At 70.9% G+C, this 110,879-nt stretch carries 110 protein-coding genes and 7 pseudogenes; 61 read left to right on the top strand and 56 right to left on the bottom strand.

The window, feature by feature from the left end:
* Window positions 1-170: 170 nt before the first annotated feature.
* From ABZS69_RS51770 to ABZS69_RS51745, 6 genes are all read right to left on the bottom strand, one after another.
* Window positions 171-1,010, bottom strand: a complete 840-nt coding sequence (locus tag ABZS69_RS51770) for an alpha/beta hydrolase (RefSeq protein ID WP_355387829.1) — start codon at window positions 1,008-1,010, stop codon at window positions 171-173.
* 284 nt (window positions 1,011-1,294) lie between these two features.
* Window positions 1,295-1,690 (bottom strand): nuclear transport factor 2 family protein, encoded by a 396-nt coding sequence (locus ABZS69_RS51765; RefSeq protein WP_355387826.1) that lies wholly within the window; start codon window positions 1,688-1,690, stop codon window positions 1,295-1,297.
* On the bottom strand, window positions 1,687-1,944 hold the full coding sequence (locus ABZS69_RS51760; RefSeq protein WP_355387823.1) for a hypothetical protein: 258 nt from the start codon (window positions 1,942-1,944) through the stop codon (window positions 1,687-1,689). The genes ABZS69_RS51765 and ABZS69_RS51760 overlap by 4 nt, the downstream gene beginning before the upstream one ends.
* Window positions 1,945-2,377: 433 nt before the next feature.
* Window positions 2,378-3,298, bottom strand: a complete 921-nt coding sequence (locus tag ABZS69_RS51755; protein WP_355387820.1) for an NADP-dependent oxidoreductase — start codon at window positions 3,296-3,298, stop codon at window positions 2,378-2,380.
* Between the two features lie 48 nt (window positions 3,299-3,346).
* Window positions 3,347-3,769 (bottom strand): (4Fe-4S)-binding protein, encoded by a 423-nt coding sequence (locus ABZS69_RS51750; RefSeq protein ID WP_355387817.1) that lies wholly within the window; start codon window positions 3,767-3,769, stop codon window positions 3,347-3,349.
* Window positions 3,770-3,799: 30 nt separating this feature from the next.
* Window positions 3,800-4,108 carry a GNAT family N-acetyltransferase gene (locus ABZS69_RS51745; protein ID WP_355387814.1) on the bottom strand — a complete coding sequence of 103 codons (309 nt, stop codon included), beginning with the start codon at window positions 4,106-4,108 and terminating at the stop codon, window positions 3,800-3,802.
* Between the two features lie 542 nt (window positions 4,109-4,650).
* On the opposite strand from ABZS69_RS51745, the gene ABZS69_RS51740 reads away from it, so the two are divergent.
* On the top strand, window positions 4,651-5,118 hold the full coding sequence (locus tag ABZS69_RS51740) for a MarR family winged helix-turn-helix transcriptional regulator (RefSeq protein ID WP_355387811.1): 468 nt from the start codon (window positions 4,651-4,653) through the stop codon (window positions 5,116-5,118).
* Window positions 5,119-5,476: 358 nt separating this feature from the next.
* On the opposite strand, the pseudogene ABZS69_RS51735 reads toward ABZS69_RS51740, so the two are convergent.
* Together ABZS69_RS51735 and ABZS69_RS51730 are read right to left on the bottom strand one after the other, a co-directional pair.
* Window positions 5,477-5,575: pseudogene (locus ABZS69_RS51735) on the bottom strand (IS5/IS1182 family transposase); the annotation flags it as partial.
* Window positions 5,576-5,647: 72 nt separating this feature from the next.
* Window positions 5,648-6,244: a TetR family transcriptional regulator gene (locus tag ABZS69_RS51730; RefSeq protein WP_355387808.1), complete on the bottom strand. Its 597-nt coding sequence runs from the start codon at window positions 6,242-6,244 to the stop codon at window positions 5,648-5,650.
* Window positions 6,245-6,426: 182 nt separating this feature from the next.
* On the opposite strand from ABZS69_RS51730, the gene ABZS69_RS51725 reads away from it, so the two are divergent.
* From ABZS69_RS51725 to ABZS69_RS51705, 5 genes and pseudogenes are all read left to right on the top strand, one after another.
* A complete protein-coding gene (locus ABZS69_RS51725; protein WP_355387805.1) occupies window positions 6,427-7,272 on the top strand; it encodes a zinc-binding dehydrogenase in 846 nt (281 codons plus the stop codon).
* 163 nt (window positions 7,273-7,435) lie between these two features.
* Window positions 7,436-8,281, top strand: a pseudogene (locus ABZS69_RS51720) (IS5 family transposase).
* A 755-nt stretch (window positions 8,282-9,036) separates the two neighbouring features.
* Entirely contained in the window at window positions 9,037-10,167 is a 1,131-nt protein-coding gene (locus tag ABZS69_RS51715) for a histidine kinase (protein WP_355387802.1), read from the top strand.
* A gap of 8 nt (window positions 10,168-10,175) precedes the next feature.
* Window positions 10,176-10,516: pseudogene (locus tag ABZS69_RS51710) on the top strand (response regulator); the annotation flags it as partial.
* A 665-nt stretch (window positions 10,517-11,181) separates the two neighbouring features.
* The gene (locus ABZS69_RS51705) at window positions 11,182-12,642 is read left to right on the top strand and encodes an alpha/beta hydrolase (RefSeq protein ID WP_355387799.1); all 1,461 of its coding nucleotides are present in this window, start codon (window positions 11,182-11,184) and stop codon (window positions 12,640-12,642) included.
* Between the two features lie 265 nt (window positions 12,643-12,907).
* Here the strand turns inward: ABZS69_RS51705 and ABZS69_RS51700 are convergent, their stop codons facing one another.
* Together ABZS69_RS51700 and ABZS69_RS51695 are read right to left on the bottom strand one after the other, a co-directional pair.
* Window positions 12,908-13,372: a MarR family transcriptional regulator gene (locus ABZS69_RS51700; RefSeq protein WP_355387796.1), complete on the bottom strand. Its 465-nt coding sequence runs from the start codon at window positions 13,370-13,372 to the stop codon at window positions 12,908-12,910.
* The gene (locus tag ABZS69_RS51695; RefSeq protein WP_355387794.1) at window positions 13,365-14,087 is read right to left on the bottom strand and encodes a hypothetical protein; all 723 of its coding nucleotides are present in this window, start codon (window positions 14,085-14,087) and stop codon (window positions 13,365-13,367) included. The genes ABZS69_RS51700 and ABZS69_RS51695 overlap by 8 nt, the downstream gene beginning before the upstream one ends.
* A gap of 586 nt (window positions 14,088-14,673) precedes the next feature.
* Between ABZS69_RS51695 and ABZS69_RS51690 the strand changes: the two genes are divergently transcribed.
* From ABZS69_RS51690 to ABZS69_RS51650, 9 genes are all read left to right on the top strand, one after another.
* Entirely contained in the window at window positions 14,674-14,808 is a 135-nt protein-coding gene (locus ABZS69_RS51690; protein ID WP_355387791.1) for a hypothetical protein, read from the top strand.
* Window positions 14,809-14,833: 25 nt separating this feature from the next.
* The gene (locus ABZS69_RS51685; protein WP_355387788.1) at window positions 14,834-15,496 is read left to right on the top strand and encodes a hydrolase; all 663 of its coding nucleotides are present in this window, start codon (window positions 14,834-14,836) and stop codon (window positions 15,494-15,496) included.
* A gap of 131 nt (window positions 15,497-15,627) precedes the next feature.
* A complete protein-coding gene (locus ABZS69_RS51680) occupies window positions 15,628-16,665 on the top strand; it encodes an LLM class flavin-dependent oxidoreductase (protein ID WP_355387785.1) in 1,038 nt (345 codons plus the stop codon).
* Window positions 16,662-17,372, top strand: a complete 711-nt coding sequence (locus tag ABZS69_RS51675) for an NAD(P)-binding domain-containing protein (RefSeq protein ID WP_355387782.1) — start codon at window positions 16,662-16,664, stop codon at window positions 17,370-17,372. The genes ABZS69_RS51680 and ABZS69_RS51675 overlap by 4 nt, the downstream gene beginning before the upstream one ends.
* Complete coding sequence (locus ABZS69_RS51670) at window positions 17,369-18,340, top strand: pirin family protein (RefSeq protein ID WP_355387779.1); 972 nt, start codon at window positions 17,369-17,371, stop codon at window positions 18,338-18,340. The genes ABZS69_RS51675 and ABZS69_RS51670 overlap by 4 nt, the downstream gene beginning before the upstream one ends.
* Before the next feature lie 89 nt (window positions 18,341-18,429).
* Complete coding sequence (locus ABZS69_RS51665; protein WP_355387776.1) at window positions 18,430-19,155, top strand: flavodoxin family protein; 726 nt, start codon at window positions 18,430-18,432, stop codon at window positions 19,153-19,155.
* Between the two features lie 231 nt (window positions 19,156-19,386).
* On the top strand, window positions 19,387-19,854 hold the full coding sequence (locus tag ABZS69_RS51660) for a hypothetical protein (RefSeq protein WP_355387773.1): 468 nt from the start codon (window positions 19,387-19,389) through the stop codon (window positions 19,852-19,854).
* 181 nt (window positions 19,855-20,035) lie between these two features.
* Window positions 20,036-20,995 carry a DUF5996 family protein gene (locus ABZS69_RS51655; protein ID WP_355387770.1) on the top strand — a complete coding sequence of 320 codons (960 nt, stop codon included), beginning with the start codon at window positions 20,036-20,038 and terminating at the stop codon, window positions 20,993-20,995.
* A gap of 318 nt (window positions 20,996-21,313) precedes the next feature.
* The gene (locus ABZS69_RS51650; protein ID WP_355387767.1) at window positions 21,314-22,189 is read left to right on the top strand and encodes an alpha/beta hydrolase; all 876 of its coding nucleotides are present in this window, start codon (window positions 21,314-21,316) and stop codon (window positions 22,187-22,189) included.
* A 545-nt stretch (window positions 22,190-22,734) separates the two neighbouring features.
* Here the strand turns inward: ABZS69_RS51650 and ABZS69_RS51645 are convergent.
* Window positions 22,735-22,911, bottom strand: a pseudogene (locus ABZS69_RS51645) (IS5/IS1182 family transposase); the annotation flags it as partial.
* Between the two features lie 49 nt (window positions 22,912-22,960).
* Window positions 22,961-23,626 carry a hypothetical protein gene (locus ABZS69_RS51640; protein ID WP_355387764.1) on the bottom strand — a complete coding sequence of 222 codons (666 nt, stop codon included), beginning with the start codon at window positions 23,624-23,626 and terminating at the stop codon, window positions 22,961-22,963.
* A gap of 150 nt (window positions 23,627-23,776) precedes the next feature.
* Here ABZS69_RS51640 and ABZS69_RS51635 point away from each other — a divergent pair, with 150 nt between their 5' ends.
* On the top strand, window positions 23,777-24,016 hold the full coding sequence (locus tag ABZS69_RS51635; RefSeq protein ID WP_355387761.1) for a hypothetical protein: 240 nt from the start codon (window positions 23,777-23,779) through the stop codon (window positions 24,014-24,016).
* A gap of 53 nt (window positions 24,017-24,069) precedes the next feature.
* Here ABZS69_RS51635 and ABZS69_RS51630 read toward each other — a convergent pair whose 3' ends face one another.
* From ABZS69_RS51630 to ABZS69_RS51620, 3 genes are all read right to left on the bottom strand, one after another.
* Window positions 24,070-24,564, bottom strand: coding sequence for a carbonic anhydrase (locus ABZS69_RS51630; protein WP_355387758.1), 495 nt, complete (start codon window positions 24,562-24,564; stop codon window positions 24,070-24,072).
* Window positions 24,565-24,647: 83 nt separating this feature from the next.
* Entirely contained in the window at window positions 24,648-24,962 is a 315-nt protein-coding gene (locus tag ABZS69_RS51625; protein ID WP_355387756.1) for a hypothetical protein, read from the bottom strand.
* A 181-nt stretch (window positions 24,963-25,143) separates the two neighbouring features.
* Window positions 25,144-25,896, bottom strand: a complete 753-nt coding sequence (locus ABZS69_RS51620; protein ID WP_355387753.1) for a helix-turn-helix domain-containing protein — start codon at window positions 25,894-25,896, stop codon at window positions 25,144-25,146.
* An 83-nt stretch (window positions 25,897-25,979) separates the two neighbouring features.
* Here ABZS69_RS51620 and ABZS69_RS51615 point away from each other — a divergent pair, with 83 nt between their 5' ends.
* Window positions 25,980-26,897, top strand: coding sequence for an NmrA family NAD(P)-binding protein (locus ABZS69_RS51615; protein WP_355387750.1), 918 nt, complete (start codon window positions 25,980-25,982; stop codon window positions 26,895-26,897).
* Between the two features lie 104 nt (window positions 26,898-27,001).
* Here the strand turns inward: ABZS69_RS51615 and ABZS69_RS51610 are convergent, their stop codons facing one another.
* From ABZS69_RS51610 to ABZS69_RS51580, 7 genes are read right to left on the bottom strand one after another with little or no spacing between them, the layout of a single operon-like run.
* A complete protein-coding gene (locus ABZS69_RS51610; protein ID WP_355387747.1) occupies window positions 27,002-27,775 on the bottom strand; it encodes an alpha/beta hydrolase in 774 nt (257 codons plus the stop codon).
* Window position 27,776: 1 nt separating this feature from the next.
* Window positions 27,777-28,688, bottom strand: coding sequence for an ATP-binding cassette domain-containing protein (locus ABZS69_RS51605; protein ID WP_355387744.1), 912 nt, complete (start codon window positions 28,686-28,688; stop codon window positions 27,777-27,779).
* Window positions 28,685-29,563, bottom strand: a complete 879-nt coding sequence (locus ABZS69_RS51600) for an ABC transporter ATP-binding protein (protein ID WP_355387741.1) — start codon at window positions 29,561-29,563, stop codon at window positions 28,685-28,687. The genes ABZS69_RS51605 and ABZS69_RS51600 overlap by 4 nt, the downstream gene beginning before the upstream one ends.
* Window positions 29,547-30,413: an ABC transporter permease gene (locus tag ABZS69_RS51595; RefSeq protein ID WP_355387738.1), complete on the bottom strand. Its 867-nt coding sequence runs from the start codon at window positions 30,411-30,413 to the stop codon at window positions 29,547-29,549. Before ABZS69_RS51595 ends, ABZS69_RS51600 begins: the two co-directional genes overlap by 17 nt.
* Window positions 30,410-31,444 (bottom strand): ABC transporter permease, encoded by a 1,035-nt coding sequence (locus ABZS69_RS51590; protein ID WP_355387735.1) that lies wholly within the window; start codon window positions 31,442-31,444, stop codon window positions 30,410-30,412. Before ABZS69_RS51590 ends, ABZS69_RS51595 begins: the two co-directional genes overlap by 4 nt.
* Window positions 31,445-31,455: 11 nt before the next feature.
* Window positions 31,456-32,982 (bottom strand): ABC transporter substrate-binding protein, encoded by a 1,527-nt coding sequence (locus ABZS69_RS51585; RefSeq protein ID WP_355387732.1) that lies wholly within the window; start codon window positions 32,980-32,982, stop codon window positions 31,456-31,458.
* 5 nt (window positions 32,983-32,987) lie between these two features.
* Window positions 32,988-34,091: an LLM class flavin-dependent oxidoreductase gene (locus ABZS69_RS51580; RefSeq protein ID WP_355387729.1), complete on the bottom strand. Its 1,104-nt coding sequence runs from the start codon at window positions 34,089-34,091 to the stop codon at window positions 32,988-32,990.
* 208 nt (window positions 34,092-34,299) lie between these two features.
* On the opposite strand from ABZS69_RS51580, the gene ABZS69_RS51575 reads away from it, so the two are divergent.
* From ABZS69_RS51575 to ABZS69_RS51535, 9 genes and pseudogenes are all read left to right on the top strand, one after another.
* The gene (locus ABZS69_RS51575) at window positions 34,300-35,199 is read left to right on the top strand and encodes a LysR family transcriptional regulator (RefSeq protein WP_355387727.1); all 900 of its coding nucleotides are present in this window, start codon (window positions 34,300-34,302) and stop codon (window positions 35,197-35,199) included.
* Window positions 35,199-35,711, top strand: coding sequence for a cupin domain-containing protein (locus ABZS69_RS51570; RefSeq protein WP_355387724.1), 513 nt, complete (start codon window positions 35,199-35,201; stop codon window positions 35,709-35,711). The genes ABZS69_RS51575 and ABZS69_RS51570 overlap by 1 nt, the downstream gene beginning before the upstream one ends.
* Before the next feature lie 8 nt (window positions 35,712-35,719).
* Window positions 35,720-37,321 (top strand): rhodanese homology domain-containing protein, encoded by a 1,602-nt coding sequence (locus ABZS69_RS51565; protein ID WP_355387721.1) that lies wholly within the window; start codon window positions 35,720-35,722, stop codon window positions 37,319-37,321.
* Between the two features lie 301 nt (window positions 37,322-37,622).
* A complete protein-coding gene (locus ABZS69_RS51560) occupies window positions 37,623-37,850 on the top strand; it encodes a hypothetical protein (RefSeq protein WP_355387718.1) in 228 nt (75 codons plus the stop codon).
* A gap of 199 nt (window positions 37,851-38,049) precedes the next feature.
* Entirely contained in the window at window positions 38,050-38,130 is an 81-nt protein-coding gene (locus ABZS69_RS51555) for a putative leader peptide (RefSeq protein ID WP_355387855.1), read from the top strand.
* A gap of 66 nt (window positions 38,131-38,196) precedes the next feature.
* Window positions 38,197-39,144: a TauD/TfdA family dioxygenase gene (locus ABZS69_RS51550; RefSeq protein WP_355387715.1), complete on the top strand. Its 948-nt coding sequence runs from the start codon at window positions 38,197-38,199 to the stop codon at window positions 39,142-39,144.
* 182 nt (window positions 39,145-39,326) lie between these two features.
* Window positions 39,327-40,153: pseudogene (locus ABZS69_RS51545) on the top strand (sulfatase-like hydrolase/transferase).
* The gene (locus ABZS69_RS51540) at window positions 40,144-41,079 is read left to right on the top strand and encodes an ornithine cyclodeaminase family protein (RefSeq protein WP_355387712.1); all 936 of its coding nucleotides are present in this window, start codon (window positions 40,144-40,146) and stop codon (window positions 41,077-41,079) included. Before ABZS69_RS51545 ends, ABZS69_RS51540 begins: the two are co-directional and overlap by 10 nt.
* Before the next feature lie 115 nt (window positions 41,080-41,194).
* Window positions 41,195-41,323 carry a hypothetical protein gene (locus tag ABZS69_RS51535; RefSeq protein WP_355387709.1) on the top strand — a complete coding sequence of 43 codons (129 nt, stop codon included), beginning with the start codon at window positions 41,195-41,197 and terminating at the stop codon, window positions 41,321-41,323.
* A 229-nt stretch (window positions 41,324-41,552) separates the two neighbouring features.
* Here the strand turns inward: ABZS69_RS51535 and ABZS69_RS51530 are convergent, their stop codons facing one another.
* From ABZS69_RS51530 to ABZS69_RS51510, 5 genes are all read right to left on the bottom strand, one after another.
* Window positions 41,553-41,951: an Rrf2 family transcriptional regulator gene (locus ABZS69_RS51530; protein WP_355387706.1), complete on the bottom strand. Its 399-nt coding sequence runs from the start codon at window positions 41,949-41,951 to the stop codon at window positions 41,553-41,555.
* Window positions 41,952-41,962: 11 nt separating this feature from the next.
* Window positions 41,963-42,826 (bottom strand): ABC transporter permease, encoded by an 864-nt coding sequence (locus ABZS69_RS51525; protein ID WP_355387703.1) that lies wholly within the window; start codon window positions 42,824-42,826, stop codon window positions 41,963-41,965.
* Window positions 42,823-43,629, bottom strand: coding sequence for an ABC transporter ATP-binding protein (locus tag ABZS69_RS51520; RefSeq protein WP_355387700.1), 807 nt, complete (start codon window positions 43,627-43,629; stop codon window positions 42,823-42,825). The genes ABZS69_RS51525 and ABZS69_RS51520 overlap by 4 nt, the downstream gene beginning before the upstream one ends.
* Before the next feature lie 12 nt (window positions 43,630-43,641).
* Window positions 43,642-44,706 (bottom strand): ABC transporter substrate-binding protein, encoded by a 1,065-nt coding sequence (locus ABZS69_RS51515; RefSeq protein WP_355387698.1) that lies wholly within the window; start codon window positions 44,704-44,706, stop codon window positions 43,642-43,644.
* 106 nt (window positions 44,707-44,812) lie between these two features.
* Window positions 44,813-45,463, bottom strand: a complete 651-nt coding sequence (locus tag ABZS69_RS51510; RefSeq protein ID WP_355387852.1) for a lanthionine synthetase LanC family protein — start codon at window positions 45,461-45,463, stop codon at window positions 44,813-44,815.
* Here ABZS69_RS51510 and ABZS69_RS51505 point away from each other — a divergent pair.
* The 11 genes and pseudogenes from ABZS69_RS51505 to ABZS69_RS51455 form a co-directional block, all read left to right on the top strand.
* Window positions 45,344-45,661 (top strand): annotated as a pseudogene (locus ABZS69_RS51505) (glycine betaine ABC transporter substrate-binding protein); the annotation flags it as partial. The gene ABZS69_RS51510 and the pseudogene ABZS69_RS51505 overlap by 120 nt on opposite strands.
* Window positions 45,559-46,185, top strand: coding sequence for an LUD domain-containing protein (locus ABZS69_RS51500; RefSeq protein WP_355387849.1), 627 nt, complete (start codon window positions 45,559-45,561; stop codon window positions 46,183-46,185). The pseudogene ABZS69_RS51505 and the gene ABZS69_RS51500, both read left to right, overlap by 103 nt.
* Before the next feature lie 128 nt (window positions 46,186-46,313).
* Window positions 46,314-47,372 carry an LLM class flavin-dependent oxidoreductase gene (locus ABZS69_RS51495; RefSeq protein ID WP_355387695.1) on the top strand — a complete coding sequence of 353 codons (1,059 nt, stop codon included), beginning with the start codon at window positions 46,314-46,316 and terminating at the stop codon, window positions 47,370-47,372.
* Window positions 47,373-47,454: 82 nt separating this feature from the next.
* A pseudogene (locus ABZS69_RS51490) lies at window positions 47,455-47,889 on the top strand (MFS transporter); the annotation flags it as partial.
* Window positions 47,890-48,055: 166 nt separating this feature from the next.
* Window positions 48,056-48,646, top strand: coding sequence for a hypothetical protein (locus tag ABZS69_RS51485; protein WP_355387864.1), 591 nt, complete (start codon window positions 48,056-48,058; stop codon window positions 48,644-48,646).
* A 34-nt stretch (window positions 48,647-48,680) separates the two neighbouring features.
* A complete protein-coding gene (locus ABZS69_RS51480; protein WP_355387693.1) occupies window positions 48,681-50,186 on the top strand; it encodes an ABC transporter substrate-binding protein in 1,506 nt (501 codons plus the stop codon).
* Window positions 50,186-51,151 (top strand): ABC transporter permease, encoded by a 966-nt coding sequence (locus ABZS69_RS51475; RefSeq protein ID WP_355387690.1) that lies wholly within the window; start codon window positions 50,186-50,188, stop codon window positions 51,149-51,151. The genes ABZS69_RS51480 and ABZS69_RS51475 overlap by 1 nt, the downstream gene beginning before the upstream one ends.
* Window positions 51,148-51,960: an ABC transporter permease gene (locus tag ABZS69_RS51470; RefSeq protein WP_355387687.1), complete on the top strand. Its 813-nt coding sequence runs from the start codon at window positions 51,148-51,150 to the stop codon at window positions 51,958-51,960. The genes ABZS69_RS51475 and ABZS69_RS51470 overlap by 4 nt, the downstream gene beginning before the upstream one ends.
* A complete protein-coding gene (locus ABZS69_RS51465; protein ID WP_355387684.1) occupies window positions 51,957-52,748 on the top strand; it encodes an ABC transporter ATP-binding protein in 792 nt (263 codons plus the stop codon). Before ABZS69_RS51470 ends, ABZS69_RS51465 begins: the two co-directional genes overlap by 4 nt.
* A complete protein-coding gene (locus ABZS69_RS51460; protein WP_355387682.1) occupies window positions 52,745-53,533 on the top strand; it encodes an ABC transporter ATP-binding protein in 789 nt (262 codons plus the stop codon). Before ABZS69_RS51465 ends, ABZS69_RS51460 begins: the two co-directional genes overlap by 4 nt.
* A gap of 289 nt (window positions 53,534-53,822) precedes the next feature.
* Window positions 53,823-55,112, top strand: a complete 1,290-nt coding sequence (locus ABZS69_RS51455; protein WP_355387679.1) for a vanadium-dependent haloperoxidase — start codon at window positions 53,823-53,825, stop codon at window positions 55,110-55,112.
* Between the two features lie 661 nt (window positions 55,113-55,773).
* Here the strand turns inward: ABZS69_RS51455 and ABZS69_RS51450 are convergent.
* Entirely contained in the window at window positions 55,774-56,394 is a 621-nt protein-coding gene (locus ABZS69_RS51450) for a DUF305 domain-containing protein (RefSeq protein WP_355387676.1), read from the bottom strand.
* An 89-nt stretch (window positions 56,395-56,483) separates the two neighbouring features.
* Window positions 56,484-56,966, bottom strand: coding sequence for a hypothetical protein (locus tag ABZS69_RS51445; RefSeq protein ID WP_355387673.1), 483 nt, complete (start codon window positions 56,964-56,966; stop codon window positions 56,484-56,486).
* 315 nt (window positions 56,967-57,281) lie between these two features.
* Here ABZS69_RS51445 and ABZS69_RS51440 point away from each other — a divergent pair, with 315 nt between their 5' ends.
* Complete coding sequence (locus ABZS69_RS51440) at window positions 57,282-58,256, top strand: NlpC/P60 family protein (protein ID WP_355387670.1); 975 nt, start codon at window positions 57,282-57,284, stop codon at window positions 58,254-58,256.
* Between the two features lie 64 nt (window positions 58,257-58,320).
* Here the strand turns inward: ABZS69_RS51440 and ABZS69_RS51435 are convergent, their stop codons facing one another.
* Together ABZS69_RS51435 and ABZS69_RS51430 are read right to left on the bottom strand one after the other, a co-directional pair.
* Complete coding sequence (locus ABZS69_RS51435) at window positions 58,321-58,962, bottom strand: class I SAM-dependent methyltransferase (RefSeq protein ID WP_355387667.1); 642 nt, start codon at window positions 58,960-58,962, stop codon at window positions 58,321-58,323.
* 114 nt (window positions 58,963-59,076) lie between these two features.
* Window positions 59,077-60,885, bottom strand: a complete 1,809-nt coding sequence (locus tag ABZS69_RS51430; protein WP_355387664.1) for a hypothetical protein — start codon at window positions 60,883-60,885, stop codon at window positions 59,077-59,079.
* A 144-nt stretch (window positions 60,886-61,029) separates the two neighbouring features.
* Between ABZS69_RS51430 and ABZS69_RS51425 the strand changes: the two genes are divergently transcribed.
* From ABZS69_RS51425 to ABZS69_RS51410, 4 genes are all read left to right on the top strand, one after another.
* A complete protein-coding gene (locus ABZS69_RS51425; RefSeq protein ID WP_355387661.1) occupies window positions 61,030-61,767 on the top strand; it encodes a LuxR C-terminal-related transcriptional regulator in 738 nt (245 codons plus the stop codon).
* 79 nt (window positions 61,768-61,846) lie between these two features.
* Window positions 61,847-62,377: a hypothetical protein gene (locus ABZS69_RS51420; RefSeq protein WP_355387657.1), complete on the top strand. Its 531-nt coding sequence runs from the start codon at window positions 61,847-61,849 to the stop codon at window positions 62,375-62,377.
* 161 nt (window positions 62,378-62,538) lie between these two features.
* Entirely contained in the window at window positions 62,539-63,837 is a 1,299-nt protein-coding gene (locus ABZS69_RS51415) for a cytochrome P450 (protein ID WP_355387654.1), read from the top strand.
* Window positions 63,834-65,081, top strand: a complete 1,248-nt coding sequence (locus ABZS69_RS51410) for an MFS transporter (protein WP_355387651.1) — start codon at window positions 63,834-63,836, stop codon at window positions 65,079-65,081. Before ABZS69_RS51415 ends, ABZS69_RS51410 begins: the two co-directional genes overlap by 4 nt.
* Here ABZS69_RS51410 and ABZS69_RS51405 read toward each other — a convergent pair.
* From ABZS69_RS51405 to ABZS69_RS51385, 5 genes are all read right to left on the bottom strand, one after another.
* Window positions 65,010-66,158: an AAA family ATPase gene (locus ABZS69_RS51405; RefSeq protein WP_355387648.1), complete on the bottom strand. Its 1,149-nt coding sequence runs from the start codon at window positions 66,156-66,158 to the stop codon at window positions 65,010-65,012. The two genes, ABZS69_RS51410 and ABZS69_RS51405, sit on opposite strands and share 72 nt — an antisense overlap.
* Window positions 66,159-66,640: 482 nt before the next feature.
* Entirely contained in the window at window positions 66,641-67,117 is a 477-nt protein-coding gene (locus ABZS69_RS51400) for a hypothetical protein (RefSeq protein ID WP_355387645.1), read from the bottom strand.
* 56 nt (window positions 67,118-67,173) lie between these two features.
* Window positions 67,174-67,524, bottom strand: coding sequence for a cupin domain-containing protein (locus tag ABZS69_RS51395; protein WP_355387642.1), 351 nt, complete (start codon window positions 67,522-67,524; stop codon window positions 67,174-67,176).
* 117 nt (window positions 67,525-67,641) lie between these two features.
* The gene (locus ABZS69_RS51390; RefSeq protein ID WP_355387639.1) at window positions 67,642-69,567 is read right to left on the bottom strand and encodes a DUF2264 domain-containing protein; all 1,926 of its coding nucleotides are present in this window, start codon (window positions 69,565-69,567) and stop codon (window positions 67,642-67,644) included.
* 66 nt (window positions 69,568-69,633) lie between these two features.
* Entirely contained in the window at window positions 69,634-70,647 is a 1,014-nt protein-coding gene (locus ABZS69_RS51385; protein WP_355387636.1) for a LacI family DNA-binding transcriptional regulator, read from the bottom strand.
* A 136-nt stretch (window positions 70,648-70,783) separates the two neighbouring features.
* Between ABZS69_RS51385 and ABZS69_RS51380 the strand changes: the two genes are divergently transcribed.
* A complete protein-coding gene (locus tag ABZS69_RS51380) occupies window positions 70,784-71,266 on the top strand; it encodes a GNAT family N-acetyltransferase (RefSeq protein WP_355387633.1) in 483 nt (160 codons plus the stop codon).
* On the opposite strand, the gene ABZS69_RS51375 is transcribed toward ABZS69_RS51380, so the two are convergent.
* A complete protein-coding gene (locus ABZS69_RS51375) occupies window positions 71,243-73,840 on the bottom strand; it encodes a LuxR C-terminal-related transcriptional regulator (protein WP_355387630.1) in 2,598 nt (865 codons plus the stop codon). The two genes, ABZS69_RS51380 and ABZS69_RS51375, sit on opposite strands and share 24 nt — an antisense overlap.
* Window positions 73,841-73,915: 75 nt before the next feature.
* Here ABZS69_RS51375 and ABZS69_RS51370 point away from each other — a divergent pair, with 75 nt between their 5' ends.
* Together ABZS69_RS51370 and ABZS69_RS51365 are read left to right on the top strand one after the other, a co-directional pair.
* Window positions 73,916-75,016 (top strand): hypothetical protein, encoded by a 1,101-nt coding sequence (locus ABZS69_RS51370; RefSeq protein ID WP_355387627.1) that lies wholly within the window; start codon window positions 73,916-73,918, stop codon window positions 75,014-75,016.
* 47 nt (window positions 75,017-75,063) lie between these two features.
* On the top strand, window positions 75,064-76,293 hold the full coding sequence (locus ABZS69_RS51365; protein ID WP_355387624.1) for an epoxide hydrolase: 1,230 nt from the start codon (window positions 75,064-75,066) through the stop codon (window positions 76,291-76,293).
* 8 nt (window positions 76,294-76,301) lie between these two features.
* Here ABZS69_RS51365 and ABZS69_RS51360 read toward each other — a convergent pair whose 3' ends face one another.
* On the bottom strand, window positions 76,302-77,177 hold the full coding sequence (locus ABZS69_RS51360; protein ID WP_355387621.1) for a dioxygenase: 876 nt from the start codon (window positions 77,175-77,177) through the stop codon (window positions 76,302-76,304).
* Window positions 77,178-77,243: 66 nt separating this feature from the next.
* On the bottom strand, window positions 77,244-78,548 hold the full coding sequence (locus ABZS69_RS51355) for a M28 family peptidase (RefSeq protein ID WP_355387618.1): 1,305 nt from the start codon (window positions 78,546-78,548) through the stop codon (window positions 77,244-77,246).
* Between the two features lie 76 nt (window positions 78,549-78,624).
* On the opposite strand from ABZS69_RS51355, the gene ABZS69_RS51350 reads away from it, so the two are divergent.
* The gene (locus tag ABZS69_RS51350) at window positions 78,625-79,452 is read left to right on the top strand and encodes an alpha/beta hydrolase (protein WP_355387615.1); all 828 of its coding nucleotides are present in this window, start codon (window positions 78,625-78,627) and stop codon (window positions 79,450-79,452) included.
* A 47-nt stretch (window positions 79,453-79,499) separates the two neighbouring features.
* Here ABZS69_RS51350 and ABZS69_RS51345 read toward each other — a convergent pair whose 3' ends face one another.
* From ABZS69_RS51345 to ABZS69_RS51300, 10 genes are read right to left on the bottom strand one after another with little or no spacing between them, the layout of a single operon-like run.
* Entirely contained in the window at window positions 79,500-80,450 is a 951-nt protein-coding gene (locus ABZS69_RS51345; protein WP_355387612.1) for a hypothetical protein, read from the bottom strand.
* A complete protein-coding gene (locus ABZS69_RS51340) occupies window positions 80,447-81,670 on the bottom strand; it encodes an FAD-dependent oxidoreductase (RefSeq protein ID WP_355387610.1) in 1,224 nt (407 codons plus the stop codon). Before ABZS69_RS51340 ends, ABZS69_RS51345 begins: the two co-directional genes overlap by 4 nt.
* Window positions 81,667-82,359 (bottom strand): SDR family oxidoreductase, encoded by a 693-nt coding sequence (locus ABZS69_RS51335; RefSeq protein ID WP_355387607.1) that lies wholly within the window; start codon window positions 82,357-82,359, stop codon window positions 81,667-81,669. The genes ABZS69_RS51340 and ABZS69_RS51335 overlap by 4 nt, the downstream gene beginning before the upstream one ends.
* A complete protein-coding gene (locus ABZS69_RS51330) occupies window positions 82,356-83,120 on the bottom strand; it encodes an SIS domain-containing protein (protein WP_355387604.1) in 765 nt (254 codons plus the stop codon). Before ABZS69_RS51330 ends, ABZS69_RS51335 begins: the two co-directional genes overlap by 4 nt.
* Window positions 83,117-84,052, bottom strand: coding sequence for an ROK family protein (locus ABZS69_RS51325; RefSeq protein ID WP_355387601.1), 936 nt, complete (start codon window positions 84,050-84,052; stop codon window positions 83,117-83,119). Before ABZS69_RS51325 ends, ABZS69_RS51330 begins: the two co-directional genes overlap by 4 nt.
* The gene (locus ABZS69_RS51320) at window positions 84,049-86,091 is read right to left on the bottom strand and encodes a hypothetical protein (RefSeq protein ID WP_355387599.1); all 2,043 of its coding nucleotides are present in this window, start codon (window positions 86,089-86,091) and stop codon (window positions 84,049-84,051) included. Before ABZS69_RS51320 ends, ABZS69_RS51325 begins: the two co-directional genes overlap by 4 nt.
* Window positions 86,088-86,888: a carbohydrate ABC transporter permease gene (locus ABZS69_RS51315; protein WP_355387596.1), complete on the bottom strand. Its 801-nt coding sequence runs from the start codon at window positions 86,886-86,888 to the stop codon at window positions 86,088-86,090. Before ABZS69_RS51315 ends, ABZS69_RS51320 begins: the two co-directional genes overlap by 4 nt.
* Window positions 86,885-87,802, bottom strand: a complete 918-nt coding sequence (locus tag ABZS69_RS51310) for a sugar ABC transporter permease (protein WP_355387592.1) — start codon at window positions 87,800-87,802, stop codon at window positions 86,885-86,887. The genes ABZS69_RS51315 and ABZS69_RS51310 overlap by 4 nt, the downstream gene beginning before the upstream one ends.
* The gene (locus ABZS69_RS51305) at window positions 87,799-89,085 is read right to left on the bottom strand and encodes an ABC transporter substrate-binding protein (RefSeq protein ID WP_355387589.1); all 1,287 of its coding nucleotides are present in this window, start codon (window positions 89,083-89,085) and stop codon (window positions 87,799-87,801) included. The genes ABZS69_RS51310 and ABZS69_RS51305 overlap by 4 nt, the downstream gene beginning before the upstream one ends.
* A 34-nt stretch (window positions 89,086-89,119) precedes the next feature.
* On the bottom strand, window positions 89,120-89,887 hold the full coding sequence (locus ABZS69_RS51300; protein WP_355387586.1) for a GntR family transcriptional regulator: 768 nt from the start codon (window positions 89,885-89,887) through the stop codon (window positions 89,120-89,122).
* Between the two features lie 127 nt (window positions 89,888-90,014).
* On the opposite strand from ABZS69_RS51300, the gene ABZS69_RS51295 reads away from it, so the two are divergent.
* From ABZS69_RS51295 to ABZS69_RS51270, 6 genes are all read left to right on the top strand, one after another.
* A complete protein-coding gene (locus ABZS69_RS51295; protein ID WP_355387584.1) occupies window positions 90,015-90,230 on the top strand; it encodes a hypothetical protein in 216 nt (71 codons plus the stop codon).
* Window positions 90,231-90,350: 120 nt separating this feature from the next.
* Window positions 90,351-92,078, top strand: a complete 1,728-nt coding sequence (locus ABZS69_RS51290; protein ID WP_355387581.1) for an ATP-binding protein — start codon at window positions 90,351-90,353, stop codon at window positions 92,076-92,078.
* A gap of 14 nt (window positions 92,079-92,092) precedes the next feature.
* Window positions 92,093-93,232 (top strand): exonuclease SbcCD subunit D, encoded by a 1,140-nt coding sequence (locus ABZS69_RS51285; protein WP_355387578.1) that lies wholly within the window; start codon window positions 92,093-92,095, stop codon window positions 93,230-93,232.
* Window positions 93,232-95,658 (top strand): SMC family ATPase, encoded by a 2,427-nt coding sequence (locus ABZS69_RS51280; protein WP_355387575.1) that lies wholly within the window; start codon window positions 93,232-93,234, stop codon window positions 95,656-95,658. Before ABZS69_RS51285 ends, ABZS69_RS51280 begins: the two co-directional genes overlap by 1 nt.
* Window positions 95,655-96,599 (top strand): hypothetical protein, encoded by a 945-nt coding sequence (locus tag ABZS69_RS51275; protein ID WP_355387572.1) that lies wholly within the window; start codon window positions 95,655-95,657, stop codon window positions 96,597-96,599. The genes ABZS69_RS51280 and ABZS69_RS51275 overlap by 4 nt, the downstream gene beginning before the upstream one ends.
* A 138-nt stretch (window positions 96,600-96,737) precedes the next feature.
* Window positions 96,738-97,730: an ABC transporter permease gene (locus ABZS69_RS51270; RefSeq protein ID WP_355387569.1), complete on the top strand. Its 993-nt coding sequence runs from the start codon at window positions 96,738-96,740 to the stop codon at window positions 97,728-97,730.
* Window positions 97,731-97,775: 45 nt separating this feature from the next.
* Here ABZS69_RS51270 and ABZS69_RS51265 read toward each other — a convergent pair whose 3' ends face one another.
* A complete protein-coding gene (locus ABZS69_RS51265) occupies window positions 97,776-98,210 on the bottom strand; it encodes a cupin domain-containing protein (protein WP_355387566.1) in 435 nt (144 codons plus the stop codon).
* A 164-nt stretch (window positions 98,211-98,374) separates the two neighbouring features.
* Here ABZS69_RS51265 and ABZS69_RS51260 point away from each other — a divergent pair, with 164 nt between their 5' ends.
* The 4 genes from ABZS69_RS51260 (at window position 98,375) to ABZS69_RS51245 (ending at window position 100,188) form a co-directional block, all read left to right on the top strand.
* Window positions 98,375-98,788, top strand: coding sequence for a ribonuclease domain-containing protein (locus ABZS69_RS51260; RefSeq protein WP_355387563.1), 414 nt, complete (start codon window positions 98,375-98,377; stop codon window positions 98,786-98,788).
* 11 nt (window positions 98,789-98,799) lie between these two features.
* Entirely contained in the window at window positions 98,800-99,168 is a 369-nt protein-coding gene (locus ABZS69_RS51255) for a barstar family protein (RefSeq protein WP_355387560.1), read from the top strand.
* 155 nt (window positions 99,169-99,323) lie between these two features.
* Window positions 99,324-99,827, top strand: a complete 504-nt coding sequence (locus tag ABZS69_RS51250; RefSeq protein ID WP_355387557.1) for an SRPBCC domain-containing protein — start codon at window positions 99,324-99,326, stop codon at window positions 99,825-99,827.
* 163 nt (window positions 99,828-99,990) lie between these two features.
* Complete coding sequence (locus ABZS69_RS51245) at window positions 99,991-100,188, top strand: hypothetical protein (protein ID WP_355387554.1); 198 nt, start codon at window positions 99,991-99,993, stop codon at window positions 100,186-100,188.
* A 104-nt stretch (window positions 100,189-100,292) separates the two neighbouring features.
* On the opposite strand, the gene ABZS69_RS51240 is transcribed toward ABZS69_RS51245, so the two are convergent.
* From ABZS69_RS51240 to ABZS69_RS51225, 4 genes are all read right to left on the bottom strand, one after another.
* Entirely contained in the window at window positions 100,293-102,005 is a 1,713-nt protein-coding gene (locus tag ABZS69_RS51240) for a hypothetical protein (protein WP_355387551.1), read from the bottom strand.
* Window positions 101,992-103,293: an FAD-dependent monooxygenase gene (locus ABZS69_RS51235; RefSeq protein WP_355387548.1), complete on the bottom strand. Its 1,302-nt coding sequence runs from the start codon at window positions 103,291-103,293 to the stop codon at window positions 101,992-101,994. Before ABZS69_RS51235 ends, ABZS69_RS51240 begins: the two co-directional genes overlap by 14 nt.
* A 135-nt stretch (window positions 103,294-103,428) precedes the next feature.
* Window positions 103,429-103,935: a fasciclin domain-containing protein gene (locus ABZS69_RS51230; protein WP_355387545.1), complete on the bottom strand. Its 507-nt coding sequence runs from the start codon at window positions 103,933-103,935 to the stop codon at window positions 103,429-103,431.
* A 410-nt stretch (window positions 103,936-104,345) separates the two neighbouring features.
* The gene (locus ABZS69_RS51225) at window positions 104,346-104,606 is read right to left on the bottom strand and encodes a hypothetical protein (RefSeq protein ID WP_355387542.1); all 261 of its coding nucleotides are present in this window, start codon (window positions 104,604-104,606) and stop codon (window positions 104,346-104,348) included.
* Here ABZS69_RS51225 and ABZS69_RS51220 point away from each other — a divergent pair.
* The gene (locus ABZS69_RS51220) at window positions 104,599-105,096 is read left to right on the top strand and encodes an NUDIX hydrolase (protein ID WP_355387539.1); all 498 of its coding nucleotides are present in this window, start codon (window positions 104,599-104,601) and stop codon (window positions 105,094-105,096) included. The genes ABZS69_RS51225 and ABZS69_RS51220 overlap by 8 nt on opposite strands.
* Here ABZS69_RS51220 and ABZS69_RS51215 read toward each other — a convergent pair.
* A complete protein-coding gene (locus tag ABZS69_RS51215) occupies window positions 105,087-106,001 on the bottom strand; it encodes an SDR family oxidoreductase (RefSeq protein WP_355387536.1) in 915 nt (304 codons plus the stop codon). The genes ABZS69_RS51220 and ABZS69_RS51215 overlap by 10 nt on opposite strands.
* Before the next feature lie 109 nt (window positions 106,002-106,110).
* Between ABZS69_RS51215 and ABZS69_RS51210 the strand changes: the two genes are divergently transcribed.
* Window positions 106,111-106,926, top strand: coding sequence for an alpha/beta fold hydrolase (locus ABZS69_RS51210; RefSeq protein ID WP_355387533.1), 816 nt, complete (start codon window positions 106,111-106,113; stop codon window positions 106,924-106,926).
* 9 nt (window positions 106,927-106,935) lie between these two features.
* Here the strand turns inward: ABZS69_RS51210 and ABZS69_RS51205 are convergent, their stop codons facing one another.
* The gene (locus ABZS69_RS51205) at window positions 106,936-107,793 is read right to left on the bottom strand and encodes a nuclear transport factor 2 family protein (protein WP_355387530.1); all 858 of its coding nucleotides are present in this window, start codon (window positions 107,791-107,793) and stop codon (window positions 106,936-106,938) included.
* Between the two features lie 101 nt (window positions 107,794-107,894).
* Between ABZS69_RS51205 and ABZS69_RS51200 the strand changes: the two genes are divergently transcribed.
* The 3 genes from ABZS69_RS51200 (at window position 107,895) to ABZS69_RS51190 (ending at window position 110,784) form a co-directional block, all read left to right on the top strand.
* Window positions 107,895-108,461, top strand: coding sequence for a helix-turn-helix domain-containing protein (locus tag ABZS69_RS51200; protein WP_355387527.1), 567 nt, complete (start codon window positions 107,895-107,897; stop codon window positions 108,459-108,461).
* A gap of 122 nt (window positions 108,462-108,583) precedes the next feature.
* Window positions 108,584-109,525, top strand: a complete 942-nt coding sequence (locus ABZS69_RS51195; RefSeq protein WP_355387524.1) for a LysR family transcriptional regulator — start codon at window positions 108,584-108,586, stop codon at window positions 109,523-109,525.
* A gap of 95 nt (window positions 109,526-109,620) precedes the next feature.
* Complete coding sequence (locus ABZS69_RS51190) at window positions 109,621-110,784, top strand: NAD-dependent formate dehydrogenase (protein ID WP_355387521.1); 1,164 nt, start codon at window positions 109,621-109,623, stop codon at window positions 110,782-110,784.
* Window positions 110,785-110,879: the final 95 nt, after the last annotated feature.

Raw genomic sequence — 110,879 nt, 5'->3', positions numbered from 1 at the left:
TGTGCTGCACGGCTACTGATCACGGAAAGTGGGCCAGACCCACTTTTACATGGCCGCGGACACCCGGCTACCCCCGTTCTCATTGGAAGCGGGGATAGCCGTTCTCGCACGAAGACCGCACCTCGGTAGCCAATGGCCGATGACGAATGCTTTCCGGTCTCGTCGCGGATCTACCCGAGGAAGGAGCGCAGGGCTGAATTGACCTCATCTGCGTGCGTCCAGAGCAACCCATGTGGGGCGCCCTCAATCTCCACATACTGCGCCTCGGGCAAGTCCCGTCGAAAGCGGCGAGCGGTAGCGTCGACGGGTAGGATCTTGTCGGCCGTACCGTGCAAGATCAGAGCTGGCTTGCCGCTGTCGCGGACCGCTTCGATGTCGGTGCGGAAGTCTTCGATCCAAGCGGAAACGACCGCGTAGGCCGCCACGGGGGCACTCGACGTCGCCACGTTCCAGCTCGCGGTGACGGCCTCCTGGCTGATCCGACCACCAAGGTTCTCCTCAAGATTGTAGAAGTCCGAGAAGAATTGCGTGTACCAGGCGTACCGATCACCTTTCGCCGCTGCCTCGATTCCATCGAAGACCTCCTGCGGCACACCCTCGGGGTTGTCGTCCCGGGCGACCAGGAAAGGCTCCAGCGAGGCCAGGAACGCGAGCTTGGCGACCCTTTCATGTCCGAATTTTGAGACGTAACGGGCGACCTCGCCCGTACCCATCGAGAAGCCCACCAGGACGACGTCGCGAAGGTCGAGCGTCTCCAGCACGGTGTTCAGGTCTGCGGCGAAGGTGTCGTAGTCATACCCGGAGTTCACCTTTGACGACTTGCCGAAGCCCCGACGGTCGTAGGTGATGACGCGGTATCCGGCGGCTAGAAGATTTCGCGTCTGGCGCTCCCAGCTGTGACCGTTCAGTGGATATCCGTGGATGAGGACGACGGGCTGACCCGCGCCCTGATCCTCGTAGTAGAGCTCAACCGGCGTGCTGTTTTCATTCCCTACGGTGATGTACCCCATTTATTCTTCCCTTCTTGAGTCGCTGTGGGCGTCGAGGCCCGGAGGATCAGATCCCCTGTGTTCCATGGCGCATATCCGCTTTCGATCCTTCGCCGGCCGACACCGTGACGTACGTTAAGCGGCCGGATCTCCAGACGCACTATCTTCAGATCGCGCTCCAGCAGCATCAGTTCATGCGCATCTCGCCAGCACACTCATCTGGCTCGACCGTGATCGGCAAGACAATCCCTAGCGCCGATCGGCAGAATGGAGCGGCGCGCTAGTACGCTCCTGCCTGCCTGGTGTCAGACCATCGGATTGCCGCTGACTGTCCCGTCGGGAGAGGTGAGGTCCTGGATGACGTCCCAGTGTTCGACGATACGGCCGTTGTCCAGCCGGAAGATGTCGACGATGACGACGGGGTTCGGCGCCCAGCCGTGGACGATGCTGTGGGTGAATACGAGGTCACCCTGCGCGGCGACCCGCTTCGGCTCCCACGAGAAGCCCTCCAGGCCCGGCACCACAGCACGGAGCGTGTCCAGACCGTTGGGCATTTGGGGACTGTGCTGGACGTAGGGCTCAGCCCAGTACCGGTCGAGCGCGGTAATATCCTTCTCCTTGAAGAGTTCTCGCATGGCGGTAAGGACGATTTCGGTGTTGCGCTGAGCCTGGTCAGCCGCGGTATTGCCAGTCATGGTCATGCCTCCTCGATGGCCCCGACAAAGTTGTAGAGAGTGCCGTCGACAGTCACGTTGGAATACAGCGTCCCGTTGGCGAAGTCCTCGACGTGGGTGACGGTGGCGCCGCCGGCCTCGGTCCACGAGTTCAGGTAGACGCCGTCGCGGATCTTTTTCAGGTCGAGCTGTACGGTCTCCGCGTGACCGTCGGGCGCGAGCCCACCGCCCTCCTCGACTACGAAGCTGCCCTGCGTCTGCGAGCCGAAGGTGAACCGCACCTTCAGTGCGCCCAGGTTGAACTTGTAGCTTTACCTACTAGCCGCTCGATCATGACGCTCTCCCACCTTGTTTCCGGACCTCCGACTCTTTAGTTGAACTCTCAAATGGTTGCGTTCATCCCCAGATGTCCCGAAGCATTCGGCGAGTCCGCGGGCCGGCTCATGAAGACCCGGCGCCCGGAGATAGGCAGGCACACCGCGCGCCGTAAAAATGCTTTGCTGTATTTGCCACACAGTCAGGACAGAACCGGCTGCGTGTTTTTAGGCGCCTGGCTTACCCAGGTGCCAAAGCGTGGGGGCGACGATCAACCTCAGTCGCGAGTGAGTCGTGCCGTCATCCGGCCGCCACCTCGCACAGGCCATGGACGTCCGCCTCCTGAACAGCCACGGAACTCGAAGTGCGTGCTGTCGTTGTTCGCGGGGCGTCGCGCCCTTACCCAGGGAGCAGTACGAGCTTGCCGCCCAGGTGCCCCGACTGGCTGACCTCCAGCGCGGCCGCCACCTCGCCGAGGGGGTACGTCCGCTGGATCGGCACCCGCAGCCGCCCCGATTTGATGAGGGCGAGGATGTCCCCGAGCGCTTGGGGCCCGCTCGCTCCCGGCTCTGTCATGTGGATCTGGATACCGCTCCCGGCCGCGTCGAAGGCCACGAGGGAGAGGACACGTTCCGGGCCGCCGGCGAGTTCGATCGAGTCCGGGATCTCACCGCGACCGGATGCATCGAGGACCGCGTCGACTCCCTGCGGAGAGATGCCCCGCACGTGCTCGACCAGCCCCTTGCCGTAGGTGACCGGTTTCACTCCGAAGGAGCGGAGCTGCTCGTGGTTGCCCTCGCTCGCGGTGCCGATGACGTGCACCCCCCGGTCGACGGCAAGCTGCACGGCGAACGTGCCCACACCACCGGCGGCGGCATGGACCAGCAGCGTCTCACCCCTGGTGACCTTGAGCTTGTTCAGCGCTTCCCAGGCGGTGACACCCGCGCCGGCCAGGGTTCCGGCCACCTCCCACGGGACAGAGGCCGGCTTGGCGACGAGCGCGGCCGGGTCGGCGAGCGCGAACTGGGCGTAGGACGGGGTGATGGAGGCTCCCAACACCTCGTCGCCCACGCTGAAGGCGGTCACGCCCTCGCCTACCTGGTCGACCACACCGGCCACGTCGGATCCGAGCCCACCCGGGAGGTCGAGGGGCATCACCTGGCTCATGTAGCCACGCAGGATCTTCCAGTCGATCGGGTTGACACCCGCGGCCCGCACCGCGAGCCGCACCTGTCCAGGCCCCGCGGTGGGCGGCGGAACATCGACGACACGCAGCACGTCAGGGGTGCCGTACTCGGAGAACTGCACTGCGAGGGACATCTGCTCGACTCCTGGTTCTTCTGGGGCACTTACGTGTGAGGGGGCGGATCAGCCCGACGCTGTCTGACCGCATGGCCCCACGTGGTCGCAGTACGGCTGAAGACGGCTCTGCCCGCAACCACACAGAACGACCCTGGTCTCCGCACGCGGGCCTGCCGCCGTGTCCATGCTCAACTCGCCGCGCGCGATCAACTGTCCGACGGAGTTGCGCGTGATCCGCGTGGGCCGGTCCGGAATCTCCGCCCCTCCGTCCACGAGTTCGTACTGCAGCGCACCCGAGGGACAGCGCCGCACCACTTCGGCCAGGCGCTCGGCCTCGGCGCCGTCCGGCCGGATCCACGGGCGCTCACCCGGGTCGAAGACCTCGGGCAAACCGTGGACGCATTCGGCGGCGTGCAGGCAGCGCCTGGCCTCGAATGTCACGGTGATCGACTGGCCCTCGTACGCCTTCTTCTCGGTTCCGCTGCTCATACCGGCCTCCGTCGCTGCCATGCCCGGTGTTCAGTCGCTGACTCTGCTGCGGGACTGATACAGCAGGTCCTGGTACTCGGGGTGCCGGGCGATCCACCCCGCGATGAACGGACAGGTCGCCAGCACCCGCAGGTTCGCGGCGCGCGCCTCGTCGAGGGCGGTGCGAGCCAGCGCTGCCCCAATCCCCCTGCCCTCGTACTCCGGCGAGACCTCGGTATGAACGAACGCGACGAGTTCTGTCGTACGGATGTACTCCGCGACGCCCGCGACCTTGGACTCTCCCTCGACCCGGGCCTCGTACCGCTTGGCCTCGGGAACGTCACTCACTTCCACTGACACGTGTCCTCCATACGCCTTCCGCGTGGGCCTTGTTCCACCAATCAAGTTGATGCATCAACTTGTAAATTGGCAAGCGGGCCTCAGGCGGTGCACCGACATCTCGATGCCTGCAGCGAGCCGAGTACGGGCTGGCCGGTTGACGGCCCCAGCCCATTTTGTTGATGTGTCACCTACATTAGATGTCGGTCGTTGAATCGTCAACTGGTTGCCAAGTCGTCGACCTGTCGACGCTTGCCGGGCGCATGGACACCTGGCCCAAGCCGCCCCCGCTGGAGCCGTCCACGTAGGAGCGCCGGACGCTACGGGAAGCGGGCCGGCACCGGATGGCGGCTCAGGCGTTGATGTTGCGGTACCGACCGTGGCGACGCGTAACGGAAAGTGCGATAAGGAGGCTAAAAGGACACTTTCCCCAACTTGCCGCAAGCCGTGAGGCGTCAAGGGTGCCGGTGCTGGCGGCGGTTCCGGACGTTCTGGGCATTGATTCAGAATCGGCCGCGCCGGGGGGATGGATGAGCTGTCAACGATCTCGCTACGCTCCCTCCATGGACGCAACGCCTCGCTGGCTGACCTCGGAGCAGGCGGCCGCCTGGGACAGTTTCATCCGCATGCAGGAGAAGCTCATCGGACGGCTTTCCCGCCGAGTCCAGGCTGACTCCGGAATGTCCGCCTCCGACTACATCGTGTTGGCCAAACTCACCGAAACCAGCGGCGGGCGGATACGCTTCATGGACCTGGTGAAGCTGGTGGAGTGGGAGAAGAGCCGTATGTCCCACCAGGTCGGGCGGATGACGAAACGCGGACTGGTGACCAAGGAAGAATGTCCCGACGACGGACGAGGAGCGTTCATCGTCGCCACCACGGCCGGCTACAAGGCGATCGAAGACGCCGCGCCCGTACACGTCGAACACGTCCGCCGACTGTTCATCAACGCCCTCACCCACGAAGAACTCGACACGCTCGCCCGGATCTCGAACCGCGTCCTCGCACATATGGAGAAGCAGCCCGACTGACGGATCAGACAGCAGGCTGCTTCCGACGAGGTGGAATGGAACCTCAGCGCCGTGAAAGCCACGCTCGACGGCGAGGCCGACCCTGTCGACTCCACCATCGTCCGTACCCACCGGCACGCCGCCATCCGCACGGCCACCCGGCCGGACGAGGGGAAACGGGTTGACCATCGGACCCGAGCCCGCGTCGCGGTGGAAGTCGTAGAAGCCACGCAGCACGTTCTCACTGTGGCCGCGGGTGGTCGCCGCGTACTTTCGGCCCGGCTTTGCCTGCCCGCCGCCGGATTCGGTGGGGCCGCCGCCACGCCACCGGAGCGCGCGGACTCAGACCGACCGGCAAATGGATCGCTTCAGGCGTCGGGGTGGTGGGGCGGTGGTCCCAGCGATAGCGGGTCGTCGAGCGTCGGATGAGCATGCGGAGCGTGACGAAAGCGGCGGCGAGATAGAGGGAGAAGTCCACGGCGCTGCTGCTCTTCTCCCTGTGGGTGAGCACGTCCGGGCCCTGTTCGAGGCCGGGCGGCACAGAACGAGCTCATGCCTCCAGGCTGAGGGCGGAGTTCATGGTTGAGCGGGCCCGGCGCAAGAGCGCGGGCAGTTCGCCCGGCGTGCAGTCGGGCAGCCATTCGTCCAGAGCGCAGCGCCAGGTGGCCACGAAGAACTCGATGAGGAGCCGCAGTTCGAGACGGTTCTGTCCGTCAAGTCGGCACGCGATCTCGGCTTGGACTTCGGCGCAGTGCCGCAGCGTGTGCCCGTCGAGGGCGGGTGAGTCGGCGATCAGCCGGAGCGTGAGCGGGAAGCGCCGGTACCAGTCCTCGTCCATGCGCTCCAGGGTGGTCAGCATGGCGGCGAGGAGAACATCGGCCAGCGGCCCGGATTTCTCGATGCCGTCCAGGACTTTCAGGTAGATGTCCCAGAGCTGCTTGACGGCGGCGAGCGCCACGTCCTCCTTGGAGTGGAAGTTGCGGAAGAAGGTCCGCCGGGACACCTCCACCTGCTCCAGCAGCGCGTCCAGCGGGGTGTTGTCGAATCCGCGTTCGCCGAAGAGCGTGATGGCGGTGTCGATCAGTGCCTGGCGAGTACGCAGCTTTTTGCGTTCGCGCAGGGTGGCGGGCTGTTCAACGGTCGTCATCACCATCACTGTACCAACTACGCCGATATTAAGCATATGCTCTACTGGAGCAAACGCTACAGTGTGGCACTTTATTGAAAGGGAATCTTCCTGTGCGTGCACTCGTCGTGGATCACACCTCACCTGGCCACTTGTCACTGACGGACGTCCCTGCCCCGCGACCCACCGCCCACGAGGCGCTCGTGCGGGTCGAGGCGGTCTCGCTGAACTTCGGTGAGGTCCATGAAGCCACCCGTCCGGAGATGCCGGACGGCACCGTGCTCGGATGGGACGCGGCCGGCGTGGTCGTCCAGGCGGCCGCCGACGGTTCGGGCCCGGCCGAGGGAGAGAGGGTCGTCACCCTTGGAGGGGAGGCCGGCTGGGCCGAGTTGCGGGCAGTACCCGCCGCCCTGCTCGGCACCGCGCCAAAGGACGCCGATCCCGGCGCGTTGAGCACCGTTCCCGTTGCCGGGCTGAGCGCCCTGCACGTGCTACGTCAGACGGGATCGCTACTCGGTCGCCGCGTGATGGTCACCGGTGCTTCCGGCGGCGTCGGCCGCTACGCCGTCCAGTTGGCTGCCCGCGCCGGCGCGCACGTCGTTGCCATCAGCCGGAGCACCGCTCAGGCGGACGGGCTGCGAGCCTTGGGCGCCCACGAGGTCCACCCCGAGCCGGCCGCCATGCAGCAGCCCGTGTCGGCCGTTCTTGACAACGTCGGCGGACAGCAACTCGTCGACGCCTTCGCCTCCCTGTCGGCCGGCGGCAGCCTCATCAGCGTAGGCCGCTCCTCCGAGGCCGACGCGGTGCTGTCACCGGATGCTCTGCTGGGCACCGGAGGACGGCACGACCGGTCGATCCGCACCTTCTTCCTCTTCGGCGACCCCACCACCGACTTCTCCGCGGATCTGACCTGGCTGGCCGGAGAGATCGCCGCAGGCAGCCTCGATCCGGGCATCAGTTGGCGCGGCCCCTGGACTCGCCACTCCGAGGCGGTCAAGCTTCTGCTCGACCGTCGCCTCCACGGCAAAGCCGTCCTCGATCTCAAGTAACCGGCTGGTGTGACGCCGTCACAACCTCCGTCCGTGACGTACGGCGCCGATGGAGGTTGAAGACGGGCTGCGACCGACGGGCGAATAGTGGTGCCGGGTGCGAGACGGGCACGGGCTTGAATGATCATGGAGTTCTCTACGCTCAGTGATCACTGGAAGGCCCGTGCCTGCTGCGCCATCTTGCCTGCTCGCCCCCTGTGAGACCAGATCGCGGCCCTGCTACCCGCGCGCGATGACTATGCGCCGACCCACCCGCTGGGCTGCCACCGTCGCCGGGGTCCCGGAGCGAATCGTCTTCGAGCACATCGTGCAGGCCCTGGTCCACGGCACTGGATACGAGCGGATCGCCAGTCCGGGCTGCTCGGACCGAACCGTTCGACGCCGCGTCAAGCTCTGGTCGCAGATGGGCATATCGGAGCAAGTCCACGCCCTGGCGCTGCAAGCGTACGATCGGATGATCGGCCTCCAACTGGCCGAGATCTCTGTGGACGGACGCATCACAAAAGCTCCCTCGGGCGGCGAGAAAGCCGGACGCTCCCCGGTCGACCGAGGCAAGCAGGGACTGAAGCGATCTGTGGCCTCCGACGCGACCGGGGTCCCTTTGAGAATTGTCGCCGCAGGCGCCAACCAGCACGACTCACCACTGCTCGGCCCTACCCTCGAAGCAACGAAAGCCCAGGTAGGACCACTCCCCGAGCAGGTGAACGTCAATCTCGACTACGACAGTGCCAAGACCCGCGCATTGCTCGACGAGTTCGACTTCACCGGCGAGATAGCCCGTAAGGGTGTGCCCGCACCGATCCAGGCCGGCAAGCGGTGGGTGGTTGAGCGGTGCCACTCATGGATGAACGGCTACGGCAAGCTGCGGCGCTGCACCGAGAAGGGGAGCAGCGCCGTGGACTTCTACCTATACCTCGCCGCCGCTTTCGTCACGCTCCGCATGCTCATCCGACGCTCGACGACCCGCTATCGCTGGGACCACCGCCCCACCATCCGGCGTCTGAAGTGATCCATTTGCCGGTCGGTCTTATCGGTGATCTGGGTCCACCGCGATAAGTCACGGGCCTCGGTCCGGGTGGCCTCATTCCACGGCATGCCGATCGCCCACACAAACCGGAACCAGCGCAGCAGGTCGTGGGCGTACGAACGCTGCATCGTCGCCGGCCGACCGATCGCCTGCAGATCGCTCAGATACACCGCGACCGGCCCAATTACCTCCCCGGCCGGATCAACCAGCCGGTAGGGCTCCCACACATCGTCGGTCTGACGAACGTACCCACCCGCGGCACGAGCAACGCTGCGAGATTCCGTTCGGAATCGTCCCCTTCGATCATGAGCCGGGACCAAGACGTCCCCCGCAGCGCCTGTCTTCTGAACTGGACAAACACCCTCATTAGTTCAGTCAACAGGTAAGCAAGGCGGACACGCACCGCAATCAGCCCAGATCCGCCAGATTCGAGCTGATGTCACCGCAGGAGGCTTCAACCACCGGTTTCTCTCGTTCCGCAAGCGAAATCATGACGTGGTGTCACTGGTGGACTCGGCGAGGTGGAAGCACACTGAGGCGTGCCTCTGGCGCCTGATCACGGAGAGCATCCCTATGGCGGCGTGGTCTTCGCCCATATCCAAGAGGGCCGTCGTGTCGTCCGTTTGCACGGGGCCTCTCCTCCGTGGCTCGGGCCGCCGCCTCTGCTCCAACAGCCGAAGCCCGGGATGGAGGACTGTATGTGGTGGCTGTGGACACGAGCCTGGAAGGGACACGCGTTGACCTCCGAGCAGACCGAGCAGACGCAGGGCCAGCTACGCAAACTCAACGTTGGCATCGTGTCCGGCTCGATCTCCGCCGTTGGATCGCTGCTGGTGGCGACCGACACCGACTCCTGGTGGGACGCGCTCCTCATGGGCGTGGGCGTGTCCGCGGCTCTGGTGGTCGTCAATCGGTGGACCGTGGGCCGTTCCTCGTGCGTCGCGCTTCCTGGCCTGATCGTCACCGCGACCGTATGGCTCGTCGGAGTGCTGGCGGCGGACGCCTCGGCGCCATCGTACGGCTTCGCCATCGTGGCCACCATCACCATTCTGGAGCTGCCGCGCCACCGGTGGGCGGCGATCGCGGCACTCGCCGCCTTCGCTGTCGCCGTGGTGGCGACGAAACTGGTGGTGGCGCGCGAGGACGTGGTCGACGTTCTGGTCCAGTACGTCCTCCTCTCCTCATGCGTCGCCCTGGGAGGAGTCGTCCTCACGGTCCTCCTCGCCCAGATCCACGACCTCATCGGAGAGTTGGAGAAGGCACGGGAACGCGAAGCGGAGGTGGCCGTCATGCGGGAGCGCGTACGTTTCGCCGGCGACCTGCACGACATTCAGGGCCATACGCTCCATGCGGTGAAGTTGAAGGTCTCGCTGGCCCAGAAGCTGCTGCACAGTGACATCGGGCGGGTGGAGCAGGAGCTGGACGAGGTGCGCGCCCTGGTCGGCGACACCATCACGCAGACCAGGGAGCTCGCCCACGCGCAGCGGCGGCTCAACCTGTCCGCGGAGCTGGAGAACGCCAAAAACCTCTTCGAGGCCGCGGGCATCCACGTGCGCGTCGACCGCGGGGCCGAGGTGGACGTCCGTGTCGGTGAGCTGCTGGGCCAGGTCCTCCGGGAGACGACGACCAACATCCTGCGCCATGCCGAGGCCGAGCAGGTGTGGATCACCCTTTCGGAGACGGGCATCTCCATCGCCAACGACGGCACACGCGAGGCGGGGCCTCCCAGGCTCAGCGGACTCGCCGCCCTCCGGGACCGCTTGGCAGCCCAGGAAGGCGAGCTGACGGTGGAGCGAAAGGACGGGCTGTTCCGCACGACCGCGACATTCCCCCGCCGACGTTGCGACGCTGCTTTGGCGACGCGTTAGGGCGACCGATGACCACCCCGATGTTTGCCGACGACGAGGCTCTTCTGCGGTCGGCGCCGGCGTCGCCGCTTCCCCTCGAAGGGGATGTCACCATGCTCGCGGAGGCCGAGGAGGGAGAAGAGGCGGTCCAGGCGACCCTGCGGCACCGGCCCGACATACTCGTCATCGACCTGGAGATGCCTGGCATGGACGGGCTCGGAGCCGTCGCGGCGACCCGTCGTAGGCGGCCGGAGCGGGCGATCCTCATGCTGACCCGCCAATGCCAGGCCGGTGTGCTCCGCAAGGCCCTGAACTTGGCGTTCAGGGCTTCGTCAGTAAGTCCGCCGAACCGGCACACGTCACCGCGGTCTTCGGCGTCATCGGCGACCGGTCGTCTGCGACACCGACCACCGCATCTGGTTCGGCCTTCTCCGATCTGCGAGAGCGGCACACGCAGCTCGGCAAGACGTCGGATCCGCAGGAGGCGGCCAAGGGTGTGGTCGGGTGCGCGCGACGTTGCTCAGCGCTGCCGGCGCTCGGCGTCCGGAGATGGGGGCGCCGGTTGTCCGTGGCCGCGCAAAAACGCACTCGGCCGTTGACACCGGTCCGATGGTGCGGCCAGATCGCTCCGGGGTTCACCAGTGACGCCGCGTCATGGACTTCACCTGCGAAATGTCATGGCGAGGTGGTGACGTGGCCGCACTGCCGGAAGAGCGCCGCAACGGCTGTAATCGACCCACATGAAGCACTTACACCCGGCCGCCGGCGAGCTGCTCGACACGCTGGATCGGCAGGCAACCGCAGAGATCGAGCGGCTCACCAGCCGGCAGGCGACGATCGCCGACTTCCCGACATCGAAGTCGGCCTCGACGTGCCCTCGATGCTCGCGGCCTACGGCGAGCACCTGCTCAACGACAAGCAGCGCCGCGCGAACCGGCTGTTCCAGGCGCTCATGACCAACCCGGACGAGCGCTGATCACGCCTCCCGACGGCCCGTCCACGCCCATGCCCATCTCGTTCGTAGAAAGTGATCAAGTGCGAAAAGCCCTGACAGCCCTGACCGTCGCCGCCGTGGCGACGACCCTCCTGCCGGCAGTGCCCGCCGCGGCAACGGCCACGCCGAGCGCGGTGCGGTGGGGGCCGTGCCCGGAGAACGTCGCCGCGTCCGGTCTGGAGTGCTCGACGCTCAAGGTTCCGCTGGACTACCGCAAGCCGGACGGGCGGACGATCGACATCGCGATCTCCCGCCTGGCGAGCAAGGACCCGACGCGGCGGCGCGGCGTGCTGCTACTCAACCCGGGCGGCCCGGGCGCGGCGGGCCTGCGGTTCCCGGTCGATCTCGTGGCCGCCGGTATGCCGCGGAGCGTGCTGGACACCTACGACGTGATCGGGTTCGACCCGCGCGGCGTCGGCCACAGCACGCCGGTGACCTGCACTCTGACACCGGAGCAGCAACTGCGGGGCAACGTCCCGCCGTACGCGCCCACCGCGGCCTACGTCGCGAAGCAGGCAGAGGAGGCCAAGGCCATCGCCAGGCAGTGCGCCACGTCGAAGACGGGGTTCATGCTGCCGTACGTCACCACCGCCAACACCGCCCGCGACATGGACCGCATCCGGCAGGCACTGGGCGAGCCGAAGCTCTCCTACCTTGGTTACTCCTACGGCAGTCACCTCGGCGCGGTGTACACCACACTGTTCCCGCAGCGCGGCGACCGGATCGTGATCGACAGCAACCTGCCCCCTGGCGGCATCAACTACGAGGACAGGAGTCTGTTCGCCCGAGGCGTCGAGGACCGGCTCCCCGACTTCGCCGAGTACGCCGCTGCCCACCCCGGGTACGGGCTGGGCAGCACACCGGAGCAGGTGACCGAGAAGTACTTCGAGCTCGCCGAACGGTTGGACAGGACACCGGTCCAGGGAGCCGACGGTGCGCTGTTCCGGATGATCACGTTCTCCATGCTCTTCCGCGACGCGAGTTTCCCTGCTCTGGCCGGGCTCTGGCAGTCGATCGGCGCCGGCCAGGCGCCGCCGGCGGGGGCAGCGGATGATCCCGTACTGAACTCGGACAACTCGATGTCCAGTCACCAGTACGTGGTCTGCGGCGACTCGCGCTGGCCCAGGTCGATCCATACGTACCAGCGCGCCGTCGAGGCCGACCGTAAGCGGTACCCGATGTTCGGCGCGGCGACGGCCAACATTCGGCCGTGCGCGTTCTGGCCGTCCGACCCCATCGAGGCGCCGGTGCGCGTCAATGACCGGGGCCCCTCGAACGTCCTCATGGTGCAATTCCTCCGCGACGCGGGGACACCGCTGGCCGGCGCCAAGAAGATGCAGCGGGCGCTCGGCGACCGGGCCCGGATGGTGACCGTCGAGCAAGGCGGCCATGGTGTTTACCTGCTCGGCAAGAACACGTGCGCGGACACCGCGGTGACGACGTTCCTGACCACGGGGAAACGCCCGGTGCGCGAGCTGACCTGCGCGGCAGAGCCCGCCTGATCCGAGTCGCCGCGTTCGGCCTGCTCGACGAACCGGCTCGCAGGCCCAACGAGTACAAGAAGTACAGGGTGTCGCATCTACTGCGCCTGCTCCAGATCCGGCGTGTGCGGGACCTCGGGATACTGGTGACCCTGTGGGGGGCGCCGAAACGGCGAATACCGTTGCTGAACTGGTCGCAGGGCGATCAGGCTGCTCTCCGGTACTCGCTGATCAGTCCGGTAAGGGTCCTTCGACGGTGGATCCGGGAGGCCATGAGGAGGCGGTGTCATCCGTCGTCGTCGGGGAGGCGGTCGAGGACCCGTTCGAGCGCGGGTCCGATGACATCGAGCTCGGCGTCGGTGAGCGCGCCGATAAAGTGCCGCCGGACGGCGGCGACGTGTGCGGGAGCGGCGGCGACGATGGCCGTCCGGCCTGCGTCGGTGAGCCGGACCATCGACCCGCGCGCGTCCTCGCTGCACTCCTCACGGGCAACCAGGCCGCGCTTCTCCATCCGGGTGACCTGGTGGGAGATCCGGCTGCGCTCCCAGCCGACCATCCGGCCGAGGTCACGCGCCCGCAACACCCCGCCCGGCGCCTCCGACAGCGGCACCAACAGGGTGTACTCCGCCCCGGACAGCCCCGCGTCCTGGACCAACTGACGCTCCAGCACCGCGGTCAGCCGCTGCAGCACGCCGATCACCCCGCGCCACACGCGCGCCTCCCGCTCGTCGAGCCAGCGCGCCTCACCCATTGGTGGTCAGGGGCGCCGGTACCGCTGCGCGGCCCGGTTTCCCCATCCCCCTTTCACTCCCTACGTGCGGTTTTCCCGCATACGGCTTACCGATGATCTTCTGGACGTACAGCGGGGAGATCACCCCGCCCTGCGGGGTCCCAGCGACCGTCCGCTCCAGCACCCCGTCCAACATCACACCCGCCGGCCGCCACTGGCGGATCAGCTTGAGCGCCCGCCGATCCGACACCCGCTTGCCCACATCGGCCGACAACCGGTCATGGTCGCTCTCGCCGAAGAAGTTACGGATGTCGAACTCTCCGACATTGGTGACACCCTCGATAAACCCGACCCGCAGTCGTTCCATCGCCTGGGACGCCGACCGCCTGGCCGGCACCGGACGATACCTGCCTGCGCGAAGGTCATCGCGCAACTCACGCAACATGCGGTCCACGCCGTAGACCTCCACCGCGGCCAGGGTGACCCGATCCACCCCGGCCGCGCCGCGATTCGCGCGCACCCGCTCCCACGCCTCCACCAGGACGTCACCCCGGTAGATCCGGTCATACATGGCGCGGAGACGCCGGCCCGAAGACTTCTTGGTCGCAGTCCATAGCTTGCGCTGGAGTTCTCGCACCTTGCCCACGTTCGGCCGCAGGACCAGCTCCGACCGCCGCCCAGCATCGTCGGGCCCAGGTTGCCCGCCGAGGTTGTCGGACCGGGCGGCCCCGGTCATGCCCTGACGCTTACCCCCACCACCAGCATGATCAAAGTCGGGGTCCTTCCCTCCCACCGGGGACCTCCAGGCGATCCGCGGTACTACGACCCCGTCGGTCACCCGCTGCGCTCCGGCCGAGTTCATCATGGGCTTATACGACCGGTCTTCGCTGACGAGGCTACACAGACGGGCCTCTCCTGTCCCGTGACGAAACCATGCACACGTGCCGCTCCCCGTACCCCGGAAGGACCCGACAGGCGCATCTCCGGGACACCCACCCGCCGGACCTGGCCTTCGCCGTGACATGAGCGGCTCGGCTCCTCTGTCGCAACTCTGACGAGGCTGCAGGACTCGCGCCTGATGACACTACGGCCCGCGTGCTTGCTCCCTCCGAAGAAGCTCTCGACACCCCGCTCAGCCCGCCACCTCTCGACGACGAACCGGGGCCTGCTACCGGGCTCTCCGGCGACTACCCGGACGGGACTCCCGCCCGCCGGCTTCGTCCAGCTTCCAGGACGCAACATGCGCAGAGTCTACCAGCGATGTTGACACGTCACCAGAAATCCCATAGATGTAGACACATCAACAAAACGGGTTGATCGTCATGCTGCGGCCAGGGTCGACAACCCGCTCGTCCGGCCCCGCATCACCCGGCCCCACCGTCGCGATGAACGTCGTGCTGATCGTGCCGGCCGGCGCCGTGGCCTGGGGCCGCTTCGGCCCGTACCCGTTCACCTGATCGACACGATGGAAGGAGATATGCCATGAGCACCAAGAAGGCCGGGCTCGATGCGTTGTTGACTCCGGAGGAGAGCGTCCTCCTGCTGATCGACCACCAGCCGTTCCAGTTCGCCAACCTCAACAGCCACGAACCGACGATGGTCGTCAACAACGTCGTCGGGCTCGCGAAGACCGCCAAGGCATTCGGCATCCCCACGATCCTGACCACCGTCCTGGAAGAGCGCGGCGGCTACCTGATCCAAGGACTGCAGGACGTCTTCCCCGACCAGAAGCCGATCAACCGGACGTTCATCAACACCTGGGAAGACAGCCGCGTAGTGGACGCCGTCGAGGCGACCGGGCGCAAGAAGCTGATCATCGCCGGTCTCTGGACGGAGATCTGCGTGGCCATGCCGGCGATTCAGGCCCTCGACGACGGCTACGCCGTCTACGTCGTGACGGACGCCTCCGGCGGGGTGTCGGCCGAAGCGCACGACATGGCTGTACGACGCATGGTCCAGGCGGGCGTAGTGCCGATAACCTGGGGCGTCGTGCAGGGTGAGCTGCAGCGTGACTGGGCCCGCGAAGCGACCATCCCGGCGCTCACGGAGATCGGCGCACAGCACGGCGGCGGCACCGGGGTCGCATTCGCCTGGGAGACGCAGCTGCTCAACACTCCCACCCCCACCACCGGCACCCGCGCATAGCAGCGCCGGCGACCGGCACAGCGGGCGGGGCCGGCGCAGAGCGGCGCCGATCCCGCGCCATTTTGTTGACATATCATCTTCTTTGGCGAGACTCGAAGTCTCAAGTGCGACGAACATCCAGGAGCAGCCCGATGAGCGACCTCGTGCTCGGCCTCGACACCTTCGGTGACGTGCCCGAAGACGACTCCGGCGCCCTCGTCTCTCACGCCGAGGCGATCCGCCAGGTCGTCACGGAGGCGACCCTCGCCGACGAACTCGGCGTCGACGCCATCGCGCTCGGCGAGCACCACCGACCCGAGTACGCGATCTCCACACCCGAGACGGTGCTCGCCGGCATCGCCGCCCGCACCTCCCGCATCCGCCTCGGCTCCGGCGTCACCGTGCTCAGCTCCGACGACCCCGTGCGTGTTTTCCAGCGCTTCTCCACCCTCGACGCGATCTCCTCGGGCCGCGCCGAGGTGATCCTCGGGCGCGGCTCGTTCACCGAGTCGTTCCCCCTGTTCGGCTACGACCTCGCCGACTACGAGGTGCTCTTTGAGGAGAAGCTCGAGCTGTTCGTCCAGCTCCTCGACGAGAAACCGGTCACCTGGACCGGCACCGTGCGCGCCCCGCTCGAGCACGTCGACGTGTACCCCAAGACCGACTCCGGCCGCCTGACCACCTGGGTCGGCGTCGGCGGTTCACCGCAGTCGATCATCCGCACCGCCCGCCACGGCCTGCCGCTCATGCTCGCCATCATCGGCGGCCCGCCCGAGCGGTTCACCCCGCTCATCGAGCTCTACCGCCGCGCCACCGAGCAGCTCGCCACCCCCGCATGGCCGATCGGCCTTCACTCACCCGGCTTCATCGCCGACACCGACGAACAGGCCAAACAGCTCCACTACCCCCGCTACAAGGTCATCCGCGACCGCATCGGCGCCCAGCGCGGCTGGCCACCGCTGCGCCGGGAGGAGTACGACGCCGATCTCGAGCACGGCTCGCTGTACGTCGGCTCCCCGGAAACCGTCGCCCGCAAGATCGCCCGCACCGTCCGCACACTCGACGCCGGCCGGTTCGATCTGGTCTACACCAGCGGCTCGCAGCCGATGAGCGCCCGCCTGCGGGCCGTCGAGCTCTACGGCACCAAGGTCATCCCCATGGTCCGCGACATCCTCGCCGAGACGACGTGAACACCACCATCGCGATCCTGGGTGCCGGCAAGGTCGGCATCGTGCTCGCCCGGCTCGCCGTCGCCGCGGGCCACCGCGTGCTCGTGGCCGGCTCCGGCGACCCGGCGAAGATCGCGCTCATCGTCGAGGTCGTCGTGCCCGGCGCGACCGCCACGACCACCACCGAGGCGGCCTGCCAGGCCGACATCGTCGTCCTCGCCCTCCCACTCGGCAAGTACCGCACCATCCCCGCCGACGCGCTACGCGGCAAGCTCGTCGTCGACGCGATGAACTACTGGTGGGAGACCGACGGCATCCGCGACGACCTCACCGACCCGCGCACCTCCTCCAGCGAGATCGTGCAGTCCTTCCTGCGCGAAGCCCGCGTGGTCAAAGCGTTCAACCACATGGGCTACCACGACCTCGAGGACGAAGCTCGCCCAGCCGCGACACCCGGACGCAAGGCGCTCGCCATCGCAGGCGATGACGCCGCTGACATCACCGCCGTCGCCCAGCTCGTCGACGCGCTCGGCTTCGACCCCGTCATCGCAGGCCCGCTCGCCGAAGGCGTCCGCTTCGAGCCCGGCGCCGAGCTGTTCGGTGCGGACGTCGACGCCGAAGAGGTTCGCGCCATGCTCGGGCGTTTCCCCGGCTCCCCACGCGGCCGTACCGTCGCTCGAGCCCGCTCGGCCAGGTCCGACGAAGCCGCCCGAGGAACCATCACATGAGCAACACCGAAACGGTCCCGGTCGAACTCACCTGCCCTGGTGGCGCGCCCGGCACCGGCGGGGTCGAGGTACTGTCCGCACGGGAGGTGCCGCTCGGTGGCCCTCGGGCGATGACGGTCTGGCGCACGCTGCCGCAGCGCAAGCGATCGCTGATCGGCGCATGGTGCTTCGCCGACCACTATGGACCTACCACCGTCGACCGCAGCGGGGGTATGGACGTGCCCCCGCACCCGCACACCGGCCTGCAGACCGCGACCTGGCTCTTCGCCGGGGAGGTCGAGCACCGCGACAGCCTTGGCACGCACGCGATCGTGCGGCCCGGCGAGCTGAACCTGATGACCGGCGGGCACGGCATCTGCCACTCCGAGGTCTCCACCACGGGCGCCACGACCCTGCACGGCGTGCAGCTGTGGATCGCCCTGCCCGACGCGCACCGCCACACGACACGCGCCTTCCACCACCACACGCCGCCCTCGATCGACATCGGCGGCGCCACCGCGCGAGTGTTCCTGGGCAGCCTCGCGGACGAGACCTCCCCCGTGCCGACCTTTACCCCGCTGCTCGGCGCCGAGATCGTCCTCGATCCGCAGGCCAGCATCACGCTCGCCGTCGACCCCACCCACGAACACGGCGTCCTCGTCGACACCGGGACGGTCGTGCTCACCGGCACCGGCCTGGCCCGGGCCGACCTCGGCTACCTCGCGCCCGGCACAGCGACCCTGGTGCTGGAAAACCCCGGCGGGCAGCCGGCCCGGGTGCTGCTGCTCGGAGGCGCCCCGTTCGACGAGGACATCGTGATGTGGTGGAACTTCGTGGCCCGCAGCCACGACGAGGTCGTGGCCTTCCGCGAGGCGTGGGAACGCGAGTCCGACCAGTTCGGCCGCATCGACGGCTACACCGGCACACCACAACGCCTGCCCGCACCCGCACTGCCCAACGCGCGGATCACCCCCCGAAGTCGCACATGACACACCCCACCGTCGAACGAACGTGGCTGGCCGCAGGCCAGTAACCGGAACCACCCGTCGATGTCCGTCCTCGGACCGGAAAGGACCCCATGACCGCATCGATGATCGAGAAGCCCGACTTCACCGGGCTGCGCGCGATGTACATTAACTGCACCCTCAACCGTTCCCCCGACCGCAGCCACACTCAGGGGGTGATCGACCGCAGCGTGGCGATCATGGAGGCGAACGGGGTCAGCGTGGACCAGATCCGCGCCGTCGATCACGACATCGCCACCGGTGTCCGCCCGGACATGACCGAGCACGGGTGGGACACCGACGAATGGCCCACGCTGCTGGATCGGGTCCTGGCTGCCGACATCCTGGTCATCGCCGGACCGATCTGGCTCGGCGACAACAGCTCAGTAACCCGCCGGGTGATCGAGCGGCTCTACGGCTACTCCGGCGTGCTCAACGAGCACGGCCAGTACGCCTACTACGGGCGCGTCGGTGGCTGCCTGCTCACCGGCAACGAGGACGGTCTCAAGCACTGCGCGATGAGCATCCTCTTCAGCCTGCAGCACATCGGGTTCACCGTCCCGCCCCAGTCCGACGCGGGCTGGCTCGGTGAGGTCGGCCCCGGCCCCTCCTACCTCGACGAGGGCTCCGGCGGCCCGGACAACGACTTCACCAACCGCAACATCACGTTCATGACCTACAACCTGCTCCATCTCGCGTCGATGATCCGACGCGCCGGCGGGATCCCGGTCTACGGAAACCAGCGCACGGCCTGGGACGCCGGCTTTCACCCCGACAACCCCAATCCCGAGTACCGCTGATCACCTCCGACAGGCACCGAGACTACGGAGCCCCAGCGCGCGTCGGTTCCGGCCGGGCCGGAACGGAGAACCGACATCAGAGAGATCACGCAGGAAGGGGACCAGAGGGCCGATCAGCCAATCGGCGCCACCCGATCAGGAGGAAGGGTCGGAGTCGTCGGTGCCGGTGCCGTCGGCGCGGCCGCGACCCTGGCCATGATCCAGCGCGGATCCTGCCGGTAGATCGTGCTGGTGGACAAGAACACCGACCGCGCCCGCGGCGTAGCACTGGACATGGCCTACGGCGCCCCGCTGCCTCCGACTGTCGATGTCGTCTCCGGCGATCACGCGCAACTGACCGGCACCGACCTCGTCGTCGTCACCGCCGACGCCAACGAGCACACCGGCGGAGCAACCGACCGGTCCGACCCCGGGGGCAGGCTGCGGTTGCTCGGCACCAACGCCGCGGTCTACCGCGACGTTGTCCCCCGCATCGTCGAGCACGCTCCCGACGCCGTGGTCATGGTGGTCACCAATCCTCCCGATCCGCTTGCCGACCTCACCCGCGAGTCGAAAGACACGACCGCGTGTTCTCGACCGGCTCCCTCATCGACAGCCTGCGTTTCCTCGCCGCGCACCACCCCGACCACGGTGTGGCGCTGTCCCTGGTCAGCGTGCTGGGCCGACACGGTGTCGAGCGGATGCACCACCCCCGCATGACCGAGGACGAACACGCGGCGCTGCTCCGCAGCGCCGAGGCCCTCCGCGCCGCCGCCCAGCGCTGTCGCACGAGGGCGCGCAGCTCACCAACGCCAGCGACCGGGCCCGAGGAGCCCGCCCGCAGAACATGACCACCACGACCACCACCCCCCTCCCAACGCCGCCAAGGATGTGAGAACCGATGACCAGCCCCACGACAACGAGCTGGCCGAGCCTACGAGTCTCGGACTGGACCCCCACCCGCGAGACCCTGCACATGTGGACCCAGATTGTGGGCAAGATCCGCATGGCCCACGCTCCGCTGCTCAACCACTGGTGGCAGGTGACCCTGTACGTCAGCCCGCGCGGGTTGACGACGTCGACCATCCCGTACCGCACGGGGGCCTTCGAGATCGAGTTCGACTTCGTCGGCCACCAGCTCGAGGTCCGCAGCAGCGACGGCGGCGTGCGGAGCCTCCCGCTCCGGCCGATGCCGGTCGCCGAGTTCTACACCCGGATCCTGGACATGCTCGACCAGCTCGGGATCGAGGCCCCGATCCGGCCGCACCCCAACGAGGTTGAGCCGGCGATCCCCTTCGCCGAGGACCACACCCACGCCTCCTACGACGGCGAGGCGGCCGCCCTCTTCTGGCGGCAGCTGCTGCAGGCGAACCGGGTGATCGGCGAGTTCCGGTCACACTTCGTCGGCAAGGTCAGTCCGGTGCACTTCTTCTGGGGAGGTATGGATCTCGCCTGCACCCGCTTCTCCGGGCGGGCAGCTCCGCCGCACCCCGGCGGAGTGCCCAACTGCGGGGACTGGGTCATGGTCGAGGGCTACTCCCGGGAACTGTCCAGCTGCGGATTCTGGCCCGGCGGTGGAGAAGAAGGCGCCTTCTACTCCTACGCCTACCCCGAACCTGACGGGTTCGCCGATCAACCGATCGGCCCCGAAGGGGCGTACTTCAGCACTGAGTTCCAGCAGTTCCTGCTGCCCTACGAGGCCGCCCGCGCCGCGCCCGACCCCGACCGCGCGGTCGCCGAGTTCCTCCACACCACCTACGAAGCCGCCGCGGACCACGGACAGTGGGACCGCTCCGCGCTGGAAGACGACCCCTTCCGGTGGCACGGAACCTCTACGCCTCGAGGAAACACCGATGCCTGACCGGGCCGGCCTGCCGACCACACCGAGGGCCTGGTGCTGAGCCGCACTTTCTTACCGCTCGCGATGGGACGAACTCACTCGGTTTCCACACCGACGTGCTGGGCGGCAGCATCGTGCCGTCGGAGAGCCCCCGCAGTCGGACCATAAATCCGGGGCCTGACCCAGTTTCAAGAACACCCTCGGTGTGGTGAGCATGTTGCGAACTGTGGGCCATGTCGACGGTGAAGGAATGTGGCCGGAAGAACCGACCACACAAACAGCTTTCCACTTGACTGATCGAAAGTGGACGAAGTCTCTATCAATCGGAAGGACCAAGGCATGCTGCTGGCGCGACTACCGGACGGTCGAGAATTCGAATACGAATCGTTGGGCCCGGAGCCGGCTCCGGTCATCCTGTTTCATCATGGGATGCCCGGTTCTGCGGTGCCCATGGACACAGTGCTCGCTCCCGTGCTCGAGCGAGGGTTCCGGGTGATCACCTACTCCCGGTCGGGCTACGGCCGGTCCACCCCGGTCCCGAGCCGAACCGTGGCCGATACGGGGACGGACTGCGCTCACCTGATCGATCACTTGGGTATCGATCGCTACTCCAGTTTCGGTTGGTCCGGCGGGGGCCCCCATGCGCTGGCCAGCGCCGCGGTGGACAGTCACCGCGTCTCCGGTGTCTTGATCAGTGCGTCGTTCGCTCCCCCCACGGCGCCGGGTCTCGACTTCGTTGCCGGCATGGGCAAGCAGAACGACATCCAGTTCAGAAGCCTGCAGGAGGGTGATCAGGCTGCACGCGCGGCCGTGAGCCAGATGGCGGCTGCGGTCCGTGGGAACCGGCCCGAGCACGTAACCGCGCAACTGTCCTCCCTCTTTGCGGAGGTCGACGTCTCCGTGATGATGAGCGGCTTCGGCGCGGACAACGCCGCGAACATGGACCACGCCCTGGAGGCGGGGGACCAAGGGTGGCTCGCCGACCTGAAGGCGCTGGGCAGTGCCTGGGGCTTCGACCTCGCCGATGTCGTTGCCCCCGTCGAACTGTGGCACGGAGAGCTGGATCGAATGGTCCCGGTCGCGCACGGCGAGTGGCTCTCTCACAACCTGACCGACGTTCGAGCCCACCTGGAACCCGACCACGGTCACGTCTCACTCACTGTTCAGAAGGCCGGATCGATGCTGGACTCCCTGACACGTCGCCTGAACCAATGACGTGAGCAGAAGCGTCTCCCCCGGCTGTCAAGTGATCGCCCCGATGACGGCGAAGCCGGGGCAGGGCGCCGTATCGGCGCCCGCGCCGGAAGGCGAACCCATTGACCCCGAGCACAGCTGGGTCCGGGCGGGCACCGTCGGTGCTTCCAGCAACTCCAGGGGACGGCTGCGGCCGGGCCGCCATGTGCAGCTTGCGGCACAGCCGTTCACCGGCCCGGCCGCCGGGCGGGCGTTCGGCCAGTCCACGCTCGTACGCCGAGTGCACCCTCCTCGCCCGTCCCCGACAGCTTGGACACCGAGACGGCGGACCACAGACCGCCGCCTCCACGCAGAGCACCTCGGCGGAGACGCTCACCCGCTCCAACCGGACATCGATCCCGGGAAACAGCACATCTTCGAGCGAACCAACCCCCATGATCGAGAGCTGCCCAAGAGAAGCGTTCCCGCATGCACCCTCTGACCTGGTGATTCACGGAACTCCAGACAGAGCCGTCTCAAAGATCCCCATCATCCCAGCGGCGGGTGGTCCAGGCCCGGCGGATCAGAATACTCACTGTGACTTCGTCGGGCAGCGGTCCAAGGTCCGCCAAGAGATCGAGGGTTGGGGTCGGCAGCGGCGAGTCGTGGCAGTCGGCCCCGGCCAGGACGCGGCCGAGTGGAATACCGGAGCCGTCGGTCGTGTCCGAGCGTTTCAGGCTCTGCTTACCGCGGTCCGCAGGGGAGCATCGCGGATCAGGAACTTCGGCCTCGTCATCTCGGTGCCGGTGTTCATCAGGAGGTTACGGGCGGCCCGGGCGGTCCACGATCCGGTGGGTTGGCGGTGATGCCGAGTAGGTGGGCCCGGCGGCTGCCGTGTTCGAGCATGATCAGGGCATATAAGCGTGTGAGATCGACGGTGTCCACATGCAAGAAATCCACAGCGACGATGTGCTCGGCCTGGGCCGTCAGGAACTGCTTCCACGTCGGCCCGCTGCGGCGCGGAGCGGGGTCGATCCCGGCCCGGTTCAAAATGTTCCAGACGATCGAAGCGGCGATCTTGTGGCCGAGACGGGTGAGTTCACCGTGGATGCGCCAGTGGCCCCGCCTCGGGTTCTCCGCGGCCGTGCGCAGGATGAGGATCTTGACCGCGGCCGAGGTGGGTGGCCGCCCAGGACGGCGACGATTGCTGTAGTCCCAATTCTTCGCCACGAGGTTGCGGTGCCAGGTCAGCAACGTGGCCGGGGTTATCGAGAAGATCTTCGCCCAGCGATGGCGAGGGATCAGCTGCGAAAGCGCCGCCAACCACAGACGGTCGGCCGTTTCGTAGCGCACCAGCGGGATCTGTCGGCGTAGGACCGCGTTCTGATGGCGTAGGACCAGCAGTTCCGCATCCTTGGAGGCACTCCTCCGTAGCAGCAGTGCGGGCAAAGACAGCAGATGGCGGGTGACGGCGTACACCGTGGACAAGATCACGAGACATGATCCCAGGCGGCCCGAACCAGCCACTCAGCGCCACACCACTTCCGTCCACCGAACGAGGGCCTCTGCCCTGAAAGCGATTCGAGTTCTTGAGCCCCACAGGTCAGCGCGCTGGACGTCACCACCCGCGTGCGCCTGGTGGAGTTGCTGCGCGAACTGAAGGCCGCCAGGGACCTGACGGTGGTGATGGTCTCGAACGACCTGGCCGTGGTCGCCGCCCTGTGCGACGAGATCGCCGTGCTCGACCGTGGGCAGATCGTGGAGCGGGGAGAGAGCGCCGACGTGCTCGGCTCGCCCCGCCATCCCCACACGCGCCGGCTCGTCGCGAGCATGCCGCGCCTGCGCCGGAGCGCCGACCCGCCGCGCTGAGCGTCGAGGTGATCGAGGCCGGACGTGGCACCGGCGACTCATGGCCGATACGGCTACGGCTTGACCTCGCTGAGCCGCCCGGTCGTGACGTCGTAGACGAACCCCCTGATCGCGTCCTTGTGCGGGATGAACGAGTCCTCCCTGATGCGCCGGATGGATTGGAGCACGTCCTCCTCCAGGTCGGTGAAGGCCTCGGCGGCCCAGTCGGGCTTGATGCCGACGTCGTCGTAGACGTCCTGTTTGAAGCCGTCGTCGGTGAAGGTGAGCATGCCGCAGTCGGTGTGATGGATCAGGACGATCTCGCGCGTGCCCAGCAGTCGCTGACTGATGGCCAGGCTGCGTCGCTCGCCCGCCGTGATGACGCCGCCCGCGTTGCGGATAACGTGAGCGTCGCCCTCCCGCAGGCCGAGCAGACCATAGACGTTGAGCCTCGCATCCATGCAGGCCACCACGGCCACCCGTTTGGCGGGCGGCAGGGCGAGCGCCCCGTGCTGGAAGGACTCGGCGTAGCGTTCGGCGTTGGCGACCAGCTCGTCGGTGATGCTCATCGGACCTCCCCTTACCGGTGCTCCCACCATTACCAACAATTCAGGTCTGGTCAACCGGGATTGTGGTGCTCGGAACCCGGAGGTCAGCGCAGCTCGGCGCGAATGACCGGCACCACCTCGGCGAAGAAGCGCTCCAGGTGGCCCCGCGTGGTGGCGGCGTCGGTGAAGAAGAAGCCCTCGAAGCCGACGCCGAACAGGTCGTTGCCGAAGTCGGCGTGCAGGGCGAGCAGCTTGTCGGTGATCTGCGCCGGGCTGCCGATCAGCGCCGAGCCGCGGGCGACGAAGTCCTCCAGGCTGTCGTAGGGGAAGCCGTTGCTCGCGGCGACCGGTTGCCGGCGAAAGCGTTCGAACGCCGGGCGGGCCAGCTCGTAGGCGTCCTGGGAGCGGGTGGCGATCACTGGCGAGTGGGCGCCCAGCCCAAGGGGGATCGCCGCGGGGTCGTGGCCGTGGTGCGTGCCGCTCCCCCACGCCGAAACCGTCGTAGCCGACGCGCTCGGCCCACCCGGCGAGCTCGACCGTAGCGCGTAACCGGTCGTGCTCGCTCTCCCCGGGCAGCGACAACGCCGGATCCCGGTGTCGCTAATCGGCGAGGCGGCGCCGGTGAGCCCGCTGGCGGCACGTCGGACTGCAGTAGCGGGGTGGCCGCCCGGTAGCCCGCTCCGGCAGCGGCGCCCCGCATTCCCCGCAGTGCCGCGGAGCGGAGGTTTCGTGACGTGACGGCGAGGACGAGTAACGAAACGACTCGGGTTTCGTGACGGTACGGGCACGCAACCCGTCCACCAGCAACCGCACCAGCCGCGCGCCGCGGACCTGGTCCCGATGCGCAGCACGCAGGGCGGCACCGCCGACAGTGAGCGCCGACAGATCGTCCACCCGTACGTCGGCGCGTACCACGCCTGCCTGTCTCGCGTCGTTCAGCAGGCGCTCCAGGGCTTCGTGGAACCGCCGTCCCGCGGCGGCCAGCACGGCGCGCGGCCAGCTCCGGTCACCGGTGAGCGCATCGCACACGTGCTGGCGGCCCGCCGACTTCTCGATCACTTCGAGCAGGAAGCCGAACAGCGCGTCACCGGGAGCGGCGCGGGCGCGCCAGCGATCGGCGGCGGCCACCAGAGCGTCGAGGTGCTCGGCGAGCACCGCCTCGAGCAGGATGTCCTTGCTCGGGAAGTGCCGGTAGACCGTGCCGGCGCCGACCCCGGCGCGCCGCGCGATACGGCCGAGCGACGCCTCGGGCCCTTCCTCGGCGAACACCCGCACCGCTGTACGGAGCACGAGCTCCCGGTTGCGGCGGGCATCAACGCGCCCGGCGGGCGCTGCGAGCGGCGCTGCTGTCATGTCACGAAATCCTTGTCTGCGACGGCGAAACGGGTGGAGCATTCCGGACCGAGCCAGTATCTCCCACATCTCCGGAGGGCACCATGACCACCGCCACACCAACCGGCGCCGACGCTCCGATCCTCATCACCGGCGCCACCGGCAAACAGGGCGGCGCCACCGCCCGCCGACTGCTCGCCGAAGGCCGCAAGGTCCGCGCGCTGGTGCGCGACCCGGCCGCGCCGGCCGCCGCCAAGCTGGCCGCCGCGGGTGCCCAGCTCGTGCGCGGCGACTTCGACGATCCGGCAAGCCTGCCACCCGCGCTCGACGGCGCCGCCGCCGTGTTCGGCGTGCCGCCGGTGGCCTACGGGCCGGCCGGACCGCAGACGGAGCTCGAGGTGGCCCGCGGCAGGGCGCTGATCGACGCCGCGGCCAGGGCGGGGATCGAGCAGGTCGTGTTCAGCACCGTCGCCTCCCTTTCGACCGCATCGCGGTGGTCGGAAAGCAAAGTGCTGATCGAGGAGTACCTGCGCGACCACGTCGCGCTGCCCACCGTGCTGCGCCCGGTCCGGTTCATGACGAACTATCTCGGCGTCGGCGTCGTCCGCATCGACGGCATCTCCCCTGATGGCGTGCACCGGCACCTCTTCCCGCCGCACGAGCCCATGCAGGTCATCGCGCTGGAGGACATCGCCGAGTTCGCCGCGCTCGCGTTCGCGGACCCCGCCCGGTTCGCCGGACGCACCTTGGAACTGGCCGGCGACGAACCGACCCCGGTCGAGGCCGCCGCCGCGATCGGTGCGGCCACCGGCCTCCCGATCCGGTACGAGCAGCTCACCGACGACGAGACCGCCCGGCTCGGCCCGGAGATCGCCGAGACCAGGAAGCGCTGGGAGGCCGGTCAGCGCTGGCACGCCGACATCGAGGCATTGCGCGTCATCCACCCTGGCCTGCGCACCCTCGCCGACTGGCTCGCCGAATCCGGCGCCGCAGCCATCCGCGCCCACGTCACCGCCGCATGACGGTCGCCGACGCCGTGCTTCCCGCGATCGGCGAGCTGGTAATGCGAACCCGGTGATCCCGGCGTGCCGCGCCCACGTACCCCCCTGCAACGTGGCCGCAGGGGTCACCAGGCGCTTGTCTCCACGGTGACGGCCGGAATCAGCTCGTTGCGCAGTGCTTCCAGGAACGTGACGATCTCGGCGGCGACCGAGCGGTGCTGCAGGTCGTTGAGCACATCGTGGTGGGCGCCGCGCACGACGCTGAGCCGTGCCCTCGGCAGCGTCTTGGACGCCCGCGCGATCGCGTCACGGTCCGCCAGCGGATCGGCGTCCCCGACCAGCAGCAGTTGCGGGATCTCGGCGGCGCTCTCGTACGCCGCGTCCAGCAGGTCCTGGGGCACGGCGCCGGCCAGTGCGCCGCGCTCCACGGCCGCGTCACCGGTCAGGACGCCGCGGTGCGTAGGACAGTGGGTCCGGATGTCCAGCTCGTCCTCCCACTTGCCGCCGGCCCGCGAGCCCTGGCCGGGCAGGCCGGCGAGCACGGCCGCCTGCGGCCACCAGGCCGTGGCGGAGAAGGGGTCTGCGAGCAGGGCGGCCAGCCCGGCGGCGCCCAGGTCGGAGCCCACCAGCACCAACGGGCGCGGCAGCCCGTCCGGCGCCTCGGCCGCGATGCCCTCGACGGCCTCCGACAGCCGCCGGGCGAGGGCGTCCAGGAAGGGCGCGACGGCGGCCGGGTCGGCGGCCGGCAGGTCCACGACCCGCACCCGGTACGCGTCACAGGCGAGCCGCGAGCCGAGGCGCGCGTAGGTCGCGCGTGTCTCGCCGCGGCCCGGCACGACGATGACCGTGCCTCTGGTCCGCAGCCCCTCGGGGGCGTGGAAGTCGGTGCTCTGCGTCATGTCATGCTCCAGAGATCTGAGGGATGTCAGCGGAATGCGCCGCAGGAGCCCAGGCCGCTGCTGCCTGGGCGGAGGTGGAGGTGAGGCCGCGCACTTCATCGCGCAGGGCCCGCCGCGACTCGGGGTCCGGCGGCTCCTCGTCCCGGATCGACGGCACGGACGTCAGGAGCAGGCGGGTGTACGGGTGCCGTGGGGCCAGGAAGATCTCCTCCGTGGTACCCGTCTCCACCACCTGCCCGTGGTAGAGCACGACGACGCGGTCCGCCACGCCGCCGAGCGAGCCGAGGTCGTGGGTGATCAGCAGTACGCCGATGTCGCGAGTCTCGCGCAGGCGCAGCAGGAGTTCGATGATCGTGATGCGCGTCGAGGCGTCGAGGGCGCTGACCGGCTCGTCGCAGATCAGCAGCCGCGGGTCGACCGCGATCGCGCGCGCGATCGCGACCCGCTGCCGCTGGCCGCCTGAGAGCTCGCCGGGGTGCTTGGGCAACAGGTCGAACGGCAGAGAGACGAGCTGCGCGACCTTCTGCGCGGCCTCCTGCAACTCGGCGCGACCGTACCCGCCGCGCACGACGAGACCCTCGACCAGCGTGTCGAACACGGTGCGTTCGGGGTCGAGGCTGCGCAGCGGGTCCTGGAAGATGTACTGCACGGCGCCGCTGCGGCGGAACGCCCGCAGCGCGCCACCGCGCAGCCCGCCGACCTCGCGCCCGTCGATCGCGACAGCGCCGCTCTGCGCCTGCACCAGGCCGAGCACGGCCCGGGCGAGCGTGGTCTTCCCCGAGCCGGTCTCGCCGATCAGCCCGACGATCTCACCGGGTGCCACCGTGAGGTCGACGCCGTGCAGGATCTCCGTGCGCCTGCGGCCGCGGCCGAGTGCGACGTGCAGCTCGGAGACGTCGAGCAGCGCGGTCATCGTCGGCTCCTCTGTTCGCGCACCCGGTCGATCCCGAAGCGCTCGTGGTTCTCGATCAGTTCACGCGTGTACGGATGACGCGGCGCGCGCAGCACCTGCCGAGTGGGTCCCGCCTCGACGATGCCGCCGTCGCGGAACACGTGGACTGTGTCGCACATCTGCGAGATCACGGCCAGGTCGTGGGAGACGACGATGAGGGTGAGCCCCCTGTCGCGGCGCAGTTCGGACAGGAGTTCCAGCACCTCGGCCTGCACGGTCACGTCGAGAGCCGTCGTCGCTTCGTCGGCGATCAGCAGTTCGGGGTCAGCGGTGATCGACATCGCGATCAGCACCCGCTGCAGCATCCCGCCCGACAGCTCGAAGGGATACTGCGAGTAGACGTGATCGGGGCGGCGCAGCCCCATGGCGTGCAGCAGCTCGACGGCCCGGGATCGTGCTGCCCGGCGGGTCAGCCCGACCTTGACGCGAAGCACCTCGGCGAGCTGCGCCCCGACGGTGATCGACGGGTTCAGGAACGAGGCGGGGTCCTGGAACACGGCCGCGAGATCGGTGCCGCGCAGGCGCGCCCTCTCTGCGGCCGGCAACGCGGTCAGCTCCATGCCCCTCAGGTTGATCTCACCCCCGGTGACCTGTACGCCGGCGGGCAGCAGTCCCAGGACGGCGCGGCAGGTCAGTGTCTTGCCGCTGCCGGACTCGCCGACCAGCCCGACGGCTGAGCCGCGGGGGATGTCGAGATCCACGCCGTGCACGACCTCGGAGCCATCGGCGACGCTCACGTGCAGCCCGCGTACGGACAGCAGCGTCTCCCGGCCGGGCTCGCCCGCGGCATCCGCGACCGTGCGAACCGCCGTCGTGGAGTCAGGTGAGACGGACACGGCGCGCTCCTCTTCTCATCAGCGTTCGTGCACGCCCGCGATCGCCGCTGGTGTCCCTGATCGCGTCGGCGAGCAGGTTGAGGGCGCCGACGGTCGCCATGATGAACAGGGAGGGGAACACCGGGCCGTACGGCCTCTGCGTCAGGTAGCCGAGGTCACTCGCGACGATGCCGCCCCAGGTGGGCTCGGGCGGCACGACGCCGATGCCGAGGAAGGTCAGCGACGAGACGATCAGGAGGCCGCCGGCGGTGGCGTTCGCGGTGGTCACGACGAGCGTCGGCAGGATCTTCGACCACACGTGTGTCCGCAGCACCCGCCACGTCGAGGCCCCGAACAGCTGCGCGGCGGTCACGTACTGCGCGTTCGCGTGGCTGAGGGCGGCGGCCCGGGTGATGCGGTAGAACGACGGCGCGAGCAGGATGCCGACGGCGATCATCGCCTGGTGGACGGCGTTACCGAGCAGCGCGGCCACCGCGATGGCGAAGATCAGGAAGGGCAGCGCGATGAGCCCGTCCATGACCCGCAGGGTGATCCATTCGTAGACGCGCCCGAGGTACACGGAGGTGATGCCGGGCACGACGCCGATGACGAGACCGATGCCGACGGCCTCGAAGGCGGTGAACACCGACCGCGGTGCGCCGGCCAGGACCCGGCTCAGTACGTCGCGGCCGAGATAGTCGGTGCCGAACCAGTGTGCCGCGCTCGGCGGTTGGAGGATCTCGGCGCTGTTCTTCAGCGGGTCGTACGGCGCGAGGAAGGGGCCGACCACCGCGAGCAGGAGCACGGCCGCCAGCACGATCGCCGCGATGGCGCCCGCGCGGGTGCGCAGGGCGTCGGTGATGGTCCTCATATCTCCCTCCGGGCGGCGGGGCGCAGCTTGACCAGCAGGACGTTGACGAGCGCGGACGAGATCAGCACGACGCCGATCGTCACGAGCAGGGCGCCTTGTACGACGGGCACGTCGCCCCCGAGCGCCGCGGTCTTGGTGAGTTCGCCGATGCCCGGCAGCGCGAACACGGTCTCGACGATGACGGCTCCGCCGATGAGCCGTGGCACATGCATGCCGAGCACGGCGACCGCGGGGCCGGCGCCGTTGCGGAGCGCGTGGACGAGAACGATGCGCCACCCCGGCAGACCCCGCACCCGCGCCCCCACGATGTAGTTCTCGTGCAGAGTGTCGGCCATCCCGGTCCGCAACTGGCGGGCGACGTCCGCCGCGGCGTCCAGGCTCAGCGACACGCTCGGCAGCAGGAGGAAGCTCGCCCAGGTCAACAGCCCGTCGGACGGGGGCACCCAGCCGCCCGAGGGCAGCACCGGCACAAGCAGCGAGAACACCGTGATGAGGGCGATCGCGGCGACGAATCCGGGGACGGTCGCCAGCACGGAGGTGACGACCGTGACGGTGCGGTCCAGCCAGCCACCCTGTCTGACGGCGGCGAGGATGCCGAAGACGCCGCCGAGCACGACGGCGATGAGCAGTGCCCCGACGGCCACGGACAAGCTCACTGGCAACCGCTCGGCGATGCTCTGCGCCACGGGGATCTTCGTGAACCATGAGGAGCCGAGGTCACCGTGCAGGGCGTTCCACAGCCACAGCACGTAGCGCAGCAGCAGCGGCTTGTCGAGCCCGAACGCCTCGCGCATTCTCGCCACGTCGGCAGAAGTGGCGGAGTCGCCGAGCACGACCGAAGCGGGGTCCTGTTTCGTCAGCCCGCCGAGCATGAAGGTGATGAAGGTCGAGACGAGCAGCACAGGGACCGCGATCAGCAGGGCCCGGCCAAGGGCGACGACGGTCCGTGCGAGGGCCGTCAGCACCGGCCCGGACGAGGCGGAGTCCACTGCTGTGGTGGTGCCTGCCGCCCGGCCGGCTGCGTCACGCACGTTCAACGTGGTCACTTGTCTACCCAGACGCCCTCGAAGCGCTGGATGTCCACCCAGTTCTGCAGGCCATGCACCTTGGGGCTGTGCGCCGCGAAGCGCGTCACCGTGAACAGGAACACGTTCGGCATGTTCGTCACCGCGATCTTGGTGGCGTCCTGGATCGCCGCCGGGTAGGCGGGATCGGTCAGGGCGTACCCGCTCGCCTTCGCGACCGCCGCGGGCAGCGCCGCGGGGGTGGTCTTGCCGAGGTTCATCAGACCCTGCGCTCCGAACAGCACCTGCAGCGCTTGCACCGGCGACTGGCGGGCGTTGAACTGGTCGAGCACGAACGGGTACCTGCGCGTGATGTAGTTGTTGACGCCCGGCGTCTGAACGGTGAGCGTCGTGCGGATGCCGGCGGCATTCAGCTGCTGCTGGATCAGTTCACCGACAGGGTCATCCGCCTTGCCCAGCGCGAGCTGGATATCGATGCCGTTCGGATATCCCGCCTCGGCCAGCAGTTGCTTCGCCGTGGCCACATTGTGCGGGTAGAGGTTGTCGAGCTCCGGGTTGTTGGCGACGTAGCCCTTGGGGAACGGCTGCCAGACCGGCTGGCCGTACCCGAAGTTGGCCGTTTTGACCAGTGCCTGCCGGTCGATCGCCGTGCTGATCGCCTGAACAACCTTGGGGTTGTCGAACGGCTTCACGGCGTTGTTCACGTCGAGGACGCGGACCGGCAGCACATTGGTCGTCTCGACGGAAAAGCCGGCGGCCTTGACCCCGCTGACCTGTGATGCGGTGAGGTCGGCGATGTCGAACTGGCCCGAATGGAGGCCCGCGACCGCGACGGACGGGTCAGGCGTCGGCTTGAGGATGAAGTTCGTGACGAGAATCTTGTCCGCGTTCCAGAACGTGGGGTTCTTCACCAGCGTCGCCTGCGAGCCGGGCACGTAACTCTTCAGGATGAAGGGTCCGGCGCCGACCGGCTGGGTGGCCAGATTCGTGGCGTCCTTCGACGCCGCCGTACTGACGATCTGCCCCGTCTTGCCTGACAGCAGCAACGGGATCTGATAATCCACCTGGGTGAGATGCAGCGTCACGTCGGTGGCGCTGTCGGCGGTGATGCTCTCGACGGTGGCCAGTTGCGGCGCGATCGTCGAGTCCTTCGCGGTCTTGCCGCGCTCCAGGCTCGCCTTGACGGCGGCCGCGTCGAGCTTAGTGCCGTCGGAGAAGGTCAGGCCCGGCCGAAGGTGGAAGGTGACCGAGCGGCCGTCCTTGGCATACGTCCACGACTGCGCGAGGCCGGGCTGGGCCTCGCCCTTGGCGTTCACCTCGGTGACTCCCTCATAGAGGAGAGTCAGCGCGTGGACGTCGTTGCCCACCGCGGAGGTCACCGGGTCCCAGGTCGACGGCAGCGACCATCCCCATGTCAGGGTGTCGCCGCGCTGGCCGACGGCGGACACGGCGACGCCGCCGCTGATGGATGCCTGGGAGGCGCAGCCTGTGAGCACGAGCGCCGCCACGCCGGCGATGCCGGCGGCCTTGAAGCCCTTTGCCACGCTCATCACCTCGGCCCTGCGGCGATGAGGGCTTCCTCGCGGGAGGCCGCACCGATGCGCAGCAGCGGGACAAGCTCCTTGCCCCAGTCACGCACGTCCTGCAGCGGGTCGAACCCGCGGATCAGGAAGTTGCGGATGCCGAGGTCGTAGTACTTCAGCAGGGCGTCGACGACCTGCTGGGGCGTGCCGACCAGAGCGGTCGAGTTGCCGCCGCCGTCGGTCAGTTGAGTGACGCCGAACCAGAGCCGCTCGTCGTGCACGAGCTTCTCGTCCGCCTCGTCCTTCAGCCGCTTCGCACCGACTGCCGCGTTCTCGCCGCGCCCGATCCGCCACGCCCCACCACCACTTTGGGCGAGGTTGTCCTCGAAGGCGCGGCGGATTCCGTCGGCCTTCTCCCAGGCCGCGTCCTCCGTTTCGCCCACGATCGGACGTACGGACAGGGAGAAGTCGATCTGGCGACCGTGCTGCGCGGCCTCGGTGCGGATCAGTTCGATGCGTTCGCGCGTCTGCGCCAAGGGCTCACCCCACAGGGCGTAGACATCGGCCCAGCGGCCGCCCACCCGGATGGCGTCGTCGGACTGCCCGCCGAAGAAGATCGGCACCTGCCCATGAGGCTTGACCGAGCTGAACGCACCCTCGAAGCGATAGAACTCCCCCTCGTGGTCGAAGGGCTCGTCCGAGGTGAGGGTGCGCCGCAGTACCTCGATGAACTCCGCGGTGCGCCGGTAGCGTGCTTCCTTGCTCTCGAAATCTCCGTCGCGCCGCTGATCGGTGTCGCTGCCGCCGGTGATGTGGTGGATCGCGACGCGGCCCGCGCCGGTGAGGTTGTCCAGCGTCGCCAGCTTCCGCGCGGTCAGGGTGGGCTGGATGAATCCGGGCCGCTGGGCGATGAGAACGCCCAGGCGCTCGGTGTTGTAGAGCACGTGGGCGGCCGCGGCGAAGCCCTCGGGCGAACTGGCGCTGTGAGCGACGAGCGCGCGGTCGAAACCGGCCTCCTCGTGAGCGCGGGCGAAGTCGGCAAGGTAGCCGGCGTCGACGACCGGCCCCCGCCAACCGGCGCTTTCCGAGCCGTGGGTGGTCGAAACCATCCCCAGGATCTGGATCGACAAGGTGCGAACCTTTCAAACGTGTGGACTGAGCTTGATGTGTCAGTGGGCTGATGCCGGTTTCAGGGGGCGCGGAGGGCACCGCCGTTCACACCCGTCAGCCTGCGGTGTTGCCCGCCGGACTGTCCAACGACGCTTTCTAATCACGACCCATCACGTCACGCGATAAATACCCTTACAGCAGGTAGGGATAATAGGTATACTTCCGGGCATGAACCGTACGCTGGACATCGCTCCGTTGCGCAGCTTCGTCGCTGTCGCCGACGCCGGCGGCTTCCAGCGCGCCGCCGATGCCCTGCATCTCAGCCAGGGGGCGGTGAGCCAGCACGTCCGCCGACTGGAGTCCGCGATCGGCCGCCCGCTGGTGGAGCGTCGCGGCCGCGGTTCCCGGTTCACCGCCGACGGCGAGAAGCTGCTGAGCCTGGCGCGAGGCATCCTGGCGCTTCATGACGAAGGGCTGCGGAGCTTCGACTACGAGGCCCGCGGGACGATCGTCATCGGCTCGACCGAGCATGCGGCAGCCCAGTTGCTGCCGCATCTGACGACCACCCTCGACGGGTCGGCACCCCGCTACGGCGTCAAGTTCAGGATCGACCGCGGAACCAAACTTCGCGAGAGCTTCGCGACCGGACGCATCGATCTGGCCCTGCTCATCGGCCCCGCCGATGACCCGCGTGCCACGCCGGTCGGTGACCTGGCCCTCACCTGGTACTCCGCTCCTGGATGGATGCCACCGAGGCAGGGCGAGCCGCTTCCTGTCGTCGCCTTCGACAATCCCTGCGCACTTCGCGATCGTGCCCTCGCGACCCTGTCGCACCACTCGATCCCGGTCGCCATCGCCGCGGAGGCCAACCAACTGGCCGGCGTTCAGGCCGCCGTCAGCGCCGGTGCGGGGGTGGCACTGCTGGCGACTCTTGGACAGACCCCGGAGGGCCTCGTTCCCCACGACGATCTGCCGAGGCCGAAGCCTCTGCCGCTGGCGCTGTGGACTCGTCAGGGTGTCGCGCCGGCAGTCGCCGAGCGCGTGTCGGATGCGCTCCGCCGCCTTCTGACGACCCCGGTCCTGACCCAGGTACCACCGCACGACTTCGTCCTCGCCAAAGGAGCCTGATGCCTGTTCAGCCGCCCGACGCAACCGGCGGAGGCCTTGTCCGCACGCCCAGCGGCGTCCTCGTGCCCGCCGACATCGACCCGTTCCATCGGACCCTGCACCATGTCGCCCCGAGTGGCCTGATCGGCCAGACCTCGCAGACCTCGGGGATGAAGCGACTCGAGGCCATCAGCGGCAAGACGGTCGGTGCCGAGAACCTCTGGATGGGCCAGACCCATGTCGCCGCGTCAACGGCGTCGGGCAACCACCACCACGGGGCATCCGAGACCGCGATCTATGTCGTGTCCGGGCATCCTGCCTTCGTGTTCCTGGACGTGGAGGGCGACGAACCGGTGGAACACCGGATCCAGACCAGTCCCGGCGACTACATCTTCGTGCCGCCGTTCGTCCCGCACCGCGAGGAGAACCCCGACCCGGAGACCGAAGCCGTCGTCGTCATCGCCCGCACGACCCAGGAAGCGATAGTCGTGAACCTCGGCGGACTCAACTGGTCCGAAGTCAAGATCCGCTGAGCCGGACGATGCGGGCTCAGCCGACCGAAGCCACCGGCATCCCAGCCTCGCAGGTGCGCGCGCTGCTGCTGCGCCGCGACGAGGTCGTCATCGCCGACGTGCGCGAAGAAGCCGTGTACGCGCAGGGACACCCGCTGTGGGCCGCCAACTTCCCCCTCTCCCGGCTGGAGTTGGACGCCTGGCGGCGCATCCCCCGCCGGGAGACCCTCATTGTCGTCTACGGCGACGCGGACGCGCCCGCACATCGGGCGATCAACGTCCTGCGGCAGCTCGGCTACTCCCGGGCGCACGCGCTGCTGGGCGGGCTCGACGGCTGGATCGCCTCCGGCGGCGAGATCTTCCAGGACGTCAACGTGCCCAGCAAGGCATTCGGCGAGCTGGTCGAGTCGATCAACCACACACCTTCCCTGACCGCACAGCAAGTACAGGCACTCATCGACTCCGGCAAGCCTCCCGTCATCGTCGACGCGCGCCGCTTCGACGAGTTCCACACCATGAGCATCCCCACCGCCACCAGCATGCCCGGCGCGGAGCTGGTACTGCGCGTACGCGAGCTCGCCCCCGATCCCGCCACCCCCGTCGTCGTGAACTGCGCCGGGCGCACCCGCAGCATCATCGGCGCCCAGTCCCTGATCAACGCCGGCCTGCCCAACCCCGTGGCGGCGCTACGCAACGGCACCATCGGCTGGACCCTCGCCGGGCAGCGACTCGACCACGGAGCGACCAGAACTGCGCCGCGCACCGTGGCGGAGTCACACCATTGCCTCTCCCTCGCCGGCGCCCGCACCATCGGCCGGCGCGCCGGCGTCAGATTCATCCGCACCAGTGACCTCCCCGGCCTGCACCGCCCTGACCGCACCACCTACGTCTTCGACGTCCGCTCAGCGGCCGAATTCGCCGGCGGACACCTCGACGGCTCCCGCCACGCCCCCGGCGGGCAACTCGTCCAGGAGACCGACCACTACGCGCCGGTGCGCGGCGCCCGCATCGTCCTCGTCGACGACGACGGGGTCCGCGCCGCGATGACCGGATCGTGGCTCGCCCAGATGGGCTGGGACACCTGGGCGATCAGCCCCGCCGCCCCCGAGGACCTCACCCGGCAAGGCGAGGAGCCCGCTCCCCGCCCAGAGCCGCCCCCGGTCGACACCATCGACCCGGCGACCTTGCATACCTGGCTGGGCGCCTCCCAGCCCCACACGGTCGTCATCGACGTCGCACCCAGCCGGGGCTACGCCGCCGGGCACATCCCCGGCGCCTGGTACGCCATCCGAGCGCAACTGCCCGCCGCGCTCGACGCGATCGGCCCTGCGACCCGGTTCGTCGTCACCTCACCGACCGGCGTGCAGGCGCGCTTCGCCGCGGCAGACCTACGCCGGCTCACCCCCGCGCCGGTGTTCAGCCTGGACGGCGGCACGGCGGCCTGGCGCACCGCCGCACCACTGGAATCGGACCCGGCGCGCTACGCGGTCGATCCGGCCAACCGGTACCGGCGCCCGTACGAGGGCACTGACAACGCCCGGACGGCCATGGAGGCGTACCTCGCGTGGGAGTTCGGTCTGGTCGAGCAACTCGAGCGGGACGGCACCCACCACTTCCGGGTGGTCCAGTGAGCCGTGCGCCAGAGGCGATCCGGCAAGCCGTGCCCACGGCGACATCCTCATGACCCTGGCGGGCATCATCCTCGTCGCCGTCAGATGGTCCTCGGCCCGCTCGACGTCTTCGGCGGCGGCCTCGGCCACCTGGGCCAGAGTCTGGCCGGTGGCCGGGTTGGGGTGGCGAAGGTTTTGCCGGAGGCGGCGTCCACCCACCGGCCGAGATCGGCCAGGGCGGCGGGGGGTGATGTCGGCGAAGGCGGTGATGGGGCCGTCGAGGTGGACGCGGACGTTGTCGCCGTGGCGTTCGATGCCCCCGATGGTGGCTTGCCACTGGTTGCGCGGGCTGCCGTCGGGGCGGGAGCGGTACACCGCCACGGCCGCCGGTGCGACCTTCACCGGCCCGCTGCTCACCGACGTCCTGAAGCCGACCGATCCGCGCATCGACCCCGGCGTCAAGAACGCGCAGCTACGCCTGTTCGTCACCGCCACCGGCTCCGACGGCTACCGCGCCACCGTGGCCTGGGCCGAGCTCGACCCCGCCTGATCGCTCCCGCTGCAGCGGCGGCCGAACGGCACCGACCGAGAGCAGGAAAAGGGTGTGCGCATGTCATCAGGAATACCGCGATGGGTCGGAGTGCCGGCCGCCGCAGTCGTCCCCATCCGCCTCCTCCGAGCCCCACGAAGCCGAAAGCCAAATATTTCCTACTTGACATACATGAATTATTGCGCGCAAGATCTGGCTTGTGAAGAGAAGCGAGCTTCTGGTGGCTCGCCTCCACGTCGATCTGCGACGTCAGGCGAGCGCGCTCTGTCCCATGCGGTGACCCTCAGGGTCCCGCCATCCCCTGATTCCGTTAGGACACCAAACAACGCTTCAGGAGCGCTTCACCATGCCCATCCTCACCATCGAGCGCGTCGCCGGGCACATCGGCGCCGAGATCAGCGGCGTCGACCTCGCCCGCCCCCTCGACCCCACCACGGTCGAGGAGATCCGCCAGGCCCTGCTCGCCCACAAGGTGGTCTTCTTCCGCGGCCAGACCCTCGACCACGGCTCGCAGATCGCCTTCGCCCGCCAGTTCGGCGAGCTGACCCACGCCCACCCGCACGAGGACGCCCCGCCGGAGGAGCACCCGCAGATCCTCACCATCGACCCGCGCCGCTACGAGGAACGCTACGGCGCGAACTACCGCGAGCTGTACCGCAAGCGGAAGTACTCCTACTACTCCGGCTGGCACACCGACGTCACCGCCGCAGTCAACCCGCCCGCAGCCTCGATCCTGCGTGCCGAGACCGTCCCCGAATTCGGCGGCGACACCCAGTGGACCAACCTGGTCGCCGCCTACGAGGGCCTGTCCAAGCCGCTGCGCGACTTCGTGGACGGGCTGCGTGCCGAGCACCGCTTCCTCGCTGGCTACCAGACCACCGACGAGGACGGCAAGCTGCTCAAGCGGATCAACGACAACCTGCTGGTCTCCGTGCACCCGGTGGTGCGGGTGCATCCCGAGACCGGCGAGCGGGCGCTGTTCGTCAACCCCGGCTTCACCGACCACATCGTCGGCCTCTCCGCCCTGGAGAGCCGCCGCGTCCTGGAGCTGCTGTACGAGCAGATCACCCGCCCCGAGTACACCGTCCGCTTCCGCTGGCAGCCCGGCAGCCTCGCCTTCTGGGACAACCGGGCCACCGCCCACCTCGCCCCGTCCGACCTCGACCACCTCGACGTCCAGCGCACCCTGCACCGGGTCACCCTGATCGGCGATCGCCCGGTCGGCCCGGGCGGGTTCGTCTCCGAGATCGTCGCGGGGCGCGAGTTCCGGGCCGAGTCCCTCGTCGTCGCCTGACGACCTGACAACGTGCGGGCGGGGCCATCGGGGTGCCCCGCCCGCGCACCACCTCGAACGGAGCGCGTAGGGCCTTTCACGGACACGTCGGCAGGACCGTGGCCGAGTCCACTTCGTGGTGGCCGGAACCGGTCCGCGCCCCCGCGGGCGCGCCCAACATCGTCTTGGTGCTGCTCGACGACATGGGCTTCGCCGACATCGGGCCGTACGGCTCCGAGATCGACACGCCGACCCTGGACCGGCTGGCCGCGCGCGGCCTGCGTTTCACGAATTACCACGCCCCCCGCTCTGCTCCCCCTCCCGCGCCAGCCTGCTGACCGGCCTCAACCATCACCGGGCCGGGTACGCCTACGTGGCCAACGCCGATCCCGGCTTCCCCGGCCACGCCTTCGAGATCGCCGACGACATGCCGACGCTGCCCGAGATCCTGCGCGGCGCCGGGTACGCCACCTTCGCGGTCGGAAAATGGCACCTGACGAAAGACGCCACGATGCACGACGGAGCTCCCCGCGCCTCCTGGCCGACGCAGAAGGGCTTCGACCGCTTCTACGGCATCCTGGAGGGGCTGACCTCGCTGCACCATCCGCACCGCCTGGTCCGCGACAACTCCCCGGTCGAGATCGACGCCTATCCCGAAAACTACTACCTGACCGACGACCTCACCGACCAGGCGATCGGGATGATCAAGTCGCTGCGGACGCACGACGCCCGCAAGCCGTACTTCCTGTATCTGGCGCATCCGGCGGTGCACGGCCCGCTCATGGCCAAGCCCTCCGACATCGCGAAATATCGGGAAAAGTACGCCAAGGGCTGGGACGCGCTGCGCGAGGAGCGGTTCGCCAGGCAGCTCTCCGACGGGCTCTTCCCTGCGGGCACCGCGCTGCCGCCCCGCAACTCCGAGCCCTTCCACGACGTCGCCGCCTGGGATTCGCTCCCCGCGGAGGAGCGGGAGCTGTTCGCCCGCTCTCGGCCGCCCGCGCGGGGCGGTAGCTTCGCGGCATGCTCCTGATCACCCAGTCGGAAATCGAGCGGCTGCTCACCTCTACCGACTACATCGACCTCATCGAGGACGCCTTCGCCGCCTACGCCCGCGGCGACACCTCCCCGAGCCGCCTCGCCCACCTCGACAGCCCGCCCGGCGAGTTCCACATCAAGGCCGCCGGGCTCGACGGCGTGGTCGCCGTCAAGATCGGCGCCTGCTTCTACGACCGGCCCGCGACGCTGGGGCGACCGAGCATCGTCGGCGTCATCGCGCTGTTCGACGCGGGAAACGGCGAGCCGCTGCTGTTCCTGGAGTCGGCCACGGTCACCCGGCTGCGCACGGCCGCGGCGACCGCGGTGGCCGTACGCCACCTGGCCCTGCCGGACGCCGCCACCCTGGCGGTCCTCGGCACGGGCGCCCAGGCCGCCGCCCACATCACGGCGATAAGGGCGGTACGGCCGATCGAGCGGGTCGTGGTGTGGGGCCGCGACCCGGCCAAGACGGCGCGATTCGCCGGAGAGCATGACGCCGTCGCCGCCCGCACACCCGGCGAGGCCGCGCTTGAGGCCGCCGTCGTCGTCACCCTCACCCCGTCCACCAGCCCACACCTGGGCCTGGCCGATGTGCGGCCGGGTGCGCTGGTGGCGGCCGTGGGCTCGGACGCGCCGGCCAAGCGCGAGCTCCACGACGACCTGCTCGGTGCCGCCACCCTGGTCACCGACGTCACCCACCAGTGCGCCGAGGTCGGCGAGCTCCACCACCGCCCTTCGACGCCGGTCAAGGCCGAGCTGGGCGAGATCGTGATCGGGGTGAAGGCGGGACGCGAGCGGGCCGACGACATCGTGGTCTTCGACTCCACCGGCACCGCCGTCCAGGACGTGGCCGCCGCCCAGGCCCTCTACACAGCCGCGCTGAAGAACGGCACCGGCCGCCCGCTCCCCCTGTGGGACTGACCCGGTCACCAAATCCCGGGAAGCACAGCGGACGGCACGGGAATGGCGGGGAAGGGTTGTCGAGCGGGGACCGTCGGCGGGTACACGTACGACGACGAACGTCGCGGGACAGATCGTGGTGCCGGTCCTCGTCGCCCGCAGCGAGGGCCGTATCGACGAGGCGGTGCTCAACGCTCCCCCGCAGCCGCTCGACGAGTCTCCGGCGAGCGGGCCGCGCCCCTCGGGCGAACCGGCGATCGCCTAACGTTCTCACCCGAATGAAGAGATGGGGCGAACCGAGCGCAGGGGCCGCCCCGTCGTCTCTTGCATGTCCCAGGAGGCGGCTCCGCTGTCTCGAGCGCGTGGCGAGCGTAGGCGCGCACGTCGGCGTCCGGATCCGACAACGCCGCAGTGAGCGCGGCGGTGACGTGCGGCTCGCCGCACCCCGCGCGCCGACCGTGATGTCCGGACCGGGCGCGCCGGGCGTCGTCGTGTCACTGGGTGCCCACGGATCCGCGGGCGATGTCGGCCAGGGTGATGTCGGTCAGCATCTTCTCCTCTTGGTCGCGCAACGCGGTCCATACCTCCGCCAGCGGGCTCGCGACGCCGGGATAGCCGCCGTGGTCACCGCCCTCGGAGACGCCTTCGACGGTCATCACTATGTCGGCCAGCGTGATCTCGTCGGCGGGCCGGGCCAGCCAATAGCCGCCGTCCGAGCCGCGCTGGCTGTGCAGCAGGCCGGCCCGGCGGAGCTGGAGGAGGATGTTGTCCAGGAACTTGCGTGGAATGCCCTGAGCCACAGCGATCTTCTCGGCCGGCATCGGGCCCGGTGGCGCGGCGGCCAGTTCGGCCGCGGCGCGCAGCGCGTACTGGGTTCGGGCGGAGATCCGCATGGTCGCCCGGGTCAGGTGCTCACCTGCTGCAGACCCCAGCGGCGGCGCAACGCGTCGTCCGCCACGCCGAAGACGCGGTCCACCACGATGCCGATGACCAGGATGATGATCATGGTGGCGAGCAGGCCTGGTGAGTCGGCCAGCTCGCGGGCGTAGTGCAGCTGCTCGCCGAGTGAGGCCTGGTTGGCGATGATGACCAGCAGCTCGCCGGCCATCAGCGAACGCCATGCGAACGCCCAGCCCTGCTTGAGCCCGGCCAGGAAGGACGGCAGCGAGGCGGGCAGGATCACGTGGCGATAGAGGGCGAGCCGGCGGAAGCCGAGCATGTGCCCGGCGCGCAGCAGGATCGGCGGCGTGTAGTCCACCCCGGTGATCAGGCCGTTGGCGATGGACGGCGCCGCCCCCAGCACCACGACGAACAGGATCGCGCTCTCGCTCAGCCCGAACAGCAGGATGGCCAGAGGGAACCAGGCGATGGACGGCATCGTCTGCAGGCCCGTGATCAGAGAGCCCACCGCGCGTCGCAGCGGCCTGATCCGCGAGACGAGCGCGCCGACCACCATCCCGACCGCGATGGCCAGGGCAAAACCGGTGACCGCGCGCCGCATGGTGACCGCCAGGGCCGTGTAGAACTCGGGATCGCCCAGCCGGTGGCCGAGCTCGGACAGCGTGGTGACGGGTCCGGCGAAGACGTACTCGGGCCACCAGCCCGCCCATACCACCGCCTGCCAGATGACCAGCACGATGGCCACGGCGGAGACCATCGGCCACAGCGCCGACCAGACGCGGGAGGCCAGGCTGGTGCGGCGGCCGGTGCCCAGCTCCAGCGCGTCCAGCCCGGCGATCTGCCGGGCGTGGGTGTCGGTGACGGTCATCTCTGGCCCTCCTCGCGGGCGTGGCGCATGACCTCCTGGCGGAGGCGGTCGGTGATCTGACTCGCCAGCGCAGCCACCTCTCCTGAGTCGGTGCGGCGGGGCCGCTCCAGGGTCACGGGGAAGTCCTCAACCACCTGGCCCGGGCGGCTGGACAGCAGCACGACCCGGTCGCCGAGCCGTACGGCCTCACGCACGTTGTGGGTGACGAACAGGACGGACAGCGCACGTTCCCGCCAGATGCGCTCCAGCTCGTCGTGCAGCAGGTCGCGGGTCATCGCGTCCAGGGCGCCGAATGGCTCGTCCATCAGCAGCACGTCGGCGTCCTGAGCGAGCGCCCTGGCCAGGGCCACCCGCTGGCGCATGCCGCCGGACAGCTCGTGCGGCCGCTTCCTGCCGAACCCGCCGAGGTGGACGATGTCGAGGAACTCCGCGGCCCGGTCCCGGCGCTCCCGTTTGGGCACGCCCTTGGCCCGCAGCGCCATCTCCACGTTGGCCGACACCGTCAGCCAGGGGAACAGCGCGGGTTCCTGGAACATCAGCGCGACCCGGCTGCCGTCCACGTCGATCCGTCCGGCCGAGACCCGGTCCAGCCCGGCCACCAGCGAGAGCAGGGTGCTCTTGCCGCAGCCGGAGGCGCCGAGCAGGCAGACGAACTCGCCGGGGGCGACCGACAGGGAGACCTGGTCCAGAGCCAGCAGGCCGGTGCGGCCGTGGCCGTACATCTTCGAAACGGCCTCCAGCCGGATCGCGGGCTGCTGCCCATCGATCCGGCCGGCGGCCTGCTCCGTCAGCGGAGCGGACATCGGGAGTACCCCCTACTTGTCGGAGATGGCCTGCTGGCCCTGGGCGGCGAGGACCTCGTTGAGGACCTTGAGGTCATAGATGCCGTTCAGGTCGACCGGGTCGAGCAGGCCGACCTTCGTCGCGTGCTCGGCGCTGGTCACCAGCGACGAGGCGATCGGGTCGTTGGTGAAGGTGATGTTCTTGAACGCGCTGTCGAGCACTTCGGGCTTGAGCGGCTTGCCGGTCAGCTTCTGCAGGGCCGCATTGGCTGTCGTCGCGGCGCCCGCCGGGTCGTCGTTGATGAATTTCGTGGCCTCGACGTGCGCCTCGATCAGCTTCTTGAGCAGGTCGGGGTGTTCCTTGGCCCACTGCTGGCGGACGATCAGGTGAGTGATCACGAACTGCTTGTTCGGCCACAGGTCGCGCTCGTCCACCAGAACCTTGCCGCCGCTCTCCTTGATCAGGCGGCTGGCGAACGGCTCGGGCACCCAGGCGCCGTCGATGTCGCCGGTGGCGAAGGTCTGAACGGTCTGGGAGTTTTCCTGGGGGACAATGGAGACGTCGCCGCCACCCTTGGTGTCGCTCTTGAGCCCTTTCTCGGTCAGCCAGTAGCGCAGCGCAACGTCCTGGGTGTTGCCGAGCTGCGGGGTGGCGATCTTCTTGCCTTTGAGATCCTCCACGGAGTTGATCTCTGGCTTGACCACGAGGAACACGCCGCCCGACGCCGCTCCGGCGACGATCTTGATGGCCTGGCCCTTGGACTTCGACCAGGCGTTGATGGCCGGATTGGGACCGATGTAGGTGGCGTCGATGGCGCCCGAGAAGACGGCCTCGATCGCGGCCGGGCCCGCGTTGAACGTACTGGTCTTGGGCGCGGCGCCCAGATGCTTGGCGTAGATGCCCTTCTCCACACCGACCAGTGCGGTGGCGTGCGTGATGTTGGGGAAGAAACCGAGCCGCACCTGCGTGGTGTCGGCTCCACCGCCGCTCTTGGCGCTCGTGTCCGTGGAGCCCGTACCCCCGCAGGCGGCCGCCATGGAAGTGAGCGCCAGGGCGGCCAGGGCGGCTGCCATTCCACGAACCTTGCGAGCGTTCATCACTTCTCCCTATTTCCCACTTATTTAGTGGCTTTAGTGTGTTTATAGAAGCGAGGAAGGGTGCTCGTCAAGTCGGCAGAAGGGTCAGACCACCCTGACCGGAGTCTCACGCGGGAAGTACGGCCAACGGCACAGGGATCGCGGGGAACGGGTTGTCAGGCAGGAGTAGAACCCGGCGCGCCCGGTCCGGCTGCCCGGCCGCGTCCAGATGGAGCAGGGCCGCGCCAATGCCCGCCGCACCGACCATGTAGCCGGTGTCCGCGCTCACCTCGCCGGGCCGCACCCGCCGATATGCCTGGTACCAGCGGTAGCCGCGTCCGTCATGGTCGGTGGCGCGGGCGACCAGATCCGTGGCGAGGGCGCGGGCGAACTCCAGGCAGGAGGCCCGCCCGGTGACCGCCCACAGCCCGACGAACAACTCCACCAGGCCCGCCGTGCCGCAGCACTGGCAGGCCACGTTCCAGTAACCGTCGGTCCTGCGCGGCGGGGCGGCGCTGTCGATGCCGTGCGCCAGCCGTTCCATCCAGTCCAGGTCACCGGGGTCGCCCGTCACCCGGTACAGCTCGTAGAACATCCTGGCCACCCCGGCCGCGCCCGAGCAGAAGCCGGCGTAGCGCAACTCGCGCGCCTGCGGCACGTGGTGCGGCACCATGGCCCGCCGGTCGCCGACCACGCTGATCTCGCGGACGAAGCCGGCCCCGCTGCGCGCGGCACCCAGGAAGCGCTCGTCGCCGGTCACCCCGTACAGGCGCGCCAGGAGAAACGCGGTCTGCTCGCCGCGCTGCAGGAGGCCGGACTGGCCGAGTCCGACGTCACGGTCGTCGATCTGGAGCCGCCGGACATCCAGGCCGCCTGGACGCGCGGCGACATCGACGCCGCCTACGTCTGGACGCCGGTGCTCGGCGAGCTGCGCAAGACCGGCAAGGTGCTCGTGACCAGCAAGGAGCTGGCCGCCAAGGGCAAGATCACCGCCGACCTGGCCGTGGTCCGCACCCAGTTCGCCACCACGTACCCCTGCTTCCCCGCGATGAGAGCGTGTTCACCACCTCCAGCGAGACGCTCCGGCTGTCCGGCATCGCAGCCGACATCGACGACTCCGGCGAGTTCGCCTCCGTACGGGTCCAGGCCGGCGACCTCGGCGACGACGCGCAGACCCGCATCCGCCTGGGCGCCACTCCCGACGTCGTGGTCGGCAGCGCGCACGCGGTGACCGAGGACGGCCATCTGGTCGTCGCCTCGGCGAGCGGCAGCCGGCTCGCGCCGTACGCCTCGGGCGCCCGCAAGGCCATCTGGGTGATCGGCGCCCAGAAGGTGGTGCCGGCCCTGCGCCGGATCCGCTCCTACAGCCTGCCGCGGGAGCACCTCCGCCTCCAGGAGCTCGGCCAGTCGTCGTTCATCGGCAAGATCCTCATCCTGGAGCGGGAGGCTCTTCCGGAGCGCGGCACGATCGTGCTGGTACACGAGCCGATCGGCTTTTAGGGGAACGCAGCACCGCGCCAAGGCCCAGTAGGAAAGCGATGTCGAGCTCGCCTGGAGTGTTGAAGCACCACAATCTACACTTTACCTACATGAAGAAGGGGTTTTTTGACAGAACGGAAGAGCCGCTGATGAGCCTCCAGTTCCTCTGGTACATCCCGAACCAGGCGCAGCCCGGTCACCGCGGCGACAACGTCGTGGAGAACCACAACAGCCTGGAGACCCTCACCAACCACGCCAAGGTCCTCGAGGAGCACGGGTGGGGCGGGGCGCTCATCGGCACGGGCTGGGGACGGCCCGACACCTTCACGGTCGCCACCGCGCTGGCCGCGCGGACGACGACGTTCCAGCCGCTGATCGCAGTCCGGCCCGGCTACTGGCATCCGGCCAAGTTCGCCTCCGCCGCCGCGACCCTGGACCATCTCACCGGGGGACGGGTGCTGATCAATATCGTGTCGGGCAAGGACGACCTGGCGGCGTACGGTGACAGCGAAGGTGACCAGGCCCACCGCTACGCCCGTACCAAGGAGTTCCTCCAGATCGTGCGAAAGCTGTGGACCGAGGAGAACGTCACCTACCACGGCGAGCACTTCAGCGTCACCGACTCCACCGTCGTGCCGCGAACAGCCATCGGAGACGAACGCAGACACCCTCGGCTCTACTTCGGTGGCGCCTCCGAAGCCGCCGAGAAGGTGGCCGCCACCGAGGCCGACGTCCAGCTCTTCTGGGGCGAGCCACTCACCGGCGTCGGCGAGCGGATCGAGCGGCTGAAGCACCTCGGTGAGAAGCTCGGACGCGAGCACCCTCCGCTGGAGTTCGGGCTGCGCATCACCACGCTGGTGCGCGACACCACCGAACAGGCCTGGGCCGACGCCGAGGCCAAGGTCGCCCAGATGGCGAAAGGCAGCATTGCCCGCGACCCGAACTGGTTCACCGCCGTCGGCCAGCAGAGGCTGATCGACCTGGCCGCGCGCGGAGAGGTGCTCGACGACAACCTCTACACCGCCCCCGGCAAGTTCGGCGGCGGCGGCGCCGGCACCACCTGGCTGGTCGGCTCGGCCGAGGACGTGGCGAAGTCACTGCGCAAATACCAGGCACTCGGCATCACCCACTTCGTGCTCTCCGACACCCCCTACCTGCCGGAGATCAAGCGCCAGGGCGACCAGCTCCTACCGCTGTTGCGGGCATGAGCACCCGCGCCTGCGGCGTGCCGGACCCTCGCCTGTGACGACCGGCTTCGATCCGGCCGGTCGGCGCGTGCTCGCCGTCTGCATGGCCGGCGGCTTCACCACGCTGCTCGACAACTCGGTACTCAACATCGCCATCCCAGCCCTGCGCGGCTCTTTGAGGGCGGACGCCACCCATGTGCAGTGGATGGTCGCCGGATATTCGCTGGCCTTCGGCCTGGCCCTCATCCCCGGCGGGCGGCTCGGCGACGTGCGGGGGCGCAAGCCGTTCTTCGTCGCCGGCATAACGATCTTCACCGTGGGGGCCGCGCTGGCCGGATTCGTCCCGCACCCGTGGGCGCTCGTCGCGGCTCGCCTGCTCCAGGGGCTCGGCGGAGGTCTGGTCAACTCCCAGATGATCGGCACGATGCAGGACACGTTCACCGGGCACGCCAGGACCCGGGCGCTGGCCCTGTCCGCGGTCACTGGTGGTGTGTCGGGCGCGCTCGGGCCTCCGCTGGGCGGGGCCGTCATCGCCGTGGCGGGGCCGAGGCGGGCTGGCGGCTGGTCCTCCTGCTGGCGGTGCCGTCCGGCGCGCTCACGCTGGCGCTCGCGCGGCGCCACCTGCCGCCTGTGCGCGCCCGCGTGGGTGGCCCCGACCTCGACCTCGTCGGTCTGGCGCTCATGGGGGCCTGACGCTGGCGCTGATGCTTCCGTTCGTCCAGCCCTCGGCCGGCGCGACCGTGCTCTTGTGGCTGACCGTCGTGGCAGGGCTGGGAGGTTCGTTCTTCCTGTGGCAGCATCGCTATGCCCTTTCTGGGCGGCTACCGCTGGTGCATCCGGCGCTGACGCGGTCCCTGCAGTTCGCGGCCGGTGTGCTGACCGCGATGGGCTATTTCGGCTCCGGGTTGGCGTCCACGCTGGTCCTGGCCATGTTCCTACAGGAGGGCCTCAGGTTGTCCGCCCTCGCGGCGGCGGCGGTCACGCTGCCGGCGGCTCTGTCAATGACGCTTGCCTCCGCATTGTCCTGGCGCGTGTCACGGCGTTTCGGCGACTGGACCGTGCCGGCGGGGCTCGCGCTGTCGGCAGTCTCGATGCTGGCGAGCGGCCTGGTCGGACTGCTCGCCCCACAGGCTTACCTGCCCGTGCTGCTGGCGCTCTGCGCCATGTGCATGAGCGCCGCCGGCGGGCTCGTCATCGCGCCTCTCCAGGCGTCGACGCTCCAGCACGCACCGCCGGAGGCGGCGGGCGTGGCCGTCTCCCTCCTCCATCTCCGCACCCACCACAAAGGGGTATAGTCCACTAAACCTACTGATTTCCCCTGGAGTTACGTTGGCCAGCAAGTTCGCCGGTGTCGTGGCCGCGCTCACCCTCGCCCTCGCCGCCTGCGGATCCGGCGCGGGGAGCGCGCCCGCCGGCTCGTCCGCCAAGCCCGACGCCGGCGCCACGATCGAGATCGGCTCCCTGTACGAGCCCCAGAATCTCGACAACACCGCCGGCGGCGGCCAGGGCGTGACGGAGGCCTTCAACGGCAACGTGTACGAAGGGCTGTTCAGACTGACCGACCAAGGCAAGGTGGAGAACCTGCTGGCCGAGAGCCACGAGGTCTCCAACGACGGCCTCGTCTATACCTTCAGGATCCGCAAGGGCGTGACGTTCCACTCCGGCAAGGCGCTGACCGCCGCCGACGTGAAGAACAGCATCGAGCGGGTCATCGCCGAGGATTCCCAATCGGCGCGCAAGAGCAACCTCAAGGCCATCGCGTCGGTCGAGGCGCCGGACGACGCCACGGTCGTGGTCAAGCTGTCGAGCCGGTCGATCTCGCTGGTGTACAACCTGAGCTACGTGTGGATCGTCAACACCGCCGCCAAGGACCTGGCCACCGGCGAGGACGGGACGGGGCCGTACACGCTGGGCTCGTGGAAGCGCGGCTCCACGCTCAGCCTGAAGCGCTTCCCCGGCTATTGGGGCTCGCAGCCCGCCAACGGCGGTGTCGTTTTCCACTACTTCACCGAGGCCACGGCGCTCAACAACGCGCTGCTGACCGACGCGGTGGACATCGTCACCAGCCAGCAGAGCCCCGACGCGCTCGGCCAGTTCACCGGCAACCCCGACTACAAGATCAGCGACGGCCACTCCACCACCAAGCTGCTGCTCGCCTTCAACGACAGGAAGGCCCCGTTCGACAAGCCGCTCGTGCGCAAGGCCGTCGCGGCGGCCATCGACGACGCCAAGCTGCTGCAGTCGGTCTGGGCCGGGCACGGCAGTCTCATCGGCTCGATGGTCCCGCCCACCGATCCGTGGTACGAGGACCTCACTTCGCTCGACCGCCACGACGTCGAGCTGGCCAAGAAGCAGCTCGCCGAGGCCGGGTACGCCAACGGCTTCCGCTTCACGCTCGACACCCCCAACTACGACCCGCACCCGACGGCCGCCACCTTCATCAAGAGCGAGCTGGCCAAGGTCGGCATCACCGTGGACATCAACGTCATCACCGCCGACGAGTGGTACACGAAGGTCTACAAGAACCGCGACTTCGCCGCGACGCTGCAGGAGCACGTCAACGACCGCGACGTGGTCTGGTACGGCGACCCGGACTTCTACTGGGGTTACGACGACAAGCAGGTCACCGACTGGGTGACGCAGGCCGAGCAGGCCAAGACCGCCGAGGAGCAGACCGAGCTGCTGAAGAAGGCCAACAGGAAGATCGCCGAGGACGCGGCCAGCGACTGGCTCTACCTCTACCCGCAGATCGTCGTGGCCTCGTCGAAGCTGTCGGGCTACCCCATCAACGGCCTGAACTCGCAGTTCTACGCGTACGGGATCAAGAAGGGTTGATGGCGCCTTACCTGCTGCGCCGTACCGCCTTCCTGCTCGGGTCGCTGGTGGCCGCGGCCGCGCTGCTGTTCGTGCTGCTGCGGCTGCTGCCGGGCGACCCGGCCAACGCGCTGCTGTCGGTCGGCGCCACGCCGGAGCAGATCGCGGCCGCGCGCCGCCAGATCGGCTCGGACCTGCCGCTGCCCGAGCAGTTCGGCTCCTGGCTGGCCGGGCTGGCCCGCCTGGATCTCGGCATCTCGTTCGTGAGCAGGCTGCCGGTCGGACCGGAGATCGCCGCGCGGCTGACCGTGACCGTGCCGCTGACGCTGCTGTCGTTCGCGCTGGCGGTGGCGGTCGCACTGCCCGTCGGGTTCGTGGCCGCGTGCCGCTCCGGCCGCTGGTACGGGCTGCTGCTCAACGGGATCTCGCAGCTCGGCATCGCCGTCCCGGTGTTCTGGATCGGGATGCTGCTGGTGGCCGTGTTCGCGCTGCGGCTGCGCGTGCTGCCGGCGGGCGGGTTCCCGCGCGACGACTGGGCCGAGCCCGGCAGGGCGCTGACCTCGCTGACACTGCCGGTCGTCACAATCGCGCTGGTCATGTCGGCTTCGCTCATCAGGTACGTCCGCTCGGCCACGCTCGACGTGCTGGGCAGCGACTACCTGCGTACGGCGCGGGCGCTCGGGGAGTCGTTCGCCGGGGCGATGTGGCGGCACGGGCTGCGCAACGCCTCGGTGCCGGTCATCTCGATCCTCGGCATCGAGCTGGCCACGACGTTCCTCGGCGCGGTGGTGGTGGAGAGCGTCTTCACGCTGCCGGGGCTGGGATCGATGCTGGTCAAGGGCATCGCCGAGCACGACTACCCGGTCATCCAGGGTGTACTGGTGGTCAGCACGTTCGCGGTGCTGGTGATCGGCTTCGCGGCCGACCTCGTCCAGCGGCTGGTGGACCCTCGGCTGCGGGCGCACGTCGGCGGGGGGCGGCCGTGAGCGGGCGGGCGCCGTTCGTGGCCGGGTGCGTGCTGGTGGGCGCGGTGGTCGCGGTGGCGGTGGTGTCGCTGGTGTGGCTGCCGTACGATCCCGCCGACACCTCGGGCGGCCGGCTCGCGCCGCCGGGCGGCGAGCACCTGCTGGGCACCGACAAGCTCGGCCGCGACCTGCTCACCCAGCTCATGGTGGGCGCCCGCATCGCGCTCACGGTCGGGATCGGCTCCGTGCTCGTCGGCGGCCTGCTCGGGGTGGCGGCCGGGCTGGTCGCGGGCTTCGCGACGCGCTGGCTGGACGACGCGCTGTCGGCCGCTCTCGACATCGTCATCGCGTTCCCGACGCTGCTGCTGGCCATGCTGGTGGTGGCGGCGCGCGAGGCGTCGCTCGGGTCGGCGATCCTGGCGATCGGGGTGGCCATGTCCGGCGTCGTGGCCCGGCTGACCAGGGTCCTGGTGAAACGGGTGCTGACGCAGGACTACGTCACGGCCTCGCGGACCTCGGGCGCCTCGTGGCCTCGGGTCGTGGCCGAGCACGTGCTGCCGAACATCTGGCCGACGCTGCTCGTCAACCTGGCCCTCCAGCTCGGGCTGGCAGTGCTGGCGGAGGCGGCGCTGTCGTACCTGGGGCTCGGCCCTCCGCCGCCGAACGCCTCGTGGGGCCGGCTGTTGCAGGAGGCGCAGGCCACCGTGCTGACCACGCCGACCGGCGCGATCGCGCCCGGTGTGCTGCTCGTCGTCCTCGTCGTGGGCGTGAACCTGGTCGCCGACGGCTTCCGCGACCTGGCCGACCCGACCCGCAGGAGCAGCCGATGACGCTGCTGGAGGTCTCAGGCCTCTCGGTGCGCCGCGCGGACGGCCATGAACTGGTCCGCGACCTGTCCTTGACGCTCGGCCCCGGCGAGCGGCTCGGCCTGATCGGCGAGTCCGGCTCGGGCAAGTCGCTGACCGCGCTGGCCGTCATGGGACTGCTGCCCGCAGGCATGACCGCGCACGGCAGCGTGCTGCTGGACGGGACGCAGGTGATCGGCGCCGCAGACAGGAGGCTGGATCGCGTACGGGGCCGGGCCGCCGGCGTGGTCTTCCAGGAGCCGCTGACGGCCCTCGACCCGCTGATGCGGGTAGGACGGCAGATCGCCGGTCCGCTCCACCGTCGCCGCGGACTACGCGGCGCACCGCTGCGAGCCGCCGTCCTGGATGCCCTGGCGGAGGTACGGCTGCCGGAACGGGTCGCCCGCGCCTACCCGCATGAGCTCTCCGGCGGTCAGCGGCAGCGCGTCGCCATCGCCATGGCCCTGGCCTGTGAGCCCGGGGTGCTGATCGCCGACGAGCCGACCACGGCGCTGGACGTCACGGTGCAGGCCGAGATCCTGGCACTGCTGGACGGGCTGGTGGCGGGACGCGGCATGGCGCTGCTGTTCATCAGCCACGACCTGGCCGTCGTCGCCGACGTGGCGGACCGGGTGGCGGTACTCGAGAACGGCTCCCTGGTGGAGTCGGGAAGGACGCGTGACATCGTGCGCGAACCGCGGCACGCCTACACCGGCTCCCTCGTGGGCAGCGCGCGGGCGCTGGAGGGCGAGCTGGACCGGCTGGTCCCATGACCGAGACTCTGTTGGAGGCACGCGAGGTGGGCTTCGCCTACCGAAGCGGGCGGCCGGTGCTGGAGGGCGTCTCGGTGGCGGTGACGGCTGGGCGCGGCCTGGGGCTGGTAGGCGAGTCGGGCGCGGGCAAGACCACGCTGCTGCGGCTGCTGCTCGGCCTGGCCAGGCCGACGACCGGCCAGGTGCTCTTCGGCGGCGCCCCCTTGGCCCCGCGCGAACCCGCGTTCAGACGGGCGGTGCAACCGGTGTTCCAGGACCCGTACTCCTCGCTCGATCCGCGCCAGCGGGTCGGCAGGATCGTCTCCGAGCCGCTGCGCGCGCTCGGCCTGCTCTCCCCGGGCTCCCGCAAGGCCAAACGGGACGAGGCGGCGGAGCGGGTGGCTGAGGCCTTGCGCTCAGTTGGGCTGCCGACCGACGCGGCCCGCCGCTACCCGCACGAGTTCTCGGGCGGTCAGCGGCAGCGCGTGGCGATCGCCAGGGCCGTCGTGTGCCGTCCGCGGGTGCTCCTCGCCGACGAGCCGGTCAGCGCGCTCGACGTGTCGACCAGACTGCGTGTGGTGGAGTTGCTGGGCGGGCTCGGCGAGAGCCACGGGCTGACGATTGTGGTGGTCTCGCACGATCTCAGTGTGGTGGCGGCGTTGTGCGCCGAGACGGCGGTCATCGAGGGCGGGCGCGTCGTCGAGCAGGGGGACACCGCCGGCGTGCTGGGCTCGCCCGCGCATCCCTACACCCGCAGGCTGATCGAGAGCGTCCCCCGGCTCAGCCGCGCCGCCCGGCTCCAATAGCCAACGCTGGTCCACTCGGGAACCCCGCGGAGCGGCATAGGCCATTGACATAAAACCTACCTGTTATATAGGTTTTTAAGCCAGCTGATCTCCGTCGCCACGAAACGTCCTCGCCTCGTCACCACCGTTCTCGCCGTCCTCGTGCTGCTCGGCGCGCTGCGCTTCGCGGGCGTCGGCGCGATCGAGTTCTTTCGGCAGCGAGCGGCGCCCGGGCCACGAGCCTGTCTGACTCGCTGCGACCGCTCGCCGTCCTCTGTCCCCGATCCCCCACTCCTCTGAAAGGAACGCCTTGTTAGAGCATTCACTCCGCGAGCAAGCCGTACGACCTCACCGGCTGCGCTCCGCTGTCCTGGCGGTAGTGCTCGCCACCGGCACAGCCATCACTAGCGCACCCGCCTTCGCCTCGGCCCGGCCGGCGCGCGGGCACACCGACGTCGACGTGGCGGTGGAATGGTACGACGTCACCGCCGCCACCATCGCCGCCGCCGGATCTCCCACGCAGGTCACCGACAGCCGCACGTGGGCGATCAGCTGGCTGTCCGCGGCCCGGGCCCTGCACTCCGGTCCCCACCAGCGGGCCTTCCAGGACGCCGCCCTCGCCTCCGCGGTCCGCACCTCACTTGTCAGTCTGATCCCCGCCCGCACCGCCGAGGTCGACGCGGCGTTCGCGGTGACGCTGGCACGCATTCCCGATGGCCCGTCCAAGGATCGCGGCGTGGCGGCAGGCGCAGATGAGGCGACGTCGCTGCTCGCGGAACGGGCCGGTGACGGTCTCGACCCTGCCTCGGTCAGCCCGCCGTACCCGGCTCCCCAAGCCGCACCGGGGATCTGGCAACCCACACCGCCTGCTTTCGGATCGGCCGCGCAGGCGGGGACGAGGTTCGCCAAGCCGTTCCTCCTGAGCCGCGCCGACCGGTTCCGGCCGGGACCGCCTCCCGCGCTCGGCTCTTCGCAATATCGAGCCGATCTAGAGGAAGTACGCGATTACGGCGCCGCGAGCAGCACTCAACGCGCGCAGGCCCAGACGGACATCGCGCAGTTTTGGCTAGGGTCCTCACTCACCCTCTACAACGGTGTGCTGCGTGCCGCCCTCGCCCAGTCCCGCCGGCCGGCGTCAAGGCAGGCCGAACTCGTCGCGCTCTTCCATGTCGCACTGGTGGACACCCAGATCGCCACCTCAGATACCAAATACACCTATCTGCGGTGGCGTCCGGTCACCGCGATCCGCGCCGCCGACACCGGCCACCCCTCCATCCCCTCGGACCCGGCCTGGACCCCGCTGCACACGACACCGTCGCACCCCGACTACCCGAGCGGACACAACACCTACTCCGGCGCCGCCGAACAGGTGCTGACCTCACTGGTCGGTGCCCACTCCCGCGAACCGTTCACACTCACAAGCCCGACCGCGCCCGGAGCCACCCGCACCTACACCACGTGGAAAGCCCTGACCGACGAGAACGTCGACGCCCGAGTCTGGTCGGGCATCCACACCCGCTCCGCCGACAAGGCCGGGGTGACGCTGGGCCGCCAGGTCGCGGCCTACGATCTGCTTCACGCCGCACGCCTGTTCTCGTAGGCCTGCGCCTGCCGAAAACCACATCCATGCACGTCAATCAGGCTCTGCATCACTTTCGAAGCGACTACAACTTCTGATGGCAAGCAGCCGCACATCGCCTACCGATGGCTGCTCGGTGGTTGCTCATACGCGTTCGATCTGCCGTGGGGCTGGGCCTCGTCACGAAATCCCGACCCTACACAGCGGTGTCGAGAAAGGTGACAAACGGGCACATAATGGCGATGGTCAAGAACGCATGGTTGCTCGGTGGTTGCTCGCGTGTACGGGATACGGCGCGGCATCCACTGTCACTTCTCGGCACGATGACAGGGATGATCGCGGACACAGCGATAGAAAACGTCATCCCGCGACACCGAGCGGCACCAATCGAGCCGACTCATAATCCGTTGGTCTCGGATCGGCGCTGGATTCGCTGGCTTAGCCATCACTGTGGGTCCCCCTCGGTTCCAAGCACCCCTCAGCGGACGACACAAAGGTTCACCACATCCTGTCTATCCCCAGAGACTCGAACTCCGGACTCTCCACACCGGCCGCCACCGGCATGGCGAGTACGGTGGCCCACCATCACCGGCACGGCGAGCGCCGTGACGATGCCCACCGCCACCGGCGCGGAGATCCGTGCCGGGCGGCGGCGGGCCGGTGTGTCTAGGAGCCGGTGCGTCTAGAGGCGGTCGAGGATCTTCTGCATTTGGGCGACCTCGGCCTGCTGGGCGCTTTCGATGGTCTTCGCCAGTTCCTTGGCCGCGGCGTTGGAGCCCTGCGACTGCTCGGTACGCGCCATCTCGATCGCCCCCTTGTGATGGGCGATCATCAGCTCGGCGAACTGCCGGTCGAACGCCGCGCCCTTGGCGGCCTCCAGCTTCTTCATGTCGTCCGCGGACATCATGCCGGGCATGTCATGACCCATCCCGTGGTCCATGCCGCCGGACGGCAGCGGCTTGCCCCACTGGGCGAGCCAGCCCTTCATGGTCTGGATCTCCGGGTCCTGCGCGGCCTTGATCTTCGCGGCCAGCTCCTTGATCTCCTTGTCGGAGGCCCGGGTCTCGGCCAGGTCGGCCATCTCGACCGCCTGCTCGTGATGCGGGATCATCATCTGCGCGAACATCGCGTCCGCGTCGTTGAACTCCGCCGCCGGCGAGGCGGGGGCCGTCGTCGTCGTGGCGGGCGCGCTGCTGTGCATGGTGGCCATGTCGGGCCCCGCCGAGCCGCTGTCGGCGCCGCCGCAGCCGGCGACCAGCGCGAGCACGGCTCCGGCCGCCGCGGTGGCAGCCGGGATCCTCATATTCGTGAACATGGTGCTTCCTTCGGTGATGGATGTACGCAGGCCGTCATCGCGGACCGGCCCCTCGGACCGTCCGCCGATATTTCGGCCTATATGCGCATCACCGAGAGCACTGCGGGGCTCGGCGTCAGCCGGCGCGGCGGCGCCCTCGCCGCCGTGCGCGCCCGGGACGCCCAGCCGCCCATTCCCGCGCGCCATCGCAGCATGGCGGCCCAGACGACCGCGATCAGCAGCGCGATGACCGACGTCAGCACGGCCAGGCACACGTCGCTCGGGTCGAACCCGGCCGCGTCCTGCGAGCAGATCGAGACCGCGTCCCGGTCATGCCCGGCGTTCATCCCGAAAGCCTGCCCGGCAGCCTGCCCGACAGCTTGCCCGGAAGCCTGCGCGGGAGCCTGCCCCAAAACCTCGCCGACAGCTTGCGCGGGAGCGGCGTGGGCGTGCGAGCCTTGAGCGGCGACGACGCCGTGGTGCGAGGCGAGATGCCCGAGCGTGTGCATGCCGGCCACGCCGAGCGCGAGCAGCAGGGGCAGCAACCAGGGGAGGCCGGGCAGAATCGACCGCCGCGTCACGCGCTCCCCCTCCTCACACCTGCCGGCCTTAGTACTCGCTCCAGGATGGCCAGCGGCTGTTCTGTTCATCCGGACACCAGGGCAACTATGAAGCATCGTAGTGGATGCCCCGACTCGCCCCATCGTCGCGAGCCGCCCGTTGAACGCCGAAGCCCCGGTGCGCGTATCTCCCCATGGACCGGCGGAACATCCCCTAGCACAGGTAGTACGAGCCGTTCCGGATCTCCGATTGCCCAAACAGACCAGACACCCCTTTCACTTCTGTACTATTTCGCCCCAGGTTCTGGATATTTACGAGGAGGCGTCGTAGTGGCCGTGCCGACAAGGCTTGGACGAACGGCGGCGGTCGCGGCCCTGTCCGTGTTAGCGCTGGCCGCCACTCCCGTCGTCGCCGTGGCCGAGCCGTCGCCGGCCAAGGCCCGCGCCAAGCTGGTGAAGCTGAACGAGCAGGCCGACCAGGTCGTCGAGCGCTACAACCAGGCGACGGAGGCGTACAAGAAGGCCAAGAAGAAGTACGACGCGCTCAACACCGAGCTGGGCCTCAAGGACGCCCGCGCCGGCGCCCTGCGCGACGACCTCGTCCGGCTGGCCGTCAGCGACTACCAGTTCGGCCCGATGAGGGGGTGGGAGCGGTTCGCCGGCCAGGCCGACCCCCGGGCGATCCTGAACAGCCTGGCGTCCTTCCAGGAGATGACCCAGGCCCGGGCGGCCAAGATCCGCGCGTACCAGGCCGCCACCAAGGAGCTGCGCGATCGGCGCAACGACGCCAAGACCACCCTGGCGGAGGCCGACTCGGCGCGCGACAAGGTGAGCGACGAGAAGTCCAAGGTCGAGAAGCTGATCGCCGAGCAGACCAAGCTGCTGCGCAGGCTGGGCGCCTTCAACACCGGCGACCCCAACAGCCCCGGCATCAAGTACACGGGTCCGGCCTCCGGCAACGCCCGCGCGGCGCTCCAGTTCGCCTTCGCCCAGGTGGGCAAGCCGTACCGGTTCGGCGGCACGGGGCCGGGCTCCTACGACTGCTCCGGCCTGACCCAGGCCGCCTGGCGGCAGGCGGGGGTCGAGCTGCCCCGTACGACCTGGACGCAGTGGAGCTGGGGCTCCGCCCGCCGCGTCCCCCTGAACGCGCTGCAGCCCGGGGACCTGCTCTTCAGCAAGGGGCTGGGGCACATGGGCATGTACGCCGGCAACGGGAAGATGGTGCACGCGCCGCAGACCGGGGACGTCATCAAGGTCGTGAACCTGGACGACTACTGGCGCGCCCGCCTGCTCGGCGCGGTCCGCCCCTGACCGCGACCCGGCCTACCGACCGCTACAGCCGAATCCGGCCGAGTCCTACGGGCCTGGCCGGCGCCTAGAGGTTCAGGCGAGCCCGGCCGATGAGGTGCGCGAGGGCGGGGACGGGCGGCTGCGGCGCGAAGGCGAACCGCTCGACCTCTTCCACGGCGAACCCCGCGCGCCGGATCGCGGCGAGCGTGTCGCGGTTGGGGTGACAGCCCCCGGCCATGCGCCGCCACAACGGCGTGATCGCGTCTTCGAACAGGCCGAGCGCCAGGTTGGACGACCGTACGTGCTCGTAGAAGCGCAGGGTTCCGTCCGGCGTGAGCACCCGGGCGATCTCGGCCAGCGCCGCCGCCGGTGAGGGCACGCTGCACAGCACGAGCGAGACCACCGCGGCGTCGAAGCCGTGGGCCTCGCCCGGCAGCGCCTCCGCGTGCCCGGCCACGACCCGCACGGGCACCGGTGCCGAGGCTGCCTCGGCCTGGGCGAACCGGCGCAGGGTGTCCTCCGGCTCGACCGCGACGACCTCGGTGACCGTCTTGGGATAGTGGGCGAAGTTCCGGCCGTTGCCGGCGCCGATCTCGATCACCCGGCCTTCGAGCCCGTCCAGGAGCCGCCTGCGATGCTCCCGCCCACCGCGCTGGTCCGCGGCGGCGGACGTCTCGACGTACATGCGGGCCAGGCGCGGATGCTGAAATCCGGACAGGTCAGTCACAACGATCACCTCTGTCTGCAGCTGTCGTCTTCCAGACTGGATCCTCGTCGGCGAAGCGCGCGCGTGCGCGCGCCGCCGCCAGAAAGGCTTCCTGGCGACGGCGCGCACGGTCCGTCATTTCCGGCAGCGGATGGGATAGGTGGTCTGCGCCGTCGGCTGGTTGTGGTTCAGGACCTCGATCTTGACCGTGCCGTCGGTCCTGGCCGCCCGGCTGAAGCCGAACGCCTGGATGCCGAGGACCCCGCCGTCCGGGAGCGTGTGGGTGAAGGTCTGCCCGGCCTGGCCGTCGATCACCCAGCGGTAGGTGACCTCCGTTCCCGCCGGTGCCTTGAACTCGCCGAACGCCGTCAGGTACGGGTCGGCCACGCAGTCCCCGTAGTAGCCGACCGACTCGATCTCGGTGATCTGCACCGTGCCCGGCGACGGGTCGGGCGCCACGCACGTCCAGGTGTAGGACTCCTGCCCGGCGGGCTTGTCATGGTTCAGGATCTCCAGGCGGACGACACCGGAGCCGCTGAACCTGGCGTCGCTGTACCAGAAGTCGCCGATCCTGCTCCGTACGCCGGGCTTGAGCTCGGCGGTCCTGAGCGGGCCCGGCTTGCCGTCGACGACCAGGCGGTACTTGACGACGGCAACACGATCCGTCACGACCATGGCGTCCGCCCGCAGGGTGAACGAGCCGTCGCACTGGCCGGTGAAGTGGGACGTCAGCAGGTACTCGAAGGTCAGCTTGGCGTCGCCGCCCTCGTCGGCGCAGGCGAAGGAGAACGTGCGCTCGGCCGTTCCGCCGTCGGCCGCGAGGCCGAGCGTGTGGGCGCCGTTCCGGGCGGAGTCGAGGCTCCAGGTGGCGGACACGTCACGGGTGCGGGGCTGGTCGCCGGCGGGGAAGTCGACGGTCTGCGGCGCCCACTTGGCGCCGTCGAGGATCCACCAGTACGTGACCTTCCGCGCCGGGCCGGCCGGGAGCGAGAGGCGGCCGGTGGCCTGGTACGGGACGGGCTCCAGGCAGCTGCCCTCGTAGTCGCCGGGGGTGACGTCGACGATCCGCGGCACCGCCTGCTGCGCGGGCGGCTCCGTCGTGTGGGTCGGCGCCGGAGTGGTGGGCGGCGGAGACGTCGGGGGTGGAGAGGTGGGCGGCGGAGAGGTCGGAGGCGGGGTGGTCGGCGGCCGGGTCGGAGTGGTGGTGCAGATCACCTGGTAGGCGGCCCGTCGCGAGTCGTGGCCGCCCGCGTCGAGGATGCGGATGGCCTTCCAGCCGCTGGTGGAGCTGCCCACGGACAGCGGCAGCGTCACCTGCCGCGTACGGGGCCCGCCCGCCGCGAAGTAGAGCGACTCGGGCCGCCCCTCCCCCGCGCTGCCGTCGATCCACTGGTAGTCGACCTTGGCGGGCGTGCGCGACACCTGGACGGTGCCCGTGAACGTCACGGTCGTGGGACAGGCGCCACGCTGGCTCGCCGGCCCGGCCGTGACGTCGGCCGCGGCGACCGGCGGCCGGCCGGGCGCGGCGGGCAGCAGGTGGGCGCCGTCCCACACCTCGACGGGGCCCGCGCACGCGACGCTGAAGCGGCCCTTGGCCGACAGCCCCTTCCTGCCGAGGACCTCCACGGCCTGCCAGCCCGTGGTGCTCCGGTCGAACGTCTGGCGGTCGGTCACGACCACCTTGCGCGTGCCCTTGACGCGGAAGCTCCTGATGGCGCCCTTGCTGCCGTCACCGCGTACCCAGCGGTAACGCACGGTTCCCCGGCCCTTGGCCGCGACCACGGCGGAGAAGCCGACCGTGGTGGGGCAGGCGCCGGACTGCTTGGCGGGGCTCGCCCTGACCTTGGCCACGACCGTCTTGATCGCGGGGGCGGCGAGCGCCGGAGGGGCGGCCAGCAGGCCGCTGAGCAGCACGGCACCCAGCAGCAACGCTGTCCTTCTCATCGGGGGTCCCTTTCTTTCCACAGAGGAGGGACCATGCTCTCCGGCCCGTCTTGGGGGTCACTTGGACCCCGCTTGTAACTCCCGCCGCGTTCGCGCGGCGGGCGGGGGACCGGTCAGAATGTCCCAGTACGGCGGTGCGGGCGGATGAGAGGTCGTGTGAACGAGAGCGTGTCGTTGGTCGAGCTTGCCCATCGGCTGGAAGAGGTGGTGGGCGAGCTGCGCGGCATCCCCGTCGACGTCGAGCGGGTGGACGACAGCGAGCTCGTACGGGAGCAGATCGCGCAGGCCGTGCGCACGGCCGGTGAGCTGCGCGCCATGCACCCGGTGGGCTCGTCGGAGCAGGGCCGCGACGAGCAGAAGAGCCGGCGCAGCGTGCTCGACGCCCTGCGGCGCGGCATGACGATGCGCACGATCGTGCACGCGAGCGTCCTGGACGACCCCCGCAAGGCCGCCCGGATCAGGGAGCTGCACGCCACCGGTGACCTGCACCGGGTCATCGACGAGCCGATCCAGCAACTGCTCATCTTCGACCGCACGGTGGCCTTCCTCCGCATCACCCCCGTCCCCTACTCGCCGGGGGCCCTGGTGATCAGGCAGCAGAGCCTGATCGCCACCCTCATCGACCTGTTCGAGCAGACCTGGGCCAGGGCCAGGGAGATCACCGAGCCGACGCACCGGCTGACCCAGCGGGAGCGCGAGGTGCTCGCGCTGATCGCCGAGGGGCGCTCCAACAGCGCCGTCGCCCGCGCCCTGTCGATCACCGAGGCGGCCGTCGGCAAGCACGTGGCCGGGGTGTTCGCCAAGCTCGAACTGCCCGCGACCGCCGACGACAACCGGCGGGTGCTGGCGGTGCTCGCCTACCTGCGCGGCGCGGCGGGGTAGGGCCAGGACTACCCCGTCCTCGCCCCAGCCCCCATGCGGGCGGCCTCCTGCGCAGACTTCAATGAACGTCATGCAACGCATGACTGGATTGCTGGTCGGCGCGGTCTTCGGCGCGGTCTTCGTCGTCGTCAACGCGCAGAGCCCGCTCAACGCCGTGACCGTGAACCTCCTGCGGGCGGCCGCCTGCCTGGCGGCCGCGAGTGTCGTCGCCATGTGGTTCGTCGCGGCCCGGAGGCATCACACAGGCGAGCCGGGCCGGCGGGGGAACATGTTCGGCCGCGGCTACCTGATCGTCGTCGCCGCGGAGGCGGTCCTGCTCTTCGGCGGGCTCCGGGTGCTGGCCGCCTGGGGGCTTCCCGAGCAGGCCAACGTGGCCTGGGTCGCGTTCGTGGTCGGTGTGCACTTCGTCGCCCTGGCGCCGATCTGGAAGGACCGGGGCATCGCCGTACCCGGTGTCGTCCTCACCCTGCTCGGCGTCGCCGGCCTGATCCTGGTGTCGGCGGGCGCCGTCGACTGGGTGCCGCTCGTCAGCGGCGTGCTGTCCGGAGTGGCGCTCCTGACCGGCGCCGTCGCCTTCGGCTGGCGCACCGTGGCGGCCCGGACGGCCTGAGCTTTTTATGAAACGTGCTGATCCGTGCGGATGCCTGCCGTTCCGTGCGAGCCCTTGCGCCCCGGTGACCAGGGAAATCAAATGGGGGGCGCGACCGGGCGAATAAGGCCGCGTCGGTCTTCACGCGGAAAGGAGGTGTCGGAGAATGGCGTGCCGACAAAATGCCGCCGGGGCCGCGCGGACGCTGGCCCGTCGGCAACTCCTACGATTACGACCGGGACCGGATCGGATTTCTCCGGCGCTGCCAGGCCGAATACGGCGACATCTTCACCTTCAGCCCGGCCACCGTCTTCGTGGCCGACCCCGAGCTGATCGGCGAGCTGTTCAAGAAGTCGAACGAGCTGTTTCTCACCGAGGAGCCGCTGTTCCCGGCCCGGCATTCCGACCAGGAGGTGAGCGACCACCTGGACGGCTGGATGCGGGCCCGGGGCCGTGCCTGGCACGGGATGACCAGGAACATCGTCAGATCCCACGGGCACCGGGTGACGGACCTGCTCGACGAACGCCTCGCGGCGCTTTCCGGCCGGGCCTTCCACGTGGTGCCGTTCATGCGGAGCTACAGCGCCAAGCTCTCGGCGATGTTCTGTTTCGGCCCGGACAACGAGGACCCCTTCGCCGCAGCGGAGCGGCGCTCGGGGCTGGCGCTACCGTTCATGGACTCCAGCCTGACCTTCCCGAGCTGGCTGCCGCTGCCGTCCATCAGGCGGGTGCAGCGGGCCGAGGCCGGGGTGCAGGCGGCCATCACCGAGAAGTTCCGGCAGCGCAGGGCCGCGCCGCACGAAACGCCCGAAGACCTCATCGACCTGCTGCTCGCCGACGACCCCGACATGCCTTCGGAGGACGAGGCCGTCAATTTCCTGGCGTCGATGATCCTCGCGTCGTTCGGCTCTCCGGGGGCGACGATGGCGTGGGTGATCCGGGAGATGGCCCGGCGGCCGGAGGTCCGGCGGCGGCTGCGTGACGAGGCGCTGGCCGTCATCGCCGAGTCCGGCGGCCTCGGCAACGAGCGGAGCCTGCCGTACGCCGACGCGGTGACGAAGGAGGTCATGCGGCTCTACCCGCCGACCTGGCTCATGGGACGCAAGGTGCGCAAGCCCTGCACGCTCGGCGGCTACGCCCTGCGGCCCGGCATGGACGTGCGGTTCAGCCCGTACCTCATCCACCGCGACCCCCGCTACTGGCCGGACGCGGAGGAGTTCCGCCCGGAGCGGTGGTTCGAGCCCACGCAGCAGCCCCGGTTCACCTACTTCCCGTTCGGCGCCGGGCCGCGGGTGTGCCTCGGCATGCACCTGGGCGTCTACCAGGCCATCGTGGGGGCCGCGCACATCGCGGCCCACTACGACATCGACGGGGTCGACCTGCAGGACTCCGACGCCGTGGCCGGTCCCGTGCTGGAGCCGCTGGCGCTGCGGGTCAGGATGACGCGCACCCACGCGGGACGGACCGTGGTGGGGGCATGACGGCCCCGGCCGGCCGCTTCCGGGACGCCCTGGCCATCGCCGAGTTCCGCGCGATCTTCGTCGCGCACATCGTGTCGATGACCGGGAGCGTCCTGGCCCAGCTCGCCCTGACCGTGCTGGTCTACGTACGGTCCGACTCGCCGCTGCTGGCCGCCGTGACGTTCGCGCTGCCGATGCTGCCGCAGCTGGTCGCGGGGACGTTGCTGTCGGCGCTGGTGGACCGGGTGCCGAACCGGCGGCTGCTGGTCGGCTGCAACCTGGTCTCGGCGGTGCTGGCGGCGGCGATGGCGGTGCCCGGCGCGCCGACGGCGGCGCTGCTGGCGCTCGGGTTCGTGCTGGGGCTGATCCGGCCGGTGTTCGGCGGCGCGCGGGCGGCCACGATGCCGCAGGTGCTGCCGGGCGACGCGTACGTGCCCGGCCGCAGCCTGATGCGGGTCGTGGCGCAGGTCGCGCAGATCGGCGGCTTCGCGGTGAGCGGCGTCGCGCTGACCGTGGTCTCGCCCGGCACGTTGCTGCTGGCCGACGCCGTGTCCTTCGGCCTCTCCGCGGCGCTGCTGCGTTTCGGCACGCGGGAGCGCCCACCGACCGCGGGCTCGGGGCAGTCGCTGGTGCGCGACTCGCTGTCGGGGATCGGCCGGCTCATGGCGGTCCGGCCGCTGCGGCGGCTGCTGGTGTTCGGGTGGGCGGTGCCCGCGTTCGCGGTCGCGCCCGAGGCGCTGGCGGTGCCGTACGCGGCGGAGCTGTCGGCGAACGACACCGTGGGCGCCGGGCTGCTCCTGACCGCGCTGCCGCTGGGCACGGTGGTCGCCGAGTTCGCCGGGAACTGGACGCTGTCCGCCGGGCGGCAGGTCAGGCTGATGGCGGCGCTGGCCGCGCTGTGCTTCCTGCCCCTGCTCGCCTTCGCGTTCCGGCCGCCGATTCCCCTGGCGGCGGGGCTGCTGTTCGTCGCGGGCCTGGGCGCCTCCTTCCAGCTCGGCCTGGATCGTACGCTCCTGGACGCCGCGCCGAAGGAGCTGCTGGCGCGGGCGCTGGGCGTGCGGGCCTCGTGGATGATGTTCTTCCAGGGGCTCGGCTTCGCCGTGGCCGGGCTGGCCGCCGAGTTCGCGCCGGTGACGGCCGTGGTCACGGGGGCGGCGCTGTGCGGGCTGCTGGCCGCCGGGGTGTTCGCGCTCTCAGGCGTTCAGCCTCGGTACGTTGCGCTCGCGGATCAGGCTCTCGGCCAGGATCCGCAGGGCGAGCGGTGAGCCGCCGGCCTCGACCACGTACGGGCGGCACGCTTCCCGGTCCCGGTGCGCGAACTCGACGTCGAGCGCGGCGGACAGCACCCTGAACGCGTCGTGGTCGCTCAGCGTGCTCAGCTCCATCGGCAGCGCGCCCTCCCGGATCACCAGGTCAGACAGGTACGTCCGCGCGCTGACGAGGACCGTGCACGTGGGCGAGCCGGGCAGGAGGGGGCGTACTTGCCGTAAGGACCGGGCGTTGTCCAGCACGACCAGCATCAGCTTGCCGGCCAGCACGCTCCGGTACAGGCAGGAGGCCTCCTCCTCGTCGTCGGGCATCAACCGGACGCCCAGTGCGCGCAGGAACCTGATGATCACCGGATACGCCTCAGCATTTCCCGATAAATCGGTGTAAAGCTGGCCGTCGGGGAACCGTGCCGCCGACCGGTGCGCCCACTGGACGACCAGCGCCGACTTGCCGATCCCCGGCGGTCCGGTCACGAGGATGAGCGGGCCGGGCGCCGAGTCGTCGTACGGCCGGCGCGACCACTCCTCCATCTGGGCCAGCTGCGGCTCCCGCCCGGCGAACCCACGGATCGGACGCGGCAACTGACGCGGCACCGGCAGCGCCGGATCCCACCCGGCGAGGGCCGGATCCCATCCACCGCACACCGGCCCCCGCCCGGCAGACGCCGAATCCCGTCCGGGAGGCGCGGGCGCCCGTCCGGTAGGCGCCCGATCCCCTCCGGGCGGCGCGGCATCCCACCCGCCGGACGCCACATCCCGCCTGGGCGGCGTGGGTGCCCGCCCGGGCGGGGTGGGTGCCCCCTCCTTGCCGGCCGCCAGTGCCCGCCAGGCCCGGCGCCACCGTCGCACCTGCTCGGCCGCGTGCCGCTGCTGACCGCAGGACAACAGGCAGGCCCGTACGAACGCCTCCACCACGGCCAGCCGCGGCAGGCCGCGCGGGCTGTGGCCGCGGAGCACCGCCGAGACCGTCGTCTCCGGGAGCACGTCGACCCAGGTGCCGTCCACCAGCTCCACCGAGCCGCCGAGGATGCGGAGCCGGCGGAGCGACGGCTGCCCCGACCACCTGCGCAGCATCACCAGGCGCTGTAACAGCTGCGCCCCGGTGGAGCAGCCCTCCGGCCCCGGAATTTCGTGGCCCGGATCTTCCGGATAAACCGCGTTACCGGGCGTGGGCGCGCGCATTACGGCCGACTGATAACGTCGTGGTGAATGCGCGTAAATTTGGCCCCGGGGTGATCCGCATGAGCATTTTCTCCCCCGCCGGTCACGACTTATGCCGAAAGCCGATGTCCGGAATTTGACGCCTCCGCGCGACCTACTTCCCGCACTCCCGCCACCCGTCGCCGGACCGACCCCAACTGCGGCTGAACGTGTTGACGGGCCTGCGGCGAGGGCCCGGCGCCCCGCCCCTCGGCACAATTACCCATTCTTTCTCCCGCCGGATCGAGTTAGGCGGGAATTACCCGGAAATGGTGCGCATTCATTCGGCCACTCTCTGTATGCCGACGGCTCGGCATTTCGGTTACCCGTACGGGAGATTCACCCGGCCGCCGGGGTCACGTCGCCACCTGGGCCCTGAACCTCTCGTGGGCGGCCTGCTTGGTGATCCCCATCGCCTCCCCCACGTCCGCCCACGACGCGCCGCCCTCTCTGGCCGCGGCCACGGCCTGATCGAGCAGGGTCCGCTGCCAGCTCTCCACCTGGGACAGCAGGGTCAGGGCGGCGAGCGGGCGGTCGGCCGTGAGGTTCACGATCTGCTCGCACAGGAGGTTCGACTTGATCACGAGCCAACTGGGCGGGGCGGCGGCGAGCAGCGGGGCCGCGTGCTTGCTCCACCACCGGCCCTCCGCCTCCTTGGCGCCCTCCGGCGTGGCCGCGAACCGGCGGCGGTCGGCCCACCCGCAGGAGCATGCGGCCTGGTAGCCGACGAAGGTCCTGGTGAAGGCGGTGGAGGAGCGCGCCAGCTCACCACCGGGGAGGACCGGCGCCGCGAAACCCTCGTGGCCGGGGATGTCAGCGATCTTCAACGTCATAACCGTCAAGATATCCTGACGATTACCGGTCGCGCCATCCGTCCTGCCGAAGGGGGTCAGAGGCGGGTGGTCACGTAGGTCTTGCGCACGGTCTCGTGGACGTGCCACTCCCCCTGCCAGCCCGCGGGCATGACCAGGGTGCTTCCGGGGCCGACCTCCTGGGTCGTGCCGTCCTGGCCGACGATGGTGGCCCGGCCGGAAAGGATCTGGCAGACCTCGTGGTAGCCGTCGCGTACGGCGGTGAACGTGCCGGGCGTGCACTCCCACACCCCCGCGGCGGTCCTGCCGTCAGCCGAGGTCCACGCCTCGAGCGCCGCCTCCCGCTGCTCCCCGCTGACCGAGGTCGGCTTGGCGGCGAACGGCCCCAGGTCGGCGACGATCGCGTCCGGCACGACGATGCTGTTCAACTGTTCTCCCTAGTCATCTCGGGTGTGGCGGGCGATCCTATCGGCGGCCCCGACGACGGCTGACGTCGCGGTCCACCCTTCGCCGACCAGGCGCGCCCGCCGCCGGGGCCGGGGCGGTCAGCTGTCGCCGGGCTCCGGTGTCGTCGCCTCGTGCGGCCCCGAGCGCGACGCGGGTTCTCCCCGCGAGGAGACCGTGACGTGCTCGGCCCCGAGGCGGACCGTGATCGGCTCCCCGCCGAGCGGAACCAGGGTCACCTCGTCCCCGCGCACCCGAACCTCTGGCGCCGCCGGCTCCTGCTCGCCCGCCGTGAGCACGACCAGGCTGACGTACACGGCGGTCCCGCCCGGGTGGGCGTCGCAGGTCAGGTACGGCGTGGCGGAGTGCGGTCCGAAGGCGTTCACGCCGTGCGCGCTCGCCACGCCCGCCCCCGTGTAGCCATGCAGCCCGCGCACCACGCTCGTCAGGCCGTCCGCGCGCCGCGCCAGCGCCCAGGTGTCCCCGGACCGGGTCTCGGGCGCCTCCGGCCCGGCCGGCGCATGGCCGCCGTCGCGTACGAGGTGCCCGGCGGGCGCCGTGACCTGGTGGATCCGGAGCTCGGCCGCGCCGTCGACCACCGAGACGGTCACCACGCGGACGGGGCCGTCCTGGTAGGCCGAGGCCGCGAAGCGCTCCCCGACGGTGAGGGGCTCGATGACGCGCCGCCGGGAGGTCACCCCCTGCGGTGAGACGACGGCGAGCTGCCCGTCGACCGCCTCCTCGCCGATGTCCGGGCCGGTGTGGCTGGTGTAGGCGAGCCGCAGGTAGTGCGGGTCCGGCGGCCCCGCGGGGTCCTGGACGCGGTCGCGGTCGCTGCCGTGGTTGACCAGCCGTACGACGCCGTCCTCGCGGGTGGCGTGCAGCAGCCAGCCCGGCTCGGGCATCGCGACGACCTGGTCCGCGAGGTCGACCGGCGCGGGCGCCTCGGCGTCCGTCCAGGCCGGGTGCTCGGGCGGCAGCAGCAGGCCGAGGAACGCCTTGCTGGCCCAGTACGGCGAGGCGGGCCCGGAGTAGTCCTGGGTGCCGGGCGGGAAGGCGTCGTACCAGCCGCAGGTGAGCAGGCCGCGGCCGTCGGGGGCGCCGCGTTCGACGAAGTGGCGCAGCACGCCGCTCGCGATCCGCCGGGTCCGCCCCGGGGGAAGGGGTGAGGCGCCGGTCAGCGCGCCCAGCCAGAGCGGCGCGACGGTCGCGAACCGGTAGATCAGGGACCGCCCCTGGTGCACCGGCCCGCCGTCGGCAGCGAACAGGTGCTGGTAATGGCCCAGGAACCGGTGCAGCCGGTCCGCGTAGAGCCGCCCGCGGGCGGCGTCGCCGGCCATGCGCGCCCACAGCGACGGATACAGGTGCATCGCCCAGCCGGAGTAGTAGTCGAAGTTCTTGCCCTTGCCGTCGGAGTACCAGCCGTCGCCGACGTACCACTCCTCGATCCGCTCCAGCCCGCCGGCGATCTCGGCGGGGTCGTGCGGCCCGCCCACCTCGGCGAGGAACTGCTCCACCACGACCTGGAACAGCACCCAGTTGTTGTCCGGCGTGCGCCGCCCCACGAACCCGGCCAGCCAGGCCACCACCCGCTCCCGCTGGGCCGGCGAGAGCCGGTCGAACAGCCAGGGCCGGGTCTCGTGCAGCGCGAGCGCGATGGAGGCGGCCTCCACGAGCGGCTGCGACATGTCGGTCAGCGGCGGCCAGGCGTACGGGTGCGCGGGGTCGGTGCCGGCCACCAGCCCCTCGGCGTAGCGCTCCAGCAGGGCGGGCGGCACGTCGCCGCCCGCCCCCGCGATGCGGAAGGCCGCGAGCAGGAACGTGCGGGCGAACCCTTCCAGCCCGTCGCTGACGGTGCCCGACCTGCTCGCCCGGCCGGGCAGGCGGTACTGGGCGAAGCCGTCGGTGGCGTACGGCACCACGGAGTCGAGCAGGTGGTCCGCCACGCTCTCCCAGTGGGCGCGGGTCCACCCGGTGAAACCGGACAGGTGCGGGTCGGCAGGCGGGAGGCGCAGGGGGGACGACATGAAACGGATACTAGGGCATCCACCTGGGCCGACCCTCAGTCGGTCCGGCTGATCTGTGTAAACGGTTTAACCCCGCAAGAGAGGGCGGACCGAGTCGCGGACGATGATGTGCGTGCCGAGCATCACGTGCCGGCTCGTGTCGGCCGCGTCGGTGTCCAGGGCCAGCCGCACGGCGGTACGGCCCAGCTCCTCGTGCGGCACGTGCACGGTGGTCAGATCGATGTCGTCGGCCGGGGGAAGATCGTCGAAGCCGACCAGCGACACGTCATCCGGCACGCGCAGCCCACGCTCCCGCAACGCCGCCCGGGCCCCGGCCGCCATCAGGTCGTTCCCGGCGAAGACGGCGGTGAAGTCGGGCGGCCCCGCCTCCAGCCGCTCCCGCATCATGCGATAGCCGTCGCGCCGGTCCATCACCACGCTGTCCACCTCCAGCCCGGGATCGTGCGCCACCCGGTGCGCGGCCAGCGCCGACCGATATCCCGCGATCCGGCTCTCCGGCGTCGTGTAACCGGCCCGCCGCCCCAGGAACAGGATCCGCCGGTGACCGGCCGAGAGCAGGTGACTGGTGATCGCGTGGGCGCCGCCGGTGTTGTCGTACTCCACGACGATCGCCGGCACCCCCTCCCCCAGCGCCGGACGCCCGCACAACACCAGCTGCGACCCCGCCACCGCCAGCGCCCGCGCGTAGTCCGCCATCCGCTCCCGATAGGCGTCGTCGATCGGCATGTTGCCGACCAGGATCACCGCCTCGGCGTGCTCCTCCCGCAGCAGCCGCACCATGGCCAGCTCCCGCTCGGCGTCCCCGCCCGTGGTGCCCACGATGCAGAGCCGGCCCTCGCGCACCGCCTGGTCCTGTACGCCCTGCGCCACATGCGCGTAATGCGGCGACACCACCGAGTTCACCACGATCGCCACGCTCTTCGGCCGCGCGCCCGCCAGCCCGCGGGCATGCGCGTTGGCCACGTAGTCGAGCTCGCGCACCGCCCGCATCACCTTGCTCCGCGTGGCGGGAGCGCTCGGGTACGAGCCCGACAGGATCCGCGACACGGTCGCCACCGACACTCCGGCGTGCTTGGCCACGTCCCGGATCGTCGAGGGGCGAGGCCGACCATCCTCAGGAACGGCCCGGCGAGGCATCCATCCCCCCATCCCCGCTATTAAAGCGGTTTAACGATATCGCACAGGTGCCCTCCCCGGGCCTCGTAGGCTGGCCCGCGTGGAAATCCGCGACCGAACCCCTGACGACCTGGACGCCTGCGTGAAAGCCCTCGCCGAGGTCCAGGCCGGCGACCGCTACCCCGTGGACTGGCCGCGCGATCCGGCCGGCTGGCTGACGCCGGACGGCCTGATCAGGGCGTGGACAGCGGTCGAGGGGGAGGTGGTGCTCGGCCACGTGGCGCTGACCCGGGACATGGAGGTCACCCGGCTGTTCGTCACCCCTGCCGCCCGCGGGCGCGGCCTGGCCGCCCGGCTCCTCGACACCGTCCGCGCCGCCGTCGAAACCCCGCTCAAGCTGGAGGTCTCCTCCGAGGGGAAGGCCGCGATCGCGTTCTACGAACGGTCCGGCTGGCGCCGGGTCGGCAGCAGCCGCGCCCGCTGGCTCAACGCGGCCGGCGAGCCGGCGCTGGTCCACCACTACGTGAGCCCGCCCGCCCCAAAGAGCCGCCTGCCCCGGTCAGGTGAACAGGACGTCGGCTAGCTCGGCCCGGCTGTTCAGGCCCGTCCGCTCGTAGACCTGCACCAGCGTGTTCGCGACCGTCCGGCGGGAGAGCACCAGCCGGTCGGCGATGTCCTGGTTGCTCAGGCCCGACGCGGCCAGCTGGGCGATCTGCCGCTGCCTGGCGGTCAGCTGCGGCGTGGCCAGGCCGGTCAGCGCCGGAGTGCGGGCGCCCTCGCAGCGGCGGGCCAGCCGCCAGGCGCGGGTCTCGGCGGCGCGCTGCCGCCGCGCCAGCCCGTGCCGCCGGTACGCGTCCGCGGCCTGGGCCGCCGCCTCCGCCGCGTGCAGCAGCATGCCGAGCGATTCGAAGGCCGGCGACACCGCGTCGAGCTCCTGGGGAGCGTCCCCGGCCGCCGCGTGCCGGGCTAGGACCGGCGCCAGGTCGCCCTCCACGGTGGCGGCCAGCCGGGCGAGCCGGTCGGCGACCAGGTCGGAGGCGCCGAGCCGGACCACGTCGTGCAGGGCGTACAGCTCGTACATGGGGTGGTCCCCGGCCGCGTCGGCGGTTTCGAGCGCCGCCTCGACCGCCCCCGGCAGGTCGCCTTCGGCGGCGAGCGTCCACGGCCGCGCCAGCCGGAAGGCGAACTCGACCTGGTGGCCCACCCGCAGGCCCAGCTCGCCGGCCAGCTCCATGGTCGCCCGCACCGCGGCCACGTCGCCGGTGAGCGCGTACGCGTGGGCCAGCTCGGCCAGGCACAGGCCGCCGTGGAGCGTACGGCCCCGTAACCGCACGGCGGCCTGCCTGCACAGCCGGACGGCCTCGGCGGGCCGCCCCTGGAGCCTGGCCACCCGGCCGCGCAGCGTGCCGAACGTGATCAGCGCGCGGTCCCAGCTCACGTAGTCCTCGCCGATGCGGTAGCCGGTGTCGGCGAACCGGCGCGCCGCCGCCAGGTCGCCCGCGAGAACGGCGGCGTCGGAACCCGTCACCGCCAGCGCGGCCGTGAGCGAGGGCAGGTCTTCGGGCAGGTCGCCGACGCTGCCGAGCGCCTCGTCCACGCGGGCGACGGCCTGCCGGGCGCGCCCCTCGTGGACGAGCCCGCCCGCCTCCGGCCCGACCAGCCCGAGGTCGAACCGGGCGGTGGTCGGGGCGATCCGGCGGATCTCCGCGATCGTCCGCCCTAACTGGTCGAACATGCCCATGATGTGCTCGATGGCGGCTCGCATCACCAGGAGGCCCTGGCGCGGTTCCGTGCCGGTCATCGTGGCGTGGGCGTCCGTCAGCATCGCGCGGGCCTCGGCCTCCCTGCCGAACCCCCAGAAGAGGTTGAGCGCGTGCACCGACACCAGATCGGCCCGGCTCATGTCGTCCATCGGGCCGTCGGCCAGCCCCGGCAGGACGGCCTCGGTCTCGTCGTACCGGTCGTCGTAGAACAGCACCGACGCCAGCGCGAGGGCGGCCGTGACCCCTCCCCCGGCCGCCAGCGCGGCCCGCCCGAGCCGGGCGGCGAGCCGCAGGTCGCGGACGTTCCGCGCGATGTTGCACGCCTCGACCAGCGAGGCGGGGTCACCGGGCGTCCCGCTGTCGAGCCGCCAGACCGCGACGCGCAGCGGATCCCCGCCGGTGCGGCCGCCCACCTCGTCGGCCAGGCCGCTGAGCACTTCGCGGGTCCGCAGCGTGCCGCATCCGGCCCGGATCACCTCGCCGTAGAGCGGATGCGCGAGCCGTACGGACAGCGGATGCGCGAGCCGCGCGGAGAGCGGCTCCGGGGAGCGCACGGGCGGCGGCTCCGGGGAGATGGTGACGAGCTGGCGGTCCTCCAGGCGCCGCAGCGTCTCCAGCGGGGCGAGCGCGGTCAGCGCGTCCACGGACAGCGGCTCGCCGTGGGCGACGAGCTCCAGCGCGGCCCGTTCACCGGCGTCGACGTCGCCGATCCGGCTCTCGATCAGCTCGCGCAGCCGCGTCGTCACCGGGATCTCGCCCGACCAGTGCCACACCCCGCGCCGCTCGGCGAGCGCGCCGCCCGACCCGCCGGCCAGCACCAGCTCGCGCAGGAACAGCGCGTTGCCGTCGCTGGCCCGCCACAGCCGCCGGACCGTCGGCGCCTCCACCTGCCCGCCCAGCGCCCCGGCCAGGAGCAGGCCCGCCTCCCGGAGCGTCAGCGGGGCCAGCTCCAGGCGCGGCAGCAGGTCGTCCTTCCACAGCGCCGTCACGGCGTCGGGCGCGCGTTCCCCGCTGCGCGTCGTCGCCAGCACGCGCGCCCGCCCGCCGGCCACCAGGTGATGCACCAGTACGGCCGAGACCGGGTCCAGCAGGTGGGCGTCGTCGACCATGAGCACCAGCCGCTCGCGGCCCAGGGCGTCGGCGGCCCAGCGGATCACGTTGCCGTGCGGCGGCTGGGCGGGGAGCAGGTGCGCCATCGCGCCCAGCGGGAGGTCCGAGGCGGCGGCGGTGGCCAGGATCCAGGCCACGTCGTCGGTCCCGGACAGGGCCTCGGCCGCCAGGCGGCTCTTGCCCGCGCCCGCCGGCCCGGCCACGACGGCGCCGCCGGTCTCCAGGGCCGATCGGATCGTCGCGAGCTGGGTTTCCCGACCGGCGAAGGGCCACAGATGACGCACAGGGGGATGGTACGTGCCTACATTTGAGTAGGCCATGCTCTATGCGACTGTCGCGGCGCGGGAGAGCGTTCTGCCATGACCGCGACCCCATCCCGCGCCCACCTCACCCCTCTTGTACGGAAATATCTGGACGACGAGGGCGCCGAGGTGGAGTCCATCCGCGTGGACCCGATCGACCACGCTTCCGGCACCCCGTCCACCGGCGGCCTGCGCCGGGTCAGCGGCACGACCACCTGCGGACGCACCTGGTCCTTCTTCGTCAAATCCCTCCATTCCGCCCGCCACTGGGCGCACCTCGACGTGATCCCCGAGCCTGCCCGCGCGGAGTTCGTCGCCGAGTTCCCGTGGCGGACCGAGGCCGACGTCTACACCTCCGGCCTGCCGCTCCCGCCCGGCCTGCGGCTGCCCCACCTCTTCCTGGTCGACGACCTCGGCGACGAGCGCCTCGACCTGTGGCTGGAGGACGTACGCACCGCTCCCGGGGAGTGGGACCTGACCAGGTACGCCGCCGCGGCCCGAGCGCTGGGCCGGCTCGCCGGGCTGCGTCCCGCCGACGACTCCCGCCCCCGTACGGCGCTGCGGACCTACGTCGGCCAACGGCTCATGAACCACGTGCTGCCCGTCCTGCGCGACCCCGCCCTCTGGCGGCACCCGCTCGTCGCCGCGCACGCCGACCCGCTCCTGCAGATGGACCTGGACACCCTGGCCCGCCGCGTCCCCGCGCTGCTCGCGGCGGCCGGCCGCCTGCCGCACACCATGGCGCACGGCGACGCCGGGCCGCAGAACCTCCTCGTGCCCGCCGACGACCCCGGCCGGTTCGTGGCCGTCGACTGGGGCTGGCAGGACCCGGTGCCGATCGGCTTCGACCTCGGCCAGCTGCTCGTGGGCCTGGCGCACGACGGCCTGACCGAGCCGGGCGAGCTGCCCGTGATCCATCGGGCGATCCTGGCGGCGTACGAGCGGGGCCTGGCCGACGAGGGCGTGCCCGCCGGCGACGCCGCGGCCGGGTACGTCACCACGCTGGTCCTGCGCAGCGCCTTCACCGCGATCCCCGCCGAACGCCTCGGCGAGCCGGTCACCGGCGACCTGCGCGAGCTGTTCCGCAAGCGGGTCGGCCTGGCCCGCTTCATCGCCGACCTCGGCCTCTCCCTCCAGATACATCACGAATTTAAATAAATATCTGATATATTTTGCCGTCGACGACCGCTGCGCAGGAGACGACGATGAGCGACGAAACCCGGGGCCCGCTGGTGCCGGAGCCGATCCACGTGCCCGACGACGTGCTCGCCGACCTCCGGCAGCGCCTGGAGCTGACCCGCTGGCCGGACGACGTGGGCAACGACGATTGGCGCTACGGCGTCAACAAGGCATACCTGCGCGAGCTCGTCGATCACTGGCGCACCGGGTACGACTGGCGCAAGGCCGAGGCCGCGATCAACGCGTACGAGCACTACCGCGTGGCGGTCGACGGCGTCCCCGTGCACTTCATGCGCAAGCCCGGCGTCGGCCCGCACCCGACGCCGCTGATCCTCACCCACGGCTGGCCGTGGACGTTCTGGCACTGGTCGAAGGTCGTCGACCCGCTGGCCGACCCCGGCGCGCACGGCGGCGACCCGGCGGAGGCCTTCGACGTCATCGTGCCCTCGTTCCCCGGCTTCGGCTTCTCCACGCCGCTGCCCGACCACCCGGACATGAACTTCTGGAAGGTCGCCGACCTCTGGCACACCCTCATGACCCGGGTGCTCGGCCACGAGAGGTACGCCGCCGCGGGCTGCGACGTCGGAGCCCTGGTCACGGGGCAGCTCGGGCACAAGTACGCCGCCGAGCTGCACGGCATCCACATCGGCTCCGGGCAGAAGCTCACGATGTTCAACGGCGACCGGGCCTGGGACCTCAGCGGCGGGCAGCCCATCCCCGACGGCCTGCCCGCCGACGTCCACGACCGGATCGTCGCGCTGGACAGGCGCTTCGCCGTCCACCTGGCCGCGCACGTCCTGGCCCCGAGCACGCTCGCCTACGGCCTGACCGACTCACCCGCCGGGATGCTCGCCTGGATCCTGGAGCGCTGGGTCAAGTGGAGCGACAACGGCGGCGACATCGAGTCGGTCTTCACCAAGGACGACCTGCTCACCCACGCCATGATCTTCTGGGTGAACAATTCGATCGGCACCTCGATCCGCACGTACGCCAACAACAACCGCTACCCCTGGACCCCCTCCCACGACCGCCAGCCGCCCGTCGAGGCCCCCACCGGCATCACCTTCGTCGGCTACGAGAACCCGCCCGGCGTCACCACCGACCAGCGCGTCCGGCACTTCGCCGGCAGCGAGCGCGGCGCCTGGTACAACCACGTCAACCTGACCGTCCACGACCGCGGCGGCCACTTCATCCCATGGGAGATCCCCGAGGAGTGGGTCGACGACCTGCGGCGCACGTTCCGCGGCCGCCGGTAGCCGCGGCGTCACGGGCTCTCGCGCAGCCGCAGCTCCACGTGCGCGTGGCGGTACGGGACGGGCATGCCGTACGCCGCCGCCCGCTCCGGGTCCTCGGCGCGGGCGAAGTCCAGCACCAGGCTGTCCTTGACCCCGAACACCGCGTCCGAGTCGAGGTAGGGGGACTCGGAGACGAACACGTGCGTGGTGAGCGGCGCGTGGCCCGCGGCGCCGGCGATGAAGTGGATGTGCGCCGGCCGGTACGGGTGGCGGCCCGACGCCGCCAGCAGCTCCCCGACCGGCCCGTCGTCGGGGATCGGGTACGGCGCGGGCAGGATCGTGCGGAACGCGAACCGCCCCTGCTCGTCGCAGGTGAACAGGCCGCGCAGGTGCCCGGTGGGCACGTCGTCCCGCTGGACGTCGTAGAAGCCCTTCTCGTCGGCCTGCCAGACGTCCACGACCGCGCCCGCGAGCGGGCGGCCGGCGGCCGAGAGCACCTGCCCGGTGACGAGCGTCGGCTCGCCGCCGGGCACCAGGGAGATCTGGTCGCCGAGCCGCCGCGGCGGGGACTCGACCATGTGGAACGGCCCCAGGACGGTGGAGTCCGTGGCCCCGGCGGGCGCCCGGTTGGCCATGGTGTCGACGAGCATCGACAGGCCGAGCACGTCGGACAGCAGCACGAACTCCTGGCGGGTGCCGTCGCAGGTCTGCCCGGTGCTGGTGAGGAAGCCGATCGCCGCGTCGAGCTCGGCCTGGGTGAGCTCGACGTCCTTGGCGAAGGCGTGCAGGTGGCGGACCAGGCTGGTGAGGATCAGCCGCAGCCGGGCGTCCTGGGCCCCGGCGAACGACGCCGCGACGACGTCCTCGGAACGCTCTTCGGAGAACCGAACGGGAGTCTGTGACATCGTGATCACGTCCTGGCGGCGTCGGGGTGTCGTCCCCCCAGCATGACCATGACCGGCGGGGCGCCGCTACCCGCGGAGGTCCGCCGGGGTCCACCCGGCCGTGCCCGCCACGATCCGGACGGCCGCGCGGGCCAGCGGCTCCAGCCCCACCACGTCGATCTTGTCGATCGTGTCGGCCGAGTCGAACAGGTACATCGGCGCCGACAGGAAGTGCACCAGCGGCACCCCCTCGGGATGGAAGAACGCGCCGTCCGTCGGCGGCATCGGCGAGAACACCTCCGGGGGCAGGACGAACGACCGCCGCAGGTCCTCGGCCTCCAGCGTCGCGGCGACCAGCTTCTCCAGCCGGGGGGCGCGCGTCGTGAACCACCATCTGACCTCGGGCTCGGCGGTCGGCACGAGCATGCCGTCCACCACCTCGCAGCGGAGCGCGGCGTGCTCCAGGTGCAGTTGGAGCACCACGTCGGCCAGCTCCGGCCGGTGGCGGTCGATGAAGGCGCGGGTGCCCGCCGCGTGCGCCATGTGCCCGGACGTGAGCAGGAACGTCAGGTTGTGCGGGCGTTCCGCGGCCGGGACGCGGGCCCAGTGGCGCGCGGTGGCCAGCACGAGGGCCAGGCCGGAGGCGTCCTCGACGGCCGAGGCCCATGGGGCGTCGTGGTGCGAGGCGACGATCACCGTGTGGGGTGAGCCGCCGGGGAGGGTGGCGACCACGTTGTGCGTGATCACGGTGTCGGTGGCGGACTCGGCGATCAGCTCGCCCTCGCACGGGAGGCGGGCCAGGAGCTGCCGGGCGTCCGCCCCGGACAGCCACAGCGCGGGGATGGGCCGCTCGACCGCGTCGTACGGCACGTAGTAGTCGCGGGTCTCCCAGGGGACGCCGGTCAGCGCGCCGATGAAGCCCGCGGCCCGCGCGGCCAGGGCGGGCTCGACGACCTCCATCATCCGGGGGCCGAACGGGATCGTCTGGACGAGGGTGTCGAAGACGCCTTCGGGATCGTAGGCGGAGGTGGCGAGCGTCTTGACGTACGACTGCGGCAGCTCGCTGAAGCTCACCTCGTCCACGACGATGTCGCCGGGGCGGGCGTCGGCGAGCCGCGCGATCCGCCCCCGCAGCCCCGCCGTCGGCGCCGTGTGGGGCAGCGGCAGCCCGGTCCACGAGGTGCCGTCGTCGAGCCGCAGCAGCCCGGTGCCCGGCCGCCAGCGCGGCACCTCGACCGGTTCGAGCGTGACCTCCAGGCCGAACTCCGACAGGCGCTCGGCCAGCCATCGCTCGGTCCACGCGTCCGCCGGGTAGCCGGGGCGGCGGACGCCCTGCCCCACGACGGTCTCGATCCAGCCCAGCATCTCCGCCGCGGAAGGCACGTGCTCCATGTCCACGATCCAACCATTGACACGACCCACTTGTGAAGCGAGAGTTTCGGTCATCCGTACAACTTGTGGAGGCTGTATGAAGTTCGTCGTGGCCGCCGTCGTGCTCATGCTCGGGGTCCTGGCCAGGCCCGCCCAGGCCGCGGACACCATCGAGGCGCACTACAAGGTCGCGGGCCCGTGGACGGTCGCGACCGCCGACGTGACCGGATACAAGCTCTACTACCCGGCCGGCCTCGGGGCGGGCGGCTTCAAGCACCCGATCATCACCTGGGGCAACGGGACCAACGCGGTGCCCACGCAGTATCCGGGGCTGCTCAACCAGCTGGCGTCCTGGGGCTTCGCCGTGGTCGCCTCCACCGACACCACGACGGGCACCGGGTCCGAGATGATCGCCGCGGCCCAGTACCTGATCGACCGGAACACCGACAGCTCCAGCGTCTTCTACGGCAAGCTCGACGTGACCAAGGTCGGCGCGGTCGGCCACTCCCAGGGCGCGGGCGGCTCGGTGAACACCGCCACCAAGTCGGGCGGCATCATCGACACCGTCGTCCCCATCGCGCTGCCCGCCCCGATCTGGGTGAGCGCGGGCGACGCGTTCCACGTGGACCAGCTCACCTGCCCCGTGCTGTTCGTCAGCGGGTCCAGCGACACGCTCATCTCCCCCGACTCGGCGCTGCAGACGTACTACGGCCAGGTCCCGGGCGCGGCGGCCAAGGCGCTGCTCAAGGGCGCCGGGCACAACACGATCCAGGGCACGGGCGGCGGCTTCCTCGGATACGTGACGGCGTGGCTGATGTACCAGCTCCAGGGCGACACGTACGCGCGCGGCGCCTTCGCGGGCACCTCACCCGAGATCAACACCAACGCCAACTGGCAGAGCCAGGTGGAGAAGAACCTGCCCTGACATCGGGGCGACGCCTCCCGCGCCCCGATGTCGCCCGCGCGAGCCGCCTAACGGCCCGGCCGCAGGGCGAAGGCGGCGCGCGGGTTGGCGATCAGCGCGGCCTTGGCCGCCTCGCCGAGCCCCTCCGCCTCCAGCCGCGGCACGAACCGCTTCAGCAGGTACGTCAGCCCCGGCCCCCCGCCCAGCCCCGGCCAGTACGACCGCCGCGCCAGGTCCATGCCGAACAGCACCCGATCCCCCAGCCCGCGCCCGGCCAGCTCGGCGACGAGCGCGACGATGTCGCTGTCGGGCCCGTACTTGATCCGCCCGGGCCGGTCGAAGGCCAGGTAGGCCCCCCTCTCCGCCAATGAGGTGAGATATCCGGCGTCGGGATTGTGGTCGATGTGCCCGAGCACCACCCGGTCGGCCGCCACGCCGTGAGAGGACAGCGCGTCCAGCAGCTCGTGCCCCATCGTGCCCTTGTCGCAGTGGGTGACGACCGGCACGCCGGTGCGGAGCGCGGCCGCGGCCACCGCGCCGACCAGCCGCTCCACCCCGCGCCCGAACGCGTGGTAAGCGGTCGCGATCTTGATGGCTCCCGCCCGCGCGGGCGAGCGCCGCACCAGCGGCCCGACCAGCCCGTACTCGTCCATGCCCAGCTCGATCTCGGCCACCAGCAGCTCGGCGATCTCGTCGGGCGAGTAGTGGTGCAGCCAGTGGGCGTCGCTGTAGTAGGTGCTCTTGTGGAAGCCGGTCACCGCGATCACGTGCAGCCCGGTCCGCTCGGCCAGCGCCTTCATCAGCGCCGGGCTGCGGCCGAACCCGAGCGGCGTCATCTCGACCACCGCCGACAGCCCGAGCCGCTGAGCGGCCGTCACCTCGGCGACGGCCGCGTCCAGGGAGTCCAGCCGGTAGTCGGGCTCGTTGCGGACGGGCCAGTCACCGGTCATGAAAAAGTGCTCATGCGCATAGGTGACGCCGATCTCCTCGACGTCCCCCAGCACCGTGCGAACCGTCACAGGAGCGCTCCTTCCTCGCGTAGCCGGGCGCGCAGCAGGTCCACGTCCACCGCCGCGGGCTCCACCCCGGCCTGTACGGCCAGCGCCGCCGCCGTCCCGGCCGCCTGCCCCATCGCCATGCACTGCCCCATCGACCGGGCCGAGGCGTGCGCGTCGTGCGTGGCCGACAGGCACCGCCCGGCCACGATCAGCCCGTCGACCTCGACCGGCAGCAGGCACCGGTACGGGATCCCGTAGGTCCCGTAGTCGTGCACGTACTCCCAGCGGGTGGCCGACCCGGCGGCGTGGTCCTCGATGGGGGCGCCGCACCGGGCGATCGTGTCGGGAAAATCCCTCCCGGCCAACACATCATCAGAAGTCAGGACATATCGCCCGACCAGCCGCCGCGACTCCCGCACCCCGATCCGCACCGACGTGCTCAGCAGCACCGCCGACTCGTACCCGGGCACCTTGGCCCGCAGGAAGCGGACGTACTCCCGCACCTGCGCACGTCCCTCGCGTTCGGCGCGCGACAGCTCGAACGGGTCGGTCGGGTCGAGCCCGGTCACCCTGGTCAGGTTGGTGTGCGCGATCCCGTCGTTGACGGTCCTGTGCACGGAGCCCTCGCGCCTGGGCAGGTCGGCGTCGGCCATCAGCGCGTGCAGCTCGGCCGTGCCGGTGGCGGACAGGTCCACCCCGCCCAGCCGGAACGTGGCCGTCATCGGCTGCGACCGCAGGCTCGGCCGCTCCAGCGCAGCCCCGGCCCGCCAGGCCACCTCGCCGTCGCCGGTCGCGTCCACGACCACCCGGGCCTTGACCAGGAACCGGCCGGCCACGGTCTCCACCTCGACCCCGACCCCGGGCACGTACGCGCACACCCTCGCGTGCAGCAGCACCCCGGCGTCCGCGGTGAGCTCGTCCCAGACGAGCTTGAGCTCCTCCGGCTCGTACGTGACGCCGGTGCCGGCCCCGTACGTGTTGGGCCGCTCGAAGGCGGCTCCGGCGGAGAAGAGCCGTTCGCACACCTCCCAGCCGACCCCGCCGACCACGCGCCGCGAGACCGGGCCGGGGGCGTAGAAGCCGTAGAACGTGTCGAGCACGGCGACGCCGGTGCCGCCGAGGAAGCCCGCCGGCTCCACCAGCAGGCACGACGCGCCGGCGCGGACCGCCGCCACGGCCGCCGCGCACCCGGCGCTGCCGCCACCGGCGACGACCACGTCGCCTTCCCACAGGACGTTCACCGCAGATGCCACCCTCCGTCGACGGGAATGACCGCGCCCGTGGTCCGCCCCGACGAGGGCGAGAGCAGCCACAGCACGGCCTGCGCGACCTCCTCCGGCCGGCAGGGGCTCGAACCGAGGGGCATCAGCGCGGGCATCCTGGCCTGGACGGCGGCGGACGTTCGCGCGCGGACGCTCATCGGCGTGGCCACGAGGCCGGCCGAGACCAGGTTGACCCGCACCCCGCGCGGCGCGGCCTCGCGGGCGGCGGTCCTGATCAGCGGGATCAGCGCGCCCTTGGCCGAGGCGTAGGCCACGGTGCGGAAGTCGTCGTCGATCGACGTGCCGAGCGCCGAGCCGATCACCACGATCGACCCGCCCTCGGGCATCGCGGGGATCGCCGCGCGCAGCAGCCGGAACACCGACTCGTGGTTGACCCGGTGCACCTCGTGCCAGGCCTCGTCGGTGCACTCGGCCACGCCGCCGTCGCCGAGCCTGCGGCCGGACATGCCGACCGCGTGCACGACGCCGGCCACCCGCCCGTGCCGGGCCGTGGCCTGCGCTAGGGCCTTCTCGACCCCGCCGGGCTCGGTGATGTCGATGCCGTCGGCGAGGTCCACGCCGTACGCGCTCGTGCCGGACGCCTCGACCGCCTCCACGCAGGCGCGGCCGATGCCGCCGTCCGAGCCCGCCACCAGGACGGCGCTCATGGCTTCCGGAGCACGGCGGCGGCGCGGCGGGCGTGTTCGAGGTAGGCGGCCTCGAACAGCTCGTCGGAGCGGGACCTGCCGACGAGCTTGGCGCTGGAGATGACCGGCGGCGTCCAGCCGCCCGCCACGAGCAGCTCGGCCGTGCGGACCTTGATCTCGTTGACCACGGAGACGGCCGCCAGCGTGCTGCCGGGGCCGACCGGCTCGGCCAGCCCGTCGACCTGGCAGAGCGCGTCGCCGACGGGGGTGCGCAGGTCGACCACCACGTCGGCGTGGTCGGCCAGCCGGGTGCCGCTGGGGTGTCCAGGATCGACGGCCATGGTCTCGTTCATCGAGGTCACGGCCACGACGCGCAGGCCCGCCTTGCGCAGGCCCATCGCCATCTCGATGGGCACGGCGTTCAGCCCGCTGACGCTGAAGACGATGGCCGCGTCGCTCGGCCGCAGCTCGAAGTTGGCCAGGATGGCGTCGGCCAGTCCCTCGACGCGTTCGATGAACATGGCCTGCCGCATCCCGTTCGAGCCGGCCACCTGCGTGTAGAAGGTCGTGGACAGGTCGACGATGGGGTGGAAGCCGGGGTAGGAGCCGTAGCGGGGGAACATCTCCTCCACGCCCATCCGCGAATGTCCGGTTCCGAACGTGTGCACCACTCCTCCGCCGAGGATCGCCTCAGAGGCGATGCGAGCGGCTTCGGCAAGGGCGTCCTCCTGTGTCCGTTCGATCTCGCCGAGCAGCTCCATGGCGCGGCTTATCCACTTCATCCAGATCTCCTCCCGTAGAGTGCGGCGCCGATGGCCCCCGCCATCGGGCCGAGTACGGCGGGCAGCACCGTGATCTCTCCGATCAGCGGTCGTCTGCGCGCGAGTTCGGTGTGCAGGGTGGGTCGCATGAGGTCGAGCGCGCCGGCGATGCCGCCGCCGACGACCGCCGTGGGGGCGCCGAAGAACGCGGCCGCGTCGCCCAGCGCCACGCCGAGCGCCCAGCCGGCCTGCTCGAACGCCTGGGCCGCCCGATCGTCCCCGGCTCTGGCGGCGTCGGCGACCTCCGCCGCGGTGACCCGCGCCGCGATGGCCGCCGCCCCGCCGGCCGCCCCGATGATCCCCGCCGCGGTGAACGCCGGCCCGGTGACCTTCGTCGCGCCCGAGCCGAAGGCCCGCACGATGGCCGGCCCGGCGGCGAACGTCTCCGCGCAGCCCCGGTTGCCGCAGCAGCAGGCCGGCCCCCAGGGGGAGACCGTGACGTGGCCGATCTCGCCGAGGTTGTCGCGCGGCCCGACCAGGACGGCTCCGCGCAGCGCCACGGCCCCGCCCACGCCGGTGCCGAGCACGGCGAACAGCACGTCGGACAGCCCGCGGGCGGCGCCCAGCTCCAGCTCGGCGAGCGCGAACGCGCGGGCGTCGTTGACGACGGCGACGGGCGCCCCGGTCAGCGCGCGCAGCCGCGCGCCGACCGGGTAGCCGTCCCAGTCTCCCGGCGGATTCGGGACGAACAGGGCGGTCCCGGTGTCGCGGTCCACGTGGCCGGGGAGCCCGATCCCGATGGACTCGGCGTGCGGAACCAGCGAGGCCACGAGCCGCACGGTCTCCTCGGGGCCGGGCGGCGTGGGGACAGTGCCCGAGCCGGAGACCGTGTCCCCGTCCAGCGTCACCCATTTGGTGTTCGTGCCGCCGACGTCGATCCCGAGCGCGGTCACGGCCCCACCTCCAGCGCCCGGGAGGCGAAGCGGGCCCCGCCGCGTGGCCGCCGGAACGGCTCGACGCCGAGCAGGCGCAGGTAGGCCAGCAGCGGCTGGGAGTGGCTGTGCAGGTTCGCGACCGGGTACGCCTGCATGGCGACGCCCACGCCGGCCAGGTCCCAGGTGCGCCCGGGGCGGGCGGTCTCGGGGGCCAGGTAGGCGTCGGGGCCCGACAGCGTGCCCTCCCAGACGTCCGGGTAGGCGGCCGTGTGCGCGGTCAGGGTCATCCGCCGCCACCAGTCCCAGGCCAGTTCGGGGAGGTGTTCGGCGGCGGCCCAGACGAGCGTCATGTTGATCGCGTACCAGATCGTGCCGACCCCGCCGGGCCCGTACGCGTCGCGGGCGGGCCAGCGCAGCCGGGCGCCCAAAGGGGAATCGGCGCCGGAAGTCCGCTCGATCGTGCGCAACAGCTCCACGGCCCGCTCAGGCGGGGCGGCGCCGCACAGAATGGCCCAGGGCTGCACCTCCAGCCACAGATCGTCGTCACCGACGACCGCGCCCGGCCCGTAGGCGCGGCGGTACCAGCGCCCGTTCCACTCCCCCACGACCAGGTCGCGCAGCTCCTCACCCAGCTTGCCGGCCTCGGCCGCGGTGGCGTCGTCGCCCAGGCGCTCGGCCAGCGTCGCGTAGCGCGGCAGGACCCAGGCGGCCATGGCGGAGTTCAGGACGGACTCGCCCTGGGCGATCATCACGTCGCGGGCCACGCCGCTCTCGGTGATGGCCATGTCGTTCCAGTCGGCGTTGAGGATGCGCACGTGCCCGTGCTCGCCCCGCCCGACCACGTCGGCGAAGAACCTGAACTGCCTGCGCAGGTGCTCCCGCAGCGGCACCTCGGGGGCGTCGTGGGCCGGGTGGTAGGGCACGTCCGCGTGGAAGGCCGCCTCGTCGCCGGTCGCGCTCAGGTACTCGGCGGCCAGCCACAGGGCCCACAGGTTCTGGTCCGACGGGCGGAACAGGTCGGTCCAGGGCTGCTTGTCCGGTCCGAGCGCGTAGGGCAGGTCGCCGTCGGGTCCGCCCCATGCGCACGTGTTGCGCAGCACGGACAGCGCCAGGTCGGGCTCGATGTAGACGAGCGGGAGCGCGTGCTGGAGCGGGTCGCGGGCGGCGCCGTTGAAGCCGTGCCGGAAGGAGTAGCAGGATCCCTGGTCGAGGGTGTGGCCGCCGAGCACGCCGTCGGCGCAGGCCGCGCCGGTGAGCAGGGCGGCGTGCCAGGGGATCTCCCGCTCGGCCTCGGGCGCCGGCGCGGCGGACGCGCGCGGCAGCCGGGCGCGCAGGGCCTCCAGGCTGCCCTCGAACGTCGCGGTTCCGGACGAGCCGTCGAACATCGCGCTCTGCGATGAGCCGTCGGACGTCGCGCTCCGGGATGAGCCGTCGAGCAGGCCGTAGCGGAGGTCCAGCACCCGCTCCTCGCCCGCCGCCAGCTCCAGCGGGAGCGCGAGCCGGCCGGACCGCGTCCTGGCCCCGCCGATCAGCTCCAGCTCCAGCCCGGGATCGTCCGCGTCGGCGGGACGCTCGACCGGGCCGGCGATGAGCTCGACCCGGGCCGCCCTGGCCGCCCACTCCTCGGTCAGCTCCAGCCGTGCCGGCACGTCGAGCAGGTTGCGCACCCGCAGCCGGATCAGCACCCACGGCTGCTCGCCCTCCGGGCAGAGCACCGTGCGCTCCAGCGCCACCCGCTCGTCGGCCACCCGGACGGTGGCGAAGGTGGGCCCGAAGATCCGCTCAGATCCCGAAATATCGGTGGAAAGGTTGCCGACGCGGGCCACGCCGGTCCCCCGCGTGAGCCACAGCAGGCCCGTGTGCTCGTCGAACAGGTCGCTCAGCCCGTAGTTGTCCGACACCAGCGTGATCCGCCGGTTGCCCACGTGCGCGAAGTGCCGCCGCGTGGGCGGGTCCAGCACGGGGTCCCACTCGGCGCGCGGGTCCCGCTCCTGGTCCAGCGTGTACGCGAACGCGGGCAGCCCGTAGGCCGTCGTCCACTCCCCGTACGAGCTCATTTGCGCACCCCTCCCAGGGTCAGCCCCGCGACGTAGTAGCGCTGCAGCAGGAACATCAGCGCCAGCGGCGGCAGCGCCGTGATCAGCGCCGCGGTGCTCACCAGGCCGATGCTGAAGTCGTACTCGGTCTGGAGCTGCGAGAGCCCCACGGGCAGCGGCCACAGCCCCGGGTTGTTGGCCACGATGAGCGGCCAGAGCAGGTTGTCCCACTGCGCGAGGAACTGCAGCAGGAAGAGCGTCAGCAGCGCGGGCCGCAGCAGGGGCACGCCGATGCGGGCGAAGATGCGCAGCTCGCTCGCCCCGTCCACCCGCGCGGACAGCAGCAGCTCGCGCGGCAACGCCAGGGCGAACTGGCGCACCAGGAACACCCCGAAGGCGCTCATCATGAACGGCACGATCATGCCCTGGAAGGTGTCGATCCAGCCCAGCGCCTTGACGATGAGGTACATCGGGACGAGCACCACGATCGGCGACAGCGACAGCGTCCCCACGATCACCGCGAACAGCGCGCGGCTGCCGGGGAAGCGGAGCTGCGCGAGCGCGTAGCCGGCGGCGGCGGAGAGGATCACCTCGAGCACCGCGATGCCGAGCGAGAGGATCAGGCTGTTGCGCAGGTAGAGCGGGAAGCCGCCCTGGCCGAACAGCTGCGCCACGTGCGCGCCCAGCTGGGAGGCGTCGAACGACAGCCCGCCCAGGTCGCCCGCGTCCGAGGCCGAGGAGACGGCGAACATCGCGTACACCGGCAGCAGCATGACGGCCACGACCAGCGTCAGGACGGTCCCGCGTAAGAGCTTCACCCGTCATCGCCTCCCCGCAGCACGCGGAACTGCGCGATCGACAGCGCCAGCATGGCCACGAGCAGCACCATCGCGATCGACGACGCGTACCCCATGCGCTCGAACGTGAAGCCGGTCGCCCACATGTAGAGCGGCAGCACCTCGGTCGCGCCCGCCGGGCCGCCCTTGGTCAGCAGGAAGGCCGGCACGAACGACTGCATCGCCCCGACCACCGCGATGACCAGCACGAACAGCAGGGTGCGGCGCAGCAGCGGCAGCGTGATGCGGAAGAAGATCCGCACCGGCCCCGCGCCGTCGAGCCCGGCGGCCTCGAAGACGCTCAGCGGCAGCCCCTGCAGGCCCGCGGTCAGGATGATCACGAACAGGCCGAGGTGCTTCCACGTCGTCATGATCACCAGGGCCCAGAGCGCGAGGCCCTCGTCGGTCAGCCACGGCTTGGGCTCCGCGCCGGCCAGCCCGATCAGCGCGTTCGCCAGGCCGTCCTCGGCGAAGATCACCGACCAGGTCAGCGAGGTGGCCACCAGCGGCATCGCAGCCGGGATCATGATCAGCCCGCGCAGGAAGGCGTTGTAGCGGCCCGGCTTGCTCAGCGGCACGGCGATCGCCAGGGCGAGCACGATCGACGGGACCACGGAGGCGACGGTGTAGACGGCGGTGACCCTGGCCGAGTTCCAGAAGCCGGGGTCGGCCAGCATCCTGCGGTAGTTGTCCAGGCCGGTCCACTCGGGGGCACCGGCCAGATCGTAGCTGGTGAAGCTGAGGTAGACCGCCGACACGAACGGCGTGACCCAGAAGACCAGGAAGTACAGGGCCGCGGGCAGGGACAGCAGGGCGCCGGTGCGCGCCTCCGCCCACCGCTGCCCCTTGCCCGACACCCGCTCGACGCGCGGCGCGATCCCCAGCGACAGCGTCATAGGGCGATCCGCATCGCCTGGTCGAAGTCGGCCGCGGCCTGCTCGGGCGTCTTCTTGCCGAACGCCACCGCGTCGCCGGCGTCGGTCAGCGCCTTGGCCATCTCGTTCCAGACGGGCGTCTGCGGGCCGAAGTCGGCGTGCGGGGCGGAGGCGGCCATGATGTCGATGGCCTTCTGGTCGGCTCCGGGCAGCTTCTCCCAGCCCTTGACCGGGGTGAGCAGGCTGGCGTCCTTGAGCTGCCTGGCGGCGACGTCCTCGCGCTGGAGGTAGTCGATGAAGTGCCAGGCGGTGTACTGGAGCTTGGACTTCTGGGCGACCGCCCAGCCCCAGGTGTACGCGGGCGCGACCGGCTGACCCGACTCCCAGCGGGGCATGGGCGCGATGTCGAAGACGTCGCCGAAGGTCAGCTTGGGGTTCAGCGTCGGGAACAGGTCCATCGCGAACAGCCCGGACACCAGCATGGCCGCCTCACCGGTGGCGAACAGCCCGAAGCCGGACAGCGGGTTCGACAGCTTGGGGTTGCCCAGGCCGCCGTAGTAACGCAGGGCCTCGACCCCGGCGTCCGAGGCGAGCGTGGCCTTGGTGGCGTCGGGGCTGAGTATGGTGCCGCCCTTGCCCTTGACCAGGGCGAGCAGCTGCATCAGCGTCCACTGCGGGCTGCCCAGGATCCACTGCAGGCCCACCTTCTTGCCGTCGGCCGAGGTCAGCCGCTTGCTGTACTCGGCGACCTCCTCCCAGGTGGTGGGCGGCTTGTCCGGGTCGAGCCCGGCTTCGGCGAACCTGTCCTTACGGTAGTAGAGGTAGCAGATCGTGTAGTCGATGGGGACGCCGTACAGCTTGCCCTCGTACGACAGCGAGCCGATCGCGTGCTCGTCGTACGCCTGGACCAGCGCCTTCTCGTCGGCCACGCCCATGGCCTTGGGGATGATCGGGGCCAGCCGGCCCTTGCGCGCGTGGCCCGGGATCGTCCAGCCGCCGATCTTGAACAGGTCGGGCGGGACGTCGCCGGCGAACGCGGTCAGGAGCTTGGCGTCGAGCTTGTCGACCGGCACGTACAGGGGGGTGACGTCGACGCCGCCGAACTCCTGCACGTAGCTGTGCAGCAGCGGGTTGAAGACCTTGTCGTACGCCTTGGTCTGGTGCAGCCAGACGTTGAGCTTCCCGCGCGGCACCCCGTCGGCGGGGACCGTGGCGGCGGGTTCCGAGCCGCAGGCGGCGAGCAGGCCGGACGCCGTCGCGAGAGTAGCGGTTCTGAGCAGGGCACGGCGGGTCAACCTGGTCATGCTCGACCTCCCGGTATGGGGCCGGTATGGGGGATTACTGGCCCATGAGAGCGTTTTTGGGGTCGTTGAGCTCCACGGAGAACACGGTGAGATCGCCGCGGGCATGGCGGATGGTGTATTCGAGGGCGATCCCGCTCTCGGTGCACGTGCTGCGGGCGGTGGCCAGCAGGGCCGCGGCCATGGGCACGCGCAGCAGCTCGGCGAGCCGGTAGTCGGCGTTGACCGCGCCGATCGTCTCCCGGCCGCTGGCGGGGCTGAGGCCGTACTTGGTGCGCAGCAGGTCGTAGAGGGAACCGGTGAGGTCCTCGTCCAGAATGCCGGGGACCAGCTCGACGGGCAGGTGGGCGCTCTCCAGCATGCAGGGCACGCCGTCGAGCAGGCGCAGCCGCTCGACGAAGACGATCTCCTGGTCCGCCCGCACGCCGAGCGCGGTGGCGACGTCCGGCCCGGCCTGCTGGAGGTGGGCCCTGAGCAGCTGCGTCGTGGGCCTGCGGCCCAGCCGTGCCATGGTCTCGGTGAACCCGGCCGGCCGCGAGCCCAGCTCGGGGGCCACGGCCTGCGGGGCGGTGTAGGTGCCGCTCCCCTGCCTGGCCACCAGCAGCCCTTCCTGGACCAGGTCGCCGATCGCCCGGCGGGCCGTCGCCCTGCTCACGCCCGCGTAGACCATCAGGTCCTTCTCGGCGGGGATCATCGTGTCGGGCTCGCAGTCGCGGATCACCGCCCGCAGTCGCTCGCGCAGCTGGTAGTAGAGCGGCACCGCGGCTGACGGGTCGAGCGCCAGCCTGCGTTCCCAGTCGGTCATGACGTCTCCGCCTTAGTTGTACGGACGACCGTATCTTTTCCACCTCACCGGGGAAGTGTCAACCATGTGATTCCGCGACCCGGCTTGTAGGCTTGGGGCTGTCCCCCTACGCGAAGGAAACGTCACTGTGAGTGAGTTCGAGCGTTATCGCGAGCACGCCGACGCCGCCGCGCGGCTGCTCGGCGCCGCGCAGGAGGTGCGCGCCACGGCGGTGAGCAGCCCCTTGGACATCGGCAACGCCGAGCGGATCCACCGGCAGATCGTGACCGAGGCCCAGGTCCACGCGGCGCTGGCGCAGGCGGCGGCCATGGCGATCGACTCGGGGGCCGGCGGCTCCCAATAAGGCCGCTCGCCTGGCGCGAAATGCGCGGGAGGCACACCTCAGGCCCACTACGCTCCCTTAGAAGGGCGTTTCGTGGGGGCGGAGGGATGAGTGACGGTCAACGGGGCGGTAAACCATGAGGTGACCGAGGCGGCTCCCACGGCCGGTGAGGCCGTCGGCCGGGTGCTCGGCACCCAGGCGGCCTCGCCGCTGTCGTTCTGGGTCGGCCTGGAGCCGGGCAAGGTGCTCCAGCTCGACGACGTGGTGGTGACCAGGCGCGAGGTGCCCGGCCACGGCACCGTGCTCGTGGCGGGCGTGGTGACGACCGTGGAGGCCAGGCACGAGGGCGCGGCGTACGACTCCGACGTCTTCCTGATCGCCGACGGCGCGCTGCCGGCCGCCGTGGTCGAGGTGGCGGAGGTGCGGGTGACGAGGGTCGAGCCGGAGGTGTTCGTGCCGCCGCTGCCCGGCTCCAAGGTCTTCCTGGCCGGCGCCGGCGACCGCGACCAGGCCCTCTACTTCGACGTGATGGACCGCCGCATCCCCCTGGGCATGGGCCGCGACGGCCAGCCGCTGTACGTCAACTTCGACTTCCTCGACGGCACCCGCGGCGCCCACGTGTCGATCTCCGGCGTCTCCGGCGTGGCCACCAAGACCTCCTTCGCGACCTTCCTGCTCTACTCGATCTTCAACTCGGGCGTGCTGGCGGGCGAGGCGGCCAACACCAAGGCGCTGATCTTCTCCGTCAAGGGCGAGGACCTGCTCTTCCTCGACCACGGCAACGTGCGGCTCGACGAGCGCGCCAGAGGCGTCTACGCGCGGCTGGGGCTGCCCGCCAAGGCGTTCGGCAGCGTCCACGTCTTCGCGCCGCCCCGGCCCAACGACCCCAACGGCGTGCCGCACGTCGCCGCGCGCACCCAGGGGGTCAGCTCCTTCTACTGGACGCTGGTCGAGTTCTGCCAGGAGGAGCTGCTGCGCTTCGTGTTCGCCGACGCCGACGACGAGCGGGCCGGCTACTCGCTGCTGGTCGGCCAGGTCGCCGCGCGGCTGAAGTCGTGGGCCGAGCCGGTGGGCGACGGCGGCGCGATCATGGTGCGGGGCACGTCCTGCCGTACGTTCTCCGACCTCGTCGAGCTGCTGTCCGACGAGCTCCAGGACGAGGGCACGCGCGGCGAGTGGACCGGCGCGGCGACGCCGCTCGGCACCGTCAACGCGTTCCTGCGCCGGCTGCGCAGCGCCGTGCGCCCGCTGTCCCCGATCGTCCGGGGCGACCTGCCGTTCTACCGCAACCACTCGGTCCGCACCTCCGACGCGCAGGTGTCGATCGTCGACCTGCACAACCTGCCGGAGCGGGCGCAGCGGTTCGTGGTGGGCGTGGTGCTGCGCGGCGAGTTCCACCGCAAGGAGTCCTCGGGCACGGCCCGGCCGCTGCTGTTCGTGGTGCTGGACGAGCTCAACAAGTACGCCCCGCGCGAGGGCGACTCCCCGATCAAGGAGATCCTGCTCGACGTGGCCGAGCGGGGCCGCTCGCTGGGCGTCATCCTCATCGGCGCCCAGCAGACCGCCTCGGAGGTGGAGCGGCGCATCGTCTCCAACAGCGCCGTACGCGTCGCCGGCCGCCTCGACCCGGCCGAGGCCGCCCGCTCCGAGTACGGCTGGCTGCCCCCGGCCGTCCGGGAGCGCGCCACGATCGCCAAACCCGGCACCATGTTCGTGGCCCAGCCGGAGATCCCGGTCCCGCTGGCCGTCGCCTTCCCGTTCCCGGCCTGGGCGACCCGCCCGGCCGAGGCCGCGACCGAGCCGGCGAAGGTGTCCGCCGATCCGTTCCAGGGCCTGCCCGGCGTCGAAGACGACATCCCGCCCTTCTGACCACAGGTGGTTTCGTGAAGATCCTGCACACCGCGGACTGGCACGTGGGCAAGGTGCTCAAGGGCCGTCCCCGCTTCGACGAGCACCGTGACGTGCTGCGCGAGCTGGTCGCCGCCGCCCGCACCCACGACGTGGACGCCGTGATCGTGGCCGGCGACCTGTTCGACACCTCGGCGCCCACGCCCGAGGCGCAGTCGCTGGTGCTCAACGCGCTCATGGCGCTGCGCGGCGACGGCAGGGACGTGGTGGTGCTGGCCGGCAACCACGACAACCCGCAGCTGCTGGAGGTCTACCGGCCGGTGCTGGGCAAGCTGGGGCTGCACGTCATCGGCTCGTTCCGGCGCCCGGACGCGGGCGGCACGCTCGCCTTCACCGCGCGCTCGGGCGAGCCGGTGCGGCTGGCGGTGCTGCCGTTCCTGTCGCACCGCTACGTCGTACGCGCCGGCGAGGTCCTCACCGGCACCGCCGCCGACCACAACCGCGACTACGCCGCCCGCATCGGCGAGCTGGTCGGCGCGCTCACCGCCGGCTTCCACGCCGACACCGTCAACCTGGTCACCACCCACGGCACCCTGCCCGGCGGGGCGTTCGGCGGCGGCGAGCGGGAGGCGCAGTCGATCTTCTCCTACTACTTCGAGCCGACCGCGTTCCCCGCCACCACCCAGTACGCCGCCCTCGGCCACCTGCACCGCCGCCAGCAGATCCTCGGCCCGTGCCCGATCTGGTACAGCGGCTCGCCGCTGGCCGTCGACTTCGGCGAGGAGGGCAACACCCCGGGCGCGCTGCTGGTCGAGGTCGCGCCGGGCAGGCCCGCCGTGGTGCGGGAGCTGGCGTTCACCTCCGCGCGGCGGCTGCGCACCGTACGCGGCACGCTGGAGCAGCTGGAGGCCATCGAGCCGGGCGACGACTGGCTCAAGGTGATCGTGGAGGAGAAACCCCGGGTCGGCCTCGCCGACGACGTGCGCGGCCTGCTCAACGGCGCCGTGGACGTGGTCCTGGACGAGCGGTTCAGGCCGGTGCCCGCCACCCGCAGGGCCGGCTCGGCCGAGCACAGCCCGCGCGAGCTGTTCCGCGAATACCTGACCGCCACCGGCCGCCACGACGAGCAGGTGGCCGCGCTGTTCGACCGGCTCTACGACGAGGTGACCGGCTGATGCGCCCTCTGCTGCTGCACCTGGACCACTTCGGCAGCTTCCGCGAGCCGGTGGCCGTCGACTTCTCCGACACCGAATACTTCGCGCTCGTGGGCCCGACCGGCGCCGGCAAGAGCACGATCATCGACGCGATCTGCTTCGCCCTGTACGGCACCGTGCCGCGCTGGGGCAGGGAAAACTCCATCGCCCACGCCCTGGCCCCGTCCGTCGCGGCCGGCAAGGTGGCGATGGTGTTCGACAGCAACGGGCGCCGCTACGGCGTGGCCCGGTCGATGGTGCGCGACGCCAAGGGCGCGGTGCGCACCAAGGAGGCCAGGCTCGACGAGCTCGACCCGGCCGCGCCGCTCGCGCAGGCGTTCGACGCGGTGGTCAAGCCGCTCGCCGAGGGCGAGAACGTCACCCCGGAGGCGCAGCGGGTGACCGGGCTGGAGTACCGGTTCTTCACCCAGTGCGTGGTGCTGCCGCAGGGCCGCTTCGCGGAGTTCCTGCACGCGGCGCCGCGCGAGCGGCAGGACCTGCTGGTGCAGCTGCTCGACGCCGACGTCTACGAGCGGATCAGGCAGAGCGCCGCCCGCGAGGAGGAGGCCGCCAAGCAGGCCGCCTCCTTCGCCCGCGACCAGCTCGCCAAGCTGTCCGGCGCGACCGCGGAGGCCGAGCGGGAGCTGGCGGAGCGGCTGGAGGCGCTGCGGCAGCTGGCCGAGACCATCGGCGCCGACCTGGACCTGCTGCGGGCCCGCGAGGGCGACATCCGCCGAGCAGAGCAGGAGCTGACCGCCATGGCCGAACGCCGCTCGCTGCTGTCGGCGCTGCGCATGCCCGCCGCCGTGCCCACGCTGGCCTCGGCCCGCCGCGCCGCCGCCGAGTCGGTCGAGGCGCTGACCGCCGAGGTGGCCACCCTGGAGGCCGACGACCACGAGGCGTACGAGGCGCTGGCCGCCCTGGGCGACCGGGGCGCGCCGCGGGCGGCGCTGGCCGCGCTCGACGCCCGCGAGCGGCTGACCGCCGACGCCGCCCGCGCCCGCGCCGAGGCCACGACGGCGGCGCAGTCCCTGGAGGGCCTGGCCGGCGCGCGGGAGGGGGCCGAGCAGGCGCTGGCCGCCGCCGAGACCCAGCGCGAACGGCTGCGCGACGCCCACGCGGCCGCCCACCTGGCCCCCCGGCTGGCCGTGGGCGAGCCGTGCCCGGTCTGCCGGCACCCGGTCGCCGAGCTGCCCCGGCACGAGCCGCCCGCCGACATCCGCACCGCCGACCGCGTCCTCGCGGGCGCCCGCGAACGGGCCGAGCGCGCCAGGGCCGCCCATGCCCGCGCCGAGACCTCGGCGTCGATGCTCGCCGCGCAGGCCACCCGGATGGAGTCCGAGCTGGCCGCGCTGCCCGCCCCGGGCGACCGGGCCGAACTCGAAGGCCGGCTGGCCGCGATCGCCAAGGCCGACGAGCTGGCCACCCAGGCACGCGGGGCACTGCGCGCCGCCCGCGCGAAGCTGGACGAGGCGCGGGCCGGCGCGGAGCGGACCGAGCGGCAGACCGAGACCGCCTGGCGGGAGCTGGAGGCCGCCCGCGACCGGCTCCTGGTCTCCGGCCCGCAGGAGGACCCGCCGCCGCTGGTCGACCGGCGCGACCTGCACCAGGCGTGGACCGGGCTGCTCGGCTGGCGGGACCGCGCCGCGCAGGCCGCCCGCGCCGAGCAGGCCGAGCGCGAGGAGCAGCTCGCCCAGGCCGGCGCCCGGCTCGCCGCCGACCGCCGCCGGCTGACGGAGCGGCTGGCCCAGCACGGCGTCGTCGCCCAGCGTGACGCCTCGCCCGACCAGCTCGGGGCCGCCGTCGCCGGGGCCGTCGCCCGCGCCGACAGCGCCCTCGAACGCCTCAAGGAGGAGCGCAAGCGTGCCGCCGACCTCGAGCTCCAGGTCTCCCAGAAGGAGCACGAGGCCAAGGTCGCCCACGAGCTCGCCCTGCGGCTGCGGGCCAACGCGTTCGAGCGCTGGCTGTGCGCCGAGGCCCTGGCCGTGCTGGTCGCCTCGGCCTCCGACACGCTGCGTGAGCTGTCCGACGGCCAGTACGAGCTGGCCCTCGGCGACAAGACCGGCGACATCGAGGTCATCGACTACGGCGAGGCCGGCCTGCGGCGCAGCGCCCGCACCCTGTCCGGCGGCGAGACCTTCCAGGCCGCCCTCGCCCTGGCCCTGGCGCTGTCCGGCGCGGTCGCCCGGGGCCTCGACTCGATCTTCCTGGACGAGGGGTTCGGCACGCTCGACCCGGCCACGCTCGACACCGTGGCCACCACCCTCGAACGCCTCGCCGCCGGCCAGGACCGCCTGATCGGCGTCGTCACGCACGTGCCCGCGCTGGCCGATCGCGTGCCGGTGCGCTTCGAGGTCAGGCGCGACGCCAAGGGCTCCCACGTGCGGAAGGCGGCCATCGCTCCATGACGGGATTCACCGTCGACCCGTGGGACCCCGGCTACGCCGCCGCCCTCGCCGTCGAGAACCTCTCCGAGATGGGTGCCACCAGCGCCGAGCTGGTCATCGACATCGAGCGGCCGGCCGCCGACTGGAAGCCCGTCACCCCCGGGCCCGACGCCTCCCCTCCCACGACGCTGCTGGTGGCCGACGGGGTCCGCAGGATCGACGCCCGCGTGTGGGTCCACGACCCCGACGCGCCCATGCCCGTGCCGGGGATCGCGGCGTCGTACGCGGCCGGGATCGTCCGCTGCGGGCCGGATGGCGCCGAGCTGGCGGAGGTCGAGGTCAACCGGTCGCTGATCTCCGCCTCGCCGCACACGCCCGAGGTCAAGACCCCGCACGCCACCTACCAGCCCACCAAGGCCGCCGACGCGAGCTTCGAGGAGCTGTCCCTGGCGCTGCAGCGGCTGGTCACCCAGCTGGAGGTGGACCTGGCGGTGCGGCACCGCAACCGCGGCGACGACCTGCTGCTGGTGGACGGGCCGCTGCGGGGGCGCACGCACCTGCCGCGCACGATCGGCTACATCAAGACGCACCACACCGCCTACCTGCCGTCGCCGCAGTCCGCGGTGGTCGCCGCGCTCGCGGCCGGCCAGCGCACGCCGGTGTTCCTGATGGGCACGAGCTGGCGGCGGCACGCCTGGTACGTGCGGCTGCCCGTCCAGTCGTCCGCCCCGTGGGCGGGCGTGGCGCGCTGCGAGGCCAGCGCCGATCTGGACCCGGCCCAGGTCGTACGGCTGGCCGACGCGGTCACCCTCGCCCTGCCGCCGCTGGCCGGCGTGGACTACAAGGACCCGCGCGCGCCGCAGAACCTGGTCCCGATCGGCGGCCTGGAGAAGCTCCTGCGCCATCACCTGGGCGACAGCCGCCTGCTCTACCGCGCGCTGCGCACGACGGCGGCCGGTTAGCCGCGCGGGGAACGGGCCCGTCACCCGACGGCCGGTCAGCCGGGCGCGGGGAACGGGCCCGTCACGAAAGGCTTCGGGTGCCGTCAGGGCGGGAATGTCAGCGGACCCGACCGGCGGACGCCTGCCTAGCGTGGGCGCATGGGTGACTGGTGGGCGGCCTTCAGGCGATCGCCGTACTTTCCCGCGTCCGTCCTGGCGCTGATCCTCGCGGCGGGGGCGGGGCTGTTCGCCGGGTCGTACACGTACGCCATGGCCTCCCCGACCCCGCACCACCTGCCCGTGTCGGTCGTCGGCGTCGGCTACGAGAGCGTACGTGGGAAGGCGTTCGTCACGGGGCTGGAGAAGTCCCTGGACGCCTCGCTCGTCCTGCTCTTCCACCGGACGTACGCCGAGGCCATGCGGGCCGTCGAGGAGCAGCGGGCCTTCGCCATCTTCGTCGTGCGCGGGACCGACGTCGAGATGAACGTCTCCAGCGCCTCCGGCGCGTCGGTGGCGCTGCTGCTCGTCGAGCAGGCTCCACACGTCGCCGAGCGGGTCGGGGTGCGGCTCACGGTGCGGGACGTCAAGCCGCTCCAGCGAGCGGACCCGCGCGGCCTGGCGATCTTCTACATCACGCTCGCCGCCGTGGTCGTCGGCTTCACCGGGGCGGCCCAGCTCAGCGCCCATGCCGACCGGCTCGGCGCGGGCGAGCGGATCGCCTTCACCGCCGCGTACGCCGTGCTCGGGGCGTTCTCCATCGTGGCGATCGTGGACTGGCTGCTGGGCGCGCTGCGGCTGCCGGTCCTGGAGTCGTGGTCGATCCTGGCGCTGACCATGTTCACGACGGGGATGGTGTTCACCATGTTCCGCACCTTCCTGGGACGCTGGGCGATGCTCCCCACCTGGGGGTTGATGGTGCTGCTCGGCAACCCCTCCTCCGGCGGGGCGGTGTCGTGGCCGCTGCTGCCGTCACCGCTCGGCGCCATCGGCCGCTGGCTGCCGCCGGGGGCGTCGGTCAACGCCCAGCACACCGCCGTCTACTTCCGCGGCCACCAGAGCGTGGCGCCGTTCCTGGTGCTGGGGGCGTGGGCGCTGGTGTCCTGCGTCGTCTTCCTCATCTGGCGCGAGCGCCACCCCAGCGCCCCCTCGTGAGCGGTCAGCGGGCCGCCGACGGTCAGCGGGTCGCGTCGCCCGCGCTCAGCGGGCCGCGTCGCTCGTGGGGCGCTCGTCGGCGGTGCCGCGGGGCGCGCGGCGGTCGCGGCGGCGTTCGAGCTCTTCCTCGTCGACCAGCGTGAGCATCGGCTCGCCGGGCGCGCACAGCATCACGACGACGAAACGGCTCCACGCGTCGCCGAGGTTGTTGGCCGCCTGGTAGTGGATGAGGTCACCGCCCGGCTCCCAGAAGGCCTCGCCCGCGCGGATGACCCGCTCGGGCTCGCCCTCGAGCTCGAAGATCATTTCTCCTTCGAGCATGTAGCCGAAGACCGGGCCCGCGTGGCGGTGCGGCGGAGTGCCCGGGTCCCCTGGCGGCAACTCGATCAGCGCGGTCATCGCGCAGGCCCCCTCGGGGACCGTGGGGTGCTGCTCCTGAAGCAAGGTCAGGACGGTGTTCGATCGCGGAGAACTCTGCATGCCCAGCACGCTATGGCGCATCCGGTCTGATGAGATGGGCCAGTTGTGGCCCGGTTGATTGAACCAATCCGAGTGTTCATCATTCCTTTGGCGATCTTTGTCATTATTCGCACTGATTCATGGGGATCATTGCGGTGTCCGTCGCACCCCCACGAGGAGGCTTCGTGCACACCCCGCAACGCTCCGGACCCGCCTGGCCGGTGAGGCTCACCGTCGTCCTCACCGCCTTCCTGTCCCTCATCGCCCTGGTCGGCGTCACCCCCGCCAGCGCCGCGGTCTACAACTCCTGCACCATCTCCCGGTGCTCCGACGCGCGCTCCGCCAGCTCGACCTGGGCCTCCAAGGGCTACCCCACCTCCAGCGGCTGGTACTCCTGGCCGGACGGCCGCTACAACTACACCGGCGGGCGCTTCTACAACCGCGAGGGCCAGCTGCCCAGCGGCGCCACCTACTATGAGTACGACGTCTACTCCCGCGCGCGTGGGGCCGCGCGTGACGCGTACCGGATCGTGGTCAACCGCAGCACCGGCGTGGTGTGGTTCTCGCCCAACCACTACACCGACTTCTACCGCCTCTAGGACGCACGCCCATGACCTCCGCCGCACGTCCGCTGCCGTCCTGGCTCACGGTGTCCACCGGCCCGGCGCCGGCGGTGGTCGACGGGCGGTCCTGCCGGACCCGTGCCGCCTTCTTCACCGAGGTGGCGCGGGTCCTGCGCCTGCCCGGCTACTTCGGCCGCAACTGGGACGCGCTCACCGACTCGCTGCGCGACACCGGCGCCGTCGCCCTGGTCGTGACACACGCCGAAGAGCTGCTCGACGCCGAGCCTCCCGAGCAGTTCGCCACCCTGCTGGCGGTCCTGTCCGACGCCGCCGAGGCCGGGCTGACCCTCACCCTGTGCACCGACCCCGCCCACGAGGCCCGGCTCCGGGAGCGGACCGCCGCCGCGCTGAGCTGAGCCGTCGGCGCCGATCGTCCCTCATGCCCGCTCGTCACGGTCGCCTTCACCAGCGCGATTCATCGCCCGCGCGGTGACATTTGCATCTGTTCGCCGTCGGGCTCCGGCGGCAGGGTGGGAGCCACCCAAGCGACAGCGAGAAGGAGCATCAGACGATGTCGACCGAACTGAGGCAGGCCGCCGAGACGGTGCGGATCACGCGTACGTACCCGGCCGCGCCCGAGCGGATCTGGCAATTGTGGACCACGGCGGAGGGCATCGAGTCCTGGTGGTCGCCGGACGGCTTCACCGTGGAGGTCGGGAAGCTGGACGTGCGTCACGGGGGCGAGTTGGTCTACACGATGACCGCGACGGCGCCGGAACAGGTCGCGTTCATGGAGGGGGCGGGCCTGCCGCTCAGCACGGAGTCACGCAAGACGTTCGTCGAGGTGGAGGAGCCGGTCAGGCTCTCCTACACCTCCCTCGCCGACTTCATCCCGGGGGTGGAGCCGTACGACTTCCTGACCGTGGTCGAGATCCGGCCCGCCGCCGAAGGCGCGCACGTGACGATGACCGTTGACGCGATGCACGACGAGGAGTGGACCCAGCGCCTGGTCGCGGGCCGGAACAACGAGCTGGACAACCTCGGTGGGCTGTTCGAGGGCCGTCAGGGAGCCTGAACCACGGCCGTCCGCCCGAGGTTCCAACCGGGTGAGGCCCACGCCGCCAGGAAGCGAGACGTTCATGGCTCTCCCGATCGCGCCGGTCAGGCATGCGCCGCGGTCCGGTGCCGTCCCCCGGCCGCAGCGCCTACTCTGGTCAACCGGTACGCGGGGACGGGCGGTGGACAGGGTGGGAGAGTTCTGGCGGTCCGACCGCGTCGTCCGGCTGGCGCCGGTCGGGGCGGTCGTCTGCAGCGGGCTGCTGCCGCTGGTGCAGGCCGGGCTGGCGTTCAGCTATGTGGGCAACGGCATCGGCACCGGGCTGTGGAGCATCGCGGCGACCGCCGTCTACCTGCCGCTGCACCTGCGTCACGTCTGATCGACGCCATCCGCATCTCCGGCGGCGCCGGCTGGCTCTGACCCGCACCGCCCGCTTCGGCCCTCAGCCCTTCCCGCCGAATCGAGGCCCCGGACCGGCCGCTCTCAGCGGTTGCCCGTCCCTTCGGGGGAGCACAGGTACGGGCGCGAGAGCGTCAGGGCGGTCGCGGTGAGGGCCATGCCGAACAGGACCGGCGCGAGATGCCCGAGGTCGACGTACCCGATGGCCAGATGGGTGACGACGGCGGGCACGAATCCGGCGACGGCCGCGAGCGCCAGCGTCCACCACACCCACGCCTCACCGCGCCGCCACCCCCACGCGCTCAGCAGGGTGATCGCCGCCGCGGCGGCCATCAGCGCGCCGCCGAACCCCGCCCTGTCGTGCGCGATGAACGGCAGCAGCCGCGTGCCGGCCGCCCGCAGCGTGTCCGGCCCGGTTCCCAGGTACTCCAGGTCGCTCGGGACGAAGACGCCACCGAGGCCGACGGCCGACACGGCCACGCCGCCGACGAACAGGCCGATCCCGGTGATCACCATGAGGAGCTGGCCGGTGAGCGCCCGGCGGCGTTCGCGTTCGGGTCCGTCCGGGCGGGAGGTCCACCGCGGGCGGTCCCGGGGCCGCCTGGTCGCGGCCAGGAACATGGGCAGGAGCACGGCGGCCAGCGCCGTGTGCAGCGGCTCGACGTACCCGTGGGTGAAGAGGTAGGGCACGGCGGCGAACCCGATCGCCCCGGAGACCAGGTACGCCTCGCGCGCCCACGGCCACCCGCGGCGCATGCCCCCGGCGGTGAGCCCCATGTGAAGGATGCCGACGGCCACCATGGTGCCCGCCAGCGTGATCCGGTCGTGCCGCAGGAAGTGGACCAGATGGTGGTTGACGGCGTGTAACGCCTCCCGGTTCATGCCGAGGAAGGCGCGGTCGTACCAGAGCAGCACCGGCCCGAGCGCGACCGCCGCGGCCACGAGCCCGGCGACCGCGATGACGGCTCCGGCCATCAGGCCCCACCACCAGGCGGGCCGGCGCCGGGGGTCGAGGGTGGCGGGGCACAGCGAGGGGGCGGGCGCGGTGGGGGTCGCCGCCTCCATCACCCGCCCGAACCACCCGGGCCCCGCCTCGACCAGCAGGGCCGGTGTCGCGAGCACGACCTTGGCAGGATCGGCGAGGACCCGAGCCGCCGCTCCGACGGACGTGGAGACTGGCAGGACGACGTCCACGCCACTCTCCGAACGGGACTCCCCTCCGAGCCCCGGCCAGCGGCTCCCCTCGCGCTCTGGCCAGCGGTTCCCGTCGTCGTCCGGTCGGCGGTTCCCGTCGCGCTCTGGCCAGCGGTTCCCCTCGCGCTCTGATCGGCGGTTCTCCCCGTGCCCCGATCGGCGGTTCTCCTCGTGGTCGGGCGGCAGGATCGCGTCCACGTGTGGTGCCAGGGCGGCGGTCGCGGCCGGGTCCCCCGTGCGGACCAGCACCGGCACCCGCCTGCCCGCCGCCGCCTCCCGTACGAGCGCCACGTCCGCGAGCCCGACCGGCTCCACCACGATGAGCCCCGCCCCGAGCGGCGGCAGCGCGCGTACGGCGTCCCGGGCCACCTCCGGCGGCACCACCGCCCCCAACCGGCTGCGCACCGCGACCCCGCCCACGGTGCCCGCCAGGTGCGCCGGCGGGTGCCGGTGCCCAAGCAGCCGCGCGACCGCCCGTCCGCCGCCGGGCAGCGATCCCGTCCAGGCCAGCGTCCGCAGCGCCACCCGCCGCGACCGCCGCACGCCCAGCAGCGCCCCCGCGATCCCCCGCAGCGGCTGGTACGTCCAGTCAGGCATCGCCACCCGGCCTTCCACCCGACGCCGGCACCACCTCAGCCACCCGTTCAGCCAGCTCGACCTGGGCCTGCCCGGACGGCTCGACCGACTCGGGCAGCTCGACCGGCTCCGCCAACTCAGGTAACTCGGGCGGCTCGGGCCGCTGCGCCAGCTCTGGCAGCTCGGGTGGTGTCCATCCGAGGACGGGGTCCATTGAACGCAGCAGCAGGCTCGGCGGCACCAGGCGGGCGAGCAGGTTCCGTGACCACGCCCCCGGCGACCAAGCCACCAAGGACGCCGCGCCCATCCGGGCCGACCGGCGCACGATCGCCCGGGTACGGGGCCGCCGCGTCCGGTCGTACCGCGCGAGTGCCACGTCCACGTCCGGGTCCGCGCTCAGGCAGGCGGCCAGCGTGACCGCGTCCTCCAGCGCGGTGCCCGCCCCCTGCCCCAGCGCCGGATCCATCGCGTGCGCCGCGTCCCCCAGCAGCACCGCCCTCCCCCGCACGTACGAGGCCGGCGGCGGCATCTCGTACACGTCGTGCCGCAGCACGGCGCCCTCGGGCACGGCCGCCAGCAGTTCGGGCACAGGATCGGGCCAGCCGCCGAACCTGCGCGCGAACCCGGCGTACGCGTCCTCATCCCCGCCTTCGGGCACCCGGGCCGCCGCGAAGCAGTAGAACCGCCCGCCGGGCAGCGCGGCGAACCCGAATCGCTCGCCCCGCCCCCAGAACAGCGCCCCCTCGGCTCCCCGCCCGTCCAGCGGCCCGGTCACCGCCCGCCACGCCGTGCACCCTGCGTACCGGGGCGACCGGGCCTCCGGCCAGCACTGCCGCCGCACCCGGCTGCGGATCCCGTCGGCCCCCACCACCAGATCCGCGCGCATCCGCCCGCCCCGGTGCTCGACCACAGCCCCGCCGCCGTCCGGCCGCACGGCGCGCACCTCGCTGCCCGACCGCAGCAGGTCAGCGGGCAGTGCCGCCACGAGCACCCGTACCAGGTCGGCCCGGTGCACCATGAGCAGCGGCCGGCCATGCCGCCGCGCGACGTCGGAGTTGTCCGTCCTGACCAGCCACCGCCCAGCCCGGTCCCGTACCCCGCCCGCGGTCTCCACCGCGGCGATCGCGCGTACCCGCTCGGCCAGGCCCAGCGCGGCGAGGGCGCGCGTGGCGTTCGGCCAGAGCGCCAGCCCCGCCCCGATCTCGCCGAACTCCCCGGCCCGCTCCAGCACGGTCACCCGCCAGCCGATCCGGTGCAGCGCGATCGCCGCCGCCAGCCCGCCGATTCCCCCGCCGACCACGACCGCAGCAGGCATGAGCCGCACCCCCGACATCCGTTTTGAGCGACTGCTTAAGCCGACCTTAGACGGGTTTAAGCGATCGCTCAAGAAGTGCGGGTGGGGAGCGCGGCCATTGGCGACCGCGCTCCCCGTTCCGAAGGTCAGGTCCCGTCAGTGGGGCATCAGGACCTTGTCGACGATGTAGACGGTGGCGTTGCTCGTCGTCACGCCGCCGCAGACGATCTTGGCGTCGTTGATCGTGAGGTTCTCACCGGAGCCCTTCACGGTCAGGGACGCGCCCTGCATGGTCTTGAGCTCGGCACCCTCCACCAGGTCGGACGGCGCCTTCTTGCCCATCACCACGTGGTAGGACAGCAGCTTGGTCAGCACGTCCTTGTTGGCCATGAGCTTGTCCCGGACTTCCTTCGGGATCGCGTCGAACGCCTTGTTGTCCGGCGCGAAGAGCGTGATGTCCTTGGCGGAGTTCAGCTTCTCCTCGAGCCCTGCCGACTTCACGGCCGCCGACAGCATGGAGAGCTCGGCGAGCTTGGAGATGGCGGTACCGGCCGGCTGACCGGCGATCTCGGCCAGGTTGCTCTCGATCGCGGCGCATCCGGGACCGGACGGGCTTACGGCGGCGCCCGGCGAGGGCGACATCTCCGGAGGAGAGGGCGACATCTCCGGCGAGGTTGGCGACATCTCTGGCGTAGTGGGCGACACCTCCGGCATGGAGGTGGTCTCCTCCGGTGACGGCGCCGGCGTACGCATGTGGACAGCTGCGCCGGCGGTACCAGTGGCACCGGCGGCCAGCGCCAACGCCGCCGCGAGAAGCACTCGTTTCACTGTGATCCCCCCGAGTTCGGAGTGCCGCGGCGGGCGAACTCGCCACGGCGCGAACGCAGCCCCGGGCTCACACCCCGGCTGCCCCTCCAGTGTGGGCAGCCATCGAGAACACCGGAGTTACATTTCGCCTAAAAGGCCACAAAAGCCGCACATCATAACTTTTGCCCGCCGCGTCCTCCCGCAGGTTTCGAACCCGCCGCACCCGGCCCGCCAGGGCCCATCTCCCTTTACGAAGCCGAGAGCGTTCAGACGACCGGCCGCAGGTCCTGGCCGTCGATCCGGCGCTCGGGCGAGCCGGGGACGCGGCGGCGCAGGGCCAGCACCAGGTTGGCCGCCGCGAGCAGGGCGGGGGCCGACGACGACGGCCGGCCGGCCGGAGGACCGCAACGGCGAGGAAGTCGCCGGCACACGGGGAGGCGGCCAGCGTGCGGGGAGCGCAGTGGTCGGGGTGGCGCGTGGCGGCCGGGATCTTGCGGGTGGAACGGGTAGCGTGAATGGATGAGCAAGTCGTTCCTGGAGCCAGCGGAGTGGTACGCCACGCTTCCGGCGTTCTACGCCTCGGCGTGCGTGCTGCTGACCGACACCGAGGACCGGGTCCTCATGGTCAAGCCCAACTACCGGCCCTACTGGTCGATCCCCGGCGGCATCATCGAGGCCGACGAGCTCCCCCACGAGTGCGCCGTCCGCGAGATCGACGAGGAGCTCGGGCTGCGTGTGGCGGTGACCGGGCTCCTGGTGGTGGACTGGATACCGCCCATGGACGACCGGCCGCAGAGCATGATCAACTTCCTGTTCGACGGCGGCACCGTCACGGACCCGGGCCAGATCGTCCTGCAGACCTCGGAGCTCGACGACTTCGGCTTCTACTCCTGGGACGAGGCGGCCCGGCTGCTCCCCGCCGCCACCACCGCCCGCGTCCCTGCTGCGCGGCGGGCACGCAAGGATGCCCGCACCGTCTACCTGCCCTTCAGCCAGCCGGCCGGCTCTCAGCGGTAGCCGGTCGCGTCCGCGGGGCGGCCCTTGTCCTGAACCTCGACCAGGTACCGCCAGCCGTCCGGCCGCGAGCCGTCCAGGTCGGTGAAGCCGTACTCGCGGGCGAGTTGCGCCCCGGACAGCGACTGACCGCTCCAGCGCATCACCTCGGAGTCCGCGGCCAGGGCGGCGACCGCCCTGCCGACGTAGCGGGGCGTCTCGGAGATCACGAAGTGCGGCTCGCGGGCGGTGGCGTCACGCCAGTTGTCCTCGGTGACCTCGAACAGGTCCAGCATCAGCTCCGAGCGCAGCCAGCCCGGCGTCAGCGCCACGGCCGCGCAGCCGTACGGCCGCAGCTCGTGGGCCTGTGCGAAGCCGAGCCTGATCACGGCGCTCTTGGCGTGGTCATAGAAGAAGGAGACGCGGTAGTTGCCGTCGTTGTACTCCTTGGTGCCGTCGGTCATCTCCACCACCAGGCCGCCCGGGCGCCGGATCAGCAGGGGCAGCGCGTAGTGGCTGGTGATGATGTGGGTGTCGACGGCGAGCCGGAGGAGCCGCAGCCCGCCCTCGAGGTCGTGCTTCCACAGCGGAGTGTCCCACTCCGCCAGTAGTTCCCCGCCCCAGATGTCGTTGACCAGCACGTCCAGGCGCCCGTGGTCGCGCTCGACGCGCTCGACGAGGGCGCGTACCTGCTCGTGCTCCAGATGATCGACCTGGACGGCGATTCCTTCCCCTCCTGCCTGGTTCACCAGCTCGGCGGTCTCCTCGATGGTCTCGGGACGACCGTACTCGGACCGGCTCTCGCGGGTGGTCCGGCCGGTCACGTACACGGTCGCGCCCGCCGCTCCCAGCTCCACCGCGATGCCCCGCCCCGCGCCACGCGTGCCCCCGGCGACCAGCGCGACCTTGCCCTTCAACGTGTTGCTCATGCTCCAGACGCTAAAGGCAAAACCCGACAGCTAGTGTCATCTTTTATTTTCCTAGGCATCCTAGGAAATAAGCTAGGATGCCTAGGACTCACTCTGGAAGGGGATCATCATGGCCACGCTGGACGTACCGGGCGCCACGCTTTACTACGAGGTCAGCGGCAGCGGACCCGCGCTGCTCCTGCTGCCGGGCGGCGGCGGTGACGCGGCGATCTTCGACGCACTGGCCGGCCCGCTCAGCGAGCACTTCACGCTCATCACCGTCGACCCGCGCGGCTACTCCCGCAGCCGCCTCGACGGCCCGGCCGTGGACCAGCGGGTCGAGGTGCAGAGCGAGGACGCCCGCCGGCTGCTCGACGCCGTCACCCCCGACCGGCCCGCCTACGTCTTCGGCGGCAGCAGCGGCGCCATCGTCGGCCTCGACCTGCTCTCCCGGCACCCCCAGCGGGTGCGCCGGCTGGTCGCCCACGAGCCGCCGTGCTTCGCCGTCCTCCCCGACGCCCCCGCGCAGCTGGCCTTCGTCGAGGAGGTGCACCGGCTCTTCCGCGAGCAGGGGCTCGCGGCCGCGTCCGCCCGGTTCCTGGAGGGCATCGGCGGCACCCTCCGGCCGCTGCCGGACCCCGCCTCGCTGCCGCCCCGGGCCGCCGAGATGATGGCCCGGCTGATGAGCAACGCGCCGATCATGATGGAGCATGAGTTGCGGCAGTTCACCTCGTACGTGCCCGGCCTGGCCGCGCTCGGCCGCGTGGCCGACCGGCTGGTCCTGGCCGCCGGGCGCGAGAGCAGGGGGCATCTGCCGTACCGGCCCGCCGCGGTGCTGGCGGAGCGGCTGGGGCTCGAACTGGTCGAGTTCCCGGGCGGTCACAGCTTCACCGACGCCCCCGAGGAGTTCGCCAAGCAGCTGATCGAGGTGCTCAGCGCGCCCTGACCAGGGGTCTCACGCGCCGGCCACCTCGCGCATCAGCTCGGCCGAGACCGCCGGGTTGCCGTAGTCGCGCGAGTGCGCGATGAGCCCGTCCCGCACCGTGACGATCATGACGTACGTCGAGGCGAACGGCCGGCCCGTCGCGGTGACGGACCCGTGCAGGGTGTACTCGGCGACCACCACGTCCGGGTCGGCGGTCTCCAGCAGGTTGACCCCGTCCGCGCGCTCGAACCGCCACAGCCCCCTCACCGCCTCGATCCGGGCGGCCAGGTGCTCCTTGCCGGCCGAGCGCGTGGGCACGCCCGGCGGGGCGAACGGGATCTCGATGACGACGTCCGGCGCGTACAGGTCGAGCATCGCGTCGTAGTCCCCGGCCGCCGAGACCTCGATCAGCCGCGCGACGACCTCCTTGGCGGACCCGGGCCGTACGGGGGCGAGCATGGCCGCCAGCTCGGGCAGCATGCCGACGGCTTCGGCGGCGCCCACCGCGTTGGGATAGTCGAGGTAGGAGACCACGGCGCCGTCGCGGACGCGGATCACCCCGAGAGAGGAGGCGAACCGGAACGCCGCACCCCCGCGCACGCTCCCTTCCGGCTCGAACTCGACGACGACCACCTCCGGATCGGTGGTCTCGTAGACCGTGGCGCGGACCTCGTCGAAGCTCAGCAGTTGCGCGATACCGCCGGCGGTGGCCTGTTTCATGTGCTCGCGGATGGTTTGCACGCCTTCGAAGCGGCGCGGCTGACCCGGCAGGCCGAACCGCAGCTCGTAGACGGCGTCGTCGGCGAACACGTCGGTGAACGCGTCGGCGGACCTGCTCGCCAGCGCCTGACGCAGTTGCTCGACGACCGCGTGAAGGTTCTTGGACATGGTGAATCCCCTCGGACAGAACGGAATAGAATCGGAACGAGCGCCCCGCTTCCCTGAAAGATACGGAACGCGCGCCCCGTTTGTCTAGAAGGGAGCTTCCGATGACGCCGGACAAGCCGCTGCGCGCCGACGCCCGCCGCAACCGCGCCCGCGTCCTGCAGGCCGCCGAGGCCGCGTTCGCGGCCGAGGGCATGGCGGTCCCGCTGGACGAGATCGCCCGGCGGGCGGGCGTCGGCGCCGGCACGGTCTACCGGCATTTCCCCTCCAAGGAGGCGCTGTTCGAGGCCGTGGTCCACGACCGGATCGAGCAGTTCGGCGAGGAGGCCCGCACGCTCGCGGCGGCGGAGCGGCCCGGCGAGGCGTTCTTCGCGTTCCTGGGCCGCGTGGTCGATCAGGCGATGCTCAACAAGGCGCTGTGCGACGCCCTGGAGGCCGCCGGATCGCCGGTCAAGCCTTCGCACGGCGCGCAGCGCGACGTGTGGGACGCCTTCGGCGCCCTGCTGAGCGCCGCCCAGCGCGCCGGCGCCGTCCGCGCCGACGTCGACGTCTCCGACCTGCGGGCCCTGCTGTCGGGCGCGCTCGCCATGGAGCGCCACGCCCGCGACAGCGACCGCCCCGCCGGGCGGCTGACCGGGCTCCTCCTGGACGCCCTGCTCCCCCGCACCTGACGCCCGCCGGTCTCAAACACTCGCGGCGCCCCGGACGAGGGCGGGCCACCTCACGCACGCGCGGCGCCCCGGACGGATCACGCATTCGCGGCACCCCGGCGGAGGGGATGGACGCGGCACCCGTGCGCAGGGCATTCTGTGGCGTGCTGTTGCGCCAGTTGGAGTATCTGGTGGCCCTGGCCCGGGAACGACATTTCGCCCGTGCCGCCGAGGCCTGTCACGTCTCCCAGCCGTCGTTGTCGGCGGCCATCCGCAAGCTCGAACGCGAGCTGGACGTGCCCCTCGTCCGGCGCGGGCAGCGCTTCGCCGGGCTGACCCCGGAGGGCGAGCGGGTACTGCTGTGGGCGCACCGGATCATCGCCGACGCCGACGCCCTGCGCCAGGACCTGTCGAAGATGCGCGAGGGGCTGTCGGGCACGTTGCGGATGGGCGCGATCCCGACCGCGCTGACCGCCGCCTCGCTGCTGACCACGCCGTTCTGCGAGCGATACCCGCATGTACGGGTGCTGCTGACCTCCCTGTCGTCACGGGAGATCACGCGGCGGCTGGCCGAGTTCGAGATCGACATGGCGATGACGTACCTCGACGACGAGGAGGGGTTCGGCGAGGTGTACCCGCTGTACGAGGAGCGCTACCTGCTGCTGACGCCGTCCGACGGCGAGCTGGCCGACCGGCGGGTGGCGCGCTGGGCGGAGGTGGCCGCGCTGCCGCTGTGCCTGCTGGCCCCCGAGATGCGCAACCGCCGCATCCTGGACGCCAACTTCCGGCAGGCCGGGGCGGTGGCCGTGCCCGCGATCGAGACCGACACCGTCTCGGCCCTGTTCGCGCACGTGGCGACCCACCGCTGGTCCAGCGTCATCGCGCACGCGTGGCTGCACATGTTCGGGGTGCCCGAGGGCATGCGGGTCGTCCGGCTGGAACGGCCCGCCCGGGAGCCGCGCGTGGGGCTCGTACTGGCCGGCACGGGCCCGGAGTCGGTGATGGCGCGGGCCCTGCTGGACATCGCCCGCGATCTCGATCTGCGCGAGGTGTTCGACCGGCTGACCCGGGACCACCTGGCATAGACGGGCTCTATCACTCGATAGAAACAAACGCTTTGACCTGCGGTTATACGTCGGCGGACAGTGAGATCACCTTCGACCGACGAGGAGCCGAGACCATGGCCAAGGTGCTGTGCGTGCTGTACGACGACCCGATCGACGGGTACCCGACCACCTACGCGCGAGACGGCCTGCCCGAGCTGGCCGGCTACCCGGGCGGCCAGACGCTGCCCAGCCCCAAGGCGATCGACTTCACCCCCGGGCACCTGCTCGGTAGCGTCTCCGGCGAGCTGGGCCTGCGCCGCTTCCTGGAGGAACGCGGCCACACCCTGGTGGTCACCTCCGACAAGGACACCGACGACTCCGCCTTCGACCGCGAGCTGGCCGACGCCGACGTGGTGATCTCCCAGCCGTTCTGGCCCGCGTACCTGACCGCCGAGCGCATCGCCCGCGCGCCCAGGCTGAAGCTGGCCATCACCGCCGGCATCGGCTCCGACCACGTCGACCTCGACGCCGCCATCGCCCGCGGCATCACCGTCGCCGAGGTCACCTACTGCAACAGCATCAGCGTCGCCGAGCACGTCGTGATGATGATCCTGTCCCTGGTGCGCAACTACCTGCCCGCCCACCGGACCGTGCTCGACGGCGGCTGGAACATCGCCGACGTCGTCGCCCGCTCCTACGACGTCGAGGGCATGCACGTCGGCACCGTCGCCGCCGGCCGCATCGGGCTGGCCGTGCTGCGCCGGCTCAAGCCGTTCGACGTGCACCTGCACTACACCGACAAGCACCGCCTGCCGGCCGAGGTCGAGGAGGAGCTCGGGCTCACCTTCCACCCCGACGCCGCCGCCATGGTGCCGCTCTGCGACGTGGTGACCGTCAACGCGCCGCTGCACCCCCAGACCGAGGGCCTGTTCGGCGACGAGCTGATCGGCTCGATGAAGCGCGGCGCGTACCTGATCAACACCGCCCGCGCCAAGATCGCCGACCGCGACGCGATCGTGCGCGGCCTGGAGAGCGGGCAGCTCGCCGGGTACGCCGGCGACGTCTGGTACCCCCAGCCCGCCCCGGCCGACCACCCCTGGCGGACCATGCCGCACCACGGCATGACCCCGCACATCTCGGGCTCCTCGCTGTCGGCCCAGGCCCGGTACGCCGCCGGGACCCGCGAGATCCTCGAATCGTGGCTGGAGGGCACCCCGATCCGCGAGGAGTACCTGATCGTCGAGGGCGGCGCCCTGGCCGGAACCGGCGCCCACTCCTACACCACCCGGACGCGCTAGCCCCGTTTTCCGCACGTGAGCGATCTTCAGCGAAGGTCTCGTGGATCGATGTCGAGGAGGTCTAGGAGATTGAGCTGGAGATCGGTGGGCTGGGG

The organism is Nonomuraea sp. NPDC005650, from assembly GCF_040605375.1.
Classification (GTDB): Bacteria; Actinomycetota; Actinomycetes; order Streptosporangiales; family Streptosporangiaceae; genus Nonomuraea.
Note: the sequence above shows the minus strand (reverse complement) of the source record. Positions and strands in the feature narration are given on the sequence as shown.

Excerpts from the sequence above, each read along its gene's own strand:
- ABZS69_RS51415 (WP_355387654.1), top strand. The coding sequence starts at position 62,539 with ATGCCGCCGGGGCCGCGCGGACGCTGGCCCGTCGGCAACTCCTACGAT.
- ABZS69_RS51765 (WP_355387826.1), bottom strand. The coding sequence starts at position 1,690 with ATGACCATGACTGGCAATACCGCGGCTGACCAGGCTCAGCGCAACACC.
- ABZS69_RS51530 (WP_355387706.1), bottom strand. The coding sequence starts at position 41,951 with ATGCGGATCTCCGCCCGAACCCAGTACGCGCTGCGCGCCGCGGCCGAA.
- ABZS69_RS51300 (WP_355387586.1), bottom strand. The coding sequence starts at position 89,887 with ATGACCGACTGGGAACGCAGGCTGGCGCTCGACCCGTCAGCCGCGGTG.
- ABZS69_RS51695 (WP_355387794.1), bottom strand. The coding sequence starts at position 14,087 with ATGACCGGGGCCGCCCGGTCCGACAACCTCGGCGGGCAACCTGGGCCC.
- ABZS69_RS51230 (WP_355387545.1), bottom strand. The coding sequence starts at position 103,935 with ATGTCGCCCTCTCCTCCGGAGATGTCGCCCTCGCCGGGCGCCGCCGTA.
- ABZS69_RS51770 (WP_355387829.1), bottom strand. The coding sequence starts at position 1,010 with ATGGGGTACATCACCGTAGGGAATGAAAACAGCACGCCGGTTGAGCTC.
- ABZS69_RS51310 (WP_355387592.1), bottom strand. The coding sequence starts at position 87,802 with ATGACGCTGTCGCTGGGGATCGCGCCGCGCGTCGAGCGGGTGTCGGGC.
- ABZS69_RS51605 (WP_355387744.1), bottom strand. The coding sequence starts at position 28,688 with ATGACCGCGCTGCTCGACGTCTCCGAGCTGCACGTCGCACTCGGCCGC.
- ABZS69_RS51215 (WP_355387536.1), bottom strand. The coding sequence starts at position 106,001 with ATGAGCAACACGTTGAAGGGCAAGGTCGCGCTGGTCGCCGGGGGCACG.
- ABZS69_RS51620 (WP_355387753.1), bottom strand. The coding sequence starts at position 25,896 with ATGACAGCAGCGCCGCTCGCAGCGCCCGCCGGGCGCGTTGATGCCCGC.
- ABZS69_RS51560 (WP_355387718.1), top strand. The coding sequence starts at position 37,623 with ATGGTGGCTTGCCACTGGTTGCGCGGGCTGCCGTCGGGGCGGGAGCGG.
- ABZS69_RS51430 (WP_355387664.1), bottom strand. The coding sequence starts at position 60,885 with ATGAGAAGGACAGCGTTGCTGCTGGGTGCCGTGCTGCTCAGCGGCCTG.
- ABZS69_RS51520 (WP_355387700.1), bottom strand. The coding sequence starts at position 43,629 with ATGTCCGCTCCGCTGACGGAGCAGGCCGCCGGCCGGATCGATGGGCAG.
- ABZS69_RS51235 (WP_355387548.1), bottom strand. The coding sequence starts at position 103,293 with ATGCCTGCTGCGGTCGTGGTCGGCGGGGGAATCGGCGGGCTGGCGGCG.
- ABZS69_RS51690 (WP_355387791.1), top strand. The coding sequence starts at position 14,674 with ATGCTGCGGCCAGGGTCGACAACCCGCTCGTCCGGCCCCGCATCACCC.
- ABZS69_RS51420 (WP_355387657.1), top strand. The coding sequence starts at position 61,847 with ATGACTGGATTGCTGGTCGGCGCGGTCTTCGGCGCGGTCTTCGTCGTC.
- ABZS69_RS51565 (WP_355387721.1), top strand. The coding sequence starts at position 35,720 with ATGCGGGCTCAGCCGACCGAAGCCACCGGCATCCCAGCCTCGCAGGTG.
- ABZS69_RS51280 (WP_355387575.1), top strand. The coding sequence starts at position 93,232 with ATGCGCCCTCTGCTGCTGCACCTGGACCACTTCGGCAGCTTCCGCGAG.
- ABZS69_RS51450 (WP_355387676.1), bottom strand. The coding sequence starts at position 56,394 with ATGAGGATCCCGGCTGCCACCGCGGCGGCCGGAGCCGTGCTCGCGCTG.
- ABZS69_RS51460 (WP_355387682.1), top strand. The coding sequence starts at position 52,745 with ATGACCGAGACTCTGTTGGAGGCACGCGAGGTGGGCTTCGCCTACCGA.
- ABZS69_RS51685 (WP_355387788.1), top strand. The coding sequence starts at position 14,834 with ATGAGCACCAAGAAGGCCGGGCTCGATGCGTTGTTGACTCCGGAGGAG.
- ABZS69_RS51405 (WP_355387648.1), bottom strand. The coding sequence starts at position 66,158 with ATGCTGCGCAGGTGGTCGGGGCAGCCGTCGCTCCGCCGGCTCCGCATC.
- ABZS69_RS51270 (WP_355387569.1), top strand. The coding sequence starts at position 96,738 with ATGGGTGACTGGTGGGCGGCCTTCAGGCGATCGCCGTACTTTCCCGCG.
- ABZS69_RS51515 (WP_355387698.1), bottom strand. The coding sequence starts at position 44,706 with ATGAACGCTCGCAAGGTTCGTGGAATGGCAGCCGCCCTGGCCGCCCTG.
- ABZS69_RS51365 (WP_355387624.1), top strand. The coding sequence starts at position 75,064 with ATGAGCGACGAAACCCGGGGCCCGCTGGTGCCGGAGCCGATCCACGTG.
- ABZS69_RS51575 (WP_355387727.1), top strand. The coding sequence starts at position 34,300 with ATGAACCGTACGCTGGACATCGCTCCGTTGCGCAGCTTCGTCGCTGTC.
- ABZS69_RS51320 (WP_355387599.1), bottom strand. The coding sequence starts at position 86,091 with ATGAGCTCGTACGGGGAGTGGACGACGGCCTACGGGCTGCCCGCGTTC.
- ABZS69_RS51755 (WP_355387820.1), bottom strand. The coding sequence starts at position 3,298 with ATGTCCCTCGCAGTGCAGTTCTCCGAGTACGGCACCCCTGACGTGCTG.
- ABZS69_RS51465 (WP_355387684.1), top strand. The coding sequence starts at position 51,957 with ATGACGCTGCTGGAGGTCTCAGGCCTCTCGGTGCGCCGCGCGGACGGC.
- ABZS69_RS51740 (WP_355387811.1), top strand. The coding sequence starts at position 4,651 with ATGGACGCAACGCCTCGCTGGCTGACCTCGGAGCAGGCGGCCGCCTGG.
- ABZS69_RS51550 (WP_355387715.1), top strand. The coding sequence starts at position 38,197 with ATGCCCATCCTCACCATCGAGCGCGTCGCCGGGCACATCGGCGCCGAG.
- ABZS69_RS51190 (WP_355387521.1), top strand. The coding sequence starts at position 109,621 with ATGGCCAAGGTGCTGTGCGTGCTGTACGACGACCCGATCGACGGGTAC.
- ABZS69_RS51615 (WP_355387750.1), top strand. The coding sequence starts at position 25,980 with ATGACCACCGCCACACCAACCGGCGCCGACGCTCCGATCCTCATCACC.
- ABZS69_RS51255 (WP_355387560.1), top strand. The coding sequence starts at position 98,800 with ATGACCTCCGCCGCACGTCCGCTGCCGTCCTGGCTCACGGTGTCCACC.
- ABZS69_RS51265 (WP_355387566.1), bottom strand. The coding sequence starts at position 98,210 with ATGCAGAGTTCTCCGCGATCGAACACCGTCCTGACCTTGCTTCAGGAG.
- ABZS69_RS51205 (WP_355387530.1), bottom strand. The coding sequence starts at position 107,793 with ATGTCCAAGAACCTTCACGCGGTCGTCGAGCAACTGCGTCAGGCGCTG.
- ABZS69_RS51250 (WP_355387557.1), top strand. The coding sequence starts at position 99,324 with ATGTCGACCGAACTGAGGCAGGCCGCCGAGACGGTGCGGATCACGCGT.
- ABZS69_RS51475 (WP_355387690.1), top strand. The coding sequence starts at position 50,186 with ATGGCGCCTTACCTGCTGCGCCGTACCGCCTTCCTGCTCGGGTCGCTG.
- ABZS69_RS51220 (WP_355387539.1), top strand. The coding sequence starts at position 104,599 with ATGAGCAAGTCGTTCCTGGAGCCAGCGGAGTGGTACGCCACGCTTCCG.
- ABZS69_RS51595 (WP_355387738.1), bottom strand. The coding sequence starts at position 30,413 with ATGAGGACCATCACCGACGCCCTGCGCACCCGCGCGGGCGCCATCGCG.
- ABZS69_RS51570 (WP_355387724.1), top strand. The coding sequence starts at position 35,199 with ATGCCTGTTCAGCCGCCCGACGCAACCGGCGGAGGCCTTGTCCGCACG.
- ABZS69_RS51485 (WP_355387864.1), top strand. The coding sequence starts at position 48,056 with ATGCTTCCGTTCGTCCAGCCCTCGGCCGGCGCGACCGTGCTCTTGTGG.
- ABZS69_RS51410 (WP_355387651.1), top strand. The coding sequence starts at position 63,834 with ATGACGGCCCCGGCCGGCCGCTTCCGGGACGCCCTGGCCATCGCCGAG.
- ABZS69_RS51495 (WP_355387695.1), top strand. The coding sequence starts at position 46,314 with ATGAGCCTCCAGTTCCTCTGGTACATCCCGAACCAGGCGCAGCCCGGT.
- ABZS69_RS51305 (WP_355387589.1), bottom strand. The coding sequence starts at position 89,085 with ATGACCAGGTTGACCCGCCGTGCCCTGCTCAGAACCGCTACTCTCGCG.
- ABZS69_RS51275 (WP_355387572.1), top strand. The coding sequence starts at position 95,655 with ATGACGGGATTCACCGTCGACCCGTGGGACCCCGGCTACGCCGCCGCC.
- ABZS69_RS51730 (WP_355387808.1), bottom strand. The coding sequence starts at position 6,244 with ATGACGACCGTTGAACAGCCCGCCACCCTGCGCGAACGCAAAAAGCTG.
- ABZS69_RS51680 (WP_355387785.1), top strand. The coding sequence starts at position 15,628 with ATGAGCGACCTCGTGCTCGGCCTCGACACCTTCGGTGACGTGCCCGAA.
- ABZS69_RS51390 (WP_355387639.1), bottom strand. The coding sequence starts at position 69,567 with ATGTCGTCCCCCCTGCGCCTCCCGCCTGCCGACCCGCACCTGTCCGGT.
- ABZS69_RS51370 (WP_355387627.1), top strand. The coding sequence starts at position 73,916 with ATGACCGCGACCCCATCCCGCGCCCACCTCACCCCTCTTGTACGGAAA.
- ABZS69_RS51655 (WP_355387770.1), top strand. The coding sequence starts at position 20,036 with ATGACCAGCCCCACGACAACGAGCTGGCCGAGCCTACGAGTCTCGGAC.
- ABZS69_RS51425 (WP_355387661.1), top strand. The coding sequence starts at position 61,030 with ATGAGAGGTCGTGTGAACGAGAGCGTGTCGTTGGTCGAGCTTGCCCAT.
- ABZS69_RS51610 (WP_355387747.1), bottom strand. The coding sequence starts at position 27,775 with ATGACGCAGAGCACCGACTTCCACGCCCCCGAGGGGCTGCGGACCAGA.
- ABZS69_RS51540 (WP_355387712.1), top strand. The coding sequence starts at position 40,144 with ATGCTCCTGATCACCCAGTCGGAAATCGAGCGGCTGCTCACCTCTACC.
- ABZS69_RS51670 (WP_355387779.1), top strand. The coding sequence starts at position 17,369 with ATGAGCAACACCGAAACGGTCCCGGTCGAACTCACCTGCCCTGGTGGC.
- ABZS69_RS51665 (WP_355387776.1), top strand. The coding sequence starts at position 18,430 with ATGACCGCATCGATGATCGAGAAGCCCGACTTCACCGGGCTGCGCGCG.
- ABZS69_RS51630 (WP_355387758.1), bottom strand. The coding sequence starts at position 24,564 with ATGAGCATCACCGACGAGCTGGTCGCCAACGCCGAACGCTACGCCGAG.
- ABZS69_RS51330 (WP_355387604.1), bottom strand. The coding sequence starts at position 83,120 with ATGAAGTGGATAAGCCGCGCCATGGAGCTGCTCGGCGAGATCGAACGG.
- ABZS69_RS51360 (WP_355387621.1), bottom strand. The coding sequence starts at position 77,177 with ATGTCACAGACTCCCGTTCGGTTCTCCGAAGAGCGTTCCGAGGACGTC.
- ABZS69_RS51200 (WP_355387527.1), top strand. The coding sequence starts at position 107,895 with ATGACGCCGGACAAGCCGCTGCGCGCCGACGCCCGCCGCAACCGCGCC.
- ABZS69_RS51335 (WP_355387607.1), bottom strand. The coding sequence starts at position 82,359 with ATGAGCGCCGTCCTGGTGGCGGGCTCGGACGGCGGCATCGGCCGCGCC.
- ABZS69_RS51525 (WP_355387703.1), bottom strand. The coding sequence starts at position 42,826 with ATGACCGTCACCGACACCCACGCCCGGCAGATCGCCGGGCTGGACGCG.
- ABZS69_RS51355 (WP_355387618.1), bottom strand. The coding sequence starts at position 78,548 with ATGGAGCACGTGCCTTCCGCGGCGGAGATGCTGGGCTGGATCGAGACC.
- ABZS69_RS51350 (WP_355387615.1), top strand. The coding sequence starts at position 78,625 with ATGAAGTTCGTCGTGGCCGCCGTCGTGCTCATGCTCGGGGTCCTGGCC.
- ABZS69_RS51400 (WP_355387645.1), bottom strand. The coding sequence starts at position 67,117 with ATGACGTTGAAGATCGCTGACATCCCCGGCCACGAGGGTTTCGCGGCG.
- ABZS69_RS51210 (WP_355387533.1), top strand. The coding sequence starts at position 106,111 with ATGGCCACGCTGGACGTACCGGGCGCCACGCTTTACTACGAGGTCAGC.
- ABZS69_RS51700 (WP_355387796.1), bottom strand. The coding sequence starts at position 13,372 with ATGGGTGAGGCGCGCTGGCTCGACGAGCGGGAGGCGCGCGTGTGGCGC.
- ABZS69_RS51650 (WP_355387767.1), top strand. The coding sequence starts at position 21,314 with ATGCTGCTGGCGCGACTACCGGACGGTCGAGAATTCGAATACGAATCG.
- ABZS69_RS51750 (WP_355387817.1), bottom strand. The coding sequence starts at position 3,769 with ATGAGCAGCGGAACCGAGAAGAAGGCGTACGAGGGCCAGTCGATCACC.